General features: G+C 36.4%; 79 protein-coding genes and 4 tRNA genes. 15 read left to right on the forward strand and 68 right to left on the reverse strand.

What is annotated here, in order from left to right; translation table 11 throughout:
- Positions 1-80 precede the first annotated feature (80 nt).
- The 3 genes from rplA to KBF89_01510 form a co-directional block, all read right to left on the reverse strand.
- On the reverse strand, positions 81-770 hold the full coding sequence (gene rplA, locus KBF89_01500) for a 50S ribosomal protein L1 (protein MBP9115005.1): 690 nt from the start codon (positions 768-770) through the stop codon (positions 81-83).
- A gap of 2 nt (positions 771-772) precedes the next feature.
- Positions 773-1,201, reverse strand: coding sequence for a 50S ribosomal protein L11 (gene rplK, locus KBF89_01505; GenBank protein ID MBP9115006.1), 429 nt, complete (start codon positions 1,199-1,201; stop codon positions 773-775).
- A 116-nt stretch (positions 1,202-1,317) separates the two neighbouring features.
- On the reverse strand, positions 1,318-3,165 hold the full coding sequence (locus KBF89_01510) for a hypothetical protein (GenBank protein MBP9115007.1): 1,848 nt from the start codon (positions 3,163-3,165) through the stop codon (positions 1,318-1,320).
- A gap of 87 nt (positions 3,166-3,252) precedes the next feature.
- Here KBF89_01510 and KBF89_01515 point away from each other — a divergent pair, with 87 nt between their 5' ends.
- A complete protein-coding gene (locus KBF89_01515) occupies positions 3,253-3,897 on the forward strand; it encodes a thiamine diphosphokinase (protein MBP9115008.1) in 645 nt (214 codons plus the stop codon).
- 62 nt (positions 3,898-3,959) lie between these two features.
- Here the strand turns inward: KBF89_01515 and KBF89_01520 are convergent, their stop codons facing one another.
- On the reverse strand, positions 3,960-4,427 hold the full coding sequence (locus tag KBF89_01520) for a MarR family transcriptional regulator (protein MBP9115009.1): 468 nt from the start codon (positions 4,425-4,427) through the stop codon (positions 3,960-3,962).
- A 123-nt stretch (positions 4,428-4,550) separates the two neighbouring features.
- On the opposite strand from KBF89_01520, the gene KBF89_01525 reads away from it, so the two are divergent.
- A complete protein-coding gene (locus KBF89_01525) occupies positions 4,551-5,087 on the forward strand; it encodes a YceI family protein (protein MBP9115010.1) in 537 nt (178 codons plus the stop codon).
- Between the two features lie 119 nt (positions 5,088-5,206).
- Here KBF89_01525 and nusG read toward each other — a convergent pair whose 3' ends face one another.
- The 3 genes from nusG to KBF89_01540 all read right to left on the reverse strand — a co-directional run bounded on the left by nusG (position 5,207) and on the right by KBF89_01540 (position 7,147).
- Positions 5,207-5,938 (reverse strand): transcription termination/antitermination protein NusG, encoded by a 732-nt coding sequence (gene nusG / locus KBF89_01530; GenBank protein MBP9115011.1) that lies wholly within the window; start codon positions 5,936-5,938, stop codon positions 5,207-5,209.
- Between the two features lie 34 nt (positions 5,939-5,972).
- Positions 5,973-6,158, reverse strand: a complete 186-nt coding sequence (gene secE, locus KBF89_01535; protein ID MBP9115012.1) for a preprotein translocase subunit SecE — start codon at positions 6,156-6,158, stop codon at positions 5,973-5,975.
- Positions 6,159-6,472: 314 nt separating this feature from the next.
- Positions 6,473-7,147, reverse strand: a complete 675-nt coding sequence (locus tag KBF89_01540) for a hypothetical protein (GenBank protein MBP9115013.1) — start codon at positions 7,145-7,147, stop codon at positions 6,473-6,475.
- 121 nt (positions 7,148-7,268) lie between these two features.
- Between KBF89_01540 and KBF89_01545 the strand changes: the two genes are divergently transcribed.
- Positions 7,269-8,810: a hypothetical protein gene (locus KBF89_01545; protein ID MBP9115014.1), complete on the forward strand. Its 1,542-nt coding sequence runs from the start codon at positions 7,269-7,271 to the stop codon at positions 8,808-8,810.
- Positions 8,811-8,876: 66 nt separating this feature from the next.
- Here the strand turns inward: KBF89_01545 and KBF89_01550 are convergent, their stop codons facing one another.
- Both KBF89_01550 and KBF89_01555 read right to left on the reverse strand, forming a co-directional pair.
- Positions 8,877-10,022, reverse strand: a complete 1,146-nt coding sequence (locus tag KBF89_01550) for a hypothetical protein (protein MBP9115015.1) — start codon at positions 10,020-10,022, stop codon at positions 8,877-8,879.
- Positions 10,023-10,115: 93 nt separating this feature from the next.
- A complete protein-coding gene (locus tag KBF89_01555) occupies positions 10,116-10,322 on the reverse strand; it encodes a hypothetical protein (protein ID MBP9115016.1) in 207 nt (68 codons plus the stop codon).
- Between the two features lie 184 nt (positions 10,323-10,506).
- Here KBF89_01555 and KBF89_01560 point away from each other — a divergent pair, with 184 nt between their 5' ends.
- A complete protein-coding gene (locus KBF89_01560; protein ID MBP9115017.1) occupies positions 10,507-11,322 on the forward strand; it encodes a hypothetical protein in 816 nt (271 codons plus the stop codon).
- Between the two features lie 201 nt (positions 11,323-11,523).
- Here KBF89_01560 and KBF89_01565 read toward each other — a convergent pair.
- Positions 11,524-11,596: transfer RNA gene (locus tag KBF89_01565), tRNA-Trp, on the reverse strand.
- Positions 11,597-11,761: 165 nt separating this feature from the next.
- On the opposite strand from KBF89_01565, the gene KBF89_01570 reads away from it, so the two are divergent.
- Positions 11,762-13,834 carry a hypothetical protein gene (locus KBF89_01570; protein ID MBP9115018.1) on the forward strand — a complete coding sequence of 691 codons (2,073 nt, stop codon included), beginning with the start codon at positions 11,762-11,764 and terminating at the stop codon, positions 13,832-13,834.
- A gap of 7 nt (positions 13,835-13,841) precedes the next feature.
- Here the strand turns inward: KBF89_01570 and KBF89_01575 are convergent, their stop codons facing one another.
- The 5 genes from KBF89_01575 to KBF89_01595 all read right to left on the reverse strand — a co-directional run bounded on the left by KBF89_01575 (position 13,842) and on the right by KBF89_01595 (position 19,361).
- The gene (locus KBF89_01575; GenBank protein MBP9115019.1) at positions 13,842-14,804 is read right to left on the reverse strand and encodes a DUF4349 domain-containing protein; all 963 of its coding nucleotides are present in this window, start codon (positions 14,802-14,804) and stop codon (positions 13,842-13,844) included.
- A gap of 353 nt (positions 14,805-15,157) precedes the next feature.
- Complete coding sequence (locus tag KBF89_01580; protein ID MBP9115020.1) at positions 15,158-16,042, reverse strand: aminoglycoside phosphotransferase family protein; 885 nt, start codon at positions 16,040-16,042, stop codon at positions 15,158-15,160.
- A gap of 2 nt (positions 16,043-16,044) precedes the next feature.
- Positions 16,045-18,273: a hypothetical protein gene (locus KBF89_01585; GenBank protein MBP9115021.1), complete on the reverse strand. Its 2,229-nt coding sequence runs from the start codon at positions 18,271-18,273 to the stop codon at positions 16,045-16,047.
- Positions 18,274-18,349: 76 nt separating this feature from the next.
- Positions 18,350-18,604 carry a ferredoxin gene (locus KBF89_01590; protein ID MBP9115022.1) on the reverse strand — a complete coding sequence of 85 codons (255 nt, stop codon included), beginning with the start codon at positions 18,602-18,604 and terminating at the stop codon, positions 18,350-18,352.
- 157 nt (positions 18,605-18,761) lie between these two features.
- Positions 18,762-19,361, reverse strand: coding sequence for a hypothetical protein (locus KBF89_01595; GenBank protein ID MBP9115023.1), 600 nt, complete (start codon positions 19,359-19,361; stop codon positions 18,762-18,764).
- A gap of 413 nt (positions 19,362-19,774) precedes the next feature.
- On the opposite strand from KBF89_01595, the gene KBF89_01600 reads away from it, so the two are divergent.
- From KBF89_01600 to KBF89_01610, 3 genes are all read left to right on the forward strand, one after another.
- On the forward strand, positions 19,775-21,973 hold the full coding sequence (locus tag KBF89_01600) for an amino acid permease (GenBank protein ID MBP9115024.1): 2,199 nt from the start codon (positions 19,775-19,777) through the stop codon (positions 21,971-21,973).
- A 43-nt stretch (positions 21,974-22,016) separates the two neighbouring features.
- Complete coding sequence (locus KBF89_01605; protein ID MBP9115025.1) at positions 22,017-22,241, forward strand: ATP-binding cassette domain-containing protein; 225 nt, start codon at positions 22,017-22,019, stop codon at positions 22,239-22,241.
- A gap of 319 nt (positions 22,242-22,560) precedes the next feature.
- Positions 22,561-24,147, forward strand: coding sequence for a hypothetical protein (locus tag KBF89_01610; protein ID MBP9115026.1), 1,587 nt, complete (start codon positions 22,561-22,563; stop codon positions 24,145-24,147).
- Here the strand turns inward: KBF89_01610 and KBF89_01615 are convergent.
- The 5 genes from KBF89_01615 to KBF89_01635 form a co-directional block, all read right to left on the reverse strand.
- Entirely contained in the window at positions 24,131-25,018 is an 888-nt protein-coding gene (locus KBF89_01615; GenBank protein ID MBP9115027.1) for a hypothetical protein, read from the reverse strand. The genes KBF89_01610 and KBF89_01615 overlap by 17 nt on opposite strands.
- 21 nt (positions 25,019-25,039) lie before the next feature.
- A tRNA-Met gene (locus KBF89_01620) sits at positions 25,040-25,116 on the reverse strand.
- A 278-nt stretch (positions 25,117-25,394) separates the two neighbouring features.
- Complete coding sequence (locus tag KBF89_01625; GenBank protein ID MBP9115028.1) at positions 25,395-25,724, reverse strand: hypothetical protein; 330 nt, start codon at positions 25,722-25,724, stop codon at positions 25,395-25,397.
- A gap of 168 nt (positions 25,725-25,892) precedes the next feature.
- A tRNA-Thr gene (locus KBF89_01630) sits at positions 25,893-25,968 on the reverse strand.
- Positions 25,969-26,029: 61 nt separating this feature from the next.
- A complete protein-coding gene (locus KBF89_01635; protein MBP9115029.1) occupies positions 26,030-26,524 on the reverse strand; it encodes a hypothetical protein in 495 nt (164 codons plus the stop codon).
- 153 nt (positions 26,525-26,677) lie between these two features.
- On the opposite strand from KBF89_01635, the gene KBF89_01640 reads away from it, so the two are divergent.
- Positions 26,678-28,396, forward strand: coding sequence for a metallophosphoesterase (locus KBF89_01640; GenBank protein ID MBP9115030.1), 1,719 nt, complete (start codon positions 26,678-26,680; stop codon positions 28,394-28,396).
- Between the two features lie 10 nt (positions 28,397-28,406).
- Here the strand turns inward: KBF89_01640 and KBF89_01645 are convergent, their stop codons facing one another.
- From KBF89_01645 to KBF89_01665, 5 genes are all read right to left on the reverse strand, one after another.
- Positions 28,407-29,123: a sulfite exporter TauE/SafE family protein gene (locus tag KBF89_01645; GenBank protein ID MBP9115031.1), complete on the reverse strand. Its 717-nt coding sequence runs from the start codon at positions 29,121-29,123 to the stop codon at positions 28,407-28,409.
- Positions 29,124-29,131: 8 nt separating this feature from the next.
- Positions 29,132-30,268 carry a redoxin domain-containing protein gene (locus tag KBF89_01650; protein ID MBP9115032.1) on the reverse strand — a complete coding sequence of 379 codons (1,137 nt, stop codon included), beginning with the start codon at positions 30,266-30,268 and terminating at the stop codon, positions 29,132-29,134.
- Positions 30,269-30,708: 440 nt separating this feature from the next.
- Entirely contained in the window at positions 30,709-31,446 is a 738-nt protein-coding gene (locus tag KBF89_01655) for a hypothetical protein (protein MBP9115033.1), read from the reverse strand.
- 3 nt (positions 31,447-31,449) lie between these two features.
- The gene (locus KBF89_01660; GenBank protein ID MBP9115034.1) at positions 31,450-31,911 is read right to left on the reverse strand and encodes a hypothetical protein; all 462 of its coding nucleotides are present in this window, start codon (positions 31,909-31,911) and stop codon (positions 31,450-31,452) included.
- Between the two features lie 195 nt (positions 31,912-32,106).
- Positions 32,107-32,187 (reverse strand) — tRNA-Tyr (locus KBF89_01665).
- A 112-nt stretch (positions 32,188-32,299) separates the two neighbouring features.
- Here KBF89_01665 and KBF89_01670 point away from each other — a divergent pair.
- A complete protein-coding gene (locus KBF89_01670; protein MBP9115035.1) occupies positions 32,300-32,791 on the forward strand; it encodes a YajQ family cyclic di-GMP-binding protein in 492 nt (163 codons plus the stop codon).
- Positions 32,792-32,893: 102 nt separating this feature from the next.
- Here KBF89_01670 and KBF89_01675 read toward each other — a convergent pair whose 3' ends face one another.
- From KBF89_01675 to KBF89_01735, 13 genes are all read right to left on the reverse strand, one after another.
- Positions 32,894-33,967: an SAM-dependent methyltransferase gene (locus KBF89_01675; GenBank protein MBP9115036.1), complete on the reverse strand. Its 1,074-nt coding sequence runs from the start codon at positions 33,965-33,967 to the stop codon at positions 32,894-32,896.
- Between the two features lie 52 nt (positions 33,968-34,019).
- The gene (locus KBF89_01680) at positions 34,020-35,591 is read right to left on the reverse strand and encodes an NADH-quinone oxidoreductase subunit N (protein ID MBP9115037.1); all 1,572 of its coding nucleotides are present in this window, start codon (positions 35,589-35,591) and stop codon (positions 34,020-34,022) included.
- 3 nt (positions 35,592-35,594) lie between these two features.
- A complete protein-coding gene (locus KBF89_01685; protein MBP9115038.1) occupies positions 35,595-37,055 on the reverse strand; it encodes an NADH-quinone oxidoreductase subunit M in 1,461 nt (486 codons plus the stop codon).
- A 73-nt stretch (positions 37,056-37,128) separates the two neighbouring features.
- Positions 37,129-39,273, reverse strand: coding sequence for an NADH-quinone oxidoreductase subunit L (gene nuoL, locus KBF89_01690; GenBank protein ID MBP9115039.1), 2,145 nt, complete (start codon positions 39,271-39,273; stop codon positions 37,129-37,131).
- 2 nt (positions 39,274-39,275) lie between these two features.
- The gene (nuoK, locus tag KBF89_01695; protein ID MBP9115040.1) at positions 39,276-39,575 is read right to left on the reverse strand and encodes an NADH-quinone oxidoreductase subunit NuoK; all 300 of its coding nucleotides are present in this window, start codon (positions 39,573-39,575) and stop codon (positions 39,276-39,278) included.
- A 1-nt stretch (position 39,576) separates the two neighbouring features.
- Positions 39,577-40,095, reverse strand: a complete 519-nt coding sequence (locus tag KBF89_01700) for an NADH-quinone oxidoreductase subunit J (protein MBP9115041.1) — start codon at positions 40,093-40,095, stop codon at positions 39,577-39,579.
- Entirely contained in the window at positions 40,092-40,607 is a 516-nt protein-coding gene (locus KBF89_01705) for an NADH-quinone oxidoreductase subunit I (GenBank protein MBP9115042.1), read from the reverse strand. Before KBF89_01705 ends, KBF89_01700 begins: the two co-directional genes overlap by 4 nt.
- 13 nt (positions 40,608-40,620) lie before the next feature.
- The gene (locus tag KBF89_01710) at positions 40,621-41,667 is read right to left on the reverse strand and encodes an NADH-quinone oxidoreductase subunit H (protein MBP9115043.1); all 1,047 of its coding nucleotides are present in this window, start codon (positions 41,665-41,667) and stop codon (positions 40,621-40,623) included.
- Complete coding sequence (locus KBF89_01715; GenBank protein ID MBP9115044.1) at positions 41,664-42,821, reverse strand: NADH-quinone oxidoreductase subunit D; 1,158 nt, start codon at positions 42,819-42,821, stop codon at positions 41,664-41,666. Before KBF89_01715 ends, KBF89_01710 begins: the two co-directional genes overlap by 4 nt.
- 20 nt (positions 42,822-42,841) lie before the next feature.
- Positions 42,842-43,528 (reverse strand): NADH-quinone oxidoreductase subunit C, encoded by a 687-nt coding sequence (locus KBF89_01720; protein ID MBP9115045.1) that lies wholly within the window; start codon positions 43,526-43,528, stop codon positions 42,842-42,844.
- Positions 43,525-44,154: an NADH-quinone oxidoreductase subunit B gene (locus KBF89_01725; protein ID MBP9115046.1), complete on the reverse strand. Its 630-nt coding sequence runs from the start codon at positions 44,152-44,154 to the stop codon at positions 43,525-43,527. Before KBF89_01725 ends, KBF89_01720 begins: the two co-directional genes overlap by 4 nt.
- Entirely contained in the window at positions 44,145-44,507 is a 363-nt protein-coding gene (gene ndhC / locus KBF89_01730; protein ID MBP9115047.1) for an NADH-quinone oxidoreductase subunit A, read from the reverse strand. Before ndhC ends, KBF89_01725 begins: the two co-directional genes overlap by 10 nt.
- Positions 44,508-44,715: 208 nt before the next feature.
- Positions 44,716-45,933, reverse strand: coding sequence for a hypothetical protein (locus KBF89_01735; protein ID MBP9115048.1), 1,218 nt, complete (start codon positions 45,931-45,933; stop codon positions 44,716-44,718).
- 105 nt (positions 45,934-46,038) lie between these two features.
- Between KBF89_01735 and KBF89_01740 the strand changes: the two genes are divergently transcribed.
- The gene (locus tag KBF89_01740) at positions 46,039-46,869 is read left to right on the forward strand and encodes a patatin-like phospholipase family protein (protein MBP9115049.1); all 831 of its coding nucleotides are present in this window, start codon (positions 46,039-46,041) and stop codon (positions 46,867-46,869) included.
- Here KBF89_01740 and KBF89_01745 read toward each other — a convergent pair.
- From KBF89_01745 to KBF89_01850, 22 genes are all read right to left on the reverse strand, one after another.
- Positions 46,864-48,339, reverse strand: coding sequence for an NADH-quinone oxidoreductase subunit N (locus KBF89_01745; protein MBP9115050.1), 1,476 nt, complete (start codon positions 48,337-48,339; stop codon positions 46,864-46,866). The genes KBF89_01740 and KBF89_01745 overlap by 6 nt on opposite strands.
- Positions 48,336-49,865 carry an NADH-quinone oxidoreductase subunit M gene (locus KBF89_01750; GenBank protein MBP9115051.1) on the reverse strand — a complete coding sequence of 510 codons (1,530 nt, stop codon included), beginning with the start codon at positions 49,863-49,865 and terminating at the stop codon, positions 48,336-48,338. Before KBF89_01750 ends, KBF89_01745 begins: the two co-directional genes overlap by 4 nt.
- Entirely contained in the window at positions 49,862-51,823 is a 1,962-nt protein-coding gene (gene nuoL, locus KBF89_01755) for an NADH-quinone oxidoreductase subunit L (protein ID MBP9115052.1), read from the reverse strand. Before nuoL (KBF89_01755) ends, KBF89_01750 begins: the two co-directional genes overlap by 4 nt.
- A complete protein-coding gene (gene nuoK / locus KBF89_01760) occupies positions 51,823-52,146 on the reverse strand; it encodes an NADH-quinone oxidoreductase subunit NuoK (protein ID MBP9115053.1) in 324 nt (107 codons plus the stop codon). Before nuoK (KBF89_01760) ends, nuoL (KBF89_01755) begins: the two co-directional genes overlap by 1 nt.
- Before the next feature lie 2 nt (positions 52,147-52,148).
- Positions 52,149-52,790, reverse strand: a complete 642-nt coding sequence (locus KBF89_01765) for an NADH-quinone oxidoreductase subunit J (GenBank protein ID MBP9115054.1) — start codon at positions 52,788-52,790, stop codon at positions 52,149-52,151.
- Positions 52,790-53,392, reverse strand: a complete 603-nt coding sequence (gene nuoI / locus KBF89_01770; protein ID MBP9115055.1) for an NADH-quinone oxidoreductase subunit NuoI — start codon at positions 53,390-53,392, stop codon at positions 52,790-52,792. Before nuoI ends, KBF89_01765 begins: the two co-directional genes overlap by 1 nt.
- Positions 53,393-54,685 (reverse strand): NADH-quinone oxidoreductase subunit H, encoded by a 1,293-nt coding sequence (locus tag KBF89_01775; protein MBP9115056.1) that lies wholly within the window; start codon positions 54,683-54,685, stop codon positions 53,393-53,395.
- A gap of 2 nt (positions 54,686-54,687) precedes the next feature.
- Entirely contained in the window at positions 54,688-57,327 is a 2,640-nt protein-coding gene (gene nuoG / locus KBF89_01780) for an NADH-quinone oxidoreductase subunit NuoG (protein ID MBP9115057.1), read from the reverse strand.
- A 2-nt stretch (positions 57,328-57,329) separates the two neighbouring features.
- A complete protein-coding gene (nuoF, locus tag KBF89_01785) occupies positions 57,330-58,703 on the reverse strand; it encodes an NADH-quinone oxidoreductase subunit NuoF (GenBank protein ID MBP9115058.1) in 1,374 nt (457 codons plus the stop codon).
- Positions 58,703-59,323, reverse strand: a complete 621-nt coding sequence (locus KBF89_01790; protein MBP9115059.1) for an NAD(P)H-dependent oxidoreductase subunit E — start codon at positions 59,321-59,323, stop codon at positions 58,703-58,705. Before KBF89_01790 ends, nuoF begins: the two co-directional genes overlap by 1 nt.
- The gene (locus KBF89_01795) at positions 59,323-60,681 is read right to left on the reverse strand and encodes an NADH-quinone oxidoreductase subunit D (GenBank protein ID MBP9115060.1); all 1,359 of its coding nucleotides are present in this window, start codon (positions 60,679-60,681) and stop codon (positions 59,323-59,325) included. Before KBF89_01795 ends, KBF89_01790 begins: the two co-directional genes overlap by 1 nt.
- Positions 60,681-61,250: an NADH-quinone oxidoreductase subunit C gene (locus KBF89_01800; GenBank protein MBP9115061.1), complete on the reverse strand. Its 570-nt coding sequence runs from the start codon at positions 61,248-61,250 to the stop codon at positions 60,681-60,683. The genes KBF89_01795 and KBF89_01800 overlap by 1 nt, the downstream gene beginning before the upstream one ends.
- On the reverse strand, positions 61,247-61,825 hold the full coding sequence (locus tag KBF89_01805; GenBank protein ID MBP9115062.1) for an NADH-quinone oxidoreductase subunit B: 579 nt from the start codon (positions 61,823-61,825) through the stop codon (positions 61,247-61,249). The genes KBF89_01800 and KBF89_01805 overlap by 4 nt, the downstream gene beginning before the upstream one ends.
- Complete coding sequence (locus KBF89_01810; GenBank protein ID MBP9115063.1) at positions 61,825-62,286, reverse strand: NADH-quinone oxidoreductase subunit A; 462 nt, start codon at positions 62,284-62,286, stop codon at positions 61,825-61,827. The genes KBF89_01805 and KBF89_01810 overlap by 1 nt, the downstream gene beginning before the upstream one ends.
- 15 nt (positions 62,287-62,301) lie before the next feature.
- Positions 62,302-62,577, reverse strand: coding sequence for a hypothetical protein (locus KBF89_01815; protein ID MBP9115064.1), 276 nt, complete (start codon positions 62,575-62,577; stop codon positions 62,302-62,304).
- Position 62,578: 1 nt separating this feature from the next.
- Complete coding sequence (locus KBF89_01820) at positions 62,579-63,385, reverse strand: hypothetical protein (GenBank protein MBP9115065.1); 807 nt, start codon at positions 63,383-63,385, stop codon at positions 62,579-62,581.
- A gap of 2 nt (positions 63,386-63,387) precedes the next feature.
- On the reverse strand, positions 63,388-65,397 hold the full coding sequence (locus KBF89_01825; protein ID MBP9115066.1) for a hypothetical protein: 2,010 nt from the start codon (positions 65,395-65,397) through the stop codon (positions 63,388-63,390).
- Positions 65,388-66,197, reverse strand: coding sequence for a Rieske 2Fe-2S domain-containing protein (locus tag KBF89_01830; protein MBP9115067.1), 810 nt, complete (start codon positions 66,195-66,197; stop codon positions 65,388-65,390). The genes KBF89_01825 and KBF89_01830 overlap by 10 nt, the downstream gene beginning before the upstream one ends.
- A gap of 42 nt (positions 66,198-66,239) precedes the next feature.
- Complete coding sequence (locus KBF89_01835) at positions 66,240-67,088, reverse strand: menaquinol-cytochrome c reductase cytochrome b subunit (protein MBP9115068.1); 849 nt, start codon at positions 67,086-67,088, stop codon at positions 66,240-66,242.
- 31 nt (positions 67,089-67,119) lie between these two features.
- Positions 67,120-67,836, reverse strand: a complete 717-nt coding sequence (locus KBF89_01840) for a cytochrome b N-terminal domain-containing protein (GenBank protein MBP9115069.1) — start codon at positions 67,834-67,836, stop codon at positions 67,120-67,122.
- Between the two features lie 102 nt (positions 67,837-67,938).
- The gene (locus KBF89_01845) at positions 67,939-68,352 is read right to left on the reverse strand and encodes a 4Fe-4S binding protein (protein MBP9115070.1); all 414 of its coding nucleotides are present in this window, start codon (positions 68,350-68,352) and stop codon (positions 67,939-67,941) included.
- Between the two features lie 36 nt (positions 68,353-68,388).
- Complete coding sequence (locus KBF89_01850) at positions 68,389-69,339, reverse strand: hypothetical protein (GenBank protein ID MBP9115071.1); 951 nt, start codon at positions 69,337-69,339, stop codon at positions 68,389-68,391.
- A 247-nt stretch (positions 69,340-69,586) separates the two neighbouring features.
- Here KBF89_01850 and KBF89_01855 point away from each other — a divergent pair, with 247 nt between their 5' ends.
- Positions 69,587-70,855 carry a geranylgeranyl reductase family protein gene (locus KBF89_01855; protein MBP9115072.1) on the forward strand — a complete coding sequence of 423 codons (1,269 nt, stop codon included), beginning with the start codon at positions 69,587-69,589 and terminating at the stop codon, positions 70,853-70,855.
- A 22-nt stretch (positions 70,856-70,877) separates the two neighbouring features.
- On the opposite strand, the gene KBF89_01860 is transcribed toward KBF89_01855, so the two are convergent.
- On the reverse strand, positions 70,878-71,273 hold the full coding sequence (locus KBF89_01860; protein MBP9115073.1) for a hypothetical protein: 396 nt from the start codon (positions 71,271-71,273) through the stop codon (positions 70,878-70,880).
- Between the two features lie 175 nt (positions 71,274-71,448).
- Here KBF89_01860 and KBF89_01865 point away from each other — a divergent pair, with 175 nt between their 5' ends.
- Together KBF89_01865 and KBF89_01870 are read left to right on the forward strand one after the other, a co-directional pair.
- Positions 71,449-71,844, forward strand: a complete 396-nt coding sequence (locus tag KBF89_01865; GenBank protein ID MBP9115074.1) for a hypothetical protein — start codon at positions 71,449-71,451, stop codon at positions 71,842-71,844.
- A 50-nt stretch (positions 71,845-71,894) separates the two neighbouring features.
- Entirely contained in the window at positions 71,895-73,574 is a 1,680-nt protein-coding gene (locus KBF89_01870; protein ID MBP9115075.1) for a hypothetical protein, read from the forward strand.
- Positions 73,575-73,579: 5 nt separating this feature from the next.
- On the opposite strand, the gene hemB is transcribed toward KBF89_01870, so the two are convergent.
- The 6 genes from hemB to KBF89_01900 form a co-directional block, all read right to left on the reverse strand.
- On the reverse strand, positions 73,580-74,563 hold the full coding sequence (gene hemB, locus KBF89_01875; GenBank protein MBP9115076.1) for a porphobilinogen synthase: 984 nt from the start codon (positions 74,561-74,563) through the stop codon (positions 73,580-73,582).
- Positions 74,564-74,670: 107 nt separating this feature from the next.
- A complete protein-coding gene (locus KBF89_01880; protein MBP9115077.1) occupies positions 74,671-75,291 on the reverse strand; it encodes a methyltransferase in 621 nt (206 codons plus the stop codon).
- A complete protein-coding gene (cobA, locus tag KBF89_01885; protein ID MBP9115078.1) occupies positions 75,284-76,741 on the reverse strand; it encodes a uroporphyrinogen-III C-methyltransferase in 1,458 nt (485 codons plus the stop codon). Before cobA ends, KBF89_01880 begins: the two co-directional genes overlap by 8 nt.
- The gene (hemC, locus tag KBF89_01890) at positions 76,742-77,632 is read right to left on the reverse strand and encodes a hydroxymethylbilane synthase (GenBank protein MBP9115079.1); all 891 of its coding nucleotides are present in this window, start codon (positions 77,630-77,632) and stop codon (positions 76,742-76,744) included.
- Positions 77,629-78,306, reverse strand: coding sequence for a bifunctional precorrin-2 dehydrogenase/sirohydrochlorin ferrochelatase (locus tag KBF89_01895; GenBank protein MBP9115080.1), 678 nt, complete (start codon positions 78,304-78,306; stop codon positions 77,629-77,631). The genes hemC and KBF89_01895 overlap by 4 nt, the downstream gene beginning before the upstream one ends.
- 93 nt (positions 78,307-78,399) lie before the next feature.
- Entirely contained in the window at positions 78,400-79,938 is a 1,539-nt protein-coding gene (locus KBF89_01900; GenBank protein ID MBP9115081.1) for an AMP-binding protein, read from the reverse strand.
- Between the two features lie 167 nt (positions 79,939-80,105).
- Here KBF89_01900 and KBF89_01905 point away from each other — a divergent pair, with 167 nt between their 5' ends.
- Positions 80,106-80,855, forward strand: a complete 750-nt coding sequence (locus KBF89_01905) for a CAP domain-containing protein (GenBank protein ID MBP9115082.1) — start codon at positions 80,106-80,108, stop codon at positions 80,853-80,855.
- Positions 80,856-81,056: 201 nt separating this feature from the next.
- Here the strand turns inward: KBF89_01905 and KBF89_01910 are convergent.
- Positions 81,057-81,816: hypothetical protein (locus tag KBF89_01910; GenBank protein ID MBP9115083.1), on the reverse strand; the 760-nt coding region annotated here is incomplete at its 5' end.

Raw genomic sequence — 81,816 nt, forward strand, 5'->3', positions numbered from 1 at the left:
TGAGGCACAATTACTGCACAAATGTGGCACAAAAAAGCGTCCTACCCAAAAACCCAGGCAGGACGCTCAAAATTTGATAATTAACCGACAAGTACTTTTATACCGGGTCCCATTGTTGTTGAGATAGAAACATTTTTTATGTATTTACCTTTAGATGCAGCAGGTTTCTGTCTTTGAATTTCTTCTAATACAGCAGAATAATTCTCAGCAAGTTTGCTTGGTTCTAGGTTAGCTTTACCAATAACAATATGTATATTTCCAAAACGGTCAGTACGATATTCAACTTTACCAGCCTTGAATTCTTCAACAGCTTTAGCAACGTCAACTGTAACAGTTCCAGTTTTAGGGTTAGGCATAAGCCCACGAGGACCAAGAGCCTTACCTAAACGACCAACTTTTGCCATCATGTCAGGAGAAGCAATAACAAGATCGAAATCCATCATTCCTTTTTCAACATCTGCTACAAGTTCATCAGCACCAACAAAGTCAGCGCCAGCAGCTTTAGCAGCACTAGCAGCCTCACCTTGAGCGAATACTGCAATACGAACTGTTTTACCAGTTCCTTGTGGAAGGGCAATAGAGCCTCTAAGCATTTGGTCAGCTTTACGCGGATCAATACCAAGACGGAAAACTACTTCAACACCTTCAACAAATTTACGTGCAGAGCTTGACGCAATTTCAGTTAACAATTCAAATGCTTGTTTTGCTTCATACTGAACTTCTGGATTAACTTTTGCTTGTGCGTCTCTTACTTTTTTTGAAACTGCCATGATTATGCCTCCACAACTTCTATACCCATTGAACGACATGTGCCTTCAATTTGTAACATTGCGCCTTCAATGTCGATAGCGTTAAGGTCGGGCATTTTAACTTCCGCGATCTCTTTAACTTGAGCGCGAGTAATTTTTCCAACTTTAGTAGTTCGAGGATTATCAGTACCCTTTTCTAAACCCGCAGCTTTAAGAATTAATTTTGGAGCTGGAGGAGTTTTGAGTTTGAAATCAAATGTACGGTCATCGTAGATAGAAATATCTACAGGAATAACTTGACCTTTTTTATCTTGTGTTGCTTCATTGTAAGCCTTACAGAAATCCATAATGTTTACACCGGTTGGACCAAGCGCGGTACCAACTGGAGGTGCTGGAGTTGCACCACCTGCTTGAATCTGTAGCTTTACTACAGTAGTAATTTTTTTCGCCATGAGGCTACCTGCTTTCTGTATAGTTACGTTCCTTGGTTTAAGGACATAATCACAAACCGAGGTTTTGTTTGCGAGCTTAAATTCTAGCGCTTTTCAGCTATTAAGCCCAATCAGGTTTAAACAACCATACCAATAGGAGAAACTGTTGATGTACCAGGCCTTAAAAGGTCTGTGGGTATGTCAAGATCACCCAAAGCCTTTCTAAGACTGTCGATCCCTAAATATACGATTGATTTTTTCATATCAACAAAAACAGGATTTTTTAAGGAATATTTATCGCCCAATGGTGTAAGAACCTCAGTTCCGATATCTAAAACCAAAATTCTGTTTTTATCTTCACCAAGTGCAATACGCGAATAGCCACTGATTGTACTTTCATCAAATTTGGTTTCATTCGATTCTCCCAGCTCCGCATCTACGTCTGGTGAAGACTCCAAACCAACATGTGTCAAGATACCTGTTTTAAAGTCAACAGTTTCCCAAATTACTCCTAAGTCTTGCAAAAATTTTTGTTCTTGTTCACTCAAACTTCCATATTTGCGGCTACTTAAAAAGCTTTTCAAAGTAGTTAACGGTTCACGGAGATTATCGTGACGCAAAGTATATATCTCACCAGAAGCCGTAACCAGCTCAGTTCCTACTGGGATAACTACATTTTGATTGAAGTTACCTTTTTTTGGAAGTTGATTAGGGTCAAGATAACGGTCTGGAAAATTATCTGACCACATCTCTAAAGTTTTGAAATTGCGAGCTCTAATAAACTCATCGATTTCAAAGATGAACCCGCTTGCTAGTAAAACTTTTCTCTGTTCATCAGAAATCACAAACTCGCCTTTGCGGATTTTATCCGCCGCAAAACCAACTTCTATTTTTACCTGGCTACTACTTTTATTTATTCCGAATTCTGCAATTAGCTTAGATGGTATATCTGCTAATTCAAAAGTTGCATTATTACCTATTGCTATGAATTCAAATTCTTTGTTAACTTCTTTCCATCTTTCGAAAGCAATTAGAAATAACTCAAAATCATGAGAGCCCATTTGCTCAAATACAATCGTATCTGCATTTTTCTTATCAGCTTTCATACCGTTGTTGTTTATTAGCTCCTCTAGCAACTCAACATCGACAACAGTATTTCCGTCTATATTCAAATCAAACTCACCAGCAAAAAATCTACCTATTGCTACATCGCGTGTTTCATCTATTCCATAAGGCCTGCCATTATGATCAAAGAAATAAGCACCTTTTTCGATATGAATTTTTGTATTTAATGGGAATAGTTTTGCATCTGGGTTCCGATTCATCCAAAGTGCATATAGAGAATCATACATCGTACGTTCTGCTAATTTTTTACTTTTTAATACATCAACTGAAAGATCAGCAATCTCATATTGAAAAATTATTCTTGGAATATTACCTTTCTCATTTAAATGTAAATAAAATTCTCCTACATCGAACGTAAGTGGCATAAAGATCTCGGATTTTTTACCATTAGCTAATGAAAATTTTGTTCCTGGATCTAAGGTATATTTCTCACCAAGAATAGGTGGTCGTGAATTTTTCTTAATGAAAGATTCTAAAGCCATTAAATTTGCCATGAATTCAAAATGAAAAGAGGTTGGAGTAACATCTAATTGGGGAATATTTGCAATAGCATTATCGTTCAAAAAAGCTCTAATAGAAAGAGACCGTTTCGCAGTATAGCCACCAACGATCAGATACAATGGGTGAGCTAATTCTGCTTGTAGATGGTCGACCCTAATTGAACAACCTGCACAAAAATTAAAAGCCCGAAGCCTATCGACCACCTTTCTACTATCAAATATTTTTGTGTCAGTATTTATACAGCTAGCAAATTGATATAATTCCGAACCAGCATTTCCTATAGCATCAGCAATGCTTGTAACTGGTTTACTTAAATATACAGGCGTCCCAGGTATACCTTTTGAACTATCATCATCCATGAAAATTTTCATCCTTATTAATTGATTATAAAGAATAGTTCTTATTGATACGGATACTCAAGTTTGAATAATTGATATACTCGGTTAATGCAAAGCACAGTATTGATATATCTAAGTGGTACTGGGCCAATTCGCTTTCCAGTCGAAATCGACAAATTAAAGCTAGTCAAGGTTATTGCCGCGGATTCAGGCATTGAATTAGCGCAAAAACATAATACGCACGTTGATGTTTTAGTCGGTGATTTAGATTCAGCATCAGAACATTGCATATTGATAGCAGAGAAAGACGGCACTGAGATAATTGAATTTGACATTGACAAAGATTTTACAGATTTTGAATTAGCTGTGGCAGAAGCGAAAACAACAGATGCAGAAAGGTTAATAATAATTGGTGGGGGTGGGCTAAGAAGCGACCACCTACTTGCTAATATCTCGGTTTTAGCAGGAAGTCACACAGAAGAATTTATTGTTGATATATATTTCGAAAACGAGATATTAAAAATATGTAGAAATAATCAACCTAGAAATATCTATGGAAAAATTGGTTCCTTGGTTTCCTTGATTCCTGTAAATGGAGATGTACAAGGTGTCACTACTAATAATTTAAAATGGAATTTAGAAAATGAAAAGTTAAGTTCATCGCGCGCATTAGGAATCAGTAATGTACTATTAGATAATGAAGCAGATATAGAAATAAAAAGTGGATCGTTATTAATTGTCCAGCAGATTTAAATTATTTAAGTTATTTAAATCTTTATCTTTCTATCTTTTTATTTTTTTATCTTTTTATCTTTTTATTTTTCTATTTCAACACCAGGTGCTATTGAATTAAATACATCTGTTAAATATTTTACTTTGCCATCACCTATTGGTTCAATAAAGTTTTGCAAAACACCATCGACATGTACAGAAGAATATTTTTTTATTAGCGCAAAACCTTTTTTAGTTAACTGACAAGTTTGACCCCTACCATCTTCTAAAACTTCTAATCTTTTGACCAAACCGTCTATTTCTAATTGTGTGACTCTATAAGTCAACCTGGATTTATTTGCGCTAACACTTTTAGCTAAATCTGTCATACGCATAGAATGGTCATTGCTTTCGGAAAGTTTGACAAATATCTCGTATGTCAAAAGATCAATTCCTGCACTTTTTTCTAAATCTTCATTAAGTTTTTTCGTCAGACGAAATTGTGCACCAAGAAATGCTCTCCATAATTTTTGTTCTTCTAGTGTTAACCACCGTTTTGGTGCTTTATCCATTTTTCCTCTTAATCTTTACTATTAACCTAATTGTATTGACAATTCAGAATATTGTTCAAATCTGAACTATATTCTATTCCATTGATACAATATATGTTATATCAAAGATAATAAGGAGATAAAATGACATTACCAATCGCTACCGGAAAATGGGCTATAGACCCAACACATTCAAGCATCGGATTTATTGCGAAACATTTAGGTTTCACAAAAGTTAGAGGATCATTCGAAGAATATTCACTCGAAGTAAACGTAGGCGATACATTAGAAAACTCAAGTGTAAGTACTACAGTTAATTTAAATAGTGTCAATACTTCGAATGCAGACCGTGATGAGCACCTAAAGGGTGCGGATTTTTTTGGTGGCAGCGAAAACCCAACAATGGTCTTTAAATCATCATCAATTACTGGTAGTGCAGATGATTTTAAAATATTAGGTGACCTAACTATCAATGGAAAGACAATGCCAGTTGAATTCGAAGCTGAATTCGGTGGAGCAGTTACAGACCCATTCGGAAATCTAAAAGCTGGGTTTGAAGCTAAAGGTGAAATTAACAGAACTGATTTCGGCATTAATTGGAATGTTCCAGTTGGAGATGGTTTTCTAGTTTCAGAAAAAATCAAAATTGAATTAGATGTACAATTAACACCCGCTAGTTAAATTTCCTCAAAAGACTCTAAGGTCTGTACTTGCCGCGCAGTTTATCCATATATGGGTAAATTTTGCAGGGACGGACCTTGTAGATCCTTGTAGAGCTTGTACCCTACAACTTGACAAACTTAGAGTTTGGCTACTTGACCAAATTCCAATTCAACTGGTGTTTCGCGCCCAAAAATATCAACAAGTACTTTAAGTGTATTCTTATCAATATCAATATCTGAAATTGCACCATTGAAATCTGCAAAAGGACCAGTAGTAACTCGCACTTGTTGTCCAACTTCGAAATCTAAACGAGGATGAGATTTAACTGCAGCTGCTACTTGTGTTTTCTCACCAGTATCACCACTACCCAAAATATTTTCTACTTCTTTACGGCTTAACGGATTTGGTTTTGAATCAGCACCAACGAAACCAGTAACACCAGGTGTGTTACGAATCACGTACCAAGTATCATCATCAAGATTCATACGAATCAAAACATATCCTGGAAAAACTTTTTTCTTAACAATAGTTTTCTTGCCATTTTTAAATTCAATAACGTCTTCCATAGGAACGACTATTTCGTGGATACGCTCTTCAACATTCATAGAACGCATACGAGTCTCTATATTTTGCTGAACACGGTTTTCGTATCCTGCATATGAATGAAGTACATACCATTTACCTTTGCGGTCATATGGAGAAATGATAATTTCGTCTTCGTCTTCATCATCATCACTTGAAACCACATCAACAAGTTCAGCAGCATCATCAAAAGCAACTTCGCCCTTATCAATTGTTTCGGGTTCAACGAACGCAGTTCCGTCTGCTTCATTGATTTGATCGGTTTCGTTTATAGTTGTTTCTTCCATTTTCTTTCCAATATCCTTCTAGATTTTTAAATAATTATTTACTGTAAATTATATTTGCTAATTTTTCAGCACCGTAATCAGTTCCAAGGATTAATATTGTAACAAGAACTATGCATACAAGTACAATAATGGTTGAATTTACCACTTCTTTACCGCTAGGCCAAGATACTTTTTTGAGTTCTTGCCATGCTTCTTTGAAAAAGTTTATAGATTTTTTGATGACATTTACTTTGGGAGCATTAGGATTTTTCGGTGGACGCTTTTTTGTGGCAGCATTCTTTTTCATATTTGCTCGTTGAGAATCTGCATCCATTCCCATTTTTGTGGTCATGCGACGCATCTCGCGGTTCATTGGTTCTTCAGGTGATGTCATAAGTGAATTCATTTTAGTACGCAATGAGCCCAATAACCTGATTAGTTTTGCATTTTTTAGACTTTATCTAAAACATTTATAAAAATAACGATAAGATTGGCGATTCTGTAACATCAAGCTCAACTGTCCTGCTAATTAAAAGACAAATTGATAGCCAACATTTATTTTTTGGTTGAAGCCATTGAAAGGTTTTTTAATGCTACTCGTATTGCAGATATAGCTTTATCTACTTCAAAGTCACGCACTAATACCATAATCTCATTTAGTGTTGTGTATATTTCTATTACCGAAATACCTTCCCAAGCTAAAATCCTGAGTGGGAATTGCAATACACCTGTAGTTTCAATTTGACCATGTGTGCGTTGCAGAGAAATACCAGTCAGATCGGGGATGATGTTGACGATTTCTTCATTTTTTAATTCAATTTCTAAAGTCGATTGTAGTGATTTACTTGTTATTATTGATGTCTCATTAAACCCTTGTGTGAAAATAAATACAGACGCGAAGTTAGTTTCCAAATTTTTTGAGATCTTTGCCAACTTTGTTAATAGCTCTGATGAATTTTTGACAGTCATTTCAAATAGGTCAGATCGAAGTCCAAGGTTTGCTAAATAATCGGCCGGATTGACTTGATAGTAGGGTTTCATTTGGGAAACGTAACGCTGCAGAGCTATAACTACCGATCCCTGGGTAATTGATTTTCGCAATTCATTTTGTATTTGTGGCTGTATCTTGCGCGCCAAAGAAGAAAGGTTAATCAGCTTTTCGGTTAATGCTTCGCGCATATAAGGCGACTGGTTAACTATTTCTTCAACACTTTGTGAGATTGATATCATGTATATTATTATACAGACACTATTAGAATTGTACAATATGTATAAATAATTGATTCTTATCATCATTTCGCCTTTAATAACTTATACAAGCTACGAGCTTGTGGTATTTAAGGACGAGATTATGGTTACTAAGAAGAAGAAAAGAACGAAACCAATTTTTATACGTGATACTGAAGGCATAGTTAGCAAAAAACTTGCTGAGTATCTTTTAAGTCTGCGCAAAACTGGTGAAGTTGATCAGACTCCAGTACTCACTAAAACAAAAGCGGTTGCTTGGGCTAAAACACATACTACTTTTCCTCAACGACATTTGGACAGGTATGAACTTGGTCTAGTTGAAGAACAACTGAGAGGTCATTTTGATATCCGTTATTCAAGTACAAAGCTAGTTGAAGTTGCCGAATATGTATATAAAGTGCGAAGTGTTTACGGGATGAACCTTAGGCAATGTCGCGATTTTCTTTCGAGTCATTTCGTTGCGAGCAGACCAGCAGTACAAGACGCCTTAAATGCTGCGATTATGAATTCATTCCAACTTTCAAGAGATCTACCTTTTTGGGATCAAGCTCAGTATGGAAAATTTGAATACCTGTGCAAGAATTTAGCGGATGAACAAAAAATAGACACTCGGCTTGGTTGGGAAAGACACGTGTTCACCCAGGTACAAAACTATATATTCCAATGTCTACATATGGCTTCTCCCAGAAATGATGCTCGATACAAAATAGCTCCTGATGAGCTTAAAAGGTTTAGGCCAATAATCGAAAACGAGCTAAGAGCACTAGTAGATCGCAGTCGCGATGCTGGACAAGAACAACTTGTTGAACTCACAAAAAGAATAATAGAAATTAGCTCATTTCGGTCAATAGATTTTTCAGGATTTGATCTTGCAGTAGCTTTCATGTCGCAATTTGATCTACCTAATTTTGAGCTTTATGCGAATCTAAGATTATTCATATCTCAACCCGAGAGTTTAAAAGCGGTTCAGAAATTTACTGAATTTGTTAAAGATTTATCGCCAGAAGAATTGGTTGAAAGTTTTAGACAGATAGCGCCCATACATCGTCATGGTTCCAGTGCTGTTGTGCTTGCGAACCTAATTAAGAGTAATGCCTTAACCCCAGAACAGTCTATTGCATTTGCAGAATTTGCTGTTCAAGAGTGGGCTGGATTCCCAAAATATAATCATGAGAAAGCAGACAGACTATTCAATTTTGGAATGAGTGGCGAGTTGGATGCATTTAAAGATTCTAATAGTCAAGCATACGAAGCATTTATGCTATTTTCTGTTCTTAGAAAACAACCGACAGAGGATTGGGATAAAATCCCCCGAAGTACAGGGCCAAATCCTGCGTTTGATGTGCTTGTGAATAGTTTTCCAGAATATGTTGAGAAATTAATCGATGCCAACTTTGTCCCAGAGCAAGAGGAAATTAGTACCGTAGCTAAGGCATTTGGTTTAGATAGCGATGATCCCGCCGTTACTAATGTTTTACAACAATTAGTGACTCATCCTAATGCCAGTGACGTATTAGCTAGCCTTCAAGTTCGCAGAGCAGACAGGGAAGCTAAATCCAGTGCCATTCGAGCATCCATATTACAAGAAGGAGTTACGTCCTCAATCCAAGCCAGCTCAATAGAAGCCTTACCAATAACCCACTAATGTACAGTTTATGTAGATATGGGCAAATTTCGCAAGGACGGACCTTGCACAATCAGACAATACAGTTTAAAGGCCGGGCTGATGTGGTGTAGTAGCCAGAGTGGTAGGTGGTGTAGTTGCGGGTGGTTGAGTTGTATGAGGAATTTCTTGCGTTGCAACAGTTGATTCCCCACCATCACTCCAAGGTTGGTGGTGAGGTTTCTCTGGTATGACCATACTTGGATCATGTGGAGGATTTTTTGGTCGGTTGTTATCTGGTAATAGTGATGGTTCGCCCTCTGGATCTGCAAAACTACGTTTGGTATTAGGCGAATTTGGGATATGATGTCCTGAAGTTCCCTCAGTATCGTTAAGTTCAAATGTTGAAAGACGATTAGCATCTATAGAAGATGGGCGTGGGCTCTGATGAGAGGCTACAAGCCGGGGATAACTAAATTTCTCAGGTACACCACCAAAAGTTGATGGTTCAATTATTATAGTGCGCATAGCCTTGCCATTCTCACCTATATCTTCATTGTCAATACTTACACCATCGAGCTTGTGAGCATAATCAAATACCAAGCTACCTGAATTAGCCTCAATAAGCTGGCGTACAATATCTTTATGGTCAAGACCCTCAAACTTTTCTATGTTTTTTAATACCGAAAGCCCATTACCCGCAACTATAAGCCTTCGCGCAATTTCACCATGATATTTAGCATCAAAATTTTCTATACCCACGGCAGCTTCAAAGCCAACACCAGCATCAATTGCACTTTCAACAACAGACATTTGATCTAATTTATCGAATATGTTCATATTATTAATTACAAAACTGAATTCTCGTTTTTGCATTAAATGATCTGCAAGTTCAGCTGTTAGATTTTTGAATCCTTCTATATATTTTTTAACATCATTGACATAGCCATTTTCTGTCAAAAATATCGCAATCGCATTATGGTCCGATTCAGGAAAGTATTTGATCCCTGGTGCTATGAACTCTCCATAGCCACCAACTATGAGACCGACTGCTATCTCTGCATCTAGGGAACTAACTTTTTCGTAACTATATTCCTCTAGCTTATATGCTACTGCCCACCCTTGTTTTAGTGCGATAAGCCTATGAGCAATATACTTTTGATCTTCTGGTGAATATCTAGAGACATCGATTGATAATCTTTCATAATCTCCATTGACTAATCTTATATCCGCTTGTTCTCTTGGTATTGTCATCCCATTAGCATACAACAAACATATACTTTACGTCAAAAGGGCGTATTGTGATACTTTAAGTCGTAAATACAGGAATAATGTGAAGTGCGTATATTAGTTTACTAAACCTGGTGTAGATGTTACTGCCACTGTCGTATCAGTCAACGCACTTCTCGGTACATAGTTCATTTTTCTTACATTTGGTAAAGCAGGCTCTGCAGGCATACCTAGATGCCTTTGTGAATCTAATCCAGCTGACACACCGCTCACAGCTGGAGATGTTGCTTCTTGATGTGGACTTGGTATATTTGCTTGAGACATATTAACACTCTACATACATAAGACTTAATATGTCAAGAATACAGAAATTTTAGTTTGTATATCGTAAAGTTTAATGTTAGAAGTAATACAAACAGCAGTAATATAAGAATATATATCTTACATCACATATGGTGTATATACATTAAGTTGACATTAAAGAACGATTTCTTCTATTCTTATCTTCATGCTAAAAACACTATCTAAGGGATATTATGGACCATTTAAAGCCACACGCTTGATTGGTAGGGGCCACTCTGGAAAATTAGCTACCACACTCAGAAATTATCGCGATTTAGATTATTCACATGCATTTAACCTGATAGGAACTAATCATGGAGATCAGGTTGCGCAAAATATTATGAGCTTTATGGCTAAACGCCATGGAATAATTGTTAAAGAACTAATTCGTCAAAAGAAATTTACTGAGCTACTCAAAAATATAAAAATATTGAATAGTGAAGTTACTAGCAGGATCGAGCCAAACGAATTAGCGAAGCTCGCTATTGACTTAGATGATGTCGAAGGGTTAAGTGAATTAGATAAGACAAAGCGTATTGGTAAACTAGTAAATTATCTAAGCAACTTTGATACCTATAAATTAGATAAATATGTTGCTCAAGCCATTATCGACGCTGGACTAATTAAACAGTTTTCTGAGAATTTAAATAAATTTTTTGATCTCGATTTAAAAATAGTGCTCCAATTATTTGAAGCGGGATACGGCGAAAAAGCCTCACTAAATAATCGTAGCTTTAAAGACGTAAGCATCAAAAAAGAAATTCTTCCATATACTGGCCACGCCATCTATGGAATTCAAACCCCATCCTCCATAGAAGATGAAGAACCCATCCTGAGAATATTTACTGAAGATACTATGATCCTGGACAGTTCAAATGCAGATACAGAAACACGATTTCTTGAATTTATGAGACATGCCAGTTCGCAAATAACTGATGGTGCAAATAAAATAGCCACAAGTTTTCAACTGACTAATCCTTAATTTACACTAATAAGTTAATAGTTTCCTAAAATTATAAATCTGTGGACAACTTCGCTAAAGGCTAAACCTTAATACTTGCTTCGCAGGGCACAAGGGACCCAGAACTACCGTACCCCAACCAGGTTGGGGAAATAAATATATGCAGGACACAAGGGACCCAGAACTACCGTACCCCAACCAGGTTGGGGAAATAAATATATGCAGGGCAGGAGGGACTCGAACCCCCAACCGCCGGATTTGGAATCCGATGCGCTACCAATTGCGCCACTGCCCTTTGGTTCAGCAATTCATAATTTTAAGAAAGCTAAGTTAGTAATCTTAGCAACTATGACGCACTTAACGAATAACGTGCGGATGAATTATTATGAATTTCATAAAGTCCCATGTTAAGGTGACGATACCCATTCAAATCAAACAATAACTTAATCAAGGAATTAAAATGCCATTAGTTACCATATTAATAATAATAGGAATATTCATTCTCGTAATTGTTGCGTTTAAATCAATTACAGTTATAGGCCCAACACAAATTGGTTTGGTTAGAAAAAATTTCTCTTTCAAAAAATTGCATGATGATTCCCCAATTGCGTTTAATGGTGAAGCAGGATACCAAGCAAAATTATTAATGCCAGGTTTGCGATTTAAACTTTACCCTGTTTTCTCTGTACAAAAATTCCCTTGGGTTCAAGTTCCTGCTGGTGAGATTGGTGTTGTTATTGCTCAAACTGGTTCTCCTCTCCCTATAGGTGCGAAGTCTGCTATCTATAAACCAATATTTGAAAATTTTTCTAATGTAGAAACTTTCTTAGTAAACAAAGGACAAAAAGGTGTTCAACGACCTGTTCTTCCTCCTGGTACTTTGGTACCAATTCATCCTGTTGCTTTTCTTGTTATTACAAGCCGCGAAGTTTTTGGTTTGCCTGTCTCACCAGATTTTGCAACTATTTCACGAAAGGGTGGCTTGACTCCACAGCATTTTGGTTTGAATCCAGAACAACTTCGTGTTGTTGAAATTTCTCCACAGGGCGATAGAGATGTTTTAGGTATTGTTACAACTCTTGAAGGCGACCCACTACCAAGTGGTGATATCGCTGGTCGACTAAATGGTTTTGCTGATGTACAAGAAAAAGAAAACCAAGATGCGACTGATGCTGAACTCATCGACATGATTATTGGTACTAAAAATGAATTACACAATAACTATCAAGATTTCCAATTATTTTTAGATAATGGTGGAAAAATTGGTCTACAACACGACCCTTTGCTTTATGGTGCATATTTGTTGAACCCGTTTTTAGTTCGCGTTGAACTTGTCCCAATGTTGGTTGTAAACCAAGGTGAGGTTGCTGTTATAAAAGGATACGTAGGTTTACCAACTCTAGATACTTCCGGAGTTGAATTCAAACATGGTTCAATAGTGCGACCTGGCCATCGCGGTATCTGGCAAGAGCCGCTGCGCACAGGTAAATTCCCTATCAACCCAAGATGCTATGCAGCAGAAATAGTTCCTACTTCAATTCTGACATTGAACTGGTCTGACGAAAATTCTCAAGCTCATGATTTAGACGCACACCTTAAAGCTATTAATGGTAAATCTCGTGAAGGTTTCGTTTTTAGTTTGGAGTTACAAGTACAAATTCATGTTCCAGATACGAAAGCACCGAAAGTAATTTCTATGGTCGGAACAATGATGAATCTTGTCAATGAAGTTTTACAAAGTGCTGTAGGTAACCATTTTAGAAACACTTTACAAGCTGCTGAAGCTGTTACTTTTATTGAAACTCGCCAACAAGTTCAGGAAGATGCATTGATAGCAGTTACCCGACATTTGTCTAATTATGAAGTTGAGACTAAAGGTGTATATATACAAAATGTTGAATTCCCACCAGAATTAGTTGAAGTATTAACTCGTCGTGAAATTGCAAACCAAGAAAAGGCTACTTTCCAAGAACAAGAACGTGCACAAATTGTTCGTGTACAAATGGAGAAAGCAAAAGGTACTGCCGACATGCAGAGTTCGCTTGCTAGTGCTCAAGTAAAAGTAGAAATTTCTAAAAATGAGGCAATGGCCAAAGAAGCTGCCGCTGGAGGTGAAGCCGCATTTATATCTACTACAGGTAAAGCTGAAGGTGAAAAAATTGCAGCAATAGGTTTAGCAAATGCTTCTGCAAAACAGGCTTATGTTTTAGCTGTCGCTAAAGGTGCTGAAGCACTTGGACTTGCTCGAGCACGAGGGTACGAAGAACAAGTGCGGGCTGTTGGTGTTCAAACTACCGGTTTAGTTGCTGTAGCCAATGCGATTTCAGAAGGCAAGATTACTGTAATGCCAGAAATTTTGGTTAATGGTGGTGGCGGTGCTGGAGAAGGTTTAGCTGCAACACTTATGGGTTGGTTAAAATCTATGGGATCTGACGTTAACTCAAGCGAGAAACTTAAAGATGAGGTCAAAGAAGTTGTTAAACAAAATATAAAAGAAAAAATTGAAATAAAACCAATAGACACTATATCTTAAATACTATCTATCCTTCTTGACTAGACTTTTTAATATTTTTTCGGTTGACTATTGTTTTTACGATCAAAATTATAAGTCCAAACAAAATTATGAATGGGAATGTTGCTCCCAGGATTATTACGATTCCACCAAGTGAAGTCAATAACGACTTAGATGATTTATCCCACGACTTTCCTAAAATCGATTTCGAACCCTCGTCTTGCGCTGATGAAGTTTCTCCTTTTTCAGTGAGAGTTACAGTTATTGTCGATAGCGATATTTGTTCGTTTAATAATTCTTGTTGACCTTTAGTATTTTCGATATCTGACTGTACATCGAATATTTGTTGCTGTATATCAAGAGCACTATTTGGTGTCGCCTTTTCAAGAGCAACGAGTAGAACCGCTTTTCGTTGTTCTAAAATTGCTAGTCGAGCAGTATAATCTTTTACGTTATATGACTCATCAAATGAATCTAGAGAAGAACCTGTTACTGTACCTAATTCACGTAGTGCAACTAATTGTTCATCTAATTTGTCGCTTGGAATTCGAACAGTAATAACCGCACTATGTAGAGTTGAATCATTACTTTGAATATATCCTCCATCTTTTTTGATGATCAAGACAACTTTGTCATAGTTCTTTGTTAAAGAATTTTTATCAATAGTTATATCAATAGTTCCAGTTTTAACAATATACTTACTTAATGGGTCGCCAATATTTGACTGAGGTGCTTGCTCTGTAAGACCATTTTTAGTTTCGGAACCAGACTTAGACGTTTCAAAACCACTGTCTTGGCTTGAACTGTTCGAATCATTTATACCAGGAATATCCTGCGCATCCGATCTTACACCAACTAATCCATCCTGATTCCTATAAGTAGACGGTGATGCTTTTTGCGAATCTTTTTCTGCACCCAATTCGTTTATTCCAACGAAATATCCAGATATTAATAGGAAAACTATTGCTGTACTTAATACTATTTTCTTCATGGCCACTCCTTGTTTTTTGAATCTACAGGTTGTGACGTCATGAAGAAAGAAATAGTTCCAAAATTGGTGTTTTATTATTTTATTTTTAGAGTTTCTTCATACTTAGATGGATGATAATCATAATCTTTTGGGTTCGATTTAGCATTTCCTATATTCTTTTTGCAATATTGCAATATTTTTTTGCTCAACACGGTTTGTGTAAAGCTCTTTATTTAGTGCAGCAATTGCTAATACTTCTGTTGAATCTGTATACTCTAAAAATGCTCCTGTTTCTAGTTAATCATTGATACTTACATCTAAGAATTTTTGATTTTCTCACAATGGACAGATATTAAATAAGACATTGCGAGGGTTTATTCATACTTGCCGCTAGTCAAATTTTTTTTAATTTCTTCAATTGCAGTATTTATCTTTGCTTTATTGCCTAGCTTTAAATTGTATTCTAAATCCCGAAAAGCAATGATGCTAGCGCGCAAGGCAATTTTCCTATTTAAAATATCATTAGCGCCATATGATTTTAATGCTGATTCCAGAACCACTTGATCTTGTATGGCACAAAAATCTTGCGAAGCATCATAGTAGCCCAAATCTCCAAAATCTATTACCCCAATAAAACCATCTTTCTTCATAATAAGGTTCCCGTAGCCGATGTCTCCGTGACACATTACTGGTTCAATTCCAAGTGACTGTATTTTTGTTGGAAATAATTCTTTAACAAAGTTATTCAAAATAGATATTTCATTCAAACTAAATAACTCTTTGAGAGCCATTTGTAAATTTGTATACTTCTGACCCAATAACAATATTTCGTCTTCAAGAGATATTCTTTCCAATCCATCTAGTTCCAATGAATGCAACTTCTTTAGAAAGGTACCCAATGTAATGCCGATATGGATTTTAGTTTCAGCGTCGAGTTCATTTTGTATATCTCTTAATTCTGATCCGACGACACCTTCGTAACCTATATATTCGTATTTGTCAGACACCCAAAGAATTTTTGGTACTTGAATGCTCAGTTGTTGATTCTCTAAAAGATAGTATATTTTTACTTCACTTCGGTAGTCGTCTTTCACTTCGGAACGTCTTGGAAACTTAAAAACATACTTACCTGAATCGACAATGTAGACACGACTCATCCAACCAGTTTCATTTAATTCAATTTGAACATTTGCATTACCCTCTAAGTCACTAACAAGCTCGACAACAATTGCTTTCTCATCATCAATATTAAATGCCATAATCAATTATTATAATTTGTACGAAAGAAGCTTGTAGCTAGTATCAAGACACCACTAGATATTAGCAATATGGCAAAGAGTAAATTCTCTACAATATTCAGACCAGTACTAGAAAGTTCACCATTAGCAATACCTGTCACACTCCCAACAGAATTAAGACCAGGAGCAACATTTTCATTTTCGAAATTAGATATCAATGGCACTGTAGTAGTTATGTTTTGAACAGGAGTAGTCACAATAGTTGTTGTAGTAGTGGATTCTTGATCTGAATTAGGATCTCTCGTAGTATAAAGAGAACCTCCGTAAGCTCCGGCAACTAAATATGTACCACTTGCATTCATTGTAATGCTACGCCAGTCTGCTGAACCCAAATCGTCATGTCGAGTCCATGTGACTCCCCCGTCTGTTGAGGTATGTATATAGCCAGGATCTGCATAGTCTCTTTCTGTCGCTGCCAAAATGCTCCCATCAGCATTTGATGAAATAGACGTCCATTCGGTTTGAATACCTGATGATGTTCTTTCGATCCACGTTGTACCAGCATCAGAAGAAGTATAAATATAGCCACCATTTGGATAGCTAGCATCTGTAGCAGCCAACATATTTCCGTCAGAACTAGATGTGATGGACATGAGGTTTTGTGAACCAATAACATTTCTAGCTACCCACGTAACTCCATAATCAGTTGACATATATGCATAATCATTTTCTACAGTCACCAATTTACTGCCGTCAGCACTTGAAGTAACACTGCTTAAATATTGAGCGCCGGTCACTAGAGAAGTCGTCCAATTTTGTCCACCGTCGTTGGATAAATAAATTGTATCTGTACCATTTGCAGCAGCTAACTTTGTTCCATCAGCACTAGAAGTAATTGATGTCCAATATTGAGTACCAAGGTCCGAGTTTTCAGTCCAAGTAAGTCCAGCATCGTTAGAGTTATATACATATCCACCGTTAACAAGTCCTATTAGTTTATTACCATCTGCGCTTGAAGTAACAAATATCCAATCGCGAGCACCCGAAGTAGTTTGTTGAACCCAAGTTACGCCAAAGTCATTAGAGGTATATATATAATCTCCTGATGCACCTGCAGCGACCAGATTTTTACCATCTAAACTAGAATCTATTGATATCCACGGGTTGACTCCAGGAATATTATTTTCTTTTTCCACCCATGTTGTACCAGAATCTGAAGAAATATAAATATAGCCTCCGCTAACATAGTTGTTGTCGGTAGCAATAATTTTGTTGGCATCTTTAGAATAAGTAACAGTATCAAAATTATGCATGCCGCCTGTTACTGCCTGTGATGTCCATGTGGTGCCTGAATCATTCGAGATGTAAATACTTCCTCCACCAAACTGTAAATTTACTGCTACTAATTTAGTGCCGTCGGAATTCGATGATATATATTTCCAATTACGATTTCCAGCTGAAGTTTGTTGTGTCCATGTAACACCTGCATCATTTGAAGTATAGATATAGTTATTTCCAGCAACTGCTGCTAATTTATTCCCATCATCGCTAGAGGTTATTGAATAGTAGGCATGAGGTGCTCCCATTGAAGTTCTCTTTGTCCACGTTGCACCTGAATCATTAGAAGTATATATATAGCCTGATGATGAATTATTATTTGCTGCGGCTAACTTTGTACCATCTGCACTAGATGCTATAGAAGTTACATAAAGAAATGAAGCAACTTCGACTCTAGATGAGTTCCATGTAATACCATAATCACTCGACTGATATACATAACCACCACTGTAATCCCCAGTTGCAGCGATTTTTGAACCATCAGCACTCGACACAATAGATGTCCAATAATGAGAACCGCTTGCTGTTTGTTTTATCCAAGTAACGCCAGAATCAGAAGATGTATAAATATATCCCTCAATTTCTGCGAGTGCTAAATGTGTGCCATCAGCACTAGAAGAAATTCGGCTAAATTTTTTATTTACAGGAGTAGTCTGATCTACCCAAGTCTCTCCAGAATCGCTAGAAGTTTGAACAGTCCGATTATTTCTTATGACTGCTAACTTCGAACCATCATTGCTCGCTGCGACTGGACTCCAATAGTTATATCCATTCTTATCGATCTTATGCCATGTATATCCGCCATCTGCATTTGCAGGGATTGTCAAAACTATCAACAAAAAGAAAGCTGCCGAAATCATAAAGCGTGACCACAACACACGCTTTGTATTATTTGATGTCTCGAAAATATTCATATGTCGCTTTTCTTGATTTGTTCGATATAACATCGACCAAAAAACAAGCAAAGTTGACAGATAAAAATAGTATTATTTAATCAAAGATACTTAATTCAAGCATTAAACCTTGATGATCGTAAAGCTTGATACATTCTTGACCACAATTAAGTGCTGCTTCTACAACTTCTTCAGCTCTGTCTGGGTCTACAGCTGCTATTTTATTAGGGTCTTCTAATAGTCCATCATTTGGGTCAACAACAAATGCTACACCTCCGGTTTCTTCAATTACAAAAATACCAGGCGCATCAGTTACACAAGTCCCAATACCAGTACATGAATCACGATCCACCCTTACTCCAACAACACTATTAATGTCACTGCAACTTCCGCACCATTAGCTGGTGTAGTTTGTCCAGTCATAATAACCTCTTCCTTGTCTTGAACTTGCAATAAAAAGTATCACTTAATTTCTCACTTTGTCAAAATCCAAGGTAGTTCTAATGATATTACATAGTTAAACTGACTGAAGTTGATAAGTCAAGCAACTGGTTACTCAAAGCTAATCTTACTGGATCAGTTAATGTGTGATTTAGTGGAACGGGTGATCTTTTTTCTATTTCGTAAGGATGTAGTACGTGATGGGCTCTTCGTTGTAGTTCTTCGGGAATTTGAGATTTCCACCCAGGTCTTTTATAAAGTAGATTAAAGGCTGCCAATCTAAGGATAAAAGGGTTAGCCTTGCCTTTTGGATCTTTGCGCAAATCAACTATGGTTGAATTTGGAGCGAGAGTCTCAGGTAGGAAAGACGAAGTCTGATCATCAAGTATCTTTTCAGATTCTTTGATTATCAACTTTTCTACTTCTAATCTCAAATTTCGGTTTTGAAATCTTCCGTTTTGTTCTGTAGATAATCTAAAGAGATTTCTTAAAACATACTTTTGTAATTCTGTCGGAAATATTTCTGGCTTTTTGTGAAGTAGTTTTAATGCTTTTACACAATCAGCTTGAGAATTCATCAAAATGGTATCAATACATAGAAGCAGCCTATTTATGTCATCTATCTTAAGAACCTCTCGCACCAAGTCATCTTGTTTTCGTCTTGCCATATATCAATTATATAGAGCCATCAAGATTTGTGCAATTATCCCGATTTAAACCATTTCATATAGAATATCATTTATAAAAGTTAAAGAAGCCATAAAATATCATCTAAAGGCAATTCAGTATGTACAATGCTTTTATTCATTACTTTATATGTCCGAAAAGTACCTGCAAGCGGAATCAACATTATAATTGCACTTAACCAAAATGTTTAACACAATTGCTATTAACCACATATTATTACTTCAAGAGCAACGAAAGTAGTCATTTTTAATTCAATAAAACATTTAATATAAGTGATACCGCCTAATTAAATATGCCTAAAAATCGACAATGACTATCGAACAGGCTGAGAAAATGAAAAAAGTTTTCACAAAATATTCTAAACTATTCTACTGAAGTAAAATAGAAAGTAGTAATGGGATACGTATCACATAAATTAAAAAATCCGGTAGCTGGCGCACTAGCTGGTGGTGGCGATCCAGCATCATCACCACTTTACGTATTCGGTCCATTTCTAAAATTACTCTTAGCAGCAGGACTAACTAAAGTAGTTTTTGGTGCAAGCGTTTGGCTAGTAATTTTTACAGTTGTATTTGTTTCCTTGATGTATCGCTCGGTAATGAAATGGATAACTGATGGATCAGGCGGTAGTGGACTATCCGAAGAAGAATTTGGGAGTTGGGCAGTAAAAATTACTGCTGGTATTACATTTGTAGAATACACGCTTACATTCTTAGTATCTATGGCTGCACTTGTAACCTTTGCAGCTGACCGTTTCCCTACATTAAACGATACAGTTTTCATTGTACAAAATAGAGCATGGTTAGCAATCGCTGTAAGTTTTTTTACAGCATGGTTAGTCAATCGCGGTCCAGCAACAGCCGCTAAAGCATTTGGTCCTGCTACTGCTGGAGTACTAATTTTGCTTTGGGTATTAATGTTCGTCACGATTTTTAAACGTGGCTTTGAAATCCCAGGAATTAACTTTGATGCTTTTAAATCAAATGCCATAGGTACAACATTTGGTGGATATGCTCGAATATTAGCATTGATGACCGGTGTTGAAGTATTTGCGAATATGGTTGCAGCATACGACGGTGAACCAGCACAAAGAAGTCGTAAAGCATTTAATTCTCTGATGATAATAATGGTAACAACTGGTATGACAATGTTAATTGTTGGTCCAGCTATACGTGACTTGGCAGATCCTAGTAACGAAAAAGTTTCAGTATTCACTCAAACAATGGACCAACTACTACCAAAATGGTTATCTAGTATTGGTACATTTGTTGGTATCGCAGTTTTACTTTCCGCGAGTGCTTCAAGTGCTTTGGGTTTACAGAATTTATGTGTTGGCCTAAAGTTACGTCATTATGTTCCAGCAACGCTTGGAAAAATAAACAGATTCGGTGTAGCAGGACGACCTGTATGGCTCGAAGCCTTAATTGCAGCAATCGCTTATTTAATTTTTGGCACTAGTGAAGAAACATACTTGGCTCTATATGCAGCAGGCGTATTTGTTTTACTATCGATGACTGGTTGGGCTGCAACTAAAAGACTCTTTAAACTACAAAAGCAAACACCGTCGCTACATAATATTGTTATTTTAATAGGAACAATACTGGCAGCACTTCTAACAACGGGTGCCACTTGTATTATATTTTACGAAAGATTTACTGATGGAGCATGGACATATTTTATGTTCATCCCTGCACTATATATTATATTTAGTATATTTAGAAAACTTCTTGGTCCTCCTACAATTACAGAGCAACAAACTGCAACTCAAATTGAAGCAAACTTTTTACAATCAGCAGATTCAGCTCTTTGGGAGATCGAATCACAACATGTAGTTAATTCTATTGTTGTTCCAACCGATGGCACAGTACCATCACAAAATGCTATTTTAATTGCGAAGGCAGTCGCAAAAAATATAATTGCGGATATCCATTATTTACATATCGATAAAAATAATGACAACCATAATAATTTTATTTACGCTAATGATGTAGATCTATTAACACCAGAAATTAAAGAAAGCGTTCCACGCAGTATTGTTTCTTATGCTGATACAAAAGGTGCAGATTTAATTATTATGGGGACGCGTGCTGCTACCGGAAAGTCAAATATTACATCGCGATCAGTAACTGCAGGTGTCATCCAATTGACTGATTGTCCCGTGTTAGTAGTGCCCGCAAATTGGACGGTGCCTGAAAAAATTACACGACCAAAAAAAATGTTAATTGCATTAGATGGTTCGAGGTCTAGTGAGCGAGCACTTGCATTCGCTGTTAATATTGCAAAGAATTTCAACACACCCATAACTTTATTACATGTTCCAGCAAATCCAACTCGAATAAAACCAATGACACAATATCTAAAAAGTATCGCAAAATTTATAGAAGCCAATGATATCACTACCAACATTATGGTCGAAGGATTAGAACCAACAACAGCGATTCCAGAAATCGCAAAGGAAATTGGCGCAGATTTATTGTTTATGACAACACGAGGACTTTCTGGTTTCTCTAAAGTAATAATTGGCAGTATTACGGATAAAGTTATTAGAAGTGTTGATATTCCAACAGTAGTAGTACCTATGGTAGAGGATTAATAATTCACTCAACTAAATATAACCTGAGTGCTATGTTTATTTTATGAGCGCAATTAATGTTCAAAATGTTGCTAAATCTTTTGATTCTTTTCAAGCATTAAATAATATTTCTCTTGATATTGAACAAGGAGAAATATTCGGTTTTTTAGGTCCAAATGGTGCTGGAAAATCTATAACAATTCGATGTATTATTGGTGCTATTTTTCCAGATAGCGACAAAATTACTATTGATAATAACTCCGTAATAAATAATTCTTATAAGTACTGAGAAATATTGGTTTTGTCCCCCCTGATTTGAATCTAGAAAATAATTGGAATGTTATGATATTATTTCGATGGTGCAAGTACTTTAGTTAAAGATAATATTGCTTTCTCGGCAAAAGAATTTTTTATAATAGTCTCAACTGTTTGCCTATTCTTAAGTTTTCAAATTTTTCGTAATCGCGATATTTTTATCTAACAATTTCGTAATATGCGTGATATAACATAAATATCATCTATATAAATTCTAAATGGTTCATATAACCTATAAATGTTTCTATAACTAATACCGAGAGTATTTATAGAGATAATTTAATAGGAGTAAAATGAAGATTCCATCAGGGAAATTAAAGCAAATAATAGCAATTGTATCGTTGGCAATAATTGTACAAGTAAGTTTTATCTCTTCATCATTTGCAGATAGCCTGAACTCTCCGCAAGGTACATCTGGTGATTTGTCTTTAAGCATTACTGCCGTTGCGAAAGAACGCGCGTTTGCAGTAACGGTTTGTAATAATGGAACTGATCCAATCACCAGTATAGATCTTGATATATCCTCAACAAATTATACGTTCGATAATCAATTAGTTTTACCTTTAGGTCTTGCAAACAATAACGCAAGTGATCTTGGAACATATGATGCAGAAACTGGAATATGGCAGGGTGTAATAAACCCAGCAGGCTATGAGAATCCTGGTGATCCTTTAGAGTGCATAGCAATTGGCTATACAGGTATCGTAACTGGTCAAGTTGGTCAAACAATTACATTTACAGCATCAATTATTTCAAGTGTATTAGGTGACTCAACATCAAACATTGACCCAAATAATAATAACGATTCAGATACTTATACAACGGCTCCAATAGTTCTTGATCCCGATTTAGCATTAGAAACTCGTCTCTTAACTACTGGTGAGATAACAGCTGGATCACCAGTTAGTTTCGGTCTTAAAGTAACAAATAATGGTTTAGGAGATTATATAGACGATCAAATTGGAATACCATTTGGAGTATATTTTATAATCCCAAATGGATCTACTTTTGTTGATGTTACTGATGCCGACTTAACAGACAATGTGACAATTACCCCTGGTGACTGTGCCGAGGTATCAAATGATGTATCCACTAGTCTTCCAGCATTCGCTAGTTACCATGGCGCGTTATTAGGTTGCCAGTTGATACCAACAAGTGGCGTCATTGCACCGGGTGAAAGTTTTGAATTAAATTTCAATATGACAGCGAGCGGTCCTTTCTCAACGGGAAACACTCAAGCCATTGCTATTATCACTGCAAACGATGTAGACAATATTCTATTGCAAGCTACTATGTTTACACCGAGTACCGATCCTTTTAATATAGTTAACGACAATGTAAGCGTACTCACTTATGATGGTAATGCTCTTGCAGTAACTATCAATCCTTGTAATGGAACCAATACAGTCGTAAATGTAAACGACGCATGTTTCAAAGTAACATTCAATAAAAAGATTGTTGATGAATCATTTACTCAAGATGACTTAGTACTTACAGGTGGTGGAACAATATATGAGTTCACTAAAACTAGTGCTAACGAATGGACTGTAAGAATGAATGGATTACCTGTTAATGAAAATGTAACACTCTCTTTAGATATTGCAAGCGTACAAGATTATTCTGCTGTACTTAATCAAACTGAAGTTTTGGGTATCAACCAAGTTCGTTATGAAGTCCTAAGTGATGTTGTTCCCAATGCAGCACCTACAGGCACAAGTAATGGTACTGTAAGCGGCTCGGTGTCAGGATCATTACCTCAAACTGGTTTCAATGATGCTATCTACCAATTTGCTTTAGTATTAATGCTACTTGGATCAATCCTAACTTTTAGTTCAAAACGCAGTTTTAATGCCACGAATTTAATTAGATTAAGCGACTAATATTTTCTCTTATTCTATTTACGTCGAGTCTGATCCCATCATTATTACCCATGAATGTAATTTTCTCGTCAGCTATTGCTTTTAGGTTCGAAGTATCTCTAAGCGTATAGTATGCAAATGTTTCGGCAAAATCTTCTATACAATTAGTAGCACCATATTCGCTTACGAAATCTTTTTCTCGACCAGGATAATATTCTCCAAAGTTTTGTGAATCGGGATTAGCATTTAAACTCGACCAAAATTTTTCATAGTAAAGATTTATATAACTTTGATCTAATGCACAACCTTCAGAAATCAATAAGTCAGGACAACTACCTGTTACTCGCCCATTAACTTGCGTTGGATTTAATGAGAATATATGAGCATATTCATGAACCATAGTATAAATCAAATCGGCTTTTTCACTAATGAACGCAAGATTCACGCTAAGGTCCCATTTATTTGGATCGGTTTCGTTTGCTCCAACACCAGCATCAATATCACTTGTTGAATCATTATAGAAATCTACCTTAGCCATATATTTTGAAATAAATTCATCACCAGCTATTGCTTTGTAATATTTCCACGCTTTTATTTGGTCTGGGTCTGTCGGTGTGGGGCTAAGGTCACTACCAACTACTTTGAAAGTACCTTCTATTTGTGAGTCTATTTCTGCATCACGAAAACCAGAAATAGGTTTATCTTTAGAAGAATTATCTATTCGAGATTTTGAATCTTGAAAATAAGTGTCAAATTTCTTAGTACTAACTTTATTCTTAATATTTACAGTTCTATAAATTATATATCCACCAACTGCTAATGAAAAATATACGAAAACAATAGAGGAAATAAAGAATACCCAGAAAACCTGTTTATGGATAAAATTTTTCATTGATATATTCTAATTATTAATTGGTAGCGAGGGCGGGACTCGAACCCGCGACCTCACGATTATGAGACGTGCGCTCTAACCGCCTGAGCTACCCCGCCGCTACCGGCTTAAAGACTAGCAAATATTCATTTGTTTGCACCAAATGAAATATAAATTTTGACTTTTTCACAAAATTTTTCTTGAGCTTGCTAATATCGACACAAACCTTATTCAACTCAAAAGTTCCTTTGTATACTCACATATAGCCGTCATAGCATTATTTAATGATGGTGACGATAATTTACATTGTTGTAGATATAACGGAATTCGAAACAATAATATTGGTTTTAGAACGTAAGCCTTGTTCTAAGTTACTAATTTCTAGCCAGTAAAATTCTTAATGAGAAGACATATATGACGAGACAGTTGCAATTATGAAGGCTACTGTCAACAAGGCATTAATAATGAGTGCAGCCATCGCAAATTTTTGATTCTTCTTTTTCGCATTAAAGGCAATAGCTGTTCCGATTGCGGCAACGAAAGCAATAAACAAAAATGCTAAATATAGATTTCCAAGACCACGCAAATCAACACAATTTGGTTGGCCTTCACACGCTAGAGGCTTGCGGCCATTTTTTTCTATTTGTCCATATATCCACAGGATAAGAAAAGTTGCTGGCACCAATACTACTGACCAGAGTGCCATATTATTTTTATTTTTCTCCATACAATTAGGTTAGTGCGGATTTGTTATAAATTGTTGACTATTTAGCATATAGCAGTTGGGGTGTGAATATGAAAGCAAGTTCCTCACTCTCCTCTTGAGAGTTCGGCTACCAGAGTCGAACTGGTGACCTCATCCTGATCATGAACACTGTCGCTCGAAAAGCGCAATTGGAGCCTCCTACCAGAGTCGAACTGGTGACCTCATCCTTACCATGGATGCGCTCTGCCAACTGAGCTAAGGAGGCGAAGCAACAATAATACTAGAAAAACTTAAAGTATCAAGATCTCTGAAAAGTGTCTATTTTTTTAATTTACTGTAAAGCTAGTACTCATACCATTTTCATAATGACCAATTAGATTACAGAATACAACATATTTTCCGGGCTTTAAATTTACAGCAAGATTTTTAGTAACACCTCTGGTTATACCTTCTATCTCGTCTATAAACTCAACACCCTTACCATCGAAATTTAAAGTAACTAGGCCATCTTTATCAACCGGCAATGCCCTTTCATCGAGATCAGTTTTGGCTACAACTATTTCGTGTTCAATCTTTCCTTCATTCGTGCTAACAAAAGTGATATCTCCAGCTGATGCAGTATTTGAATCTAGATCAAATGAAAATTCATTGAGCAAAGCATTGATTTGAGTGCCTTTAATTTTATCCGATCTAGTTAGGAGCGAATCCTCTTTTGTATCTTTACTTTCTTTGTTTTTCTCGTCATTTTCGTTAGAGTTACAAGAAGCCAGTAAAACTAGAGATAACAGCGAAATAAGCATAATTGATAGTATACGTTTCATATTTTCCTTTACTAGAAATATTTAGTTAGGTCAACCTTACTATCTATAATTAAATTAAAACAAACTCGGACAGTATAAAACTTGTAAATGTACGTAAATTTCACCATATGCTAAGATGAACTAACAATAACTGTTATCAATTCAAGGAAGAAAATGGTTTCTAATCGTCGTAAATTCATGACTAAAGCTTTTATTCCACTAGTTGGAATTCTTGGTGGTGGAGCTGCGCTAAATATCGTACAACCAAGCCAGACCATAAGAGTAACTGCAGTGAACGTTGATATAACGACTTCTATCGGAAATTCCGTAACACTTTTTGGTGATGATATTGCAGATACAACTGGAATAGGAGCTACTGTTAAAGTTGGAACAATTAATAACGATCAATACCCTCAAGCATTCAGTGATTTTAGAGTAGTATTCGCACCAACATCAGCGAATAAGCCTCCCAACAAAGATGAGACATTAAGCAGAATTAATGATTTATATCAAGGAAAAGCTTTATGGCTTTTAATAAAACTAGCTGGGGAAAATATTGCAATATTTGCAGTTGGATATGCAAGTGCCGATGCGTTGAGACGTAATGGTGTAAAAAATATTAAGAAGATGCTTGTCGATTCCCTTGAGAAAAATCCAATTTATTATAATTCACGTTTAGATGAAAAGCCGTTTGGACATGAAGCTATCTATATTATTAATCACTTGCGAGAATTTCTCAATGAACATATAGAAGGAAGACCAAATAGCTCCCAGAAACTTTTTAATACATTAGTATGCGGTGCTACAGTTTGCGTATTAATTTTAGGTGGTAACGCTTATCAACTTTCTAACGCTACAGATACTACTCATAAAATCGAAGGTGCTGTTAGATCTCCAATTAATAAATATCTTGTGTCCAACACATCAACAGCGGCAGCGGATTTAAGTGATGTCACTGAAAATGTTGGAGATAATTTAATTCGAATCACAGATATAAATAGTGATCTTAGAGAAGCCAAGAAAGCAATTGATGCAAATGAAGCAAATGAAGTAAATACATTTACATTACTTGTAACTTCTGACTCTCACAATTTACCTGTAGTTCCAACCACAACAGAAGCAATAGCACGTGCAAGTAGAGCTGACGCCATTATTGGATTGGGCGATTGGCTTAATACTGGGAAAGGGCCAGAAAAAGATGCACTCGGCGGTTTACCTATCGGGGAAACAAAATTTAGCGGCTACGACGATATTTTGACTTGTGTTGGATATGACGCCGAAAGAAATTGTATCAAAGAAGGTGCGCAGTTCCCTTTTTACGGCCTAACGGGAAACCACGATACAAAAGATTTAATGGAAGTATTAAACAAACTTGGGGTAAAAGACCTCACGAAAGAAAGGCCTGATTTTTTACCTAATGTATTTGCTTTAAACGACGCATGCTACGTGGATGGAAATGACTGTGGTGGGAACTACCACCAGAATGAAAAAGTATATGCTGAAGCTGCATTAGTAAAATTCAAAGAAAAATATAGTGGAAAAAATGCTGTAAATAAACCAAGGATTGGATTTTTTGCTAGTGAAGACGCAGCCAAGGTATTTATTGGTGAAATAGATACAATCATACATGGTGGTGCTCATGTGTTCAAAGCATACGAAAAGAATAATTCAAAAGTAATAAGTATAGGCTCAATCGGCAAAGGGTTCCCTAGAGGTGCACCATATGCCAATGCTGCTTTATTAGAGATTGCTTCAACACCGGGTGGTGCTATTAAAGAAATTGATGGCTATAAAGTTGCGCTACCTGACAGAATGAATGTATTAGATTGCAAATCACTTCAATGGGATCCATACCAAATTCGTACAGAAGCTTTAGCACCCTGTTTCCCTTAGTAAATCAATTTTAAGAAAACCATCCAGCAATTGTACTTGTTACAAGATCATATTGATTTGTGACTAACAACAATCCTAATATTATCAATAACGCGCCGGTATATTTTTCTACCTTCTGAGCAATATTTGCCAACTTTCCTATGAGCGAAGGGTAAGATGCTAGTAGTAAAGACACAACTAAGAAAGGTATTCCTATACCTAAAGCATATACGAATAAATAGATTGATCCTTCAAGTACTTGTCCAGAGCGAGAAGCTATTGCCAAGGCTGATCCTAATAAAGGACCAACGCAAGGTGACCATGCTGCGCCAAAAGCAATACCTAAAATAAATGGGCGCAATAATTTTAACTTTGGTGACAATTTTGGAAGTGATGTAATTAATCTTTTTTCACGACCGAACACTTTTTTGAAGAGACCTAGTAATGCTAGTCCCATAATAATTATGATGACTCCACCAACTATTTTTATGACTTCTTGAGCATCGCCTTTCGCAATACCTAATGCGCCAACGAGTGCACCAAGCGATGTGAATACAGCAGCGAAACCTGCAATGAAAATCAGAGTTGGGATAACTGGAGTTTTTGGCTTCTTACCTTCAGCTTGTTTCTCAGAGACATCGCCAGCAATCATACCCATGTATGCAGGAACTAAGGGAACGACACAGGGGGCTAAAAAACTAGCGATGCCGGCCCCTAGTTCTGCAAATATAATTGATGTTTCTAACATTGTTTAACCTAACTTCCAAATGTGAATGAATATAGTGCTATATTTTTTTGTTGAGCGCTGAAAGTTAAGATACCTTGGGTTATTTTTTTAGCATTAATGATATTTACTAAATCTGGTGAAGATACTTCGACACAAGTATCACCGTTACTCTCAACTTTTATATCTTTACCACGCATGTTTTTTGGAATAGGCTTACCATCAAGTTCGACTTTAAGCTTTGCAACTTGCGATTTATCTGCATTAATATTTTCAGCTACTAAGTTAACTTCAGCAGCTTTAAAATTAAGCAACATTTTCGAACCAACTTCTTGGAGTACAGTTCGGTCAAGTTGAGAATCTATATTTCCAAAGTATGTAATATTATTAAGAGTTGGTTTTACTTCTTTTTCAACTTTAGTTATGCCAGAGTTTATATTTGACTTTCCACGGACTGGATTTAAATATAATTCTGGTGTTATATCTTCATTAGAAGTTGTTTCTTTTGCTCCTGGGAAAATTGCCCGTGGTGAGTCTTTATCTACACCAAGCAATGCTCTAACAACATCTTCTGTTTCTTCGTATCGACCCTCTCCAAAATGCTCGTAACGTAATTGTCCTTTTTTATCTGTAATATATTTTGCCGGCCAAAATTCATTCTCAAAGTTATCCCAGTTACTCATATTGTCATCAAATAATACCGGCCAATTAACCTTATATTTTTTTGCAGCTTTTTCAACATTAGAATGTATTTTCTCAAAATCAAATTCAGGAGAATGAACACCAAGAATAATGAGGCCGTCTTTTTCATAGCGGTCATATATTGCGCGTAAGTATGGAAGTGTTCTTTGACAATTGATACAAGAATAGGTCCAAAAATCATATATCACTACAGAACTATTTATTTTTTCTTGACTAATACCTTCAGTATTTAACCAACCTAATGAGTCATCAATATTAGGAACTTTAGTTTTAATCACTTCTAGATTATTAGCATCAACTTTTGGAAGAACATCTTCAGACTTTACATTTCGCGAAAAGATAACAGCAAATGATCCCGCTATTAATACAGCGACAAGAATAGAAATTGGGATGATGTTGAATTTCTTCTTATTATTCGAGGCTGTTGCGGGATTTGTAGTTCTTGTGTCTTTATTTTCTGCAGTCATATTGTATTTACGTTTCAGCTACTCACACTGGATTAAATATGACGATACGACAGGGTCCGTCCCTGCAATAACTGGACATTTTGACTATATTTGACAGAGTCCGTCCCTGAAGAGCTAGTGATCGTTGGTTAAAATATTCGTTCTATATCGCTCTATATAATTAGTATTTTCCGTTGTTTTTGTAAAGTTTAATTGTAAATTAGAAACATATGTACGAAGTAAAATGCTTGTCAAATATGTCGTACACATTCAAATAAATTTCTTCAACAAATACTTTGTGACAATTAACCCACAACACGATATAAAGTAGGTTCAAATTCATAAACCGAGGTCGCAGATCTTGTATTGCAACAACTCATATAAAACACCAACTGATTCTTAATGATACGAACTGGGTGATTAGCACAATATATATATTAAGAATTACTATTGAACTTCTACTATGTATTACTCGCTTTGCTCAGATGATCAGATGCTCCTAAATATAGGGGTGGAAATTTTGCGTTTAAAGTTTTATCAATATTTATCAAAGGGATAATACTATTTTCTAATAATGAATTCAAAATATTTACTGGGAGTATATCGTCGGTATGTAGGTTCAATGCAATAGCTTCTATATTTCCATTCACCACTTCTACAATTTTATCTATTACATCATCTTCATTGTGAGTATCAAAATATTGTTTATCAATGCCACGACAAGAAAGAGCCAAAGGTACGCCAGTTGAATATTTAATCTCCATAATTGACTCTAATGCAATGTGCTCATTTATCCAATGTGGTTCTATTACAAGATCTGATGAATATGGTTTAAATTCTAGTTCTGAAGTGTAGCTGTGAAGTAAGCATTTCTCAGCACCAAAGTTTTTTATGATTTCTGTAGCTAATGAAATTAATTTTTTACTTTTAATATCCAAAACTAAAAATATATTTGCTGACTTCATCTCATTCAGTACTATATCAAGTTCGAGATTATTTGGTGCTTGTATGTTCATAAATTCATAAAATGAAAGTGGATGACCAATATATGGCTTTCCATTTTTATCAATAGATAAATCTATTTCTAAGCTTTTCTTTGCCTGCTTCGCTCTATCTAAAATTTCTCGATTTAGTACACGTGTATGAAAATACGTAAAAGATTTTTGTTTACTTATGATCTCATTAATAGGGTTTGTCATTATTCACCTTATATAGGTGCCACTATCACAAACAACCAAAGTGTTAACATCTTCGAGCACTCCTTTAGCGCTTGCTGTATCTCCTACGTTTAATGATGGTATTTTTATTGCATCTTTATCACAGTTAGACATGCCAGGTGATAGATAAAGTGTATAACTTATATTATTTGAAAGAATATTGATTATACCGCTACTATCTGTTTGTAATGGCTTCAAATCAATTAAAGTTACTTTACCGATTATCTCTAATTCTTTTCCAAGCGATGGATCTAAATGAGGGTTATCAGCAGTATTTATTGGCGCACTAGAGTAGAAACTTATTTTTGTAGTCGTTGTGGAATTTTTTATCGCTGTTTTTGATTTCGTTTGAGATTCATTTTCATTATTAGAAACTAGAAAAAGAACGATAAACATTATAGATACAACAATAATTGCAGCAGCTAAAAAGAGAATTCTTTTCTTCATAGATTTATCTTAGTGTCCATTATGAAGAGAACAAAGTATCACGCCAACACTTCAGTGGATACATCACACTGAAATAAAAAATACAGAGAGTGGGCCAAGCGGGTTTCCATAGGGAAACCCGGTAACAAACTTAAATCGTCGAATCGCGCCAACACTTCAGTGGATACATCACACTGAAATAAAAAATACAGAGAGTGGGCCGGGTAGGATTCGAACCTACGTAGCTCTCGCAGCAGATTTACAGTCTGCCCCCTTTGGCCGCTCAGGTACCGACCCTCTGTAAGGTTTACAGGTTATCAAATATATGTATGTATCGCTCGAGTCGTAGAGGTGAATTTGTGGTGATTGTTGTTTAGACTCTAGTATTCAAGTTATATAAGGAGAAGATATGCCAAGTTTTGATGTTGTTAGCGAAGTTGATATTCAAGAGGTAAGAAATGCTGTCGATCAAACTGCTCGAGAAGTCGGTACTAGGTTTGATTTTAAAGGTACCGAATCAAAAATCGAGTTTGATGGAAAAGGTGAAATATCAATTAATTCTGTATCTGAAGATAGAGTTAAAGCTATAATTCAAATCTTAGAAGAGAAGTTTGTAAAACGCCATGTTTCATTAAAATCGCTAGACCACCAGAATGGTGAAGAAGCTGCAGGTGCTCGTTGGAAACAAATTACTAAATTAGTTCAAGGTCTGACTACTGAAAAAGCAAAAGAAATAGGAAAATATATAAAAGAAAATGGTACAAAAGGATTGCAACACCAAATCCAAGGCGATCAACTTCGTATTACTGGTAAAAAGCGTGACGATTTACAGAATGCCATTGCAATGTTAAAAGAACATGATTTTGGAATTCCTTTACAATTTGAAAACTTTAGAGATTAACTTATTGCAGCAATGTCCTAATTTGGCAAGGACGGACCCTGCAAACCCTGAAAACTACGGCAAACCTTTTGCAAGATTAGCCACATTTTAATCAAAGTATCTCTATACTTGGCGAACAGCACTGAGCACCTGAAAAGAACCCAATCCATTTTCATCTAAAAGTACTTCTCTTTCATTCATGAAACTTTTGGACATATCAACATCAGATCCATGAGTTGAAAATTGAATTAGTTGATCATATGAACTCTGGTGTTTCTGTGGAACACAAAATAAATCAATATCATTATCATTCAACCATTGGTTTTGTGTTTGTATCTTTATTTTGGAGAAACCTTCTCTATCAAGTAATACGTATAAATCATTACTTGTAACATCACAAGTGATGTCTCCTTTCTTGCCCTTTACTATTGCATTTAATACATTGTCAACGCCAACTATTCTTTGATTACTGGAATACATCCTTAACCAATTCTCATCTGCCATATCAGGTATTGCTTTAATATAATCAAAAAATAATAATTGTAAATCAGTTACATTCATTGTGGCCTGCATAAGTTCATCTATCCACGAAGCTAAACCAACGTGTAAAGGTATTCTAAAATCTCCAATATTATGTGCAACATTAGATCGTGAAAGGTTATCTATATCTCCCGATATTCCAAAAAATGCTGCATACGCTGGTTTGTCAAGATAATCTGGCTCAAAGTTTGAATACACTTCGCTAACCTTGCCGATATTAAAAATTAGATTATCTAAAAGTTCATTTGCAATTACTAAGGTAGGCTTGTCACACTCTGGAATAGTTCCATGGACTGACCAAGAGAATTTAGGTGACAATTTACTTAATTTTTCAGTTACAGCTGCTCTATGTTTCGCAGATATATCAACAAGATAAAATTCTATTTCACTTGCGTTTTTCATATTAGCCCTAGAAATAGATGCAGCCAATGAGCCCGGCCCACAACCAGCATCAATAACTATTGCCCCACTTGGATTTTTTAGATTATCATACCAATCATCAATATAATCAGCAAGGACACGACCAAACAAGTCGCCAACTTCTGGTGACGTTAAAAAATCTTTAGTACGCCCCGAACCTCCACCTTTAGTATAAAAACCATCGTCACCGTAAAGTACCTCTTGCATATAATCTGCAAAATTATTTTCAATGTCCATTTACAAAGTCTAATGTGAATAACAAGGCCTGTAAGGACAGTCCCTCTATCCTCTATTTTACTAGGACTATTAATTCACCGACTCTGGCAATAATTCCGGGAAAGAAACCGAGCAAAATTGTAACTCCAGCACATAATACTATCGCTACTCGAAGTGCTGGAGTTATTACGACAGTAGATTTTTTATCAGCCAACAAAAGAGATCCTTCACTCGTCTCTGGCTGATCAAATAAATCTAATTCAGCTGGGTCTTCAAGCCACATGCGCTTTATAATTCCTGCATAATATGTAAATGCAACAACTGAAGTTACAGCTGCAACAATAGCGAGAGTAATAGAAGCTACAGAATTGATTTCCAATGCTGCTTTAAACATCACAAATTTTGCAAACCAACCAGCCAAAGGTGGAACACCAGCTAAAGAAAATAAGAAAATTGTCAACATTAGAGACAAGAAAGGTTCACGTCTTCCTAGACCATTATATTTTGCTATATCGCCAGAATTAATTCGTCGAGAAATTGCAATAATGCTCGCAAAGGCTCCTAAGTTAGCGAATAAATAAATCGCTAAATAAATATAAGTTGATTGAACTGCGCTGTTAAAAAATTCATTAGTTCCCAAGGTCGACGTTTTTGAATTATCGCCATAACCCAATAAAGCAATTGGCAATAAAATAAATCCACCTTGAGCAATTGAGGAATACGCTAACATGCGAACAATATTTGTTTGTTTTAATGCAGCAAAGTTTCCGATAATTAAAGATGCTACAACCATTACTGACAGTATTGGCATCCAAATTTCTCTTTCATTTAAAAATGCATACTGGCCTAAAGCTAAGATACCGACAAAACCAGCACCCTTTGAAAGTACACTTAAAAATGCAGTAACTGGTGTAGGTGCCCCTTCATATACATCTGGTGTCCATTGATGAAAAGGAACTGAAGAAATTTTGAAAGCAAAACCAATTACGGTAAAGATCACTGCTAAGTGAGCCAAAATAGGGATGTTGTTGCCATAAAAATATTTTTGAATATCAACAAATTTTGTTGAACCTACAAAACCAACGACAAAGCTCATCCCATAGAGCATTATTGCAGAACTCATAACACCAATTAAATAATATTTTATTCCAGCCTCATTAGATTTAAGATCACGTTTTCGCCAAGATGCCAAGACGAATGTTGGAATAGTAACAGTCTCGATAGAAACAAATAGAGAGATCAAATCTCGCGACGATGAAAGGGTGCTCATACCCAATACTGACATTGTAAGCAAGAACCAAAACTCGGCCTGGAAATAATCTCCTTCGCGAATATAATCCCCACTTAGTAGCACGGAAATATACGCACCAACTAAAAAGAATGCTTTAAAAGCCAGCGCTTGATTATCAACAATGTACGAACCGCCAAACATTGATCTGTTTGTTCCATCAATAGCTAAAGTTATTACTGGAATCAATGCCACTAAAAAAGTTAATGCAGCTATATTTGATGTTTTCCATGATGAACGTTTCTTTAAGAAAAGATCAGCAATCAAAATTGTTAATGCACCAATTATAATAACGACTTCTGGCGCAAATGCGTGCCAGTCAATCATTGGCGATTTCTGTATAACTATAGCTAACATTATTTATGCTCCAAAAAGTGCAGCAACTGGTGTTGCGAAATATTTGAATAGTAAATCTGGATAAACACCAAATATAAAAATTGGTATCAATATTGGGGTCCAAGCAAGCCATTCACTTATATGAACGTCATGGATTTCTTTATCTTTAAACTCGTCATTAACTTCACCAAATGCAACTCTTTGGAACATCCACAATAAATAGGCGGCAGCTAGAACTGTACCAACGGCAGCAACGACCATGTAGAACCTAAATAGAGGAACACTTAAACCAGGAGCAGGACTAAAGGCACTCAATACTGCTGGAAATTCTCCCCAGAAGCCAGCCAAGCCAGGAAGGCCAAGTGAAGCCATACAGCAAAGACCGAACAACCAACCCATCTTTGGAATTTGTTTTAGCATACCACCAAGTCGTGACATTTCACGTGTGTGATATCTGTGTTGAACAGAACCACCAATAAAAAACAACATACCAGTAATTAGACCGTGTGCAAACATTCCAAACAAGGCTGCATTCATACCGAATTCAGTTCCTGTTGAAATAGCCAACATAACAAAACCCATATGGGCAACTGAAGAAAATGCAATCAAACGTTTCATATCGCTTTGTGCCAAACAACATAGGGAACCATATATAATACCTATCACTGCCAGACCACCGATATATGGTGACCATGAAGTAAATGCCTTTGGCAATATTGGAATAGCGATCTTAATAAAACCGTATGTACCAAGCTTTAGCAAAATAGCAGCAAGTATAACTGAACCCTGTGTTGGAGCTTCAGTATGAGCATCTGGTAGCCAAGTATGAAACGGGAACATAGGCACTTTAATCGCAAAACCAAGGAACAATCCGCCAAATATTATTAAGCCAGTAGTCTTTGCAATATTTAGCTGACCTGATTGGGCCATTGCTGTCAATTCTGGAATTGAGAAGGTATGGCCTCCCTTAAAGAATAGCGCTAAGAAACCTAGAAGCATCATGGCAGAACCGAATAGTGTGAACAAGAAAAATTTGAGTGAGGCGTATTTACGATTCGAACCACCCCAAACACCAATTAGAAAGAACATTGGAAGTAAAACGATTTCGAAGAAAACAAAGAATAAGATTAGATCTTGAGCGACGAAAGTACCGTTCATTCCGACTTCTAATAAAAGTGTCATTGCTAGAAATGCTTTTGGAGTCCGCGGGTCTGGGAAATGATCCCAAGAATATATGATTACAGATAAGGTAATAAGCATTGAAAGAATCAGCATTGGCAAACCAATACCATCTAGTCCAATTTCGTAGCGAGCATTAATAAGTGGTATCCACGCTTTATTTCGACCGAACTGTAAGCCTTCTTGGCCAATATTATATCTCACTAATATAGCTATACCTACACCTAGAGTTGCTATTGCTGTACCTAAAGCAATGGATTTAGCCACCACCTCATTTTTTTTAGGTGTCAGTAAAACACCTACCATTCCAGCTAGTGGAATGAATACTGCCAATGTGAGAGAGATTTTGTCGAAGTTCACTTTATCTCTACCTTTCTTATTATCTACTTATAAAAATTATTATTGCACTTAAAACTAATACACCACTAAATAAAAATATTGCATAACGTTGTAGTTTTCCGCTTTGAACTTTTGTTAAAACCGAACCTGTTCCTTGAGAAGTTGAAGCTAAACCATTTACGATCCCGTCAACACCTTTTTGATCAATTTTCTCGTAAGTAAACGTACCAATTTTTGCAGTAATTTTACCTACGCCATTAACAAAAGCGTTAATTATATTGTCGTTAGTCCAAAGAACAGCATTAGAGATTTGCTTTTTAAGTCCACCAACAATTATGTCAGTGTAAAGAACATCTAAGAAATATTTCTTTTCTAAAAATGTGTATCCTGCCTTAGCGATTTTGCTTTTTTTAGTTAAATCAATAAAGCCGATTTTTTTCCAATAGTAAAGATAAGTAACTAAAATACCAAACAGTCCACATGCAGTAGCAATACCAGCATCTATCCAAGAAAATTCAGCATGAGATATAAACGCACCTGCACCTTGGACTAATCCCTCTAATGGAAACGCTCCTTTAGGTTCAACCCATTCTTTAAATTTCTCAATACCAAACGGTGTAGCATTTAATAGTCCTGCAAAAATTGAGAATATCGCCAAGATTATTAAAGGAATTGTTATAGCTTTAGGCGATTCGTGCGGGTGATGATGTCCTCTATATTCACCGAAGAAAGTTAGATAAACACAACGTGTCATATATGCAGCGGTCAATATAGCACCTGCTAGACCAACATAAACGAAAAATTGATAACCATTATGGCCAACGTTTGCCAAGATTTCATCTTTTGACCAGAAACCAGCAAATGGGAATATGCCAGCAAGCGCTGCAGTACCAATCATGAAAGTAGTAAAAGTTACTGGCATCAATTTACGAAGCCCACCCATATCTTTTTTCATTTCAAAAGAATGATGAGATCCACTATGTGCGACAGATCCTGCGCCTAAGAATAATAAAGCTTTGAAAAATGCGTGTGTAAATAGATGGAATACTGCAGCTACCCAAGCGCCAGATCCAAGCGCCATAACCATATAGCCAAGTTGTGAAATTGTTGAATATGCCAATACTTTTTTGATATCACTTTGCACAAAGGCCAAAACAGCACCAGCGATAATAGTTATACCACCAATAAGAATCATAGGATTCAAACCAGTTTCACCAATATTGAAACCTTCCCAAAAGATAGGAAAAACGCGAGCACCAAGATAAACACCAGCAACAACCATAGTTGCAGCATGGATAAGCGCAGAAACAGGAGTTGGACCAGCCATAGCATCAGGCAGCCAAGTATGTAGAGGAAATTGTCCCGACTTGCCCATGATACCTAGCAATAGGGCAAGAGCCGTCATAAGTATTAATGTGTGACCAACTTTTCCAGAAAGGGCAGCATTATTAATTGAAAGAATTGAGAAAGATCCAGAACCAGTTGCACGTTGCACGATAAAGAATGTCATTACAACACCAGTTAATAACCCAATATCACCAAAACGAGTAGTGAAGAAAGCTTTTAGGGCAGCATTTGAATTTTCTTTTTCTTCCCACCAATGCCCAATGAGCATAAATGAACATAGTCCAACGAGTTCCCAACCGAGCAACAATTGCAAAGTATTACTTGCAACTATAAGCATCATCATTGAAGCTGTAAAAAGAGATAGCGCTGCATAATAATGCGTATATCTAATATCACCTTTTAAATATTCAGTCGAATAGATATGTACGAGTGTAGAAATTACACCTACAACAATTAACATCATTACTGCAAGGCCATCAATCTGAGTACCAGCTTCTAGTTTTAAAACACCAAAACGTAACCAAGTATAAGCCTGACCATAAACTTTTGACTCGTCAGCAAAATTTATCCATTGATAAGCAGCCATTATTGCATAAGCTAAAACAGCTACCAATGCAGTAATGCCAATTTCATGCCCTCCTTTTGGAAGTTTCTTACCAAAAAATAAAATCAAAAAGAAACTAACGAGAGGAATTAAAACTATCAGCCAAGCATGTGTTAAAAACCAAGGACCTTGTGAACTTAATGAAGTAATCTTTTCACCTAAGTGATGTGCGCCTTCAGCTGACTCGCCTTCTCCACCTTGCAAAAGGTTAGTTAACAATATAGAACTAATCATTTTTAACCCTTCAACTTATCTAATTCATCAAGATTTGGAGATTTCTTGTTACGAGCAATAAGTAAAACTAAACCTAAGCCTACGCATATTTCAGCTGCAGCAATAGTAATTACAAATACTGCAAAAGTATTACCAACAACGTTTTGTGAAAATTGTGAAAAAGCAATAAGGTTTAAGTTCACTGCATTAAGCATCAACTCAATACTCATTAAGACCAAGATTCCATTCTTTCTTGCAATAATCCCATACATCCCACAAGAAAAAAGAAACGCGCTAACTATTAAAATCATATTAATTTGCATCTCAGTCCTTCCTCGCTAAAACAACCGCGCCAATTAAAGCTGCTAAAAGCAAAACTCCGACTAACTCAAAGGCAAAGACATTATCGAAAATGAGTGAATTGCTTAATGCATCCATACGGCCATTTGCTAAAGTACTATTCACACTTGTACCACTGATTGCAATTTTCTCCTTATTATCAAATGCCTTAATAATAAGAGTTGATATTAATGCGAATGTTGCTAACGATACTATATAAGCAGGTATACGATTTTTATTATCTAAATCTTCGTTATCTCCCATAGGTGAGCGAGTTAACATTATGCCGAATAGCAAAAGTACCATTACTGCACCTATGTAAATAAGTATCTGGACCCAAGCCAAAAATTCTGCAGCAATCAATAAATATATTCCAGCTATCGCACCCAAAACAGCTACTAAATATAATGCAGCATGGACAATATTTGGTGTACGTACAACTGCAAAGCCACCTACACAAGCAACAATGCTTAAGAGAACAAAAATTACATTCTGTACTATCATTTTTTCTTCTTTACTTTTGCAGGAATTGCGCCTGCTTCAAGAGGCTCTGGCTCAGGTATTGTATCCATCCAATCAAAAAGTGTTTGTTTTTGGTGCAACAAATTAGCAATACGAAATTCACTATATTCAAATTCTGGTGACCAAAAAAGTGCATCGAAAGGACAAACCTCAACACAGATTCCACAATACATACAAAGGCTATAGTCAATGTCGAAACGATCCAAAATATTAACGTTACGTTCTTTACCACCTTCACGTCGAGGTGGTGCTTTTGTTTTATGTCCTTCAATATAGATACACCAGTCTGGGCAAGATCTAGAACATAACATACAAGCTGTGCAGTTTTCTTCGGAAAGAGCAATAACACCACGCGCACGTGGGGCAACTTCTTCTTTTTCATGAGGATACTGAATAGTTACTGCAGGTTCCATCATTGTACGGAAAGGCACAGTTAAACCCTTGACCACACCTGGAATCTTTGGCTTTTTACTTTTTTTAGGTTTATCACTCATATAAATCCTTCCGTTAATTCCAGACCATGAAAGCACCAGTAACCAAAATATTTAATACTGATATTGGTATTAAATATTTCCATGCAAGGCTTTGAAGTTGGTCTTCTCTAAATCGCGGATAAGTAAATCGGGCCCAGAACATCAAAAATGCAATCAACATAATTTTTGTAAATAAAACTAGTGGTCCCAAAAATTTCATATAGCTAGCGTCGAGTGGCACTCCTGGTAGTGACCATCCACCTAAAAATAATGTTGCCGAAATTGCTGAGAATGCAAAAGCGGTACCAAATTCAGCCATGAAGAAGAATAAGAATCTAAAACCTGTGTACTCAACCATATAGCCACCAACGAGTTCTGACTCAGCTACAGGCATATCAAATGGAGGCTGTGTTAATTCTGCTTGTGAAGCAACCATGAACAATCCAAAACCAACAAACTGAGTTAAAATAAATGGATTACCTATTGCATGCAAACCAAAAATTGAACCTTCGTGTTGTGCTGCAACTATACCTTGTAAGTCTGCAGTACGTGCTTGCATAACAACACCTACAACAGCTAAAAGCAATGGAAGTTCATAGGCAATTAATTGAGCAGCAGCACGCAAAGCACCTAGTAAAGCAAACTTAGAAGCACTTGCCCACCCAGCCATCAAAACACCAATAACGCTTAATGATGAAACAGCCAGCGCATAAAAAACTCCAACATTTAAATTTCGTACTTGAAGATCAGGACCAACAGGAATAACGATATAAACCAAAAAGGTAGACATCAAAATAACAATAGGTGCCATTGCGAAAACTTTTTTATCAGCATCTTCTGGCATGATATCTTCTTTTTGCAAGAATTTTATACCGTCACCAACAAGTTGGAACCAACCATGAAATCCACCTGGGTCCATAGGACCTAAACGTGATTGCATATGACTCATCATTTTTAGAAGGAATACATAACCAAGAATTAAAGCACCTGCAGGGATAGTTCCTAAGACTATTGCAGTTTTAATTGCAGCTGTCCAGCCCCAACCTATCTCTAGAGCAAAAGTTACACCATGAGAAATCATCTGTCTATATCTCCCAAAATAAAATATAATGAGGCAAGAATTGTCACAATATCTGGAACATAAACACCTTTTAATAACCATGGGCAAATTGAAACATTAGAAAAAGATGCAGATCTTATTTTCACACGGAAAGGTCCCGTAGATCCTTTTGAATATATATAGTAACCCATTTGACCAAGAGGGTTTTCTGTTTCAACCCAAACTTCACCTTCTGGAACTTTAATAATCAATGGAACTTTGGTCATGATTGCACCACTTGGTAATTTGTCAATAAGTTGTCGAACCATATTTATTGATTCACGTGTTTCTTGCAAGCGCACCCAATAGCGAGAGAATGAATCTCCATCGGGATGAGTCCAAACTTTAAAATCTATATCGTCATAAGCTAAATATTTTTGTCCATCGCGACGTAAATCCCAATCAACACCGCTAGCTCGAATATTTGAACCACTAACTCCGTATTTCAAACCCATCTCTTTGGTTATGATTCCAACACCACGTGTGCGAGCTTGAAAAATCTCGTTTTCCATTACCAATCGTTCAAAATCATCAATAGATTTTTCACAAATATCCAAAACTCGTTTACACTCACTAGTCCAGCCCCATGGTAAGTCATTATATAGACCACCTATGCGGTTAAAGTTTGGATGAAAACGTCCACCAGTAACGGCTTCAATTAAGTTGACAACATATTCACGATCACGAAAACCATAAAATGCAGGTGTAATTGCACCGACTTGTAATCCCATCTCACCTAAAAATAATAGAAATGTAGAAATACGAGAAAGTTCTGTCAGTATTGTCCGCAAATATTCTGCACGTGGAGGGGCTTCTACTCCCAAAAGTTTTTCTGCGCCGTTAATAAATGGAACTTCATTTGCAAAGGAACTCAACCAGTCAATACGGTTAATTAAAGTAGTAATTTGTGGATATGTTCTGTATTCGGTGAGTTTTTCGTAACCTCTATGCATGTAACCAATAACAGGATCTGCAGCAATAACTCTTTCACCATCAAGTCGCACAACTAATCGCAAAGTACCATGAGTAGCTGGATGCTGTGGACCCATGTTTAGAATCATGTCGCCATTATCTAATTCTAGGTTTAATTTTGCATTAGAAATATCACCAAGTTGTGATGGGTCTACTTCAATCATATCTGAGGTGTTTTTAGTCATTATTCTTTAACCTCCGGCATAGCCTCAACATCTGTAAGGCCTGGCCATGGTTTTACAACTCGTGCAAGTAGTGGAAAATCTTTTCTTAAAGGAAAGCCTTCAAATTCACCTGGTAAATATAAATGTCGAATTTCGGGATGACCTATAAAATCTATACCGTACATTTCCCATGTTTCACGTTCGTGCCAATCTGCTCCAGGAAATACATCAACAAAAGATGCGACACTAAAATTCTTAGTGTCGTTAGGATCATCACAAACATCAACTTTGATTGTTATACCAAAATGTTTTGTTGTTGATTGTACATGTGAGAAAACTTGAAAACGAGTTTCTCCACCACCAACACCAACAGTTTGTTCTTTTGGTTGAGTCGGTTGTGCTGCTTCGCGATTAAAATCATCTTCGTTTACCGGCATCGGCATAAAATCTATTGCACTGACAAAAGACAAGAAGTCGCAATCTAATTCTTCGTTTGTTATCTTCGCGGCCTTTGCATAACCAGCTTTTGTAACACGAATGATCAAATCACCATGATTCGATTCAAGTTGTAATAATTCTTTACCGAAGGCTTCTTTAACAGATGCAATTAATGTTTCTGATGGAGCATTTGTAGCCGAAGTCTCAATAGAAGACTGAGAGACTGAGCCAGCTTGTCGAATCACGTCATCGGTAGAATCAACCATCATGCACCTGTCTTTGATGTAATCGCAACTGGAACTTCTTCTGTATTTTGATTGTATCGGGGTGTCGCAGCCGTTGCTACTGGCATAATTTTTCGTCCAGTAAATTCACCTAGTGTAGGCTTTCCTAAAAATCTATTCTGTAATTCGTCATTGTCAATACCTTCAAGTTGAATTCTCTCTTGCAACATTGTTACAGCCTGAATTAAAGCTTCTGGCCGAGGAGGGCATCCTGGTATATAAACATCGACTGGCAATATTTGGTCAATTCCTTTTGTGACGGAATACGAATCCCAATATGGACCACCGCTGTTAGCGCACGCACCCATTGAGATAACATATTTTGGATCAGGCATCTGTTCGTATAATCGAACAATTGCAGGAACCATTTTGTCTGTGACTGTACCAGATATCACAACCAAGTCAGCTTGACGAGGAGATGCTGGAAATGGAATTACTCCAATGCGCATCATGTCATATCGGGGTGATGCTAATGCCGCACCCATTTCTATTGCGCAACAAGCTAGCCCCCATTGAAACATCCACAGTGAATATTTTCTCGAATAATTCAATAACCAAGTTAACGGTTTGATCTTTTTGCCGTTTAGTAAACCTTTGTCGACTACGCCCATTTAAGTAATCCTTTGCGCCAGTCATACGCGAGACCAACAAATAATACGACTAGAAAAATCGCCATGGCATTAAAACCAAAAACACCAAGTCCTTCAACATTTAAAGCCCATGGAAAAACAAATATTGCTTCAACGTCGAAAATAACAAATAATAATGCAAATATATAATATCTAATATTGCTTTGGCCTAGACCACCAATTGGATCTGATCCTGATTCATAAACTTTATATTTTTGTTTTGCACTAACGTTAGGCCTTAGCAATTTCGCCATACCCAACATTGCGCCAACCATGCCCATTGCAGCAAACATAAATATAGCTACAGATAGATAGTTGCGGTAATATTCGGTCATGGGGTTCGAACTAATTTTACTTGTGGCTATATTAGCTATTGTGGCGATTTGATGATTGAAACTAAACATATCCGAATGTGAGTCTATTAGGTTTTAAGTACATTTTCAGAAAATAAGGGGTAATTTTTTAAAAAAAACAGTTACTAGATATCAACGTTTTAATTACACGAGATTTTCTACCAAGAAAGTTGTTTTAAAGGTTAAGCGTTTAATTGCTAAGTATTTGTTTTCCAAGAAAAGAATCTACATGTACGGTACTAATACATATACTAGGTGGTATTTGCGGATCTACCGTTGAAGGATCAGGTACGACTCCATCAAATGATGAAACGCGCTCACCAATGTCATCTATTTCTTTCGACACGTGACCTTCAGGAAAGCCATTTACGTCAAATCCAGTACCTATAATTGCACCATCGGTATCTACAACTTCCACTGTTGGCAGTTTAGAAGCAATTTTATGGTAGCTATCAAATAGTAGAGTTGCACTTGGACGATTTGGCACTAATCTTTGAGCTGAGATTGAACGTCTATTTTTTGCTTCTTTAATTAGATGAACAATACTACCCACTGTTATTGCACCCGCTGAAACTAAAGGTACATGCATGGATAAAGTACCCGCTTGGAGCCGCATTGCAGAGATTGCTGCACTCATAAAACAATAAGAAGTAATATAAATCGAGGAATGACTTAGATTTAATTTTGATTGGAACCTTTCAGACCCAGCTACGACTGTCTCAAGCAGACCGCCATGAATTTCTTTTGCAATTGTGGCAGATATATCCAAAGATTTCAAAAACCCACGTAATTCTCCTCTTGCAATTTTGTAATTAATATTAATATTTCCTCTTGTGGCACTCAATAAAACTTTAGATTCACGTTTAATTGAATCTCTAAAATCTGCTCTTTGTTTTTCGCTGCTATTTTTAATAGCAGCTCTAATTAACTGTGATGACTGATAAAAGCCACTAATTGCGCGTTTATAACTAGTATTTTGATACTTAGATAGAGAATCTGTGATTTTCTGAATCCTTTTATTATAATAACCCATTAGATCTTCGTCAGATATCCAACCCATATCGGCGATTTGTGCTATTTTCTCGCGATATGCCATATATAGATAGGTCGCGTTTTCATTCTTTGCTGGGTCAGCATCTGAGTTCATACTTGATTCAGACAATTCGCTTATTTGTCGGACTCCGATTAGATCAGCCATTTTCTTGGCTATAGCATCAAAAGTTTTAAGACTTTCCTGTAAATCAGTGATTAAACTTCTTCCGATTAGATCACTAGATACAAAATCCTTACAACAAGGATATCGCTGGATCAACAAATCTACAGATTGATTAGCATCATGACGGCTCGGAAAATCAAGTTGCTTAATTTGGTCATCATTGGCTGTAACGGGAATACCTGGTTGAGTCATGACAGGATATCAGCATGATCATACCTTTTGATACAATTTGCATTTATCAATAGATCATTTAAGAGCAAAGCAAAAATTATTGATACATTTAATATTAGAATGTTGATGATGCATTTATTTAAGAAGAAAAAACCCAAATTAAAGGCTTTCGTGCTTTCGGGTGGAGCAAATATGGGTTGTGCCCAAGTTGGTATGCTGCAAGCCTTATTTGAACATGGTATTTATCCAGACCTACTTATAGGTACATCAGTTGGTGCACTTAACGCTGCTGCTCTCGCAACAAACCCTACAATCAGTGGAATTTCTGATTTGACTGAATTCTGGAAAAATATTAAAACCGGCGATGTATTCCCTGGTGGATCTTTTACTAGAGCTTGGAATTTACTCAAAAGAGATTTATACCTTGTAGAAAATACCGGATTATCAAAAGTAATTGATAGAGCTACAAGAGTACGAGAGATTGAAGATTTACAATTACCCATAAGAATTGTCACATGTGATTTAACCACCGGAGAAGAAATCATATATTCAAAAGGCCCACTTAAAGAGGCATTATTAGCAAGTGCTGCACTACCAGGAGTTTTTCCACCTATAAAACACGATGGCAGAATATTAGTTGATGGAGGTGTGGTTAACGCTGTACCAATTTGGCATGCAATAAGTGAAGACGTTGGAGAAATATATGTATTAAATGTTTCCGGATCTTCACCAATAAAAAATCTAAGGACACCATTAGATGTTATTACTAGGTCTTTCTCAATTTCACGCTCTCAAAGATTCGATACGGAACTGCGTGAAGCCAAACATAATATAAAAGTATTTCATATGCCTCGACCAATTGATAGAAGAGATATGTATGACTTTAGTAATAGTGAAATACTAATGGAAGAAACTTATAAGCAGTCTTTTGCGTTTTTGGATGCACATCGCTTATAAAACGTTAGTAAACCCAGTTAGTAGTGATGGGAAAACACCTATAGCAACTGTGATAAATACGCAGACGCCTATAGCTATTGAAGTTGGCTTCGGAACAATATTTGCTTTCACATCAATTACTTTTTCGGTATCATGATTAAAAGAATCAGAGTACATTGAAAGAATTAGTTTTAAATAGAATGCTGCACTTATAACAGTTGCAATTAATACAATTAATGATGTTATATAAAATTTTGAATCTAACGCAACTCTAAACACTTCGAATTTTGCAATAAATCCACTTGTTAAAGGAATACCAGCTTGAGCTAATAAAAATACTGTTAAAGAGCCTGCTATATAAGGATTAGTCTTAGCTAAAGCGTTGATTGAAAGTATTGAATCATTTTGTTCATTTGGTGTACTCAAATAGCCTATAACTAAATATGTTCCTACAATAATAAATCCATATGCAATTACATATGTAATTACAGGACCTAAAGCCAATGATCCACCTGATTTCATAGCCAATAAAATATAGCCCGTATGTGAAATCGAAGAATATGCAATAGCACGTTTAATATTAGATTGCTTTAAGGCAACTGTAGCTCCAAAAATTGCAGAAGTTAAACAAGCGAGTGTTAATAAAACGCGTCCAGAGGGTCCATTGATTCCTGCATCTATAACGTTTGTTGACACAAGCCGTGCAAAAACTACAAAAGCTGCCAGTTTTGTTGAAGCTGACATAAAAGTGGTTATGGGTGAAGGCGCCCCTTGATATGCATCAGGAGACCAAAAATGAAAAGGGAAAGCTGCGACTTTAAAAAGTAAACCAACACTTAGCAATACCATTGAAACATTTGCTAGTGAAGAATTCTCGGCAACTCCAACTAAAGCTGTTGAACCTGTTAATCCATAATGTAAAGCTACACCATATAAAAAGATTGCTGATGAAACAGCTCCCATTATAAAGTATTTAAATCCTGCTTCTAATGATCGCAGACGTCGAGCATCATATGCTGTTAAAACATATAAAGGAATAGAGAAAGTTTCTAAAGCTATAAATATTGCTACTAAATCATTCGCCATAACAAATGCGAACATTCCTAAAATAACAATTTGTAACAAGATGAAAAATTCTCCAGCTGGTATATCTTTTCTTGATTTTAAATAAGACGATGCACTCAAAGATACAAGTATAGAGATTAACGAAATGACTAATATTGAAATAACGCTAATACGGTCGGTACTTACTAGGCCATTGAGAGTTAATAGATCTTTCTTTCCCAGAAGTCCTTGATCAAATTTTCTCCATCTAGCTAGTTGAGAAATAACTACAATCGAACTTGCACTAATAGTTGAAATAACTCCAACTCTTCTATGCAAATTATAATTAGTTCTTATTAATGATCTAAAAAGTGTCAACGAACAAATACTTATAACAAAAATTATAAGTGGAAAAAGTCCGTTGAAGTTAACGTCACCAATATTCATTTTGACTCTCCAGAATGTATAGATTTAGAAATTTGTGTAGTTGTTTTATGAACTGAAGGGTTTATGCGATCTAACATATATTGAGGCACTAGTCCTAAAAATAAACTCATCAATAAAAGTGGTACTACGACAACTATTTCTCTAAAAGAAAGATCTTTCATCTTTTTTGCTAGAGCATTTGGTTCACCAGTGAATATTCTCTGGTATGCCCATAATAGATATAGTGCTGCGAATATAACGCCAGTTACAGCAATGACTGTATAGAAACGTGCGGAATTAAATGCACCTAACATGCTCAGGAATTCTCCAACAAAACCAGAAAAACCAGGTAAACCAATTGAAGCAAATGTAGCAATCAAAAACGCTCCGCTCAACACTGGCACAGTTTTCATCAGTCCAGAATAATCAGCGATTTTCCTTGTATGGGTTCTGTCATACATCATACCCACTATTGCAAATAAGGCACTAGTAGTCAAACCGTGACTGACCATTGTAAATGTTGCTCCCGAGATACCAAGTTCGGTAAATGAGAAAATACCTAAAACTACAAAACCCAAATGAGCAATAGATGAATACGCAATAAGCCTTTTGAGATCAGGCTGCATTGTTGCAACGATTGCACCATATATAATTCCAATAACAGCAACAGTTAAGAATATCCATCTGAGTTGATGAGCGGCTGACGGGAAAAACGATACTGCAATTCTCAAGAATCCATAGGTTCCAAGTTTAAGTAAAAGACCTGCCAATATTATTGAACCAGCTGTAGGTGCCTCTGTGTGGGCATCTGGCAGCCAGGTATGTAATGGGAATAAAGGAACTTTTACTGCGAAAGCAATGGCGAATCCAGCAAATAGCCAGAGTCCAACAGATCCAGAAACATTATTTACGCTATACACACGCAGTTGTTCGATATCAAAACACCATGTACCAGTACTACCATGTCGCATTGCTGCAATGGTCAACATCGATGCCAAGAAAAATACTGATCCACCCATGGTGAATAAGAAAAACTTCATTGAAGCTTTCTTTGCGTTTTCATGCCCAAAACCAAGAATGAGAAAATACATTGGGATAAGAACTAATTCAAATCCAATAAAGAAAACGAAAATATCTCTTGCTACAAAAACAGTAATAATTGCTGCTTCTAAGAATAATAGCCATGCAATAAATGAACGCTCATTATTTTTGATACTTTTAGAAGCCAATATCGCTAAAGGAAAAAGGAAAACACTTAAAGCAACTAGAAAAACACTTAAACCATCAACGCCTAACGAAAAATTGATTCCTAAATCTTTGATCCATGTGTAAGATTCTTTCGCTTGTATATTTGAAACTGATTTAAATGCATATACAAGATATATACCTAAACCTAACGCAGCACTAGTAAATACTAAACCAAGCATACGAGCAAGACCAGCTTGCGCTTTACTCAAAAGTGCAACAACTATTGCGCCAATTAAACAAATGCCAATCATTGAACTTAATATAGGAAAATTCATACTATTAATTTGTGCAAAAATCATCTAGAAACACCTACAGACACTATTAAGACCATTACAAATGTTGCACAAGATATCAATAATACATACCGTCGTAAATACCCACTTTGTATTTTACGAAATGACTCACCAGCTCTATTGGTAACAGTAGCCAAAGACATAACACTTCGATCAACAATATTGGTATCAAACGAACATAATAAATTAGAGAATCTAACTCCGATTGTTGAAACTAATTTTGCAATAGATATATTTACGTACCAAGCATTTTGTGTCACAGACAAGAAGCCACCAAGTGATTCCAATGGTTCATCATCAACATTTATTGGTCTGGTTCTATATTTGTATATGCCAAAAATGATTCCACATATTGCTAGTACAAGTGAGATACCTGCCAATATCAACCCTTTGCTTTCATCAAAACTTGCTGCTATTTGAGAAGGCGCACCTTCTATTGCTGGTTCTAAAAATTTCGTGAAATCCTCACGTGCATGTGTAGGAAAATTGAGGAAACCGATAACTGCAGCAAAGAAACTCAAAACAATTAGTGGGATTGTCATAGTTTTTGGAGATTCATGAGGCTTATGTTCGACTTCACCATATCTTGCTTTACCAAAAAATACCATCCGAACTTGTCTTGTCATATAAAAAGCAGTCAACAGTGCAGTAATTAAACCAACAAACCATAAAGAGTAACCAAGCACACCACCACTAGCGAAAGCAGCACCTAGAATTTCGTCTTTCGAAAAGAAACCTGCAAAAGGGAATACACCCGCAATTGCTAACCAACCAATTATAAAAGTAATAGAGGTAATAGGTAATAGCTTCTTTAAACCACCCATAAATCTCATATCTTGTGCATCAAAATTTTTCTCATGCCCTGGTCCGTGCATTGCATGAATTACAGATCCTGAACCTAAGAATAAAAGAGCCTTAAAAAATGCGTGCGTTACTACATGAAATATCGCACCTGAATAAGATCCAACTCCAATAGCTAGAAAGGTATAGCCCAATTGCGAAACTGTTGAATAAGCAAGAACACGTTTAATATCGTTTTGTGCCAATGCACATGTTGCAGCATATAGAGCAGTTAAAACACCTACAATTGCAATTACATGACTAACCCATGGTGATGAACTCCCGATCAAGGGTGAAACTCGCACCATCAAATAGACACCTGCAGTAACCATGGTTGCAGCATGAATCAATGCTGAAACTGGTGTTGGCCCTTCCATTGCATCAGGTAACCAAATATGTAATGGAAATTGTGCACTCTTACCCATTGCGCCAATAAATAATAATAAAATTATCCATGTTGCGCTTGTAGAGTTTACATTTGAACTCTTTTCTAAAATATCGCTATATGTAAGTGAACCCAAACTAGGTGTTGCAACAATAAGAAACATAGCAAGCATAAAGCCCACATCACCAACTCGGTTTGTCACAAATGCTTTTTTACCCGCTACTGCGGCGCTGTTTTTTTCAAACCAGAACGAGACAAGAAGATAAGAACAAAGACCTACACCTTCCCATCCTAAAAATGTTACTAATAAATTATTCCCCAATACCAAGGTGAGCATTGAAGCAGCAAAAAGATTTAGATAACCAAAGAATCTAGAAAACCTAACATCGCCTTTCATATAACCAATTGAATATAAGTGAATCAATGACGCTACAAAGGTAATGAAACCAACCATTATAATCGATAGAGGGTCAACCATAAACCTTAAATCTATTTGAAAATTACCAACGTGCATCCAAATGTATCCATCGCTAGAAAATCTTCTAACTCCATCGCCAGATACATTATGAATAGCTAAGAATGCAATAACCCAAAATATGAAGGTCGAACTCATAGCTAAGGTTGCCAGAACACCAGAAAATAATGGTTTAAATCTTTTTCCAAAAAGTAAAATAAAAATTGAACTAAGTAGTGGAACTACAGGTATAAGCCACGAATATTTCAACACTTCTACATTCATTATTCACCTACCTTTACAGAAGACTCGCGCATTAAAGAAATTTCGTCTGGACTCGTACCAGATTTAGTTCGTTTAAAAATTGCTACTAATAATGCCAAGCCAACTGCTACTTCACCAGCAGCAACTACCAAGGTAAAGAATGTTGCAACTTGGCCAGCAACATCATCTAGCATCTTTGAGTATGCAACAAAAGTTAGATTTGCAGCATTAAGCATTAGTTCAATACTCATAAACATTACAATTGCATTTTTGCGAATTGAAACACCTGCTAAACCAACACAAAAAATAATTGCAGCTAAAAATAAAAAATGAGATTCTGTTATGTTCATTTTACTTCTTCCACATCTTTAGGGCCTGTACCTCGGCGAGCTTCGCTCGCAAGGTCGGACCCTCCTACGACAAAACTAGTATTGTCTGCGCTAGCAAGATCCAGTAGATCATCATCACTACTTGTAGAACGCCTAGCTAAAACAACAGCTCCAATTACAGCCCCAACTAGCAGGATGCTTGTCAGTTCAAATATAAATACATATTTTGTAAAAAGTTTCTCAGCAACTATTTCTATATTACTCAAACCATTATTTTTACTAGATTTTAATGATCCAGTTAAACTCTTATTTCCACTTGCCCATTTAATACCGCCAACGAACAAAAGTGTTAAAGCGAAAAGTATAGATACAAAAGATGCAATTACGCGTTGACCAATTAATGGTTCATCTAATGTTTCATGATCATCAACACCCAAAAGCATGATAACGAATAAAAACAAAATTACAATTGCGCTTGCATAAACAATAACTTGCACAGCAGCAGCCAAATCTGCCCCAAGCAAAACATAATGCACAGCAAAACTCATTAAAGTCATAACTAAGAACATTGCGCTATGTATAGGATTTGGTGAAACAACAACACCAATTGCACCCGCTATTGAACAAAGAGCAGCTATATAAAAAACTACAGAAACCATCAGCTAAAATCCCTTTCATCGGATTGGCCTATTTCTGGCTTAACAATTCCTTTTCCTAATTCATTACTCCATAACACCTTGCCAACGAAATCCGAATTTCCACTTGGTGAGGTTGCACGCATCCATGCAGATGAATCATTGTCTTCATATCCGTGCCATAATTCCCATGGCATTCTTTGTGCTCGACCTTCGTCATCTACTAATAGCTCATCCTTTGTATAGATTGCATCACTTCTGTTATTAAATGAAAATTCAAATAATTTAGATTCAGTTATTGCTCCTGTTGGACATGCTTCTACGCAAAGATCACAATGAATACACCTTAAATAATTAATTTCATATGTATAACCATATCGCTCACCTGGAGAAGTTGGATTATCAATATCATTATCTTTTCCACGAACATATATACATTTTGCTGGGCATACACCTGCACATAATTCACAACCGATACATTTTTCCATGCCATCTTCATAACGATTTAATTGATGACGTCCATGAAAACGCAAAGGTTTTGGCCTTTTAACTTTTGGATATTTTCCAGTTATCTTCTTTTTAAATACCTGAGCAAGTGTAATTCTGAAACCGCTATAACGACCCAATCAACTCACCTCTTTTACATTATCGTTATCTACAATCGACATTGTAGATGTATTCTCATTTTCACTTGGAATACATTTACTTAATACAACAAATATTAGAAATCCTGTTACCACTGTAATTAACGATACAACAACACCAGTAATTTGTTCAGAACCACTAACAAATGACCATGCTTGGCTTTTTGAAACTCGCAAAACTAATAATGCTGCCACCCACAAAAAAGAAAGCTCTATCAAATATTTCCATGCAAGACCCATAAGTTGGTCATATCTTAATCTTGGCAAAGTTGCACGTAACCATACTGTTCCATATAGTAAAAGTAAAAGTTTTGCCATGAAATAAGCCGACGGTAAAATCCAAGTATCTATCCAGTTTCCAGAACCAATCAAAGGTCCAGAGGTTCCACCTAAAAATAAAGTTACGCCTACAGCACTCATAGTTATCAGATTCATAAATTCAGCCAAGAAAAATATTGCAAAACGAATACCTGTATATTCAGTATGAAATCCTCCAACAAGTTCTTGCTCAGCTTCAACTAAGTCAAAAGGTGGATGATTCGTCTCAGCAACAGCACTTAACAAAAATAACAGAAAACTAATAAATGCTGGAATCAAAAACCATTTAAAAAGTGGCCAGTCACCAATATGAGCAAAACTCCAAATACCTTCACCATTTTGAGTATCTACAATAGTTCGAGTTGAGAGTGATCCAGATTGAATTACAGCGCCAGCAATTGCTAAACCTATTGTTGCCTCATAGCTTAAAAGCTGTGCACTTGCACGAATAGATCCCAATAGAGGATATTTTGAACCAGAAGACCAGCCTGCTAAAAGTACTCCGTAAAGTCCTAATCCAGACATCATTAGTAACCATAAAATACCCATAGGTAATTCAACAAGCTGTAAATTAGTTTTATGACCTGCAATAGTTACTGTACCGCCGATAGGGATAATTGCGAAAGCAAGGAATGCGGGTACGATGGCAAAATATGGCGCTAAACGGAACATCGATCTATCCGCATTATCTGGTATTGATTGCTCTTTAAAAAATAGTTTTGTACCGTCAGCCAAACTTTGCAATACGCCAAATGGGCCTGCCTTCGATGGCCCTATACGGTTTTGCATATCTGCTATTACTTTTCTCATTGACCATATGTATAACATTACGCCAACTAGCAGAATGACAAATATTGCAACTGCTTTTCCGAGAATAATTAGTAAAGTTGTTAAATCAAATTTACTATTATCGATCGGATCTACAATAGATAATATAAAAGTCGAAGAATGGTACATGATTATGCACCTTCCTTACTTGGATTTTCAAATCGCAAATCAGTAACTTCAAAATTATGATCTACAAGAATATTTAGTGGATGATCATTTGACAAGTTAGCAACTACAACTCCGCGCATAACAGAGTTATCTATTTTGAAGTTTACTTCAACGCTACCTTTATCATTTTTGAATTTAATCGATTTTGCGTCTTTATCAATGAAACCATCGATACTTCTTGAATTTACTCTTACGCTATATGTTTCATGTGTAGTTGAGACAAAATTTAACGAATCCGAATTATTAGATAAAGTTGATTTTTTGTAAAACTGTTTCTTGAATACTAGACGCAATGAATATTGATCCAAATGACGCGTATGGGATTTCTCTCGACTAAAAGGCTTAGTAATCATTTGTGCAAAATCTATATTTGCACTTGGATGATGTTCCTCTTTATTTAATTCTTCTAATGGATTTTCGTGAACTACAGCGACAGACACAATCGGTTCCCATGACGGAGTATCAACAGAAATTGAATCATTACCAACAAGTGAATCTTTATTTTCAATTACAGGTAAAATCGCTCCATCTCTAGCACGATCCAAAACTGTTGTGGATAGATGCGCAAAACTAGTTGCTACTCTTGAAATTTCATTTGTAATATCATCCACTGTATTAATAAAATGTTCACAACCTAAGCGCTTAGAAAGCATGGCTGCTATTTGCCAATCATTTAATATATTTCCTTGTGGAGCAACTACTTGTGAAACGCGCTGAACACGAGATTCAATATTTGTAACTGTTCCAGATTTCTCTGAAAAAGTTGTTGTAGGCAAGAAGATATTTGCAAACTTAGTAGATTCATTCTCAAATATATCTACAGCTATTATTGTTTCGATACATCTAAATGCATTTTCTACAAGATCTTTATCTCCTACAGAAGCAAATGGATTAGCACCTATAAGAAAAAGAACTTTTATGTCTCCCCTCGATGCAGCTTTTAATATTTCAATAGTGTTTTCTCCACTATTTTGAGAATAATCACTTGCTGGCCAAGAAGGTACAATATTAGAATTCTGCTCAACACGGCCCGGAAGTAACGACGGAGCAAAACCCATTTCAAAGGCTCCAAGTATATTCGATGTCGAGTGTGAAGGTAAATAATATATATCCTGATTCTCTAATAAGTTTTGAACTAATTCAATAAATGAACTTGGATCTTGTGCTTGGTTTATATCACCAGCAATAAGAATTATTTTCGAATTTGAATCACCATTGACTTCTTTAATACTTGAGACTGCATCTTCGATTTCTTTTAGTACTGAAATTTCATTACCAGGAATCAATTCAATTTGTGTATTACTTAAACTGGACATCGAAGTAGCGAAGGAATTTACTTCAACCAACTTTGCTTTGCTCTCTTTAACTGCTTTTCTTAGACGTAAATAAAGAACAGGTAGAGTTTCTTTAATATCGCAACCCAATGTAATTATTGCGCTAGCTTTATCTAAGTCACTAATGCGTGCACGCTTTGAAGAAAAGATAATATCAGCAGGAACAACATTTTCACATACGTCTATCCGATTCGTTCCAACTACGGATTTAGCTAAACGGGTAAATTCGTATGCATCTTCATTTGTACCACGTGATCCGCCTAAAAATGCAATCGATTTATCACCAAAAATATCTTTAGCATTTTTGGTAGCTTCAGCTGCAAGATCTAGAGCAGTATTATAATTTACTTTTTCTTTTTCGCTATTTATATTTAAAATATAAGGAGAAAGTATTCGATTATCTGATTGCGTATAATCATAGCCGTATCTACCTTTATCGCAAAGCCAACCTTGATTCACTTGCTCTGAGTCAACACCCAAAAATCTTACCATTTCGTTTCGTGATGTTTGGGCAACACCGCGACATCCAACCGAACATCCAGAACATGTAGTTTCAATAGATGCTAGATCCCATGGTCGTGAACTAAAACGGTAGGGTTTTGCTGTAAGCGCGCCCACTGGACATATTTGAACTATGTTTCCAGAGAAGTATGATGCAAATTCGTCATCAGGAAAAGTATTTACTTCTGTATGCTGACCACGCTCAGCAAATGTTATCAATGGGTCACCAGCAACATCGTCGGCAAAACGTGTACATCGCGCACACTGTATACAGCGTTCGCGATCTAATAATACATGATCAGAAATTTCAATTGGTTTTTCCCAATGACGCTTTTCTTCTTCAAAACGTGACTCACCAGGACCAAATGCAAGAGTCTGATCTTGCAAAGGGCATTCTCCACCACGGTCACAAACAGGACAATCGAGTGGATGGTTGATCAATAAAAACTCAAGTACACCCTCTTGTACTTTTTCAACATTATCTTTTTGAAAATGAATAACTTGGTCTTGCGAAACAGGAGTCGTACAAGAAGGTGGCATACCGCGTACACCTTCAATTTCCACTAAACACATTCTGCACATACCAACTGGTTCTAGTCGATCATGGTAACAAAAACGTGGAATAAAAATACCAGCATTTTGGGCAGCTTTTATTATTAGCTCTCCCTTTTTTGCCACAACTAAATTTCCATCAATCATTAAAGATACTTCATCATCTTTTAAATTTGAAGTATCAAGTTGTGTTGGCACGGGTGGTGTAGTTGTCATTTTTATATTTCTACCTTTTTATTAGAGCCTGTACCTCTTTGAGCTTGACTCGCAAGGTCAGATCCTATCTCATTATCAACTGTTTGGTTTACAGGTGATATGCGCTTAAGTACTTCATCTTTAAAAAATTTATTCAAACTGACAATACAAGAAACCGCACTTGGCCCAAGTGGACAAATTGTTGTTTGAGAGAATGGTGCATTTAATCCGGGAGAAATATTATCGCCAATATCTAAAAGCATATCTAAATCTGTTGGTCGTCCCTCATTATGCAATATCCTATATAAAACTTTCTCCAGCCAACCCGTTCCTTCGCGACACGGTGTACATTTACCACAACTTTCATGAGCGTAGAATTTAGCTAACCTCCAGGCAACTAATACTGGATCTGTGCTTTGGTCATATACCATTATTGCACCAGAACCAAGCATGACACCAAAACGTTGTCCAACTTCGTCCATATCAAGAGGACAGTCTAAGTGTTCATCTGATCCTATAAGCCATTGTGATGATCCTCCACCAGGAATAAAAAACTTTATTTTTCCATTATTTTTAATACCACCAGCAAGATCATCAATTAGTTGTCGAAAGGTACAACCAAGTTCAACTTCATAATTACCCGGTTTATTAACATGTCCAGAAACAGAAAAGATTCTTGTACCCGTTGATTTATTAACACCTAGTTCACCATATTTAGCTCCGCCCATTTCTAAGATATGAGGCACAGTTGATATTGTTTCAACATTATTTACAACAGTAGGTTTTGCATATAGGCCAGCAATAGCTGGAAATGGAGGTCGGATTCGAGGCATCCCTCGTTCGCCTTCAAGCGATTCTATTAATGCTGTTTCTTCCCCACAAATATATGCTCCTGCACCACGATGAACAACTATCTCAAGATCATAATCAGAACCAAAAATATTTTTACCAACAAAACCTTTTGATCGTGCATCTGATATTGCATTGACTACTCGATCATATGCAAGAGCTAACTCCCCACGCAAATATATGAAGGCAAGATTACTTTGAATTGCAAACGCAGAACATATAATTCCCTCTACGAGTTGATGCGGATCATTTGTTAATAACATATTGTCTTTAAAAGTAGATGGCTCACCCTCGTCTGCATTTATAACTAAATATCTTGGGAAAGAATCTGGTGCCAAAAATGACCATTTTAATCCCGTAGGGAATCCTCCACCACCACGACCACGCAAACCTGATGCCTTTACTTCTTCAATAATAAAAGCAGGATCTAAAGTTAATGCCTTCTTAGCAATTTCGTACCCACCACTAGCAATATATTCATCTATCAGATGATTATTCTCATTTTCGCGAAGCCGCTTAGTAATAATTCGTGTTTCTTTCAGGGCCATCAGTTGTCACCCTCTGTACCATCATGTGAGCGAACATCTGGAGTGAGGTTCGAGACTACAGGCTCGACACGTCCCGAAGGGCTCGAAGCAGTGAGTGGTAATGAAGGAACAGAAGTACCAACCTCAAAAGTTCCTTGCAAACTCCCCGATATAGAACGAGCGACACGTGCCCCTGACTTATAATCCTCAACCACGTCAATTGCTTCTTGTGGGGTGACATTTTCCACGAATTCATAATTGACTTGAAAACAAGGAGCTCCATCGCATTTAGCCAGACATTCAACTTCTTCTACAGTTACATCATCATCTGTTAAATATTTTTTAGTTAAAGTTTCATGTATTTCTGGTCCGCCTAAAACAAGACAAGTTACATTTGTACAAACAGATACTAAATATTTACCAACAGGCTCACGTTTAAACATTGTGTAAAAACTACATGTACCTTGAACTTGTGCTGCTGTTACATCTACTAATTTTGCAATTTCGCGCATTGCTTCTGGGGAAAGCCAGCCGTCTTGATCTTGAGCTAGATGCGCTAAAGGTAAGATAGCGGATTTTTTATTTGGATATTGTGAAATTATTTGTTTAGATTGCTCGAGATTTTTTTCCGTAAACGCCATTATCTATCTACCTCTCCCATAATAGGATCAACGCTGGAAATTACAGCAACAGCATCTGCCAGGTAACGTCCTTGCATCATTGGGCTCATGGTTTGCAAATTATAAAAACTTGGTCCTCTAATGTGCATACGTAAAGGCTTAGGTTCACTATCGGCGACAATATAACATCCAATTTCTCCACGTGGAGATTCAACAGCCATATAGGTCTCACCTGCAGGAACTTTAAAACCCTCAGTAAAAATTTTAAAATGGTGAATTAGTGCTTCCATGGATTCGTCAATACGTTGACGAGGCGGAGGTGTAACTTTTTTATCTTGAACACGAAAATCACCGAGTGGCATTTTATCTACACATTGGCGGACTATTTTTACAGATTCTAAAATTTCATATAACCTAATTCGATAACGGTCGAATACATCGCCATTTTCTGTTGTTATAACATCAAACTCAACTTCATTATATGCCAAATAAGGTTGTTCTTTTCGTAAATCCCAAGCATAGCCTGTTGATCGCAATATTGGTCCCGTAGCACTTAACCCTAGAGCATCTTCGGTCGATAAGATACCTACACCAACCATGCGCTCACGATATATTGGGTTAGCGCTTAACAATAAATCATATTGTTTAACACCTTTTTCGACCATGTCACAAATCTCTAAAACATCTTTTTTCCAACCATCAGGAAGATCTGCTGCTATTCCGCCGACACGGATAAAGTTATGGTTCATTCTTAAACCAGTTATCTTTTCTAATAATCTCAGTACTTCTTCGCGTTCACGCCAACCATAAATCATCATCGAAACCGCACCAACATCCATACCATTTGTTGCCTGAAATAGTAAGTGTGATGAAATCCTGTTTAACTCAACTAACATCATTCGAGCCCATGTTGCACGTGCAGGTATTTCTATATCTAATAATTTTTCAGCGGCTAAAGAATATACAAGTTCATTTGATAATGGTGACGCGTAATCCATACGGGTTACATTTGTGCAACCTTGAACATAAGTCAGTTCTTCACCAGTTTTTTCCATTCCAGTATGGAGGTATCCGATGATTGGTTTTGAATCTATAACTGTTTCGCCATCTAATTCCATCATCACACGAAGGACACCATGTGTTGAAGGATGTTGTGGACCCATGTTTATAAGCATTGTCTCATCGAGATCGCCATCTGGCCATGGGCCTCCTGCAAATACTATTTCTTTTTTCTTTAAGGTTTGTGAACCCTCATCTGTTTGAGCAAAAAGTCTATCGTTTGCATTTTCGTGAAAAATATTGTCTTGGGATGCGAGAAATTCTTGTTTTTCATCATCTGTATTCTCATCGAATATATCTTTATTTAGTTCTTGATCCATTAGCTAAAATCTCGCTTTTCAACGGGGTGTGACTGGTCTTGCTTTGCAATAGAAGGATCCGATTTCGAATCTCGTGGTAAATCATCTGTAAAATTAACTGGAATCCTCGCTGGCGTATCATCTTTACGAAGTGGATAACCTATCCATTCTTCAGGCATTAGTATTCTAGACATTTCTTCATGTCCATCAAAAGTTATACCGAACATGTCGTATACTTCGCGCTCTGCAAAATTTGCGCCAGGAAATATATCCATTATTGAATCAACATTTGTTTTATTTTCATTAACTGGAACAATAAGTCGTATTCTTTCATTGCGTTTGTGAGAAATAAAATTAGATACAATTTCAAAACGTTCTAATGATACTCCAGCTATACTTATTCTTTCATGTGCACCATGAAAATCCACTGCAGTAACATCTATGCACATAATTACATCACACTGATCTTTTAGGAATCTAACTATGTCTTTATAATCAGTTTTGCTTGCGTAAATGACGTCCTGTCCATGTGAATCTGTTGGTATTACATTAACAAATTTTTCTATTACACTACTAGACAAGGAATTCATGATTTAACCTTTCGAACTGTAGGGTTCGGTAAGGGTTTTCCGCTGGCAGTTTGACCATCTATTTGAGGAATAATTATTCCTGCACCTGTTCTATTTTCGCTACGACGTTTTAAAATATCTCCATTTTTTACTTGCTCATGGAGAGTTAAAATACCATGTATCAAAGTCTCAGGCCCTGGAGGACAACCAGGTACGTACACATCAACTGGAACTATTTGATCCACCCCTTGGACAATGGCGTAATTATTAAACATTCCACCGCTAGAAGCACAAACACCCATTGAAATAACCCATTTTGGTTCTGCCATCTGATCGTATACTTGACGTAATACTGGTGCCATTTTCTGACTTACTCTACCAGCAACTATCATCAAGTCTGCTTGACGCGGAGAAGCGCGAAATACTTCCATTCCAAATCGAGCAATATCATAGTGAGCAGCTCCAGATGCCATCATCTCGATTGCACAACATGCTAATCCAAAAGTTGCAGGCCACATAGAATTTTTTCTTGCCCATTGAACCATGTCTTCTAAACGACCGGTCAAAAAGTTATGTGATACTGATTCTAAACCCATTATTTTTCACCTCGAACGAAACCCTCTGAGCGGATTATTGGTTTTACGATTTTTGATTTTCTTGATGTCAAGGGTCCAAAATTTAAAACTCCACTAGATAATAAATAGGCAAAAGGAAAAAGGAGAACAATCAAAAATATTCCCATAACAGCTAGACCAGCCGAACCTAAACCGGCAATCTCTATTCCATTAGGGAATGTTCTACGTACAAATATTGTCGCAAATGGATATAGAAATATTATTTCAACATCGATAACTATAAAAGCTATTGCAAGCAAATAGAATTTTACAGAAAATCTTTCCTGCGTGTCTTTTTCTGGGATTATTCCACATTCATAAGGTGCAGTTTTTGCCATAGTTCTTCGTTTTGGACCCAAAAGAATTGAGGCAGCAAAAGAAGCAAAAACAAATATTAGCGCTATAACTAAAAGTATTAAAATAGGTTGATAAGAACGAAGCATTGCAGAGTTTAATTCCTATTCATCGTTTTCATTATTACTTTTTTTCGATTCCTTCGATCTTTTGATTCTATCCATAGCAAATATCCCAAGAATTATAACAGTAACTACCAAGAACAAGATTACGAATCCCAGGCCTCCACCGCCCGGTTGTGTTCCTCCACCTTTTTCGCCGGACGCATCAATAGCAACTCCACCACGTTCTGTAGTACACGCATTTAAAATAATTGCAATTACTGAAAAACAAGATAATCGAATAATAGATTTATTAATTTTTAAAGATATTTTCTTCATCTTATGCATCTACCTTTTCTTTTTCTTCGTCCTCTTTAATATCACCATTCACAACTTCTTCTGGTTTAGTATCTTGTTCCCTCCAGTGAAGATTCAAAAGAAATATTATGCACAAAATAAATGAACCGAGAAACAAAAAAGTAGGTGGTTGCCTGAGTGAACCAAGGTCCTTTTCTAAAACCAATACCTTTGTGTTAGTTTTTCCGTCGAGCGGAGTCTCACATGTATTTCTAAAAGCTGTTTTACTTTTTATTTCATCAAGTGGACAATATATAGCAACAGCATATAGTGGCTTGTGCTTAAATTCTAAGTGGAGTGGATTAGCTGTCGAACCACCAATACGATAAATATCTGTAACAACAATCGGTTTAGATGGAAGATCAGCAGCGATGGATTCAGGTTTTTCAGTACCTTCTAAAGCTGGAGCTAAGATTGTGTCTGCTGCAGCTTTAATATTTGCATATTCAGCACCAGTTATTTTTGTTCCCGAATTTTCAATATCTTGGACTGCTATAGTTTTAGAACTTTTTGCAGTATTGTTAATAGATAGCGGCTTCCATTCTTCCACTCGACCTTTAAAAACATTTAATGGTGTAGCAGTTGTCATCCAAAGTAACGACAACACACAAAGAAAAGCAGTTACAACAGAACCAACGATTAGGAAACCTAAACGTGATCCAACGTTCGTAGCCAATAACAAATAGGTAGAACCGAAGAACATACCCACTCCAGCTATAACCACCAGCCAACCAATGCTTAGTGGGTATAAGATTGTTTTTTCTAAGACTTCATTTGCTAGAAATATCATGATTATTTTCCTGTTTTATCCAAGGTGCCAGCACCTTCATTTGAATTTGTACCAGTTTTAATTTTTGAATTACTTTGGGAACCGGCATTTGTATTGTTCTTATCTGAATTGCTACCGCCAGGAATTGAATTATTCTTAGAGATACCAGAACCTAAGGGTACAACACCCAATGAGTTTCCACTCTGAGAGACCAACCCATTGCGCTCATAATCAACAATCATTGCTATTTCATCTTCATTTAATAATGCACCAGGAGCAGTATTGTATCCCGGCATTCGGCCAGACCCAATTCCTCTAGCGCCGTAAACAACTTGATATATAGAACCTGAGCCTATGAATAGTTTCTGATCTGTTTCACTTAAGAACTGATTTACTACCGAACCTCCAGCTAGGTTTGGCCCCATAGCACCAGTACCCTGCGCAGATGGTAATGCAATTCTAGAATCAGAAGGATTAAAGAATGACCAGCCTTTTGTATGACATCTAGCGCAGTTAGCTTCAAATAATAATTGGCCATCATTTTCACTCTTGACTTGCTCTAGCCTTAATTTAGAATTTTCAAATGATGCAGGAGCGAAAATCTCTTTAGTAGCTTTTGCTCTTGCTAATGCATCACGAGTTTCAACAAAATTCAATGCAAGGTTTTTCAACTCATTTGCTTTAACTAATTTAGTATCAAAAACCCTGCTTGCTTTTTCATCATTTTTTTCTTTTGCTGCTTCAACTTGAGCTTCCAATTTAATAATAACTTGATCTTTATCAATCTTGTCTAGATATTCCTCTGGATTTGGCGTTTGTTTCAATCCATCCGTTGTATCATAGATTTTTTTTGCAGCCTCGAATTCACCATTAGCCTTTACAAGCGCTTCACTAGCCGTCAAAGTTGCACCGTCACCTGTTTCCTGCATTTGATAAAGAGCTGTATCATAGTTTGTTTGAGCTTCGCTTAAAGCTTCTTCCCTAATATAAGCAGTCTCATCTTTAGCCTGAATTGCTTTTAATTTTGCCTTTTCTGCATCTACACCTTGCTGTGCTGTTATTACTGCAGGATTTAATGGCACTTTATCTACTGGGTAACCATTACCAATAGCATCAGACTCCGCAGCTTTTAAAGTTGCTTTTGCTTCTGCGATTACCTTATTTTGCTTAATAACTTCCGCACTACGAAGTGGTTGAGCAGCTTGATCTGGTGGTAGCTGAATTGAAGCAACAAAATTCACAAGGTCATCAATCGCTTGTTCGTTTTTAGGACCTCCACCGGCAACACCCCATGCAGGCATAGGAGTTCCTGGGCGTCCATAAACCAAAATATCATACACTTGTGATCGACAATCGGCTGTCGTTTTTTGTTCACTTAAGCGACATGAAGATAGGAATGGGTTTGTCGGATCTGCTTTACGGATTGGAAATCTATACATTGCTACATTTAAAGAAGGTGCTTTCCATGTAACAGTTGTTGTTATACAATCTGGATTTCTAAATTTTTCGTCACCAGCACAAGCTTCATCAGTTGCTGGATCTTTCAAAGATTTAATTGTGAAAGGTGCAGCTCCACCTTCAGCGTAACGACCAGTTTCTTCATTATATCCACCATGGCAATTCGCACAACCCAAAGATTCAACGTTTGAATAACCCTTCATTGCCTCATTTGCATATAGGGTTTGCCCTCTACGCAGACTACGCTCATTAAAACTCTGTGTCATTTTTGCTTGTCGATTAGGTTCCCATAGGTAATATCCAGTAATAGATACAGCCAAAACAGCTACAGCTATTAATGCGACACTTAAAGTACGTTCAAGTTTCTTTGTTTCTAATACGTCATCGTCATAAAACTTAGTTGTATTTTGTGCCTTTTTTTCACCACGTTTTGATTTTGCGACATTAATAATCAATGCCACTGTCACAAATAATGCAATTATTGATCCGAATAAAACAAAAGATTTAATGGATGTAGGATTTTGAAATCTGTCTCTAATGACATTTCCAGCAATATATATATTATCTATACGCATAATGGACCCTCAGCTCCTTGCTTAGTTGTATCTGTGCCAATAGGCGGACCAGAAACAATTGAACTCAAATTAGTATTTATAGTTAATTTATCGCCAGCAACAACAACTGGGAAACGGTCCATTCCTCTAGGTGCCGGACCACCAACTTTTTCGCCTACACGATTAAACTTTGAACCATGACAAGGACATTCGAACCATTGTGATGAACCACACCAAGGAACACGGCATCCTAAATGTGGACACCTTTGGTACAAGGCAACAATACCAGTTTCTGTCATTGCATCAAATATTGATTTGTCTTTAGTATATTCAGCAACTTTATTGGCAGCCTCTACAGCAACAGCATTATCTTTTGGAAATGGAACTATATATGCACGTGCTTCTGGAATGTAATATGGTTTCTTTTCAGTTTCAATTGTTGAAAGAATTTCAGATATGCCTTTTGTCACTCCTATTAGACCACCGAAACCACCTTTACCAGTTGGGATTAAGAATGACAACATAGAAGTTATATATGGCAATCCAAAACCTAATCCTAATAAAGCATAGATTGATCTATTTAGAAATTTTCTTCTTGATACTCCAATTTCTTCTTCGCTTATTGGCTCATATGTCTCAGTTTTTGTTTTTGTAACACCGTCTTCTACTGTTTCAGCCTCTGAGCTTCTCCCTGATTTAGTACTTACAGCATTTTGTGTTTGGTCAGATTGCGCAGCATGTCTACCAAGTAAGACAACGCTACCAACACCAATTATTAATACAGCTCCGATTACTAAAACAATCATTGTGCCTTGATCCATAATTTCCTTTAAATTTCTTTCTAATTAATTTCTTATCTATTTCTAGAGTTCGAAATAAACTCCTGAGTGCATTGGGAAGACAAAGTTAAAACCTTGACCTCTAAAGAACGAACCGATAATAACCAAAGTTCCCCAGAATACTAAAAATATTGTCATCATAGTTATGGCAAATTTTCTTTTTTCTGGATCGGTATTCGGGTTTTTATCAAAGTATGGTGTTATTGCCAAAAGTGCTAGCGCCACACCTGGTACGGTTACACCAGCGACCATAGGGTGGAACATTGTTAACAATTCTTGTAAACCCAAAAAGTACCATGGTGCCTTTGATGGGTTAGGTGTTTGGTTAAAGTCCGCAAGACCTAAGAGTGGTGCGCGCACAAACATTGCGAACAAAGATAATGCAGCAGTAGAAATTAACATTGCACCAAGTTCAACTGAAACTAAATGTGGCCATGTATGAACTTTATCTTGAGCTTCACCTTTAACTTGTTGGATTGAACCAGATTTAACAACAGTCAATAATCGATGAGTATGACCATCAGGTCCAGAATCACTAGGATCAGAAATCTTTGTTGCAACGCCAACCCCACCACCGGCTCCGGGTGCTGGTGCGTCGCCGCTTAATACTGCACGACGATTTTTTGAACGAGCTAATAAAGCTGCAGGAATTTTTGCAGCAGCACCAGTAAGTACAACCTCTGGTTCTTCAACTGTAGTCGCGGCAGGCGCTGATGATGAATTATCTGTGCTTGCAACTGGGTCAGACGCGCCAGAGTCTGGCTTCGTAGCCGATGAGGCATCACCTGCGTCGGCGTCACCCCCCGCAGCAGCTGCCAATGCAGCTTTACGTTCGGCTGCTCTTTTTAATAAATGCTCTGGTATTTCACCCATTAATGTCTCCTACAATTCCTAATCTTAAAACCTAGAGTGGTCCAGAAATTCCGCCATCTTTTCGTACACGCCAGAAGTGAACGGCCATAAATATGACAATCACAAATGGCAGCAAGAACACATGTAATACATACCACCTCAGCAAGGTATCGCCAGAAATGACATTACCTCCTAACAAAACGAATTGAACGTTTTCTCTAAGAACCGGGGAATAACCCATCATATTAGTACCCACAGTTACAGCCCATAGTGCAAGTTGATCCCATGGAAGTAAGTATCCTGTAAAACTTAATAGCAAAGTTAAAGTTAATAATATAATACCGATAACCCAGTTAAATTCACGGGGCGCTTTATATGCTCCGTGATAAAAAACTCGCGCCATGTGTAAGAATACAGAAAGTACCATAAGGTGAGCTGCCCAACGATGCATATTTCTTACAAACGAACCAAAATATACTGCTGTTTCTAAAGTTTGAATATCCGCCCAGGCTTGTTCAGCAGTTGGACGGTAAAAGAACATTAAGAAAACACCTGTAACAGTTAGAACCATAAATAGGAAAAAACTCAATCCACCTAAACAAAGAGTATATGAAACTTTAACAGCATGTCGTTTTACTTTTACTGGATGCAAATGATACAGGACATTATTCATAATCACATATGAGCGGTTACGCGGTGAGTCGCTATAACCTTTACGAAATACTGAACCAGGTCTGAATATTGAATTCATAGCCTGACTATCATGCATGCGAGTACCAACACGTTTTAAAACTGCTATTGGACTCTTTGACTCTTTAGTAGGTGCCACTTACATCTCCTATATTATTAATTTCAAATTTAATTATTTTCATTAGAACCTAACCCCGTATGCATATCCATTACGGTCGGTTCTTATATGCGGGTCACCATCTTTAGTGTTTTCATTTACTTTACCTAGAGTAATAACACCAGTAGGACAACGATCAACACATAGTGCACATCGAGTACATATATCTTCATCAACTATGAATGCAACAGTTGCTTGTGGATCTTCGCTTGGTAGATCTGTTCCACTTGAATCTGTAATCGATTTAACACTAACCATGTGTATACATTTCCATGGACAAATATCTACACAACCTTCACACATAATGCATTCACTTTGGTCAATATGTAAAAATTGTTTTGGTTTAACAGATTTAAGAAGATAGGAAGGATCAACTTCTGTAACAACATAGTCTTGTACAAACTCAGGCATTGCTGGGTTTGCATCGTTCTTTGCCATGACTATTATCCTTCTCTTATTTCCTAGGTTATTTTACTACGACGCTACGTTTGTTGTTTTTGTTTTTTTAACTTTTCTAACTGGTCGGCCAAAACGAGAAGTTTTTGTTGGTGCTTCTTGGTCTTGTTCGAGTTCATCTGTTTTTGTAACATATGGAGTGTTACGGTTTTGCCATGCAACAAATAATTTCACATTTATTACTGCACCAATAACATAAATTAAAATTGTTGCTTGATCTTGGAGTTGAACCATGTTTACTTCAAATGGGATAAGTCTTGTTTTATCACTCCAGAATTCTCCACCCAACCAAGTTTTTAAAACAAATTCTCCACCTGCAGAAATTTTTACATCTTTGGTAAAATTCAAATAAGAAGTTGCATAGTTAATCCATTCATGAGGAATAACAGCATAAAGCAATGTCATCATTCCAAAGACTGCAAATGCTCCGATTATTGTTTCTGCCCATGTACCATCTTTTTCTCGTTTTGGTGTAGACAAAATTATGAGCGTGATTAACGCAATAAAAATAAAAATGTTCAACCAAACGAAAGGTATTGTTAACATGTCAACTTTTGCACCTATTACATAAAAAATAGCCATCACAATAAAAGCGCTCATTATTAATTTTGACTTCGACAAAGGCAAGGTTATTTGCTTTGCGTGAATTGCCATTATTGTTGCCCAGCTACCAAAAATTAAAGACATATATATAGTCATCCAACCCATTGTCACTTGACCTAAAGCTGAGAAAGTATCATCGAATACGTATTTTCCTGTCACTACTAAAGTTGTACCACCACCAACACCAAGAAAAATAATTACTGGTCCTGCAAATCTATTCTTATATTTTATTGCTGGTCGCTTCATTAATAACATTGTCCACACTAGAGCTATAGTCAATAAAAATAGTCCCCATAGCAATCGTCCCGCGTGTGGTGCCCATGCTAGATGGAATGAGAAAATCGACTGGGGTAATAAATTTGGCACCAGTTTTCCTTTCGCGGATTTTAGGATCACCAAAGCGAAACTAAAACCATAGTGTTTAGTCGTATATAACATTTGTATTTCTACAAAAGTGTGCATAGAAATTGTAGACGAAACCGCACCAGCTATCAGAAACTAATGGCCATTTTTTGAATATTTTTTCTATAATTTATTAAATACTTCTATAACTGATTTTGTAGGCTATTAGATTAAAATTATGTCATCTATTTAATTAATCTGAAGTTTATGTGTGAATATGTTGAATGAAAATAATTTTGATGTAGTAGTTGTAGGTGCTGGGCCAAGTGGGTCAGCCTCTGCTTATTGGCTTGCTTTAAGTGGCTATAAAGTAGCGTTGGTTGAAAAGAAAACTTTCCCCAGAGAAAAGACCTGTGGTGATGGTTTAACACCTAGAGCTGTATATCAATTACAAAATATGGGTTTAAGCGAAGAGTTGGCTAAATTTCATAAATTTGATGGTTTGAGAACAATAGCTTTCGGAAGAACATTAGAAATGAAATGGCCAAAACACAACGTTTTACCTGACTATGGCTATATTGCTAGAAGAAAGAATCTTGATGAATTGGTTTGTAACCAAGCAATAAAGCAAGGCGCTAAGATGTTTATGGGTTTTGAGGCATTAGAACCCGACATAGACCCCACATCTGGCAAAATAATCAATGTACACATAAAGGATAAATCAGGTGAGATCCTTTCTCTCGCTACTAAATATGTTGTTGTTTGCGAAGGCTCAACACCTAGATTTGGGCGATATCTCGGATTAATAAGGGATAAAACCTACCCAATGGGAATGGCTATACGCGGCTATTTTAAATCCAGTATGCATGATGACCCCTGGATAGAGAGCCATTTAGACCTAGTTGATGATAATGGTGACTTTATGCCCGGATACGGATGGGTATTCCCTGTAGGTGATGGGACTATCAATGTTGGAGTTGGGCTATTATCTACATTTAAAGGGTATAAAAAAATTAATACAACTAATTTATACGAACAATTCTGTAAAATTGCACCATCATATTGGGAAATATCCCCAGAGACATCGTGCGGTGATCCAACAGGCGGAAAACTGCCTACTGGTGGATCAAATGGACCAAAAGTAGGACCCAATTGGGTAATTGCAGGCGATAGTGCGGGACTTGTTAATCCTTTCAATGGTGAAGGTATTGCATACGGTTATGAAACAGGCGAAATGGCTGCTCAAGCTGTGATTCAAGCATTAAAAAATGATGATCCATCTGAACTAATACAATATAGTAACGATTTAACCTTGAAATTTGGCCAGTATTACAAATTTGCGAGATTATTTGTTAAGTATATTGGGAACCCTAGGGTTATGCGTGAACTAGTAAGAGCAGGAATGCACTCAAAACCATTGATGGAAGCAACTTTACGCATAATGGCAAATATTATGAGAGAAGACGATAAAGCATTTGCTGAGCATGCATACGGTGTATTAAAAAGTATCGTTGCCAGAAAAGACTACGAAATTAAGTGATTAGTCATTATCACATAAAACTCTATAACGCAAGAAACTTTCTAACTCGCATATTTAAGAGTTCAAAACGATCAATTGTTTTCCGGCTATCATTAAGTGTTCCCCGATCTCGTATTTCATAAGTTCGAACAGACGAACCTAGCGGAAACTGTTGCCAAGTTAAATCTATATGTAAAAGTTTACCTCCAACATTTAAGACATTCCAAAAATGTATCTCGATTTTCTCTGTATTCCAAACTTGTCCTTGTACTATCTCAGTTTCGGGGAAGAAAGATTGAACTACTCGAGAAGTTGGATAGCATTGACCCAGTGCAGGGTTACCAAGCACTGATACTTGCTCATAAGATGTATCGACATTCCAAGATGCTTCTAATGCTTCTTTTAAGTGAAGCATATCTAAATCTGATGAAAGTTTCATAGGTATATTGTATCTTAGTTTTAATTTCTCATTTTTAGATTATAGCGTTACCCAAAAATACTTTAAAAGCAACGAGGACGGGTACAAAATTTGAACTAATCTAATATTCTTGAGATTTAAACCGAATAAACATTTTCGACACACTGTACTAGCAGTAGGTTCAGTAGGAATTTTATTGAGTAGCTTTTTTAGCTGGGTTTCAATTCTTGGGAAAGAATACAACTTATTTGAATTAGGGAAATTTATTGGAACTTGGAGTAGATACGAGAGTTTGAAATTTCTTCAAATCATCGGCATTGCCTATTTTGCCATTCCAATATTTGCATGTCTCATATTGATGACACTTATATTTCGTAAATCATCACGAATAATCGCATTTATTGGAGGATTCTATTCATTGGTACTCACTGGGGCATTACTAATGCCAATATCACCATATGGACTGCCAGAAATTAATGAATCGCCTGGCATATATTTAGCGTTTGTATCTTCATTAATAATATTTATTGGTTCTATATTTTCAAAGATAGCCTACGAAGAAATAGGATATAATACATCAGACCCAATATAGCAACACAAGTATTATTTAAATAACACAAATTAATATATGAAAGATTGATTATGAATGATGAAATAGATAACACGTATCCAAGTGTGCCGGAATTTGCTGCAAATACTTCTAATACAAATCCCCGAAAGAATTATAAAAAATTAATACTTATTCTTATCGCTATTTTCGGTGTAGCCGTATTAACAGGTGTAAGCGTGTTTGCATATAATACACTTACAGGTTCATCTAGTGGCGCAGATACTCCAGAAGGTGTTCTAACAAATGTATCAAATGCATTCGCTGATAAAGATCTAACCGCTGTTTTATCTGCTGGCGATCCTAACGAAATTGAACCTTTTATAGAAAATCTTTCACTCTTCACAAAGGAAGCTGAAAAATCTGGGTCAATTAAGAATGCGAAAAATCCTCTTGAGGCTTATAGTATAAAGTTTTCAAATATGAAAACACAAACATATAAATATTCCGATACTGTTGCAAGAGTTGAACTTATTAACGGAGAAATAGTTACTAAGGTTGATAAGTCTAAATTGCCAAAAGGTTCTTCTGCTTCGATTAAATCGGAGACTATAAATATCGAAAAGTCAAATAAAGATTATATAGAAACTTTAAAAGACTTTAACGAAGATTTTGAAATTAATAAATTAGAATCAAAACATATTTTTTATATTGCTGTCAAGCGCGGGGACCAATGGTATGTTTCTAGTTTATATACGGCAACTGAATACGTGAGAATGTATTTTAAATCTATTGGCGAAGATATAGATGCGCCAAGCTTTGATGAAAAAGACCGAGTAGGAAATGGTGCACCGGATTCGAATACAGCAGTTAAGAATTTTCTAGATGCTATCGTTGGTTATAATCCAAGTGAAATGATAAATGCAACAGCACCAGACCGATTTTCAATTGGATATGATTATAAAAAAACATTACTAAAACTTCAAAAAGATAATAAAGACAATCAATACCTAAAAATTGCAGAGGATGCAGTCACAATAACAGACTTAAAAACTACTGCAGAACCAAATGGTAAAGAACGTGAGTTTAATAAAATTGATAATGTCAAAGTTAAGCTAAAATATAATATTGACGTTAAAAAAGGTGAAGAATCAGATTATATATACTTTCCTTATGCTACCAATGTTAAGGCTTCATGGGATGGAAGATGTTATGCATATTCTGGTGAGATAAAAAATTTCGAGGAAGTAATTTTAGATGATAATTCGATGAGAACTTATGATGATGATGATGCACCATATACTGATGCAGAAGGTATTGTATATCAAGATACTTTCGATATTTATAACGCTACATATCCTATAGTTAGTAAAAATGGACGTATCTATCCAGATTCAGATTCTTTATATTTCGGGACATATCGCCCATTGCCCTGGAAAGATTCAGAGGGAAACATTATTTTTGATGCGCAAGGAAATAAGGTTGTTAGCCCATCAGGAGATTATGAGGCAGATGAGCAAGAGAATTACCCTTGGAAAGATTCTTCTGGAATTGAAATATACGATAGTAAGGGCTCTGAATCGTATACAAAACCAGATTACACATATGTAAAAAATAGCGATAATATAGACGACAAAAATTGTTATTCTAAAAAAGACTTAAAGGATTTGCCTGATTTCGGATTTGTAACTATTAAAGAAAAAAGTAAATATTATGTAAGCCCAATTGACACAATATGGTATTACGTAATTTGGGGTGTACAAAATTCAAAATAATTTATCTAAGAAAGCCTTGATGCTACTTCTTTAGCTAAGTAGGTGAGGATTAAATCAGCACCTGCACGCTTTATTGAAGTCAAATGTTCTAAGGCAACCATATCGCCATCTATCCATCCATTTTGGGCAGCAGCTTTTAGCATCGCGTATTCTCCACTGACGTGATATGCAGCAATAGGTTGGGAGAAATTATCGCGAATAGTTTTTATAACATCTAAATAAGACAGTGCAGGTTTGACCATAACAATATCTGCACCTTCTATTATATCTAGTTCGACTTCTAACAGTGCCTCTCTAATATTTGGATATTGCATCTGATAACTACGCCTATCACCAAAACTTGGCGCGCATTCACCAGCGTCTCGAAAAGGACCGTATTCAGCTGACGCATATTTAGCCGAATAAGCCATGATAGGAATATCTTTATAACCATTTTCGTCAAGTGCGCTGCGAATAGCACCAACTTGTCCATCCATCATGCCACTAGGTGCAATTATATCTGCACCTGCATCTGCTTGAGATACTGCAATAGATGCATATCGAATAAGTGTTGCATCGTTGTCAACTGTTCCGTCTGACTGAATCACTCCACAGTGGCCATGCGAAGTAAATTCATCCATACAATCATCAGTTATAACAACAAGTTCATCCCCGTGTTCATCTTTTAGCATTTTCACTGCTTGTTGAACTATTCCATTTGAACTATCTCCACTAGAACCTATTTCATCTTTATGTGCTGGAATCCCAAATAGTATTACAGAGTTAACTCCGGCATTTATTGTTTCGTTAACTTCTTTGCGTAATGACTCAAGTGTATTTTGGTATATGCCAGGCATCGATTTTATTTCTTGCGCATCGCTAATACCTTCTTTAACAAAAAGTGGTGAAATCAAATCTTGAGGATTTAATGTAGTTTCTGCAAGCATTTTTCTTAATGCTGGCGTTTTTCTAAGTCTTCTAGGTCGATGGGTAGGGTAAGGCATATAAATAGGTTACGCGTTCCAATATGGATTAAGCAAAATCACCCGACTGATTGATAAACTCAAATTGATAATTCTATAAATTCTTTGGATAACTAGGCTTGTAAGGACAGGCCCTACACGCTTGGAATGCACTTTAAGATACGGAAGCCTTTTTTTGAAGCTACTCTTGTTACATCTAGCCCGCATTGTGATTCTAAAAATCTAACGCATGAATCGGCACCTAAATGCTTGGCCATAACAATCCACATCTGACCATCGCTAGTCAATCTATTTGACCATATCTTCAATAGATCATATAAGGCTTTCTTACCTATCCTTATAGGCGGATTAGAGATAATTAAATCAAATTTTGATTTTTGTTCTAACTCACTTGGCACAATAATGCTTAGTCGTGAATCATCAACATTTTTCTTATAATTAAAATCACATAAAGTTTGCGCTCGTAAATTTGGTTCAATACCTAATAGTTGAGCATCTATATATTTTTTCGCCAAAAAAATAATTATAGGACCATAACCACAGCCTACATCAGCAATAGAATTTGGATTTCCTATATAATTATCATTAAATTCTTTTAACAAAACTTCAGTGGCTTTATCTAGCGAGCCTCTTGAAAAAACTCCTCTATCTGATTTAAATTCAAAATTTATTCCACAAATATTTTTTTCAAACGATACAGGCTTAGATTCAACATTTGGATCTTCATCAAAATATTGACCTATATAATCAGCCATTAGACACACTTTCTAAAATAGCTTTTACAACACCATCAATGTCTGAAATAGCAGCCTCGATAGTAGGCGATAAATCATTTTCTTTCAAAGTGTTTGTAGTTATAGGACCTATCGAAATTAATATTGGTATTTTTTTGATTTGATTTTTGCCGAACAATTTTATGGCATTAGTGACAGTTGATGAACTTGTGAAAGTTATAATATCAGCATTTTCTATCTGTCTCTTCATCTCCGAATCCGGTGGCTCCGAAATATTTCTATAAACAGATATATTCGAAAAACCATAGCCCTTATTTTTCAATTCGACTTCAATAGTATCTCTTACTGATTCAGCACGAAAACAAATTATATTCTCTTTATTTTCTATATTTGGAAACAGTGCTGCTAACTCTTCACCATTAAAATTTCCTGGAACAATATCAGCGATGATCCCATATTCTTTTAGAGCATTCGATGTTGATTTACCAACAGCACATATTTTGGTATTTGCAAAATACCGAACGTCTTTTACATTTTTAAAAAGTGCGCTCATAGTGTGATGCACACCATTGGTTGAGGTAAAGATGACATAGTTAATATCATTTAACGATGGAAAATCAAAAGTTAAATGTTCTATAGATATTACTGGTGCTTCAATAATGTTTGCACCTAGAATCTGTAATTGTTGCGCTAGTTTAGAATTTTGCTCGCGAGCACGCGTTATTGCGATATTTTTACCAAACAGAGGTTTGTTTTCAAACCAAGAAAAATCTAAGCCGGCAACATCTCCAATGACCATCACACTCGGAGATTTTGCATCTACTGTCCCTAATTGTGAAAGGACACACCGTATGGTTTCTTGATTTGGCCTAGTTGCATTTCGCACTATTGCTACTGGGGTATCTTCAGCTTTACCTCCATCAATTAATGCATTGGCAATAAAAGCTCTATTTGCTATTCCCATTAAAACAACAATTGTTCCATCTATTGATGCAAGTTCTTTCCAACGAACTTGCTCTTCATTTTTTGTTGGATCTTCATGACCTGTTACGACTGTAAAATTTGTTGAGACCCCTCTATGAGTTACTGGAATTCCGGCATAAGCTGGACCAGCAATAGAAGAGGAAATACCTGGTACGATTTCAAAATCAATATTGTTATCAATCAATATTTGCGCTTCTTCGCCACCACGCCCAAATACGAATGGATCGCCACCTTTAAGACGTACAATATTTTCATAACTAGCACTTAGCTCCACAAGTTTATTATTTGTTTCATCCTGGGTTAAATCAACATTTCCTGGACCTTTACCTGCTGATATTTTCAAAGCATTAGGATTTGCAAAATTTACAATTCGTTTATCAGCTAGACGATCATAAACCAATGCATCACAATTTTTTAATAATTCAAAAGCTCGAAGTGTTAACAGTCCAGGATCCCCAGGACCAGATCCAACTAAATATACAGTCATTTATACAACCAATTCCATTAACTCAGCGCCGCCACGATTATCTAATAATTCACGTGCAACATTAATACCTAATTGCTCTGGATCTCCACCAGTGGATTCAACAAAAATTGATTGTCGGCCGTTATAATCTGAAAGCATTGCACGCAACCATAATGTATTTGAATCCATTGGAATGCAATATGCCGCACATGGAATAGAGCAACCACCACCCAATACTCTTAAAAAACTTCTTTCAGCCATTACGCATCTGTAGGAATCATAATCATTTATTTCATTTGTAATATCAATCGCATAATTATCATCATTACGAACTTCAATTGCTAAAGCACCTTGACCAACTTGAGGGAGCATGACATCAATATCGAATATTTCACTAATGCCAGGTTCTATACTTAACCTTTGCAATGCGACATTGGCCAGAACAATGGCATCAAAATCTTTGGCTTTTGAAATCCTCTTTTCAATATTTCCCCTAAGTTCACCAAATTGTAAATCTGGTCTTAAAATTGAAAGTTGCGCTCTTCTACGCTGTGCACCTGTACCGATTTTGGCGCCATAAGGTAAATCATTGAAAGTAGATCCAATTAAAATATCTCGGACATCTCCACGTAAGGGAATCGAACTTAACTTTAAGCCAGATGGGGTAAGAGTCATAAGATCTTTGGCACTGTGAACAGCTATATCTGCAGAATTATTAAGTACAGCATTTTGTATCTCTTTTGCAAATACGCCAACACCCCCTAATTCAAAAATAGGAGTATCCTTTTTATCATCACCTGATGTAGAAATTTCTATAATTTCATATTCACGATTTAACATTTTGCCAACTGTGTTAGCCTGCCAAAGCGCCAATTGAGAACGTCGCGAGGCAATGCGAATAGGTTTCGTCATTCGCTTTTCGCCTCTGTAACTTTTGAAATTACGCTACGAACAACTTGTCGAACTTCTTCAGATTTTCCTTCTTTAATCAATTCAACAACGCCTGTAGCAAACATTTCACTCCAGTCTATATCCTCACTAGAAAAACCATTACTACGCAAAAGTTCTCTTTCTTCACTCAGGATTTTCATTAAATCTTGGTACTCTGGGCCCATTTCACCTTGTACGTGTTGTCTTAACCATTTAGCTAATGCTGGCGATTTTCCTGCACTTGAAATTGCAACTGTAATATCTCCTTGTCGAACTGTCGCCATTAAAATTGTTGAACAGTTATTAGGATCATCAGCAGAGTTACAAAAAATATTTTTAGATTCACAAACTTCAAAAACTTTGGAATTAACTTCTGATTTTTCAGTCGCAGTAGTAACGTAATAAGCATTGTCTAAATCGGATTCTATAAATTCACGAACATGAACTTTTAATAAGTTCTTTTTTTCCCATTCGAATACTTCTTCACTGACTATCGGAGCAATAACAGTAATATTTTTAGCACCAGAATTCAGAAGTCCTTCAATTTTTCTTGTAGCAATATTACCTGCTCCAACCACAACTACTTTTCGATCAGCCAACAATAAAACTACTGGCAAACCGTGCAAGTCTGGACGTTGATCGATTGCAGTATTCATGATCTATAGGCTAATGAAAGGAGTATTTAAATTTCGAATAGAGCCAAAAATTAGAGTATATTTTAAAGATAGCTTTAAGTGATTTAACTATATCTACAAAGTTGAATCGTAATCCAAATTCATTAATGCACCTCTTAGCGACTTACGTAAAGGTTTCCTTCTTGAAGTCGCTGAAATGTTTTGTGTAAAAATTATTTTAGAAGGAATTTTATACCTAGCAAGTTGACTTTTACAGAATTCGCGTATCTGTATCTCAGATTTTCTATCCTCTCGAATTTTATTCACATCCATCTCTATGCTTCGATTTTTAGCGCTATCACTAACTAGTTCAATATAGGCAATAACGCATTCACCAGTGACATCACTATTATCCCCAACCACAATCGAAGCATTTACTAACTCAGATTTATTTAATACTTCTTCAACTTCGCTAGGAAGTACAGAAAAACCATCTACAACTATTACGTCACTTGAGCGTTCCAATAATATTATCGATCCTTCTTCATCACGCATTCCGATATCTCCAGTAAATAACCAGCCGTTTGAATCTAAGACTTTTGCAGTTGAATTACTATCTGAATAGTATCCTTTAAAAATATTTGTCCCTCTTACAACAATCTGACCTACATCATTATCAGGTGCTTTATTGCCAGTTGAATCTCTTATATCAATTTCAATACCTTCTAATACTTGACCTATATCGCCTTCACATTTTGGCGCCATTTGAAAACTAATCATCGGGCTTGCCTCTGTTAATCCATAACCTTCCCCGATATCAGCACCAAATTTATTTTTGAAAGCTGTTCTTGTTGAAGAATCAAGAATCGAACCTCCGCTTATAAATAACCTTACTTTTATCATTGAATCAATTGTTACTGCTCTTGTATTAACAAAGACATCAAATAATGCTGGTACTGCAGGTAGGATTGTAACTTTATTATGAGAAATTAGCGAACTTAATTCTATAGCATCAAAAGTTCTTGCAATTATCAAAGTTGCTCCTGCTTTTAAAGCTAAGCCTGCAACGACATGTAACCCAAAAATATGATACATAGGGAGAACGGCTAAAACTATATCCTTAGATGTTACATTTATTAATTCGTTTTTATTAGCTTGATCTAAATTCGATCTTAAGGATCCGTGAGTTAGCATAGCTGGACGAGGTGGTGAATTTGGTGGTGATGACATTAACATTACAGCAATATCATCATCATTTTTTACTACAACTTCAATTGGAGAGTGTTTAAGAAATTCTCTCCATCTAACTGAATTAAACTCAATCAAAGGTATTTTTTCAGAGGTCTTTGGCGAAACATAGTTTTCAGAAGCACAAATGATTAGATTCGGTTTTACTAATCCAATATCTCGAGCACGTTCAGCGTCTGTTGCGTGGGGGTCCATTGGTATACAGATTGCACCTATACACAATATTGCTAAATACGAAATCATAAATTCCGCTGAATTATTAGCAATCAATACAACATGATCATTTTCTTTAACGAGGTTTGCAGATAATAATGCTCCAGCCATATTTTTTGACTGGTGTGTCAATTTCTCATATGTATATCGATCTTTACCGTCAACTAGGGCAGTATTTTTCGATTCGTTCAAAAAAAGTTCAACTAAATTCATATATTATTAACATCTTATTACTTTTATCTACATATCTGGGCTAAATGATTGATTATTCAATAAATATCTAATTCGCGTGATTCGTCATGTACTTTTAACTACATCGAATAAAAAATATATATGTCGAAAAGCTCAAGTATCATACGGAATAGGTCGAATAGTACATTATGCTTAAAGAGTTTTGTGGCCAAAATAAGAAGATATTCCTTAGCGGAATAATCATTGCATCGACATGCTTTACACAGATGCCTTCATCTGCCTTTGCGTCAACAAACACGGTGAATAAACATAATATAGTTGCAGTAAAATCTGGTCTTAAATTTGGTAATATTAATACAGTAGCAGAGCAAGATTTCTTAAATAAAACAAATGCACTTAGAGCTTCACTTGGAATAGGACCACTGAAAATTAATTCTGAACTGCTTTCAAAAGCTAGGAATTGGAGTCAGACTCAAGCAGATGCCGGAACGATATTTCACTCAACTTTAACTGACGGTGTTACACAAAACTGGCAGAGCCTTGGCGAAAATGTTGGTATGGGTCCAGATGTTTTATCAATACATAATGCTCTTGTTGCATCACCTCGACATTATCAGAATCTTGTTGATTCACGATTCACAGATATTGGCATTGGTGTGATTTCACAAAATGGGACAATTTATGTATCCCAAGTTTTTATGCAGTTTATGCCTGTACAAGCATCTCCACCACCTGCGCCGACACCACCAACAACTACTTTGACTGCTGCAAATAGTACTGGGAAGAAATCTGTAGGTAGTGCACAATCAATAACTCCGCCAGCATCACAAACAACTGCGCCCCTTGCTACACCACCAGTTGCTGAAGCGGCATCGTTTAAAACTGCATCACAAGAGTTGGTAGATGTAGTTGCAAAATTACATGATCTAGAACAATAACACTTGTAAGTTAGTAGATCTTACACACAATATTTTATTAATAATGTCGAATGAGAATATTGCTTTAAAGATGGAAAAAGAATTTAGCTAAGCCTGCCCCAAAAATAAGTAGCATTAGTATTGCCAATGAAAGTGTTACCCAAGATCGCATACAAATATAGTAGTGATTAAAGTTAGATCTATAAGAATTAATCTGAGTTGTTATTGATGAGCTGGACTAAATGGGTCTTCACTATTATCTTGTGCAGCAGTGTCATCATCAATCTTGAAAAGATCGAACACATTTCCACTAGGTATTTGATCAACTGGTTGAGAAGGTTCCGGGGCCTTTGACTGAGCTTCATCAGCTTGTTGTTGAAATGTCTCCTCTGGATGAATAACAGGTTCTTGTGTTACTACATAAGGCGTTACAGGTTGTGCCACTGATGGTATCGATGCAGAGTTTTCGTTATGGAAAACAGCAGGATTTGGCGATACTGAACCAGAATTATTTTGATTATCAAGATGATCAAATTGCTTATATTGTTCTTGCGGCACTATAGGTACTTCTGCTTTAGGGTCAATACGAGCTGTTGATTGCTCTTGAGAAATATGTGGTTCTAATGTTTCAAATTGCTTAAAAGCAGGATTCTGAATCACTTGTGTAGGTGATGGTTCTTGATGTGCTTTATATAGTGGTTCTTGAGGAACGGTCATTGGCTTCACTTGTCCAGATATTGGATTCTCTGGTTGTGGTGCAAGTTTTGGTTCTTGAAAAAATGCTTGTTCAGTCTGAGGTTGAGGCTTTATTTGCTCATTTTTAACCTGTGGCTCACTAGGAATAATTTGTTCTGGTAATGGTGCTGGGCTCTGGGCTACTGGTAATGGTTGTATAGGTGCTGGCGATTGAGGAGCTACAGGTGGCGCAACAGGAGCCGGAGATTGAGGAGCCACAGGAGCCGGAGATTGAGGAGCCACAGGA

It is taken from the genome of Acidimicrobiia bacterium (assembly GCA_018057765.1).
GTDB lineage: Bacteria > Actinomycetota > Acidimicrobiia > IMCC26256 > JAGPDB01 > JAGPDB01.

Bases quoted from the DNA above. Each gene is read 5' to 3' on its own strand.
- rplA (MBP9115005.1), bottom strand. From the start codon at position 770: ATGGCAGTTTCAAAAAAAGTAAGAGACGCACAAGCAAAAGTTAATCCA.
- rplK (MBP9115006.1), bottom strand. From the start codon at position 1,201: ATGGCGAAAAAAATTACTACTGTAGTAAAGCTACAGATTCAAGCAGGT.
- KBF89_01510 (MBP9115007.1), bottom strand. From the start codon at position 3,165: ATGGATGATGATAGTTCAAAAGGTATACCTGGGACGCCTGTATATTTA.
- KBF89_01515 (MBP9115008.1), top strand. From the start codon at position 3,253: ATGCAAAGCACAGTATTGATATATCTAAGTGGTACTGGGCCAATTCGC.
- KBF89_01520 (MBP9115009.1), bottom strand. From the start codon at position 4,427: ATGGATAAAGCACCAAAACGGTGGTTAACACTAGAAGAACAAAAATTA.
- KBF89_01525 (MBP9115010.1), top strand. From the start codon at position 4,551: ATGACATTACCAATCGCTACCGGAAAATGGGCTATAGACCCAACACAT.
- nusG (MBP9115011.1), bottom strand. From the start codon at position 5,938: ATGGAAGAAACAACTATAAACGAAACCGATCAAATCAATGAAGCAGAC.
- KBF89_01540 (MBP9115013.1), bottom strand. From the start codon at position 7,147: ATGATATCAATCTCACAAAGTGTTGAAGAAATAGTTAACCAGTCGCCT.
- KBF89_01545 (MBP9115014.1), top strand. From the start codon at position 7,269: ATGGTTACTAAGAAGAAGAAAAGAACGAAACCAATTTTTATACGTGAT.
- KBF89_01550 (MBP9115015.1), bottom strand. From the start codon at position 10,022: ATGACAATACCAAGAGAACAAGCGGATATAAGATTAGTCAATGGAGAT.
- KBF89_01555 (MBP9115016.1), bottom strand. From the start codon at position 10,322: ATGTCTCAAGCAAATATACCAAGTCCACATCAAGAAGCAACATCTCCA.
- KBF89_01560 (MBP9115017.1), top strand. From the start codon at position 10,507: ATGCTAAAAACACTATCTAAGGGATATTATGGACCATTTAAAGCCACA.
- KBF89_01570 (MBP9115018.1), top strand. From the start codon at position 11,762: ATGCCATTAGTTACCATATTAATAATAATAGGAATATTCATTCTCGTA.
- KBF89_01575 (MBP9115019.1), bottom strand. From the start codon at position 14,804: ATGAAGAAAATAGTATTAAGTACAGCAATAGTTTTCCTATTAATATCT.
- KBF89_01580 (MBP9115020.1), bottom strand. From the start codon at position 16,042: ATGGCATTTAATATTGATGATGAGAAAGCAATTGTTGTCGAGCTTGTT.
- KBF89_01585 (MBP9115021.1), bottom strand. From the start codon at position 18,273: ATGAATATTTTCGAGACATCAAATAATACAAAGCGTGTGTTGTGGTCA.
- KBF89_01595 (MBP9115023.1), bottom strand. From the start codon at position 19,361: ATGGCAAGACGAAAACAAGATGACTTGGTGCGAGAGGTTCTTAAGATA.
- KBF89_01600 (MBP9115024.1), top strand. From the start codon at position 19,775: ATGGGATACGTATCACATAAATTAAAAAATCCGGTAGCTGGCGCACTA.
- KBF89_01605 (MBP9115025.1), top strand. From the start codon at position 22,017: ATGAGCGCAATTAATGTTCAAAATGTTGCTAAATCTTTTGATTCTTTT.
- KBF89_01610 (MBP9115026.1), top strand. From the start codon at position 22,561: ATGAAGATTCCATCAGGGAAATTAAAGCAAATAATAGCAATTGTATCG.
- KBF89_01615 (MBP9115027.1), bottom strand. From the start codon at position 25,018: ATGAAAAATTTTATCCATAAACAGGTTTTCTGGGTATTCTTTATTTCC.
- KBF89_01625 (MBP9115028.1), bottom strand. From the start codon at position 25,724: ATGGAGAAAAATAAAAATAATATGGCACTCTGGTCAGTAGTATTGGTG.
- KBF89_01635 (MBP9115029.1), bottom strand. From the start codon at position 26,524: ATGAAACGTATACTATCAATTATGCTTATTTCGCTGTTATCTCTAGTT.
- KBF89_01640 (MBP9115030.1), top strand. From the start codon at position 26,678: ATGGTTTCTAATCGTCGTAAATTCATGACTAAAGCTTTTATTCCACTA.
- KBF89_01645 (MBP9115031.1), bottom strand. From the start codon at position 29,123: ATGTTAGAAACATCAATTATATTTGCAGAACTAGGGGCCGGCATCGCT.
- KBF89_01650 (MBP9115032.1), bottom strand. From the start codon at position 30,268: ATGACTGCAGAAAATAAAGACACAAGAACTACAAATCCCGCAACAGCC.
- KBF89_01655 (MBP9115033.1), bottom strand. From the start codon at position 31,446: ATGACAAACCCTATTAATGAGATCATAAGTAAACAAAAATCTTTTACG.
- KBF89_01660 (MBP9115034.1), bottom strand. From the start codon at position 31,911: ATGAAGAAAAGAATTCTCTTTTTAGCTGCTGCAATTATTGTTGTATCT.
- KBF89_01670 (MBP9115035.1), top strand. From the start codon at position 32,300: ATGCCAAGTTTTGATGTTGTTAGCGAAGTTGATATTCAAGAGGTAAGA.
- KBF89_01675 (MBP9115036.1), bottom strand. From the start codon at position 33,967: ATGGACATTGAAAATAATTTTGCAGATTATATGCAAGAGGTACTTTAC.
- KBF89_01680 (MBP9115037.1), bottom strand. From the start codon at position 35,591: ATGTTAGCTATAGTTATACAGAAATCGCCAATGATTGACTGGCACGCA.
- KBF89_01685 (MBP9115038.1), bottom strand. From the start codon at position 37,055: ATGGTAGGTGTTTTACTGACACCTAAAAAAAATGAGGTGGTGGCTAAA.
- nuoL (MBP9115039.1), bottom strand. From the start codon at position 39,273: ATGATTAGTTCTATATTGTTAACTAACCTTTTGCAAGGTGGAGAAGGC.
- nuoK (MBP9115040.1), bottom strand. From the start codon at position 39,575: ATGCAAATTAATATGATTTTAATAGTTAGCGCGTTTCTTTTTTCTTGT.
- KBF89_01700 (MBP9115041.1), bottom strand. From the start codon at position 40,095: ATGATAGTACAGAATGTAATTTTTGTTCTCTTAAGCATTGTTGCTTGT.
- KBF89_01705 (MBP9115042.1), bottom strand. From the start codon at position 40,607: ATGAGTGATAAACCTAAAAAAAGTAAAAAGCCAAAGATTCCAGGTGTG.
- KBF89_01710 (MBP9115043.1), bottom strand. From the start codon at position 41,667: ATGATTTCTCATGGTGTAACTTTTGCTCTAGAGATAGGTTGGGGCTGG.
- KBF89_01715 (MBP9115044.1), bottom strand. From the start codon at position 42,821: ATGATTGAAGTAGACCCATCACAACTTGGTGATATTTCTAATGCAAAA.
- KBF89_01720 (MBP9115045.1), bottom strand. From the start codon at position 43,528: ATGATGGTTGATTCTACCGATGACGTGATTCGACAAGCTGGCTCAGTC.
- KBF89_01725 (MBP9115046.1), bottom strand. From the start codon at position 44,154: ATGGGCGTAGTCGACAAAGGTTTACTAAACGGCAAAAAGATCAAACCG.
- ndhC (MBP9115047.1), bottom strand. From the start codon at position 44,507: ATGACCGAATATTACCGCAACTATCTATCTGTAGCTATATTTATGTTT.
- KBF89_01735 (MBP9115048.1), bottom strand. From the start codon at position 45,933: ATGACTCAACCAGGTATTCCCGTTACAGCCAATGATGACCAAATTAAG.
- KBF89_01740 (MBP9115049.1), top strand. From the start codon at position 46,039: ATGATGCATTTATTTAAGAAGAAAAAACCCAAATTAAAGGCTTTCGTG.
- KBF89_01745 (MBP9115050.1), bottom strand. From the start codon at position 48,339: ATGAATATTGGTGACGTTAACTTCAACGGACTTTTTCCACTTATAATT.
- KBF89_01750 (MBP9115051.1), bottom strand. From the start codon at position 49,865: ATGATTTTTGCACAAATTAATAGTATGAATTTTCCTATATTAAGTTCA.
- nuoL (MBP9115052.1), bottom strand. From the start codon at position 51,823: ATGAATGTAGAAGTGTTGAAATATTCGTGGCTTATACCTGTAGTTCCA.
- KBF89_01765 (MBP9115054.1), bottom strand. From the start codon at position 52,790: ATGGTTTCTGTAGTTTTTTATATAGCTGCTCTTTGTTCAATAGCGGGT.
- KBF89_01775 (MBP9115056.1), bottom strand. From the start codon at position 54,685: ATGTACCATTCTTCGACTTTTATATTATCTATTGTAGATCCGATCGAT.
- nuoG (MBP9115057.1), bottom strand. From the start codon at position 57,327: ATGACAACTACACCACCCGTGCCAACACAACTTGATACTTCAAATTTA.
- nuoF (MBP9115058.1), bottom strand. From the start codon at position 58,703: ATGGCCCTGAAAGAAACACGAATTATTACTAAGCGGCTTCGCGAAAAT.
- KBF89_01790 (MBP9115059.1), bottom strand. From the start codon at position 59,323: ATGGCGTTTACGGAAAAAAATCTCGAGCAATCTAAACAAATAATTTCA.
- KBF89_01795 (MBP9115060.1), bottom strand. From the start codon at position 60,681: ATGGATCAAGAACTAAATAAAGATATATTCGATGAGAATACAGATGAT.
- KBF89_01800 (MBP9115061.1), bottom strand. From the start codon at position 61,250: ATGAATTCCTTGTCTAGTAGTGTAATAGAAAAATTTGTTAATGTAATA.
- KBF89_01805 (MBP9115062.1), bottom strand. From the start codon at position 61,825: ATGGGTTTAGAATCAGTATCACATAACTTTTTGACCGGTCGTTTAGAA.
- KBF89_01810 (MBP9115063.1), bottom strand. From the start codon at position 62,286: ATGCTTCGTTCTTATCAACCTATTTTAATACTTTTAGTTATAGCGCTA.
- KBF89_01815 (MBP9115064.1), bottom strand. From the start codon at position 62,577: ATGAAGAAAATATCTTTAAAAATTAATAAATCTATTATTCGATTATCT.
- KBF89_01820 (MBP9115065.1), bottom strand. From the start codon at position 63,385: ATGATATTTCTAGCAAATGAAGTCTTAGAAAAAACAATCTTATACCCA.
- KBF89_01825 (MBP9115066.1), bottom strand. From the start codon at position 65,397: ATGCGTATAGATAATATATATATTGCTGGAAATGTCATTAGAGACAGA.
- KBF89_01830 (MBP9115067.1), bottom strand. From the start codon at position 66,197: ATGGATCAAGGCACAATGATTGTTTTAGTAATCGGAGCTGTATTAATA.
- KBF89_01835 (MBP9115068.1), bottom strand. From the start codon at position 67,088: ATGGGTGAAATACCAGAGCATTTATTAAAAAGAGCAGCCGAACGTAAA.
- KBF89_01840 (MBP9115069.1), bottom strand. From the start codon at position 67,836: ATGCATGATAGTCAGGCTATGAATTCAATATTCAGACCTGGTTCAGTA.
- KBF89_01845 (MBP9115070.1), bottom strand. From the start codon at position 68,352: ATGGCAAAGAACGATGCAAACCCAGCAATGCCTGAGTTTGTACAAGAC.
- KBF89_01860 (MBP9115073.1), bottom strand. From the start codon at position 71,273: ATGAAACTTTCATCAGATTTAGATATGCTTCACTTAAAAGAAGCATTA.
- KBF89_01870 (MBP9115075.1), top strand. From the start codon at position 71,895: ATGAATGATGAAATAGATAACACGTATCCAAGTGTGCCGGAATTTGCT.
- KBF89_01880 (MBP9115077.1), bottom strand. From the start codon at position 75,291: ATGGCTGATTATATAGGTCAATATTTTGATGAAGATCCAAATGTTGAA.
- cobA (MBP9115078.1), bottom strand. From the start codon at position 76,741: ATGACTGTATATTTAGTTGGATCTGGTCCTGGGGATCCTGGACTGTTA.
- hemC (MBP9115079.1), bottom strand. From the start codon at position 77,632: ATGACGAAACCTATTCGCATTGCCTCGCGACGTTCTCAATTGGCGCTT.
- KBF89_01895 (MBP9115080.1), bottom strand. From the start codon at position 78,306: ATGAATACTGCAATCGATCAACGTCCAGACTTGCACGGTTTGCCAGTA.
- KBF89_01900 (MBP9115081.1), bottom strand. From the start codon at position 79,938: ATGAATTTAGTTGAACTTTTTTTGAACGAATCGAAAAATACTGCCCTA.
- KBF89_01905 (MBP9115082.1), top strand. From the start codon at position 80,106: ATGCTTAAAGAGTTTTGTGGCCAAAATAAGAAGATATTCCTTAGCGGA.